This is a genomic window from Massilia sp. 2TAF26 (assembly GCF_052115005.1).
In the GTDB taxonomy this organism is placed as follows: Bacteria; Pseudomonadota; Gammaproteobacteria; order Burkholderiales; family Burkholderiaceae_D; genus Telluria.
In genome coordinates, this window is the sequence record NZ_JBFRFV010000001.1 from 56,361 (window position 1) to 166,692 (window position 110,332).

General features: G+C 68.5%; 103 protein-coding genes and 1 pseudogene (2 of these 104 only partly in view). 54 read left to right on the plus strand and 50 right to left on the minus strand.

The window, feature by feature from the left end:
- The 6 genes in view from AB4Z32_RS00265 to AB4Z32_RS00290 are tightly spaced (at most 60 nt apart) and all read right to left on the minus strand, a layout consistent with a single transcriptional unit that may run on beyond the window.
- Positions 1 to 1,238, minus strand: partial view of an amidohydrolase gene (locus tag AB4Z32_RS00265; protein ID WP_441933247.1) — the 5' portion only. It extends 52 nt beyond the left edge of the window; only the first 1,238 of its 1,290 coding nucleotides appear in the window; it begins with the start codon at positions 1,236 to 1,238; the stop codon falls past the left edge of the window.
- Between the two features lie 60 nt (positions 1,239 to 1,298).
- Positions 1,299 to 2,627: a carbohydrate porin gene (locus AB4Z32_RS00270; RefSeq protein WP_441933249.1), complete on the minus strand. Its 1,329-nt coding sequence runs from the start codon at positions 2,625 to 2,627 to the stop codon at positions 1,299 to 1,301.
- Between the two features lie 3 nt (positions 2,628 to 2,630).
- Positions 2,631 to 3,923: an NAD(P)/FAD-dependent oxidoreductase gene (locus AB4Z32_RS00275; protein ID WP_441933251.1), complete on the minus strand. Its 1,293-nt coding sequence runs from the start codon at positions 3,921 to 3,923 to the stop codon at positions 2,631 to 2,633.
- A 47-nt stretch (positions 3,924 to 3,970) separates the two neighbouring features.
- On the minus strand, positions 3,971 to 5,200 hold the full coding sequence (locus AB4Z32_RS00280; protein WP_441933253.1) for an L-lactate MFS transporter: 1,230 nt from the start codon (positions 5,198 to 5,200) through the stop codon (positions 3,971 to 3,973).
- Between the two features lies 1 nt (position 5,201).
- Positions 5,202 to 5,672: a lipocalin-like domain-containing protein gene (locus AB4Z32_RS00285; protein ID WP_441933255.1), complete on the minus strand. Its 471-nt coding sequence runs from the start codon at positions 5,670 to 5,672 to the stop codon at positions 5,202 to 5,204.
- A gap of 14 nt (positions 5,673 to 5,686) precedes the next feature.
- Positions 5,687 to 6,451 (minus strand): SDR family oxidoreductase, encoded by a 765-nt coding sequence (locus AB4Z32_RS00290; protein ID WP_441933257.1) that lies wholly within the window; start codon positions 6,449 to 6,451, stop codon positions 5,687 to 5,689.
- A gap of 90 nt (positions 6,452 to 6,541) precedes the next feature.
- Here AB4Z32_RS00290 and AB4Z32_RS00295 point away from each other — a divergent pair, with 90 nt between their 5' ends.
- Positions 6,542 to 7,471 (plus strand): LysR family transcriptional regulator, encoded by a 930-nt coding sequence (locus AB4Z32_RS00295; protein ID WP_441933259.1) that lies wholly within the window; start codon positions 6,542 to 6,544, stop codon positions 7,469 to 7,471.
- Positions 7,472 to 7,500: 29 nt separating this feature from the next.
- Here the strand turns inward: AB4Z32_RS00295 and AB4Z32_RS00300 are convergent, their stop codons facing one another.
- Positions 7,501 to 8,415, minus strand: a complete 915-nt coding sequence (locus AB4Z32_RS00300) for a LysR family transcriptional regulator (RefSeq protein WP_441933261.1) — start codon at positions 8,413 to 8,415, stop codon at positions 7,501 to 7,503.
- 102 nt (positions 8,416 to 8,517) lie between these two features.
- Between AB4Z32_RS00300 and AB4Z32_RS00305 the strand changes: the two genes are divergently transcribed.
- The 10 genes from AB4Z32_RS00305 (at position 8,518) to AB4Z32_RS00350 (ending at position 18,359) form a co-directional block, all read left to right on the plus strand.
- Positions 8,518 to 9,627: a muconate/chloromuconate family cycloisomerase gene (locus AB4Z32_RS00305; protein ID WP_441933263.1), complete on the plus strand. Its 1,110-nt coding sequence runs from the start codon at positions 8,518 to 8,520 to the stop codon at positions 9,625 to 9,627.
- A 19-nt stretch (positions 9,628 to 9,646) separates the two neighbouring features.
- Complete coding sequence (catC, locus tag AB4Z32_RS00310; RefSeq protein WP_441933264.1) at positions 9,647 to 9,937, plus strand: muconolactone Delta-isomerase; 291 nt, start codon at positions 9,647 to 9,649, stop codon at positions 9,935 to 9,937.
- A gap of 24 nt (positions 9,938 to 9,961) precedes the next feature.
- Positions 9,962 to 10,882, plus strand: coding sequence for a catechol 1,2-dioxygenase (gene catA / locus AB4Z32_RS00315; RefSeq protein WP_441933266.1), 921 nt, complete (start codon positions 9,962 to 9,964; stop codon positions 10,880 to 10,882).
- Between the two features lie 9 nt (positions 10,883 to 10,891).
- A complete protein-coding gene (benA, locus tag AB4Z32_RS00320; protein WP_441933268.1) occupies positions 10,892 to 12,259 on the plus strand; it encodes a benzoate 1,2-dioxygenase large subunit in 1,368 nt (455 codons plus the stop codon).
- On the plus strand, positions 12,256 to 12,747 hold the full coding sequence (gene benB, locus AB4Z32_RS00325; RefSeq protein ID WP_441933270.1) for a benzoate 1,2-dioxygenase small subunit: 492 nt from the start codon (positions 12,256 to 12,258) through the stop codon (positions 12,745 to 12,747). Before benA ends, benB begins: the two co-directional genes overlap by 4 nt.
- Before the next feature lie 30 nt (positions 12,748 to 12,777).
- Positions 12,778 to 13,815: a benzoate 1,2-dioxygenase electron transfer component BenC gene (gene benC, locus AB4Z32_RS00330; protein ID WP_441933272.1), complete on the plus strand. Its 1,038-nt coding sequence runs from the start codon at positions 12,778 to 12,780 to the stop codon at positions 13,813 to 13,815.
- Positions 13,815 to 14,597: a 1,6-dihydroxycyclohexa-2,4-diene-1-carboxylate dehydrogenase gene (locus tag AB4Z32_RS00335; protein ID WP_441933884.1), complete on the plus strand. Its 783-nt coding sequence runs from the start codon at positions 13,815 to 13,817 to the stop codon at positions 14,595 to 14,597. The genes benC and AB4Z32_RS00335 overlap by 1 nt, the downstream gene beginning before the upstream one ends.
- Before the next feature lie 9 nt (positions 14,598 to 14,606).
- Complete coding sequence (pcaD, locus tag AB4Z32_RS00340; RefSeq protein ID WP_441933274.1) at positions 14,607 to 15,386, plus strand: 3-oxoadipate enol-lactonase; 780 nt, start codon at positions 14,607 to 14,609, stop codon at positions 15,384 to 15,386.
- A gap of 106 nt (positions 15,387 to 15,492) precedes the next feature.
- Positions 15,493 to 17,628 carry an FUSC family membrane protein gene (locus AB4Z32_RS00345; RefSeq protein WP_441933276.1) on the plus strand — a complete coding sequence of 712 codons (2,136 nt, stop codon included), beginning with the start codon at positions 15,493 to 15,495 and terminating at the stop codon, positions 17,626 to 17,628.
- Complete coding sequence (locus AB4Z32_RS00350) at positions 17,625 to 18,359, plus strand: ABC transporter substrate-binding protein (protein WP_441933277.1); 735 nt, start codon at positions 17,625 to 17,627, stop codon at positions 18,357 to 18,359. The genes AB4Z32_RS00345 and AB4Z32_RS00350 overlap by 4 nt, the downstream gene beginning before the upstream one ends.
- A gap of 7 nt (positions 18,360 to 18,366) precedes the next feature.
- Here AB4Z32_RS00350 and AB4Z32_RS00355 read toward each other — a convergent pair whose 3' ends face one another.
- The 4 genes from AB4Z32_RS00355 to uraH form a co-directional block, all read right to left on the minus strand.
- Entirely contained in the window at positions 18,367 to 19,209 is an 843-nt protein-coding gene (locus tag AB4Z32_RS00355; protein ID WP_441933278.1) for an outer envelope protein, read from the minus strand.
- Entirely contained in the window at positions 19,206 to 20,717 is a 1,512-nt protein-coding gene (locus AB4Z32_RS00360) for a nucleobase:cation symporter-2 family protein (RefSeq protein WP_441933280.1), read from the minus strand. The genes AB4Z32_RS00355 and AB4Z32_RS00360 overlap by 4 nt, the downstream gene beginning before the upstream one ends.
- 70 nt (positions 20,718 to 20,787) lie before the next feature.
- Complete coding sequence (locus tag AB4Z32_RS00365; protein ID WP_441933282.1) at positions 20,788 to 22,044, minus strand: urate hydroxylase PuuD; 1,257 nt, start codon at positions 22,042 to 22,044, stop codon at positions 20,788 to 20,790.
- Positions 22,045 to 22,238: 194 nt separating this feature from the next.
- Positions 22,239 to 22,595: a hydroxyisourate hydrolase gene (uraH, locus tag AB4Z32_RS00370; RefSeq protein WP_441933284.1), complete on the minus strand. Its 357-nt coding sequence runs from the start codon at positions 22,593 to 22,595 to the stop codon at positions 22,239 to 22,241.
- Positions 22,596 to 22,710: 115 nt separating this feature from the next.
- Here uraH and AB4Z32_RS00375 point away from each other — a divergent pair, with 115 nt between their 5' ends.
- From AB4Z32_RS00375 to AB4Z32_RS00390, 4 genes are read left to right on the plus strand one after another with little or no spacing between them, the layout of a single operon-like run.
- Entirely contained in the window at positions 22,711 to 23,460 is a 750-nt protein-coding gene (locus AB4Z32_RS00375) for a GntR family transcriptional regulator (protein ID WP_441933286.1), read from the plus strand.
- A gap of 10 nt (positions 23,461 to 23,470) precedes the next feature.
- Positions 23,471 to 24,415 carry an allantoinase PuuE gene (puuE, locus tag AB4Z32_RS00380; RefSeq protein WP_441933288.1) on the plus strand — a complete coding sequence of 315 codons (945 nt, stop codon included), beginning with the start codon at positions 23,471 to 23,473 and terminating at the stop codon, positions 24,413 to 24,415.
- A 2-nt stretch (positions 24,416 to 24,417) separates the two neighbouring features.
- On the plus strand, positions 24,418 to 26,193 hold the full coding sequence (gene uraD / locus AB4Z32_RS00385; RefSeq protein WP_441933290.1) for a 2-oxo-4-hydroxy-4-carboxy-5-ureidoimidazoline decarboxylase: 1,776 nt from the start codon (positions 24,418 to 24,420) through the stop codon (positions 26,191 to 26,193).
- A complete protein-coding gene (locus AB4Z32_RS00390) occupies positions 26,190 to 27,428 on the plus strand; it encodes a M20 family metallopeptidase (RefSeq protein WP_441933291.1) in 1,239 nt (412 codons plus the stop codon). Before uraD ends, AB4Z32_RS00390 begins: the two co-directional genes overlap by 4 nt.
- 89 nt (positions 27,429 to 27,517) lie before the next feature.
- Here AB4Z32_RS00390 and pyk read toward each other — a convergent pair whose 3' ends face one another.
- The 5 genes from pyk to gcl form a co-directional block, all read right to left on the minus strand.
- Positions 27,518 to 28,942, minus strand: a complete 1,425-nt coding sequence (pyk, locus tag AB4Z32_RS00395) for a pyruvate kinase (protein ID WP_441933293.1) — start codon at positions 28,940 to 28,942, stop codon at positions 27,518 to 27,520.
- Positions 28,943 to 29,024: 82 nt separating this feature from the next.
- Positions 29,025 to 30,299: a glycerate kinase type-2 family protein gene (locus AB4Z32_RS00400; protein ID WP_441933294.1), complete on the minus strand. Its 1,275-nt coding sequence runs from the start codon at positions 30,297 to 30,299 to the stop codon at positions 29,025 to 29,027.
- Complete coding sequence (locus AB4Z32_RS00405) at positions 30,299 to 31,201, minus strand: 2-hydroxy-3-oxopropionate reductase (protein ID WP_441933295.1); 903 nt, start codon at positions 31,199 to 31,201, stop codon at positions 30,299 to 30,301. Before AB4Z32_RS00405 ends, AB4Z32_RS00400 begins: the two co-directional genes overlap by 1 nt.
- A gap of 38 nt (positions 31,202 to 31,239) precedes the next feature.
- The gene (gene hyi / locus AB4Z32_RS00410) at positions 31,240 to 32,019 is read right to left on the minus strand and encodes a hydroxypyruvate isomerase (protein ID WP_441933297.1); all 780 of its coding nucleotides are present in this window, start codon (positions 32,017 to 32,019) and stop codon (positions 31,240 to 31,242) included.
- A gap of 13 nt (positions 32,020 to 32,032) precedes the next feature.
- Positions 32,033 to 33,811, minus strand: coding sequence for a glyoxylate carboligase (gcl, locus tag AB4Z32_RS00415; RefSeq protein WP_441933299.1), 1,779 nt, complete (start codon positions 33,809 to 33,811; stop codon positions 32,033 to 32,035).
- 121 nt (positions 33,812 to 33,932) lie between these two features.
- On the opposite strand from gcl, the gene AB4Z32_RS00420 reads away from it, so the two are divergent.
- A complete protein-coding gene (locus tag AB4Z32_RS00420) occupies positions 33,933 to 34,856 on the plus strand; it encodes a LysR family transcriptional regulator (RefSeq protein ID WP_441933300.1) in 924 nt (307 codons plus the stop codon).
- On the opposite strand, the gene AB4Z32_RS00425 is transcribed toward AB4Z32_RS00420, so the two are convergent.
- The gene (locus AB4Z32_RS00425; RefSeq protein ID WP_441933302.1) at positions 34,823 to 35,668 is read right to left on the minus strand and encodes a TlpA family protein disulfide reductase; all 846 of its coding nucleotides are present in this window, start codon (positions 35,666 to 35,668) and stop codon (positions 34,823 to 34,825) included. The two genes, AB4Z32_RS00420 and AB4Z32_RS00425, sit on opposite strands and share 34 nt — an antisense overlap.
- A gap of 83 nt (positions 35,669 to 35,751) precedes the next feature.
- Here AB4Z32_RS00425 and AB4Z32_RS00430 point away from each other — a divergent pair, with 83 nt between their 5' ends.
- From AB4Z32_RS00430 to AB4Z32_RS00450, 5 genes and pseudogenes are all read left to right on the plus strand, one after another.
- The gene (locus tag AB4Z32_RS00430) at positions 35,752 to 36,096 is read left to right on the plus strand and encodes an ArsR/SmtB family transcription factor (RefSeq protein ID WP_441933304.1); all 345 of its coding nucleotides are present in this window, start codon (positions 35,752 to 35,754) and stop codon (positions 36,094 to 36,096) included.
- Complete coding sequence (locus tag AB4Z32_RS00435; RefSeq protein WP_441933306.1) at positions 36,086 to 36,517, plus strand: YeeE/YedE family protein; 432 nt, start codon at positions 36,086 to 36,088, stop codon at positions 36,515 to 36,517. The genes AB4Z32_RS00430 and AB4Z32_RS00435 overlap by 11 nt, the downstream gene beginning before the upstream one ends.
- Positions 36,505 to 36,909, plus strand: a pseudogene (locus AB4Z32_RS00440) (YeeE/YedE family protein); the annotation flags it as partial. The gene AB4Z32_RS00435 and the pseudogene AB4Z32_RS00440, both read left to right, overlap by 13 nt.
- A 361-nt stretch (positions 36,910 to 37,270) precedes the next feature.
- Positions 37,271 to 37,630: a hypothetical protein gene (locus tag AB4Z32_RS00445; protein ID WP_441933308.1), complete on the plus strand. Its 360-nt coding sequence runs from the start codon at positions 37,271 to 37,273 to the stop codon at positions 37,628 to 37,630.
- Between the two features lie 262 nt (positions 37,631 to 37,892).
- A complete protein-coding gene (locus tag AB4Z32_RS00450) occupies positions 37,893 to 38,579 on the plus strand; it encodes an SOS response-associated peptidase (RefSeq protein WP_441933309.1) in 687 nt (228 codons plus the stop codon).
- 3 nt (positions 38,580 to 38,582) lie between these two features.
- Here AB4Z32_RS00450 and AB4Z32_RS00455 read toward each other — a convergent pair whose 3' ends face one another.
- Positions 38,583 to 38,918, minus strand: coding sequence for a hypothetical protein (locus AB4Z32_RS00455; RefSeq protein ID WP_441933310.1), 336 nt, complete (start codon positions 38,916 to 38,918; stop codon positions 38,583 to 38,585).
- 242 nt (positions 38,919 to 39,160) lie between these two features.
- On the opposite strand from AB4Z32_RS00455, the gene AB4Z32_RS00460 reads away from it, so the two are divergent.
- Complete coding sequence (locus AB4Z32_RS00460) at positions 39,161 to 39,532, plus strand: DUF1566 domain-containing protein (RefSeq protein WP_441933312.1); 372 nt, start codon at positions 39,161 to 39,163, stop codon at positions 39,530 to 39,532.
- Between the two features lie 35 nt (positions 39,533 to 39,567).
- On the opposite strand, the gene AB4Z32_RS00465 is transcribed toward AB4Z32_RS00460, so the two are convergent.
- Both AB4Z32_RS00465 and AB4Z32_RS00470 read right to left on the minus strand, forming a co-directional pair.
- On the minus strand, positions 39,568 to 41,037 hold the full coding sequence (locus AB4Z32_RS00465; RefSeq protein WP_441933313.1) for a M20/M25/M40 family metallo-hydrolase: 1,470 nt from the start codon (positions 41,035 to 41,037) through the stop codon (positions 39,568 to 39,570).
- Between the two features lie 98 nt (positions 41,038 to 41,135).
- Positions 41,136 to 42,272, minus strand: a complete 1,137-nt coding sequence (locus AB4Z32_RS00470) for a metallophosphoesterase (RefSeq protein ID WP_441933315.1) — start codon at positions 42,270 to 42,272, stop codon at positions 41,136 to 41,138.
- 205 nt (positions 42,273 to 42,477) lie between these two features.
- Here AB4Z32_RS00470 and AB4Z32_RS00475 point away from each other — a divergent pair, with 205 nt between their 5' ends.
- The 5 genes from AB4Z32_RS00475 to AB4Z32_RS00495 all read left to right on the plus strand — a co-directional run bounded on the left by AB4Z32_RS00475 (position 42,478) and on the right by AB4Z32_RS00495 (position 48,561).
- Complete coding sequence (locus tag AB4Z32_RS00475) at positions 42,478 to 42,957, plus strand: glycine zipper domain-containing protein (RefSeq protein ID WP_441933317.1); 480 nt, start codon at positions 42,478 to 42,480, stop codon at positions 42,955 to 42,957.
- Between the two features lie 104 nt (positions 42,958 to 43,061).
- Positions 43,062 to 44,039 (plus strand): protein kinase domain-containing protein, encoded by a 978-nt coding sequence (locus AB4Z32_RS00480; protein WP_441933319.1) that lies wholly within the window; start codon positions 43,062 to 43,064, stop codon positions 44,037 to 44,039.
- Entirely contained in the window at positions 44,036 to 46,426 is a 2,391-nt protein-coding gene (locus AB4Z32_RS00485) for an FtsW/RodA/SpoVE family cell cycle protein (protein WP_441933321.1), read from the plus strand. Before AB4Z32_RS00480 ends, AB4Z32_RS00485 begins: the two co-directional genes overlap by 4 nt.
- 13 nt (positions 46,427 to 46,439) lie before the next feature.
- The gene (locus tag AB4Z32_RS00490; RefSeq protein WP_441933322.1) at positions 46,440 to 48,077 is read left to right on the plus strand and encodes a hypothetical protein; all 1,638 of its coding nucleotides are present in this window, start codon (positions 46,440 to 46,442) and stop codon (positions 48,075 to 48,077) included.
- On the plus strand, positions 48,070 to 48,561 hold the full coding sequence (locus tag AB4Z32_RS00495) for an SH3 domain-containing protein (RefSeq protein ID WP_441933324.1): 492 nt from the start codon (positions 48,070 to 48,072) through the stop codon (positions 48,559 to 48,561). The genes AB4Z32_RS00490 and AB4Z32_RS00495 overlap by 8 nt, the downstream gene beginning before the upstream one ends.
- Here the strand turns inward: AB4Z32_RS00495 and AB4Z32_RS00500 are convergent.
- Positions 48,526 to 49,008, minus strand: coding sequence for a GNAT family N-acetyltransferase (locus AB4Z32_RS00500; protein WP_441933326.1), 483 nt, complete (start codon positions 49,006 to 49,008; stop codon positions 48,526 to 48,528). The two genes, AB4Z32_RS00495 and AB4Z32_RS00500, sit on opposite strands and share 36 nt — an antisense overlap.
- A gap of 74 nt (positions 49,009 to 49,082) precedes the next feature.
- Between AB4Z32_RS00500 and AB4Z32_RS00505 the strand changes: the two genes are divergently transcribed.
- Positions 49,083 to 50,057, plus strand: coding sequence for a PP2C family protein-serine/threonine phosphatase (locus AB4Z32_RS00505; protein WP_441933327.1), 975 nt, complete (start codon positions 49,083 to 49,085; stop codon positions 50,055 to 50,057).
- Positions 50,058 to 50,160: 103 nt separating this feature from the next.
- Entirely contained in the window at positions 50,161 to 51,690 is a 1,530-nt protein-coding gene (locus AB4Z32_RS00510; protein ID WP_441933329.1) for an FHA domain-containing protein, read from the plus strand.
- A gap of 140 nt (positions 51,691 to 51,830) precedes the next feature.
- Here the strand turns inward: AB4Z32_RS00510 and AB4Z32_RS00515 are convergent, their stop codons facing one another.
- The 7 genes from AB4Z32_RS00515 to AB4Z32_RS00545 all read right to left on the minus strand — a co-directional run bounded on the left by AB4Z32_RS00515 (position 51,831) and on the right by AB4Z32_RS00545 (position 63,495).
- Entirely contained in the window at positions 51,831 to 54,128 is a 2,298-nt protein-coding gene (locus tag AB4Z32_RS00515) for an SUMF1/EgtB/PvdO family nonheme iron enzyme (protein ID WP_441933331.1), read from the minus strand.
- A complete protein-coding gene (locus tag AB4Z32_RS00520; RefSeq protein ID WP_441933333.1) occupies positions 54,125 to 56,212 on the minus strand; it encodes a hypothetical protein in 2,088 nt (695 codons plus the stop codon). The genes AB4Z32_RS00515 and AB4Z32_RS00520 overlap by 4 nt, the downstream gene beginning before the upstream one ends.
- A gap of 90 nt (positions 56,213 to 56,302) precedes the next feature.
- Positions 56,303 to 57,319 (minus strand): hypothetical protein, encoded by a 1,017-nt coding sequence (locus AB4Z32_RS00525; protein ID WP_441933335.1) that lies wholly within the window; start codon positions 57,317 to 57,319, stop codon positions 56,303 to 56,305.
- Positions 57,316 to 58,389, minus strand: coding sequence for a hypothetical protein (locus AB4Z32_RS00530; protein WP_441933337.1), 1,074 nt, complete (start codon positions 58,387 to 58,389; stop codon positions 57,316 to 57,318). Before AB4Z32_RS00530 ends, AB4Z32_RS00525 begins: the two co-directional genes overlap by 4 nt.
- A 23-nt stretch (positions 58,390 to 58,412) precedes the next feature.
- Complete coding sequence (locus tag AB4Z32_RS00535) at positions 58,413 to 58,997, minus strand: hypothetical protein (protein ID WP_441933339.1); 585 nt, start codon at positions 58,995 to 58,997, stop codon at positions 58,413 to 58,415.
- Positions 58,994 to 60,283, minus strand: a complete 1,290-nt coding sequence (locus AB4Z32_RS00540; RefSeq protein ID WP_441933340.1) for a hypothetical protein — start codon at positions 60,281 to 60,283, stop codon at positions 58,994 to 58,996. Before AB4Z32_RS00540 ends, AB4Z32_RS00535 begins: the two co-directional genes overlap by 4 nt.
- Positions 60,284 to 60,357: 74 nt before the next feature.
- The gene (locus tag AB4Z32_RS00545; RefSeq protein ID WP_441933342.1) at positions 60,358 to 63,495 is read right to left on the minus strand and encodes a penicillin-binding transpeptidase domain-containing protein; all 3,138 of its coding nucleotides are present in this window, start codon (positions 63,493 to 63,495) and stop codon (positions 60,358 to 60,360) included.
- A 192-nt stretch (positions 63,496 to 63,687) separates the two neighbouring features.
- On the opposite strand from AB4Z32_RS00545, the gene AB4Z32_RS00550 reads away from it, so the two are divergent.
- From AB4Z32_RS00550 to AB4Z32_RS00585, 8 genes are all read left to right on the plus strand, one after another.
- Positions 63,688 to 63,927, plus strand: coding sequence for a hypothetical protein (locus tag AB4Z32_RS00550; protein WP_441933344.1), 240 nt, complete (start codon positions 63,688 to 63,690; stop codon positions 63,925 to 63,927).
- Between the two features lie 277 nt (positions 63,928 to 64,204).
- Positions 64,205 to 64,747 carry a YXWGXW repeat-containing protein gene (locus AB4Z32_RS00555; RefSeq protein ID WP_441933346.1) on the plus strand — a complete coding sequence of 181 codons (543 nt, stop codon included), beginning with the start codon at positions 64,205 to 64,207 and terminating at the stop codon, positions 64,745 to 64,747.
- 74 nt (positions 64,748 to 64,821) lie between these two features.
- A complete protein-coding gene (locus tag AB4Z32_RS00560; RefSeq protein ID WP_441933347.1) occupies positions 64,822 to 65,526 on the plus strand; it encodes a ribonuclease HI family protein in 705 nt (234 codons plus the stop codon).
- Positions 65,507 to 66,172 (plus strand): HD domain-containing protein, encoded by a 666-nt coding sequence (locus AB4Z32_RS00565; RefSeq protein WP_441933349.1) that lies wholly within the window; start codon positions 65,507 to 65,509, stop codon positions 66,170 to 66,172. The genes AB4Z32_RS00560 and AB4Z32_RS00565 overlap by 20 nt, the downstream gene beginning before the upstream one ends.
- 69 nt (positions 66,173 to 66,241) lie before the next feature.
- Positions 66,242 to 67,474, plus strand: coding sequence for a TCR/Tet family MFS transporter (locus AB4Z32_RS00570; RefSeq protein WP_441933351.1), 1,233 nt, complete (start codon positions 66,242 to 66,244; stop codon positions 67,472 to 67,474).
- Complete coding sequence (locus AB4Z32_RS00575) at positions 67,471 to 68,346, plus strand: EamA family transporter (protein ID WP_441933353.1); 876 nt, start codon at positions 67,471 to 67,473, stop codon at positions 68,344 to 68,346. The genes AB4Z32_RS00570 and AB4Z32_RS00575 overlap by 4 nt, the downstream gene beginning before the upstream one ends.
- A 68-nt stretch (positions 68,347 to 68,414) precedes the next feature.
- Positions 68,415 to 69,686, plus strand: coding sequence for a cyanophycinase (locus tag AB4Z32_RS00580; protein WP_441933355.1), 1,272 nt, complete (start codon positions 68,415 to 68,417; stop codon positions 69,684 to 69,686).
- Positions 69,687 to 70,130 carry an HIT family protein gene (locus AB4Z32_RS00585; RefSeq protein WP_441933357.1) on the plus strand — a complete coding sequence of 148 codons (444 nt, stop codon included), beginning with the start codon at positions 69,687 to 69,689 and terminating at the stop codon, positions 70,128 to 70,130.
- 176 nt (positions 70,131 to 70,306) lie between these two features.
- Here AB4Z32_RS00585 and AB4Z32_RS00590 read toward each other — a convergent pair whose 3' ends face one another.
- From AB4Z32_RS00590 to AB4Z32_RS00625, 8 genes are all read right to left on the minus strand, one after another.
- Positions 70,307 to 70,891 carry a septal ring lytic transglycosylase RlpA family protein gene (locus AB4Z32_RS00590; protein WP_441933358.1) on the minus strand — a complete coding sequence of 195 codons (585 nt, stop codon included), beginning with the start codon at positions 70,889 to 70,891 and terminating at the stop codon, positions 70,307 to 70,309.
- A 1,308-nt stretch (positions 70,892 to 72,199) separates the two neighbouring features.
- Positions 72,200 to 72,595: a RidA family protein gene (locus tag AB4Z32_RS00595; protein ID WP_441933886.1), complete on the minus strand. Its 396-nt coding sequence runs from the start codon at positions 72,593 to 72,595 to the stop codon at positions 72,200 to 72,202.
- Complete coding sequence (locus AB4Z32_RS00600; RefSeq protein ID WP_441933360.1) at positions 72,595 to 73,761, minus strand: acyl-CoA dehydrogenase family protein; 1,167 nt, start codon at positions 73,759 to 73,761, stop codon at positions 72,595 to 72,597. Before AB4Z32_RS00600 ends, AB4Z32_RS00595 begins: the two co-directional genes overlap by 1 nt.
- 1 nt (position 73,762) lies before the next feature.
- Positions 73,763 to 74,617 carry an enoyl-CoA hydratase family protein gene (locus AB4Z32_RS00605; RefSeq protein ID WP_441933361.1) on the minus strand — a complete coding sequence of 285 codons (855 nt, stop codon included), beginning with the start codon at positions 74,615 to 74,617 and terminating at the stop codon, positions 73,763 to 73,765.
- Between the two features lie 9 nt (positions 74,618 to 74,626).
- Positions 74,627 to 75,121, minus strand: coding sequence for a MarR family winged helix-turn-helix transcriptional regulator (locus AB4Z32_RS00610; protein ID WP_441933363.1), 495 nt, complete (start codon positions 75,119 to 75,121; stop codon positions 74,627 to 74,629).
- Complete coding sequence (locus tag AB4Z32_RS00615; protein WP_441933364.1) at positions 75,118 to 75,873, minus strand: SDR family NAD(P)-dependent oxidoreductase; 756 nt, start codon at positions 75,871 to 75,873, stop codon at positions 75,118 to 75,120. Before AB4Z32_RS00615 ends, AB4Z32_RS00610 begins: the two co-directional genes overlap by 4 nt.
- Positions 75,873 to 78,260 (minus strand): bifunctional salicylyl-CoA 5-hydroxylase/oxidoreductase, encoded by a 2,388-nt coding sequence (locus tag AB4Z32_RS00620; RefSeq protein WP_441933366.1) that lies wholly within the window; start codon positions 78,258 to 78,260, stop codon positions 75,873 to 75,875. Before AB4Z32_RS00620 ends, AB4Z32_RS00615 begins: the two co-directional genes overlap by 1 nt.
- 20 nt (positions 78,261 to 78,280) lie before the next feature.
- On the minus strand, positions 78,281 to 79,918 hold the full coding sequence (locus AB4Z32_RS00625; protein WP_441933368.1) for an AMP-binding protein: 1,638 nt from the start codon (positions 79,916 to 79,918) through the stop codon (positions 78,281 to 78,283).
- Positions 79,919 to 80,065: 147 nt separating this feature from the next.
- Here AB4Z32_RS00625 and AB4Z32_RS00630 point away from each other — a divergent pair, with 147 nt between their 5' ends.
- Positions 80,066 to 80,443, plus strand: coding sequence for a YybH family protein (locus AB4Z32_RS00630; RefSeq protein WP_441933369.1), 378 nt, complete (start codon positions 80,066 to 80,068; stop codon positions 80,441 to 80,443).
- Positions 80,444 to 80,461: 18 nt separating this feature from the next.
- On the opposite strand, the gene AB4Z32_RS00635 is transcribed toward AB4Z32_RS00630, so the two are convergent.
- The gene (locus AB4Z32_RS00635; RefSeq protein ID WP_441933371.1) at positions 80,462 to 82,660 is read right to left on the minus strand and encodes a TonB-dependent receptor plug domain-containing protein; all 2,199 of its coding nucleotides are present in this window, start codon (positions 82,658 to 82,660) and stop codon (positions 80,462 to 80,464) included.
- Positions 82,661 to 82,864: 204 nt separating this feature from the next.
- On the opposite strand from AB4Z32_RS00635, the gene asd reads away from it, so the two are divergent.
- Positions 82,865 to 83,722 (plus strand): archaetidylserine decarboxylase, encoded by an 858-nt coding sequence (asd, locus tag AB4Z32_RS00640; RefSeq protein WP_441933373.1) that lies wholly within the window; start codon positions 82,865 to 82,867, stop codon positions 83,720 to 83,722.
- Here asd and AB4Z32_RS00645 read toward each other — a convergent pair.
- Complete coding sequence (locus tag AB4Z32_RS00645) at positions 83,706 to 84,626, minus strand: LysR substrate-binding domain-containing protein (RefSeq protein WP_441933375.1); 921 nt, start codon at positions 84,624 to 84,626, stop codon at positions 83,706 to 83,708. The genes asd and AB4Z32_RS00645 overlap by 17 nt on opposite strands.
- 102 nt (positions 84,627 to 84,728) lie before the next feature.
- Here AB4Z32_RS00645 and AB4Z32_RS00650 point away from each other — a divergent pair, with 102 nt between their 5' ends.
- Together AB4Z32_RS00650 and AB4Z32_RS00655 are read left to right on the plus strand one after the other, a co-directional pair.
- On the plus strand, positions 84,729 to 85,973 hold the full coding sequence (locus AB4Z32_RS00650; protein ID WP_441933377.1) for an SGNH/GDSL hydrolase family protein: 1,245 nt from the start codon (positions 84,729 to 84,731) through the stop codon (positions 85,971 to 85,973).
- A complete protein-coding gene (locus AB4Z32_RS00655; RefSeq protein WP_441933379.1) occupies positions 85,970 to 87,085 on the plus strand; it encodes an alkene reductase in 1,116 nt (371 codons plus the stop codon). Before AB4Z32_RS00650 ends, AB4Z32_RS00655 begins: the two co-directional genes overlap by 4 nt.
- 36 nt (positions 87,086 to 87,121) lie before the next feature.
- On the opposite strand, the gene udk is transcribed toward AB4Z32_RS00655, so the two are convergent.
- Together udk and AB4Z32_RS00665 are read right to left on the minus strand one after the other, a co-directional pair.
- Positions 87,122 to 87,763, minus strand: a complete 642-nt coding sequence (gene udk, locus AB4Z32_RS00660; protein WP_441933380.1) for a uridine kinase — start codon at positions 87,761 to 87,763, stop codon at positions 87,122 to 87,124.
- Between the two features lie 52 nt (positions 87,764 to 87,815).
- Positions 87,816 to 88,742 carry a LysR substrate-binding domain-containing protein gene (locus tag AB4Z32_RS00665; protein WP_441933382.1) on the minus strand — a complete coding sequence of 309 codons (927 nt, stop codon included), beginning with the start codon at positions 88,740 to 88,742 and terminating at the stop codon, positions 87,816 to 87,818.
- A gap of 112 nt (positions 88,743 to 88,854) precedes the next feature.
- Here AB4Z32_RS00665 and AB4Z32_RS00670 point away from each other — a divergent pair, with 112 nt between their 5' ends.
- The 3 genes from AB4Z32_RS00670 to AB4Z32_RS00680 are packed head-to-tail and all read left to right on the plus strand — an operon-like array spanning position 88,855 to position 90,887.
- Entirely contained in the window at positions 88,855 to 89,448 is a 594-nt protein-coding gene (locus tag AB4Z32_RS00670) for an FMN-dependent NADH-azoreductase (RefSeq protein ID WP_441933384.1), read from the plus strand.
- Between the two features lie 54 nt (positions 89,449 to 89,502).
- Positions 89,503 to 90,384, plus strand: a complete 882-nt coding sequence (locus AB4Z32_RS00675) for a pirin family protein (RefSeq protein ID WP_441933386.1) — start codon at positions 89,503 to 89,505, stop codon at positions 90,382 to 90,384.
- A 32-nt stretch (positions 90,385 to 90,416) separates the two neighbouring features.
- Entirely contained in the window at positions 90,417 to 90,887 is a 471-nt protein-coding gene (locus AB4Z32_RS00680; protein WP_441933388.1) for a hypothetical protein, read from the plus strand.
- Between the two features lie 23 nt (positions 90,888 to 90,910).
- Here AB4Z32_RS00680 and AB4Z32_RS00685 read toward each other — a convergent pair whose 3' ends face one another.
- Both AB4Z32_RS00685 and AB4Z32_RS00690 read right to left on the minus strand, forming a co-directional pair.
- Positions 90,911 to 91,279, minus strand: coding sequence for a hypothetical protein (locus AB4Z32_RS00685; protein ID WP_441933390.1), 369 nt, complete (start codon positions 91,277 to 91,279; stop codon positions 90,911 to 90,913).
- A gap of 47 nt (positions 91,280 to 91,326) precedes the next feature.
- Complete coding sequence (locus AB4Z32_RS00690) at positions 91,327 to 92,484, minus strand: acyltransferase family protein (protein WP_441933391.1); 1,158 nt, start codon at positions 92,482 to 92,484, stop codon at positions 91,327 to 91,329.
- Positions 92,485 to 92,588: 104 nt separating this feature from the next.
- On the opposite strand from AB4Z32_RS00690, the gene AB4Z32_RS00695 reads away from it, so the two are divergent.
- Complete coding sequence (locus tag AB4Z32_RS00695) at positions 92,589 to 93,581, plus strand: succinylglutamate desuccinylase (protein WP_441933393.1); 993 nt, start codon at positions 92,589 to 92,591, stop codon at positions 93,579 to 93,581.
- Positions 93,582 to 93,604: 23 nt separating this feature from the next.
- Here AB4Z32_RS00695 and AB4Z32_RS00700 read toward each other — a convergent pair whose 3' ends face one another.
- On the minus strand, positions 93,605 to 94,105 hold the full coding sequence (locus AB4Z32_RS00700; RefSeq protein WP_441933395.1) for a GNAT family N-acetyltransferase: 501 nt from the start codon (positions 94,103 to 94,105) through the stop codon (positions 93,605 to 93,607).
- A gap of 156 nt (positions 94,106 to 94,261) precedes the next feature.
- Here AB4Z32_RS00700 and AB4Z32_RS00705 point away from each other — a divergent pair, with 156 nt between their 5' ends.
- On the plus strand, positions 94,262 to 95,161 hold the full coding sequence (locus AB4Z32_RS00705; RefSeq protein ID WP_441933397.1) for a LysR substrate-binding domain-containing protein: 900 nt from the start codon (positions 94,262 to 94,264) through the stop codon (positions 95,159 to 95,161).
- A 16-nt stretch (positions 95,162 to 95,177) separates the two neighbouring features.
- Here AB4Z32_RS00705 and AB4Z32_RS00710 read toward each other — a convergent pair whose 3' ends face one another.
- The 5 genes from AB4Z32_RS00710 to AB4Z32_RS00730 are packed head-to-tail and all read right to left on the minus strand — an operon-like array spanning position 95,178 to position 99,962.
- Positions 95,178 to 95,462: a lipid-A-disaccharide synthase N-terminal domain-containing protein gene (locus tag AB4Z32_RS00710; RefSeq protein WP_441933399.1), complete on the minus strand. Its 285-nt coding sequence runs from the start codon at positions 95,460 to 95,462 to the stop codon at positions 95,178 to 95,180.
- Positions 95,455 to 96,288, minus strand: coding sequence for a phosphatase PAP2 family protein (locus AB4Z32_RS00715; RefSeq protein ID WP_441933400.1), 834 nt, complete (start codon positions 96,286 to 96,288; stop codon positions 95,455 to 95,457). Before AB4Z32_RS00715 ends, AB4Z32_RS00710 begins: the two co-directional genes overlap by 8 nt.
- 5 nt (positions 96,289 to 96,293) lie before the next feature.
- Positions 96,294 to 97,925, minus strand: coding sequence for an ArnT family glycosyltransferase (locus AB4Z32_RS00720; protein ID WP_441933402.1), 1,632 nt, complete (start codon positions 97,923 to 97,925; stop codon positions 96,294 to 96,296).
- Positions 97,922 to 98,959, minus strand: a complete 1,038-nt coding sequence (locus tag AB4Z32_RS00725) for a glycosyltransferase family 2 protein (RefSeq protein ID WP_441933404.1) — start codon at positions 98,957 to 98,959, stop codon at positions 97,922 to 97,924. The genes AB4Z32_RS00720 and AB4Z32_RS00725 overlap by 4 nt, the downstream gene beginning before the upstream one ends.
- Positions 98,952 to 99,962 (minus strand): NAD-dependent epimerase/dehydratase family protein, encoded by a 1,011-nt coding sequence (locus AB4Z32_RS00730; RefSeq protein WP_441933405.1) that lies wholly within the window; start codon positions 99,960 to 99,962, stop codon positions 98,952 to 98,954. The genes AB4Z32_RS00725 and AB4Z32_RS00730 overlap by 8 nt, the downstream gene beginning before the upstream one ends.
- Positions 99,963 to 100,142: 180 nt before the next feature.
- Between AB4Z32_RS00730 and AB4Z32_RS00735 the strand changes: the two genes are divergently transcribed.
- On the plus strand, positions 100,143 to 100,919 hold the full coding sequence (locus AB4Z32_RS00735; RefSeq protein ID WP_441933407.1) for a substrate-binding periplasmic protein: 777 nt from the start codon (positions 100,143 to 100,145) through the stop codon (positions 100,917 to 100,919).
- Positions 100,920 to 100,933: 14 nt separating this feature from the next.
- On the opposite strand, the gene sugE is transcribed toward AB4Z32_RS00735, so the two are convergent.
- On the minus strand, positions 100,934 to 101,254 hold the full coding sequence (sugE, locus tag AB4Z32_RS00740; RefSeq protein ID WP_441933409.1) for a quaternary ammonium compound efflux SMR transporter SugE: 321 nt from the start codon (positions 101,252 to 101,254) through the stop codon (positions 100,934 to 100,936).
- Positions 101,255 to 101,421: 167 nt separating this feature from the next.
- On the opposite strand from sugE, the gene AB4Z32_RS00745 reads away from it, so the two are divergent.
- From AB4Z32_RS00745 to AB4Z32_RS00755, 3 genes are all read left to right on the plus strand, one after another.
- The gene (locus AB4Z32_RS00745) at positions 101,422 to 102,486 is read left to right on the plus strand and encodes an alkene reductase (protein WP_441933411.1); all 1,065 of its coding nucleotides are present in this window, start codon (positions 101,422 to 101,424) and stop codon (positions 102,484 to 102,486) included.
- Positions 102,487 to 102,661: 175 nt separating this feature from the next.
- Positions 102,662 to 105,304, plus strand: coding sequence for an aminopeptidase N (gene pepN / locus AB4Z32_RS00750; protein WP_441933413.1), 2,643 nt, complete (start codon positions 102,662 to 102,664; stop codon positions 105,302 to 105,304).
- Positions 105,305 to 105,317: 13 nt separating this feature from the next.
- Positions 105,318 to 106,079, plus strand: coding sequence for a hypothetical protein (locus AB4Z32_RS00755; protein WP_441933415.1), 762 nt, complete (start codon positions 105,318 to 105,320; stop codon positions 106,077 to 106,079).
- A 6-nt stretch (positions 106,080 to 106,085) separates the two neighbouring features.
- On the opposite strand, the gene AB4Z32_RS00760 is transcribed toward AB4Z32_RS00755, so the two are convergent.
- The gene (locus AB4Z32_RS00760; RefSeq protein ID WP_441933417.1) at positions 106,086 to 106,445 is read right to left on the minus strand and encodes a hypothetical protein; all 360 of its coding nucleotides are present in this window, start codon (positions 106,443 to 106,445) and stop codon (positions 106,086 to 106,088) included.
- Between the two features lie 170 nt (positions 106,446 to 106,615).
- On the opposite strand from AB4Z32_RS00760, the gene AB4Z32_RS00765 reads away from it, so the two are divergent.
- The 4 genes from AB4Z32_RS00765 to AB4Z32_RS00780 form a co-directional block, all read left to right on the plus strand.
- Positions 106,616 to 107,047 carry an acyl-CoA thioesterase gene (locus AB4Z32_RS00765; protein ID WP_441933419.1) on the plus strand — a complete coding sequence of 144 codons (432 nt, stop codon included), beginning with the start codon at positions 106,616 to 106,618 and terminating at the stop codon, positions 107,045 to 107,047.
- A 116-nt stretch (positions 107,048 to 107,163) separates the two neighbouring features.
- Positions 107,164 to 107,556 carry a phosphonate transporter gene (locus AB4Z32_RS00770; protein ID WP_441933421.1) on the plus strand — a complete coding sequence of 131 codons (393 nt, stop codon included), beginning with the start codon at positions 107,164 to 107,166 and terminating at the stop codon, positions 107,554 to 107,556.
- Positions 107,553 to 108,881, plus strand: coding sequence for a diguanylate cyclase (locus AB4Z32_RS00775; protein WP_441933422.1), 1,329 nt, complete (start codon positions 107,553 to 107,555; stop codon positions 108,879 to 108,881). The genes AB4Z32_RS00770 and AB4Z32_RS00775 overlap by 4 nt, the downstream gene beginning before the upstream one ends.
- A protein-coding gene (locus AB4Z32_RS00780; protein ID WP_441933424.1) for a putative bifunctional diguanylate cyclase/phosphodiesterase crosses the window boundary here: on the plus strand, positions 108,868 to 110,332 show its 5' portion. Its footprint extends 314 nt past the window's final position; only the first 1,465 of its 1,779 coding nucleotides appear in the window; its start codon is at positions 108,868 to 108,870; its stop codon lies beyond the right edge, outside the window. The genes AB4Z32_RS00775 and AB4Z32_RS00780 overlap by 14 nt, the downstream gene beginning before the upstream one ends.

Sequence of the window (110,332 nt, forward strand, 5' to 3'; positions counted from 1 at the left end):
ACCAGGGTTTCCACCCCGGTCTCCAGGGTCGGATGGATCACGGGCGCGAAATAGGGACTGTGATTGCTCGGGATCTTGTTGATCTCACCTGACGCGCTGGCCGCCGCATAGGTGTCCGGATCGGTGCCGCCGACGAACCAGAACACGGCCGGCACCTGCCAGGCCTGGCCGAAGGAGCCGAAATCCTCGCTGGCCGAGGTGGGGCCGGTCCGATGCACGCGGGCGGCGGGGAAGTAGTCGCGGAAGCTGTTGCCGACGCGTTCGCCCGCACTATCGTCGTTGACTCCCATCGGATAACTGTCCAGCGTGGTGATCTCGGGCGGCCGCGGGGCGCCGGAGGCCGCCGCCTCGGCGTTGGCGATCCGCGCGATGGCGTCCAGCACACGCTGGCGCACCTTGGGGTCGTAGCTGCGCACGTTCAGCTTGATGAGGGCTTCGTCCGGGATCACGTTTTCCTTGGTGCCGGCCTGCAGCGAGCCGACGGTGACGACCGCGGCCTCGTTCGGCGACAGCTCGCGCGCGACGATGGTCTGCAGGCGCATCACGGTCGCCGCCGCCATCACCACCGGGTCGATCGACGCCTGCGGCATGGAACCGTGCGCGCCGCGGCCGAACAGGCGGATCTGCAGGCTGTCGGCGGCCGAGGTGATGGTGCCGGTACGCCCGCCGACCTCGCCCGCCGACGCCACCATCACGTGCTGGCCGAGGATGACATCGGGCTTCGGGAAATGCTTGTACAGGCCGTCGTCGAGCATCGCGCGCGCGCCCTCGGCGGTTTCCTCGCCCGGCTGGAACACGGCCGCCAGCGTGCCGCTCCACGCCGCGCGTCCCTGCGCCAGCAGGCTGGCGGCGCCGGCCAGCCAGGCCACGTGCATATCGTGGCCGCAGGCGTGCATCACCGGCACCGTGCGGCCCTCGCGGTCGACGGCATCAAGCGTGCTCGCATACGGCAAGCCCGTCATTTCCTTGACCGGCAGCGCGTCCATGTCGGCGCGCAGCATCACGGTCGGTCCGGGACCGTTGCGCAGCACCCCGACCACGCCGGTGCCGCCGACGCCGGCCGTCACGTCGTAGCCGGCCGCGCGCAGGTGCTCGGCGGCCAGTCCGGCGGTCCGGTGTTCCTGCATCGACAGTTCGGGATGCGCGTGGACGTCGGTGTACAGCGCTTCGAGCGCCGGCAACATTTGCTTCAGGGGGGCAAGCACCTGGCCGGCGCCTTGCCCGAGGCGATTTTCCATGACGACCCCCGGAATCCGCACCGGAGCTCCGGCGCAGCTCCAAGTATAGACAGGGGCGATTCAGCGTGGCGCGCGCACAAAACCGCCGACCCGCGCGAGATCCACGGTCAGCTTGAGGCCGAGCACCAGCGGATCGCCGATGTCCCGTCCCGCGGTCGCGAAGCCGCGGGTGGTCGGATGGATCTCGTACTGGATGTTGGGGGTCAGCATGACGCCCGGCATCAGCTCGGCCCGGTAGCCGACCTCGAGCGTGTACTCATGGCGGTCGGGAGCCCCGGTGCCGCCCAGGAGCGCGCGTTTCTCGGCCAGGAAGCGCCCCAGCGAGCGGCTGTAGCGGGTGTCGGCCACGCCGACCATGAAAGCATCGTGGGGGCGCGACGCGAAGGTGCCGCTCTGCACGATGCCCAGCTTGAGCGCCGAGGCGATCGGCTCGCCGCCGCTGAAGCTGCGCAGCACGCTCCCGAACACGGCCAGGTTGGCGCTGCCGTGCGGATCCGTCCTGGCGATCACCTTGCCGGCCGTGAGATAGGCGCCCGAACCGTAATGCATGACGGCGTGCCCGCCGCCTTCCCGTGCATACGACTGCCCCTGCGCGTTGTAGTAGACGTCGTTGCGCGGCGCATGCAGGTACCAGCCGCCCAGCCGGACATAATGCGGCTTGTCCTCGTCGGCCAGGCCGGTCTCGTGGCCGGCCTCGAACAGCCAGTTGCGGCCGGTGTAGCGGGTCTTGTTGAAGTCGAACAGGTGGGCGTCGGGGCTGGTGACGTTGGTGTCGCTCATGAACAGGCCGGCCTGGGCATAGCCATGGCCGGAACGTGCCACCGCGCGCGCCGCCCAGGTCGCGAGCGGCGCGTTGACGGTGCCGCTGTCCTGGCCCAGGCCCCAGATCGCGCCGCAGAACGCGTGGTTCATGAACTCGCAGGCATAGGGCGAACGCGCGAAGTAGGCCGAGGCGCCCATCAGCCCGGCCTGCAGCTGCAAGGTGGCGGTCTTTCCCAGAGGCAGGGTCTGTTCGAGCGACAGGTCGGCGAAGCGCACGAAGGGAAACGGCGCGTAGTTTTCCTGGGTGTCGATGCCGCCGCCGATGTAGTCCTCGTTGAGGCCGCGCGACTTGATCGCGATGACGTTGGCATGCAGGATCGCGCCGCGCCAGCCGGCCGCCTTGCCGAGGTCGACGTCGGCGCCGCCGAGCAGGTAGTGGGACACCGCAGCGCCCCGCTCCAGGCCACCGGACACATTGCCGGCCGTCTCGTTGACGTACAGCGCGCGCAGGGTGACGCCGTGCGCGGCCAGGGTATCGACGGCGGACGCCGGCGCTTCCGCGCGGGCCGGATGCGCCCAGGCCTGGGCGAGTGCGAGTGCGAGCAGGGAAATGACAGGCAGTTTCATGGTTCAGTGCAGCTTCAGCCGTGGCGAGGTGCGGCGGCTGATCCGGTCGCTCAGGATCAGCAGCGCGGTGCGCAGCATGCCGCCCAGGGTCAGCTGGTGCATGCGGTACAAGGAAACGTAGAACAGGCGGGCCAGCCGCCCTTCCACGCGAATGCTCCCCATCAGGTTGCCCATCAGGTTACCGACCGCGCTGAAGCGCGACAGCGACACCAGCGAACCGTAGTCGCGGTAGCGGTAGTCCGCCAGCGGGCGCCCGGCGATCCTGGCCTGGATGTTGCGCGCCAACAGCGCCGCCTGCTGGTGGGCCGCCTGGGCGCGCGGGGGCACGTTGCGCCCGCTGCCGTCGCCGAGCTCGCAGGCAGCGCAGTCACCGAGCGCGAAGATGTCGTCGTCGCCGGTGGTCTGCAGGGTCGGACGCACCACCAACTGGTCGATGCGGTTGGTCTCCAGGCCGTCCAGCCCGCGCAGGAAGGCCGGCGCCTTGATCCCCGCCGCCCACACCTTCAGGGTCGCCTCGACCAGGCCGCCGTCGGCGGTGCGGATGCCGTCGGCGGTGACTTCCGTGACCCGCGCGGACGTGATGACGGCAATCCCCAGGCTCTGGAGTGTCCGGTGCGCCTCCTGGCCGATGCGCTCGCCTAGCCCCGGCAGCACCCGCTTCGCCCCGTCCAGCACGGTAATGCGGACATTCTCCGGGCGAATCGCGCTCAGCCCGTAGGCGGGCAGCTCCCGGGCCGCGTTGGCCAGCTCGGCGGCCAGCTCGACGCCGGTCGCACCGGCGCCGACGATGGCGATGCCGAGCCCGGCGTCCGTGGCGGCGCTGGTCTGGGCCCGCAGGTAATGGCCTAGCAGCTGGCGGTGAAAGCGCCCGGCCTGCTCGGGAGTATCCAGGAAGATGCAGTGCTCGGCCGCGCCGGGCGTGCCGAAATCGTTGGCGACGCTGCCGACGGCGATCACCAGCGTATCGTAGGCGATCCCGGCGTCGGGTACGGCGGCGCCATCGTCAAGCACCTGGCTCAGGCGGATCATGCGGTGTGCGCGGTCGATACCCGTCAGGCGCCCATGCAGGAACCGGAAGTGGTTCCACTTGGCCTGGGCGACGTAGTTCAGCTCGTTCGCTGGCACATTCAGCGAACCCGCCGCGACCTCATGCAACAAGGGCTTCCAGACATGGGTCAGCTGGGCGTCCACCAGGGTGACGGCCGCCCGGCCGCGCTTGCCGAGCGTGCGTCCGAGGCGGGTCGCGAGTTCGAGCCCGCCGGCGCCGCCGCCGACGATGACAATACGATGTGACATGGATACTCTCTTTCGGATGAAGCGGGATGAGGCGAATGGCGGGCCGCCTACGCGGCGGCGCTGCGCGGACGGCGTCCGAGGCTGCGCAGCGCCAGCGCGAGGCCGAGGCCGACCACGCAGACCGCGATGGCCACCAGGAAGGCCTTGCTGAAGTCGCCGCCGTTGAGGGCTGCCATCGAGGCGCCCAGGCGCGGGCCACAGAAGGCCGCCAGTGCATAGCCACAGAACATGATTCCGTAGTTCTCGCCGAAATACCGGAGGCCGAAGCGCGCCGCCACCAGCGACGGGAACACGCCCATCACGCCGCCGAAGGCCAGGCCGATGCCGCACATGCCGACGATGAAGCCGCTGACCGAGGTCGACGCCGCCAGCACGCCCAGCATGGCGGCGACCAGCACGAAGATGAAGACCAGCGTGTTTGCTCCGCCGATGCGGTCAGACACCGCGCCCCAGAAGAAGCGCCCAAGCGCGTTGCTGGCGGCGTACAGGCCGACGCAGGCGGCAGCGACACCGGCGCTGATGTGGAACATGTTCTGGCCGATTTGCGATGCGTTCGCGGCGATCATCAGGCCCGACATCGCTCCCGAGGCCAGCAGCGCCAGCAGCAGGTAGAACACCGGCGTCGCCAGCATCGCGCGCCAGTCCAGGCCGCCGGATGCGGCGCCGGACTGCGGCGGCGTCCAGCCGGCCGGCCGGAAGCCCGGCGGCGCGGTCTTCGTCAGCAGGCCGCATGCCAGCGCCACCACGAAGAAGCCGATGCCGAGGATGCGCAGGGCCGACAGCACGCCGCCGGAGGCGATCAGGGATGCCGCCAGCGGCGCCGTGACCAGCGCGGCGGCGCCGTTGCCGGCAGTGACCAGGCCGGTTGCAAGGCCGCGCTTGTCCGGGAAATAGCGCGCCACGTTGCCGAGCGCGCCGGCATAGGCGAGCGAGATGCCGACTCCGCCCAGCACGCCGTAGCCGAGGTAGAGCGCACTCAGGCCGGGCACGTATGCAATGATCAGGAAGGCCAGGCCGAACATGCAGCCGCCCAGCATCATGCTGGCGCGGGCATAGCCGCGGTCGACCCATTTGCCGGCCAGGATCATCGGGATCGGGCATACCGCGGTGTTGACCGTGAAGGCCAGCGTGACCTGGGCCACGCTCCAGCCGCGCGCGGCGGCGAGCGGGCCGGAGAACACGCTGAACGCATAGATCGAGCCGGTGCACATCAGGGTCAGCACCGCGGTAGCCAGGTACAGCCAGCGCTTGCCGTTCGGGATCGAAGGCTGGGTCATGTCAGGCGGCCGAGGCACGTTTCCACTTCAGGGCGGAGTTCACGGTCTTGCCCTGCGACTGGATCGGGCTGGCGGTGCCGAGATACAGGTAATCGCCCTCGATCTTCACCACGCGCGGCTGGGTCTGGCCTTTCCAGTTCGGGAACAGCGAAATGAACATGCTGTGGGTGAGCGACTGCAGTTCCTCGTCGACGTGGAAGGGCCCGGTATAGGCGATATAGGAACTGGCCTCGGCCTCGTATTCCTCGGGGGTGCCCTTGAACCAGTCGCCGGAAGCGAAGGGCGTGCGCTGCGCATGGCACAGCTGGGCCGACATGAAACCGTCCGGGGTGTACATGATGATGCCCTGCGGCGTTTCGCCGAACGGGTAGAAAGGCGCCGAGCCGTCAACCGGCTGTTCGACGTAGGAGACGAGCTTCCAGGCGCCGATCAGGCGCTCGCGCAGAGAGGCGGTGGTGGTGGTGGTGGACATAGTGGTTCTCCTTTTCAGCTTGCGGTCTGGATGTCGTTATCGATCGGCAGCATCTGGCCCGAGATCGACTTGCCGGCATCGGAACTGATGAATACGGCCAGGGCGGCGATGTCGCGCGGGTCGACAAAGCGCTGCAGCGACTGGATCGCCATGGCGGCACGGCGTTCTTCCTCCACCGGACGGCCGCTGACGGCGGCGCGGCCGGCCAGCACGTTTTCGATGCGCTCGCCGGCGACGGCGCCCGGCAGGATCGCGTTGACGCGGATGCCGTCGGCGCCCAGTTCGCGCGACAGCGACTTGGTGAAGCCGATCAGCGCCCATTTGCTGGCCGAGTAGGCGCTGCGGTTCGGGTAGCCGAAGCGGCCGGCCACCGAGGACATCACGATGATGGAACCGGCATCCGACTGCTTCAGGTAGGGAATCGCCAGGCGGGTGACGTTGAAAGTGCCGTTCACGTTCACCTGCATCACGCTGTCCCAGGCGTCGGGGTCGAAGCTTTCAACCGGCGCGGTCGGACCGGAAATGCCGGCATTGTTCACCAGCACATCGAGGCCGCCGAGCGCCGCCGCCGCCGCCGGCACCATGGCCTCGATCTGGCTGCGGCTGGACATGTCGCACACGGCGGTATGGATGCGCCCGGATTCCTTCGCCAGCTCGGCGAGGCCGGCGGCGTTCAGGTCGACGACGTACACCTCGGCGCCCTGAGCGACAAAGGCGCGCACGATCTCACGGCCGATCCCGGAGGCACCTGCGGTGACGAGTACACGTTGGGTTTTCATGGCTGAGTCCTATATAAGAGTGACCTAGCCACTATAGGCCTGCGTCACCTATAATTGAAATCAAACAAAATCATAGGACGTATAACCAGCATGGATATCAAAGACATCTCGTCGGTCGACCTGAACCTGCTGGTATCGCTCGACGCGCTGCTGGCCGAATCCAACGTGACCCGCGCGGCCGCGCGGCTGCACATCAGCCAGCCTGCGCTGTCGGCCCAGCTGGCGCGGCTGCGCCAGCTGTTCGGCGATCCGCTGCTGCTGCCGGCGGAGAGCGGGCGCGGGATGACGGCCACGGCCCGCGCGCTGGCGCTTCGGACCCCGCTGCGCAAGGCGCTGGCCGACCTCGGCGCGGTACTCGGCAGCGAAGCCGGCTTCGACCCGCATACGGCACGGCGCACCTTCCAGGTGGCGCTCGGCGACAACGCCACCACTCTGGTCGGCGTTCCGCTGATCGAACTGCTGGGCTGCAGTGCCGGACCGGGCGTGCAGATCGCGATGAGCATGACGGAGCCGGGGGCGGCCGCAACCCTCCTGGAGCAAGGCGAGATCGACCTCCTGATCGACGCGCAGCGCGCGATTCCCCAAAGTGCGAAGGTGCGTGTGTTGCTGACCCAGCCCTTCGTGATGGCGCAGCGCAAGGGTCATCCGCGCGGCACCGGAACACTCGACTTCGAAACCTACCTGGGACTGCGCCATGTGGTGGCCTCGCCGCTGCGCGGGCCCTTGCACGGGTATATGGATGAAACCCTGGAACAGCTGGGATACCGGCGCAACCTCGCGCTGTCGGTGCCCCAGTTCGGCATGGTGCCGGCTGTGCTGGACAAATCGGACTATGTCTCGACCCTGCCGGCCGGCCTGCTGGCCGGGTACGCGGACCGGCTGGATATGTTCGAACTGCCCTTCGATGCGCCGCCCTTCGCGCTGGCGATGGCCTGGCATCCGCGCAACCACAAGGAGCCGGGGCTCGAATGGCTACGCGGCCTTGCCGCGAGGGCGGCCGGGATTTCCGTGGCGGCCTGAATCAGGCCCACTCGATCGCCGGGCCGGCGTCAGAGGCCTTCCTTCTCGTAGTGCAGGCCCATGTCGTCGTAGATCGAGTACACCGCCGCCAGCATGTTTTCCAGTTCCGGCGAGCGGTCCATGTGGCGCACGCTGAACAGGACCGGCGAAAAGGCGTGCTTGTCCTCGATCGCGCGGTAGGCCACGTTCCGGTGGTGCATCCCCTGCACGCTTTCCGGCACGATCGAGATGCCCTGGCCGGCGGCCACCAGCCCCATCGCGATCTGCAGTTCGCGCACTTCGGTCACGTGGTCCGGCATCAAGTTCGCCTCGCTGAACGCTGCCAGCACCTGGTCGGCAAAGCTGGGCCGCGGCGCCTTTGGATAGACCAGCAGCGGTTCGTGCAGCAGGTCCACCAGGCGCAGGCCTTCCTGGCGCTGCGCCAGCCGGTGGCCGGACGGCAGCGCCACCACCATCCTTTCGTCACGCAGCCGGATCCGGCGGATGCTCGGATCCTCGCTCTTGATGCGGCCGAAGCCGACGTCGATCCGTCCCTCCTTCAGCGCCTTCAACTGGTCCACCGTGGTCATCTCCTGCAGGGTCACCTCGACCTCGGGATGGCGCTCGCGGTAGCGGCGGATGATGTCGGGCAGCAGGCCGTACAAGGTCGAGGCGACGAATCCCACCGACAGCGTGCGTTCCAGCTTGCCCACCCGCTGGGTCATCGCCTTCAGGTCGCGCACCTGGTCCAGCAACGGCTTCGCATGCGCCAGGAAGAACTGTCCGGCCTCGGTCAGTTTCAGGGGCCGCGAACCCTTTTCGATCAGCGCCACGCCCAGGTATTCCTCGAGCTGCTGGATCTGCCGGCTGAGCGGCGGCTGGGCGATGTGCAGGCGCTCGGCCGCGCGCGTGAAATTCCGTTCTTCTGCCACCGCAACGAAATACCGCAAGTGTCGCAATTCCATAACCATACCTTACAGGTATTAAAGGGATACCAAAACGGTGTTGGACGGCCATTATTCGCAGGAATATCGTGTCATCACCTCAGCGCATTATACGAAATAAATATGATTCAAACTATTGAAACCATCCTCGTCGACGTGCCGACGATCCGGCCTCACAAGCTGTCCGTCGCGACGATGAGCACCCAGACCCTGGTGCTGGTGCGCGTCCTTTGCGGCGACGGCATCGAAGGCTGGGGCGAAGCCACCACCATCGGCGGCCTGAACTACGGCGACGAAAGCCCGGAAAGCGTGAAGGTGAACATCGACACCCACATCGCGCCCCTGCTCGTCGGCATGGACGCGCGGCAGCCGGCCAAGGCCATGGCGAAGATCCGCAAGATCATCCAGGGCAACCGCTTCGCCAAATGCGCCCTCGAGACCGCCCTGCTCGACGCCCAGGCGCGCCGCCTCGGCGTGCCGCTCTCGGAACTGCTGGGCGGCCGGGTGCGCGATGCGCTGCCGGTGGCCTGGACCCTGGCCAGCGGCGACACCGCCAAGGACATCGCCGAGGCCGAGCACATGCTCGAGATTCGCCGCCACCGCATCTTCAAGCTGAAGATCGGCCTGCGCAGCGTCGCGGACGACGTCAAGCACGTGCTGGCGATCAAGCGCGCCCTCGGCGAGCGCGCCAGCGTGCGGGTCGACGTCAACCAGGCCTGGAGCGAACTGGTCGCGGTGCGCGGCATCGCGGCGCTGGAAGCCGGCGGCATCGACCTGATCGAACAGCCGGTGAAGGCCGTCAACGCCGGCGCCCTGGCCCGCCTGAAGCAGCGCTTCGACGTCGCCATCATGGCCGACGAGGCCCTGCATGGCCCGGACGACGCGCTGGCGCTGGCGCGCATGGATGCTGCCGACGTCTACGCGGTCAAGATCGCCCAGTCCGGCGGCCTGCTGCCGGCGCTGGAAGTGGCCACCGTGGCGCGCCTGGCCGGCGTCGGCCTGTACGGCGGCACCATGCTCGAAGGCGGGATCGGCACCGCCGCCACCGCCCACCTCTGCGCCACCTTCCCCGAACTGGCCTGGGACACCGAACTGTTCGGCCCCCTGCTGCTGACCGAGGAAGTCCTGCGCGAGCCGCTGGTCTACCGCGACTACATGCTGCAGGTCCCGAGCGGCCCCGGCCTGGGCGTGGAGATCGATATCGAGAAACTGCGCCGGATGCAGCGCAACTGAGACACCCAAGGAGACCTTGATGCTGTTCCATGTACGAATGAACGTCAACATGCCGCCGGCGATGCCGCCCGAGCAGGCCGCGAAACTCAAGCAGGACGAGAAGGAACTCGCCCAGCGCCTGCAGCACGAAGGCAAGTGGCGCCACCTGTGGCGCATCGCCGGCCAGTACGCCAACGTCAGCGTTTTCGACGTCGGCAGCGTGGAGGAGCTGCACGCGCTGCTGACCTCCCTGCCGCTGTTCCCTTATATGCAGATCGAGGTGATGCCGCTGTGCCGCCACCCGTCCTCGATCCGCAGCAACGACCAGTAAGCCCATAACACGAAGGAGACCGCAATGAATCACGCAGACATCGACACCCTGGTAAAGAACTGGATCGTGGACGCCGCAAGCCGCCCCGCCAACCCGCGCGTGCAGCAGGTCGTGCAGCGCCTGCTGGGCGACCTGTGCAAGGCGATCGAAGACCTGGACATCACGCCGACCGAGTTCTGGCACGGCATCGCCTACCTGTCGGCCGCCGGTGCGGCCAACGAACTGGGCCTGCTCTCCGCCGGCCTGGGCCTGGAACGCTTCCTCGACATCCGCGCCGACGAGGCCGAACAAAAGGCCGGCCTCGAAGGCGGCACCCCGCGCACCATCGAAGGCCCGCTGTACGTGGCCGGCGCGCCGGAGAGCGTGGGTTTCGCCCGCCTCGACGACGGCAGCGAGTCCGACCGCGCCGAGACCCTGTTCATGCAGGGCACGGTGTTCGACCAGGAAGGCAAGCCGCTGCCGAACGCGAAGGTCGAAGTCTGGCACGCCAACCTGCTAGGCAACTACTCGTTCTTCGACCGCACCCAGTCCGACTTCAACCTGCGCCGCACCATCGTGACCGACGCCGACGGCCGCTACCAGTTCCGCAGCATCATCCCGGTCGGCTACGGCTGTCCGCCGGACGGCACCACCCAGCAGCTGCTGGATCTTCTCGGCCGCCACGGCCAGCGCCCGGCCCACATCCACTTCTTCGTGAGCGCACCCGGCCACCGCAAGCTGACTACCCAGATCAACATCGACGGCGACGAATACCTGTGGGACGACTTCGCCTTCGCCAGCCGCGAAGGCCTGGTGCCGGCCATCGCCCGCATCGACGATCCGGCCGCGATCGATGCCAAGCGCCTGGACAAGCCTTTCGCCTCGATCGATTTCGACTTCCACCTGTACCGCGACACCGAAGCCGCGCCGAGCACCATCGTCGAGCGCAACCGCGCCGCCGCCTGAGGACCCGCCATGATCCCGATCCGTCCCGTCAACGCGTTCAAGCCCAGGAGCCTGGACGACTACCTGGTGGAGGATGCCGCCACCGGCCAGTACCGCCTGCACCGCAATGCCTTCACCGACGAAGGCCTGTTCGAACTGGAGATGCAGCACATCTTCGAAGGCAACTGGATCTATCTCGCCCACGAGAGCCAGGTCGCGAACGTCAACGACTACTACACCACCCACATCGGACGCCAACCGGTCTTCATCGCGCGCAACCGACAGGGTGAGCTGAATGCCTTCATCAACGCCTGCAGCCACCGCGGCGCCCAGCTGTGCCGCCACAAGCGCGGCAACAAGGCGACCTATACCTGCCCGTTCCACGGCTGGACCTTCAACAACAGCGGCAAGCTGCTGAAGGTGAAGGACCCGGAAAGCGCCGGCTACCCGGAATGCTTCAACAAGGAGGGCTCGCACGACCTCAAGAAGCTGGCGCGCTTCGCCAGCTACAAGGGCTTCCTGTTCGGCAGCCTGAACCCGGAAGTGCCGCCGCTCGACGAGTTCCTGGGCGAAGCCGGCAAGATCATCGACATGATCGTCGACCAGTCGCCGGAAGGGCTGGAAGTGCTGCGCGGCTCCTCCACCTACACCTTCGACGGCAACTGGAAGCTGCAGGCCGAGAACGGCGCCGACGGCTACCACGTCACGGCCGTGCACTGGAACTACGCCGCCACCACCAGGCACCGCAAGGACGAACAGGCGCGCGAGGACAAGGTCCGCGCCATGGATGCCGGCAACTGGGGCCGCCAGGGCGGCGGCTTCTACGCCTTCGAGCACGGCCACATGCTGCTGTGGTCGCAGTGGGCGAATCCGGAAGACCGGCCGAACTTCGGGCGCCATGCGGAATACGCCGAAAAGCACGGCAAGCCGATGGCGGACTGGATGGTCGAGCGCTCGCGCAACCTGTGCCTGTACCCGAACGTCTACCTGATGGACCAGTTCAGCTCCCAGATCCGGGTGCTGCGTCCGCTGTCGGTGGACAAGACCGAGGTGACGATCTACTGCATCGCGCCGAAGGGCGAATCCGACGAGGCACGCGCCCACCGCATCCGCCAGTATGAAGACTTCTTCAACGTCAGCGGCATGGCGACCCCGGACGACCTGGAAGAGTTCCGCGCCTGCCAGCAGGGCTATGCCGGCGCGGCGATGGCCTGGAACGACATGTGCCGCGGCGCCACCCACTGGATCGCGGGCGCCGATCCGGCCGCCGGCGACATCGGCCTGCGGCCGGTGATGAGCGGCGTGCGCACCGAGGACGAAGGCCTGTACACGGTGCAGCACCGCTACTGGCTGGACGTCATGAAGAAGGCCATCGACGCACAGGGAGAGACGAAATGAGCGCGGTCGCCATGCAGGACATCCTCGCCTTCCTCTACCGCGAAGCCCGCCTGCTCGACGACGAGCAGTGGGACGAGTGGCTGGAGTGCTACCACCCGGACGCGCGCTTCTGGATGCCGTCCTGGGACGACGACGGCAAGCTGGTCACCGATCCGCAGCGCGAGATCTCGCTGATCTTCTACCCGAACCGCCAGGGCCTGGAAGACCGGGTGTTCCGGATCAAGACCGAGCGCTCCAGCGCGACGATTCCCGACACCCGCACCAGCCACAACATCGCCAACGTGGAACTCGAACGGGTCGACGGCGGCGTGCTCACCGTGCGCTTCAACTGGCACACGCTGAGCCACCGCTACCACACGAACCATAGCTATTTCGGCATGTCGCGCTACGCGATCGATTTTTCCGGTCCGCGTCCGCAGATCCTGGACAAGTACGTCGTCCTGAAGAACGACTACATCAGCCAGGTCATCGACATCTACCACATCTAAGCAACGCACCATGCAAAGCAGGAGCCGATCATGACGCATACGATCGCGCTGCAGTTCGAAGACGGAGTCACCCGCTTCATCAGCTGCAACGACAACGAAAAACTGGCCGACGCGGCCTACCGCCAGAAGGTCAACATTCCCCTCGACTGCCGCGACGGCGCCTGCGGCACCTGCCGCGGCCTGTGCGAGTCGGGGCAGTACGAGATGCCGCCCGAAAGCTATATCGAGGACGCGCTGGACGAAAAGGATGCCGCCGCCGGCTACGTGCTGGCCTGCCAGATGCGGCCGACCTCCGACTGCGTGGTGAAGATTCCCGCCACCTCGGGCGCCTGCCGCACCGGCGTCGCGGAATACCAGGGCAGGCTCGCCGCCGTCGAGCAGCTCTCGCCCTCGACCATCCGCTTCTCGGTGGCGCTGGACCAGCCGGATCTGCTGGACTTCCTGCCGGGCCAGTACGTCAACGTCACGGTGCCCGGAACGAGCGAGACCCGCTCCTATTCCTTCAGCTCCGCGCCCGGCGCGGCCCTCGCCAGCTTCGTCGTGCGCAACGTGCCGGACGGGCTGATGAGCGGCTACCTCGCGCAGCGCGCCGCGGCCGGCCAGCAAGTCTCCTTCAGCGGTCCCTTCGGCAGCTTCTACCTGCGGCCGGTCCAGCGTCCCCTGCTGATGCTGGCCGGCGGCACCGGCATCGCGCCCTTCCTGTCCATGCTGGACGTCCTCGCCGCCAAGGGCTTCACGCAGCCGGTGAGGCTGGTCTACGCGGTGACGAACGACCACGACCTGGTCGAACTGGCCCACCTGGACCGCATCGCCGCCGCCCATCCGCAGTTCGAGTACCTGACCTGCGTCGCCGCGGCAAGCAGCGGCCACCCACGCAAGGGCTATGCCACCGCCCACGTCGAGGCGGGCTGGATGAACGGCGGCGACGTCGACGTCTACCTGTGCGGCCCGGTGCCGATGGTCGAGGCGGTGCGCGGCTGGCTGGAAACCACGGGCGTGAAGCCGGCCAACTTCTACTTCGAGAAATTTTCCGCCAGCGCCGCCGCCGGCCAGGGAGTCGCCGCATGATGCATCCCGACCGTTTCAAGGACCAGGTCATGGTCGTCACCGGCGCCGCCCAGGGCATCGGCCGCGGGGTGGCGCTGGCCGCCGCCCGCGAAGGGGCCCAGCTGGTGCTGGCCGACCGCTCGGCGCTGGTCAACGAAGTCGCGCAGGAGGCAGTCGCGCTTGGCGCGCAAGTCGTGGTAGCCGAGGTCGACCTCGAGACCTGGGACGGCGCACAAGCCTTGATGGCGCGCGCGCTCGACGACTACGGCCGGATCGACATCCTGGTCAACAACGTCGGCGGCACCATCTGGGCCAAGCCCTACCAGGAGTACGAGGAGTGGCAGATCGAAGCGGAGATCCGGCGCTCGTTGTTTCCCACCTTGTGGTGCTGTCGCGCCGTGCTGCCGTCGATGATCTGGCGCCAGGCCGGCGCCATCGTCAACGTGTCCTCGGTGGCGACGCGCGGCATCTACCGCATCCCGTACTCGGCGGCCAAGGGCGGCGTCAACGCGCTGACCGCCAGCCTGGCCTTCGAGCATGCCGGCGACAACATCCGCGTCAACGCGGTGGCCACCGGCGGCACCGAGGCACCGCCGCGCAAGGTGCCGCGCAACCCGGAGCCGCTCAGCGGACCGGAGCAGGCGTGGTACCAGGGCATCGTCGACCAGACCGTCGCCACCAGCCTGATGCACCGCTACGGCAGCATCGACGAGCAGGTCGGTGCGATCCTGTTCCTGGCCTCGCGCGAGGCTTCGTATATCACCGGTACCGTCCTGCCCGTGGCCGGCGGCGACCTTGGCTGAGGAGATCGCATGCCTTACGCACACCTCGATGACGGCCGGCTGTACTACCGGACCGACGGCGACCGCAGGAAACCCTGCCTCCTCCTCTCGAACTCCCTCGGCACCGACCTGGGCATGTGGGACGCGCAGACCGCGGCGCTGGCCGAGGATTTTTATGTGGTGCGCTACGACACCCGCGGACACGGTGGTTCCGTGCGCGGAACCGGTCCGGCCGGCATCGCGCGCCTGGGCCTGGACGTGCTCGACCTGCTCGACCATCTCGGCATCACGCGGACGCACTTCTGCGGGATCTCGATGGGCGGCTTGACCGGCCAATGGCTCGGCATCCATGCGCCGCAGCGCGTCCACAAGCTGGTGCTGGCGAATACCGCCGCCCGCATCGGCAACCTGGATGGCTGGGCGACGCGCGCCGCGCTGGTCCGCGTCGAAGGCATGGGCGCCGTGGCGGACGGCGCCGCATCGCGCTGGTTCACCGCCCCCTTCATCGCACGCCAGCCCAGTGTGGTCGGCCACCTGATCGGGCGCCTGCGCGAACAGGACGCCGAGGGCTATGCCGCCTGCTGCGATGCGCTTGCCCGCTGCGACCTGCGCGAACAGGTGCAGGACATCGCCAGTCCGACGCTGGTGATCGCCGGCCGCCACGATCCGGTGACCACGGTGGCCGACGGCGAATGGCTGGCCGCCCAGGTGGCTGGAGCGCAGCTGGCGGTGCTCGACGCCTCCCACCTGTCCAGTATCGAGGCGGCGGAGGAATTCACGGCGCTGCTGCGGCGCTTCCTGCCGGCGTAAATACGGACACGAATGGCTGTGCGATGGGCCGGCCCGGCTGGCGTTTTTTGCTAGAATCGCCAGCAAAGCCTACCCGACTCCTGGCAGGCGCGGCCCATTCGATCCCATGCACTACACCCTAGCACCGCGCACCTTCCTGTTCAGCCACTACTTCTACACCGGCCTGCGGATCGCCACCGGCATCGTCGGACTGACCTACCTGACCTACCTCGCCGCCGACCTGCCGGCCGCGATGGCGGTCGCCATCGGCGCGCTGTGCACCAGCCTGATGGACATGCCCGGCCCGCTGCGCCACAAGTTCAACGAGATGCTGGCCGGCGTGCTGTCATGCTCCCTGGTGGCGCTGCTGGTCAGCCTTTGTTCGCCGGTGCCCTGGCTGCTGCGCAGCGTCATCGTGCTGGTCTCCTTCCTGGCCAGCATGATGGTGGTCTACGGCAGGAAGGCGATGCCGCTGCAGTTCGTGGCCCTGTTCGTGATGATGCTGTCGAGCGAGGCGGCGGCCACGCCGTTGCAGGCGCTGCGGCACGGCGGCCTGTTCCTGCTGGGCGGCGCCGGCTACATGGCCTATGCGATGGTGGTCGTGTGGATCCTGCGGCGCCGTCTCAAGCAGCAGGTGCTGGCCGAAGCGCTGTACGAACTGGCGGCCTATACCAGCAACAAGGCCGGCTGCTACGACCTGGCGAATCCGCTGCCGGCGCAGTTGGAAAAGCTGGTGCGCCAGCAGAGCGTGCTGGCCGAGCGCCAGCAGGCCTCGCGCGACCTGATCCTGCGCGGCCGGCCCAGGCCCGACGAAGCGGTGCTGGTGCAGGTCCATTACGCCATGTTCGACCTGTACGAACTGGTGCTGTCGACCCACACCGATTACGCCCTGCTGCGCGAGTACTTCGCCGATGGCCCGGTCCTGCCGCTGCTGGGCGACCTGATCGGCAAGGCCGCGCGCGACATCGAATCGGTCGCCTATGCGATGACGCGCAACCGGCCCTCCTGGGCCGCCACCGACTACCGCGCGGAACTGCGCGCGCTCGAGGAGGCCCTGCGCACCCTGCCCCCCGGCGAAGGCCCGGCCGGGGGCGCCCAGGCCGTGCTGCGCGCCACCTCCAACAAGATCCGCGAGCTGATCGCGATGATCGCGCGCCTGCACGCGGCCAGCCAGGCGCCCCATGGCAAGCTGCCGACGGCACGCGACGCCGACCTCACGCCCCTCCTTACCCAGCAGCGCTACAACATCGGCATCCTGCTGTCGAACCTGCGCTGGACCTCGCCGACCTTCCGCTACGCGCTGCGGGTGGCGATGGCGATTTCGGTCGGACTCATGTCGGCCGAATGGCTGCCCTACAAGACGCACGGCTACTGGACCGCGCTGACCATCGCCGTGGTCCTCAAGCCCAGCTTCAGCATCACCCGCCAGCGCCGCGCCGACCGCCTGACCGGCACCCTGATCGGCTGCATGCTGACCGCCGTGATCCTGCACTTCGTCCACGCGCCGGCCATCCTGTTCGGCTTCCTGTTCGTCGCCACCGCGGCCGGACCCACCTTCCTGTACGTGAAATACCGCTACACGGCGATCGCCGCCAGCGTCCAGGCCCTGCTGCTGATCGGCCTGACGGTGCCGCACGGCGGCGGCGCCATCGGCGAACGCCTGCTGGACACCGTGGTCGGCACCCTGATCGCCACCTTCTTCAGCTACGTGCTGCCGAACTGGGAATACCAGAACCTGCCGCTGCTGGTGGACGCGGTGCGCGAGGCCAACCGCAAATACGTGGACGCCGCCGGCGAACTCCTGCGGCGCCGCAACGGCGACGATTTCCACTACCGGATCGCCCGCAAGCGCTTCATGGACAGCCTGGCGGCCCTCAGCGCGGCGCTCGGCCGCATGCTGGACGAGCCGGCCGGCAAGCGGCGCGCACCGGCCGAACTGGCCCGCTTCACGGTGCAGAACTACCTGCTGGTGGCCCACATGGCGGCGCTGCGCCTGCTGCTGCAGCGCTACGCGGAGAACCTGCCGCGCGCCGAGGTCGATGCCGCGCTCGAACGCATGTTCGCCGAAGTCCGTGCCACACTCGGGGAAGCACCGCAGGCCGGCCTTGCGCCTGCCGGCGAAGCGACGGTCTGGATCGCGGAATGGCCGGGCTGGGCGCCGTTGCAGCGAAGGCTGCGTTTGCTGCAGGAGGATGCGGCCCAGGTGGCGCTATGCGGCGACGCGATTGGACAGGTTCTTGAAACATCAACCGGTGCGCCATGACCACTACTCCTTCCATCCGCTCCGCCTTTGCCCCCACCGGCAAGCTGCGAGCCGCCATCAACCTAGGCAACCCGATCCTGGCCTGCCAGGGCGAGGATGGCGGCGCCCGCGGCGTATCCGTCGACCTCGCCGGCGAATTCGCGCGCCTGCTGGGCGCGGAACTGGAACTGGTGGTCGTCGATGCGGCCGGAAAGTCGGTCGACGCGGTCGCCTCGGAGCAGGCCGACATCGGCTTCTTCGCCATCGACCCGCTGCGCGGCGCGAACATCGCCTTCAGCGCCGCTTATGTGCTGATCGAAGGCTGCTATCTGGTGAAACAGGATTCGCCGCTGAAGGCGAACGAGGAAGTCGACGCCGAGCCAAACCGCGTCGTGGTCGGCAAGGGCAGCGCCTACGATCTCCACCTGAGCCGCACGCTGGCGCATGCGCGGATCCTGCGGGCGCCGACCTCGCCCACCGTGGTCGACACCTTCATGGAACTGGGGGCGGAAGTCGCGGCCGGGGTGAAGCAGCAGCTGGAAGCGGATGCGCGGCGCTTCGGCGGGCTGCGCCTGCTTGACGGCCACTTCATGGTCATCCAGCAGGCGATGGGCACGCCGAAGCGCCGCGGCGCGGAAGCCGCCACCTTCCTCGCCCGCTTCGTCGAACACATGAAAGCCAGCGGCTTCGTGGCGGCCGCCCTCGCCCGCCACCGCATCGACGGCGCCTCGGTGGCACCGGCCGCGGCGTGACCAAGCACTAGAAGTGGTACTGGGCCTTGACCATCGGCGTCCTGGCCGTGGCGCCGGGAATCGTGTTGCTGTCGTTGCCGAACTTGTTGCGCCAGTACTGGTAGGCGATACCGGCGCGGAAGCGCTTCGGCTTGGTGTCGAGCAGCGCGCCGACGTCGAGCATCAGCTGCATGTCGATATTCGTCTCGGGCTTGGTACCCCGGCCGAACTCGTTCTGGCCCTTGGCGGCGATGAAGTTGGCATAACCTTCGAAGGACAGCCTGGTGGCCCCCAGCGGGAAGGCCCAGACCGCGCCCAGCATCGGGTGCGGATCGTAGTGGTAGCGCGGCGTGCTGACCTGGGTGAAGCTGCTGTAGGGCGCATTGCTCTCCCATAGCTGATACACGCCGACGTTGAGCAGGCCGGGCACGTCGAACATCAGGGTCGGCCCCAGCACCAGCATGCGCTTCTTGGAGTTGTAGCCGGCGTCGGTCTTGGTGTTGACGTCGAAGCCGCCGGTCAGGCCCAGGTCGCGCACCGGGCCGAAGCGCACCGGCGCACCGGTGAGCTTGCCCCATTCGAGCGTGTGGCGGTAGACCACGTAGAACTCCTGGGCGCCGGAGCTCGCCCCTTTCGACGAGGGATCGGTCTTGTCGGACAGGAGGATGTCCAGGTTGACGAAGTTACTGCCGTACTTGTAGCCGCTGGCATGCGTGAACTGCACGATGTCCTTGCGGATGTCGTTGGCGTTGAAGGGCTCGGCGAAGCGGGTGCCGGTGCGGTAGGCGATCGAGGTATCGCTCCAGTCGGCGGCCATGCTTGACGCCGCCGCGCCGGCCATCAATGCGAATGTCAGTACCGCGCGCTTCATGCCTTGCTCCCTTGTGCCATCGGTTCCACTTCCTCATGCGATTCTTCAGGTATGCCTCGGGTGCCGTTGAAGAACAGGTTCAGCGCCACGGCGGCGAGCGCGGTCAGCAGGATGCCGGATTCCAGCAGCGGATGCAGGCTGTGCGACATCTGCTGGGCCCAGCGCGGCGCCACCAGCGGAATCAGGCCGAAGCCGATCGACAGCGCCACGATGTAGAGATTGAAGCGGTTGGTCTTGAAATCGACCCGGGTCAGGATGCGGATGCCGGCGGCCGCCACCATGCCGAACATGACCAGGCCGGCGCCGCCCAGCACGAACTGGGGAATGGCTTCGACCAGCGAGGCCATCTTCGGCAGCATGCCCAGCACGATCATGATGATGCCGCCCGCCACGCAGACCCAGCGGCTCTTCACGCCGGTCACGGCCACCAGGCCGACGTTCTGCGAAAAGCTGGTGTGCGGGAAGGTGTTCAGCACGCCGCCCAGCAGGGTGCCCAGGGCGTCGGTGCGCAGGCCCGCGGCCAGGCTCTTGCGGTCGATCTCCTTGCCGGTCATGTCCGACAGGGCCAGGAACATGCCGGCCGATTCGATCATCACCACCATCATGACCACGGTCAGGGTGAGGATCATGACGATGTCGAAGGTCGGCATGCCGAAGGCGAACGGGGTCACGATCTCGAACCACGGGGCCTTGCCGACCTTATCGAAGTGCATCTTGCCGGCACTGTAGGCCACGCCGCAGCCGGCCACGATGCCCAGCAGGACCGAAATATTGCAGATGAAGCCGCGGCCGTACTTCACCAACGCCAGCACCACCAGCAGCACGAAGCCGGCGATCGCCAGGTTGTCTAGCGATCCATAGGACGGGTTCGGCGTCATCGGCACCGGGCCGGCCAGTTTCAGCGCCGGCGCCACCGCCTGTTCGGGGGCCACCGCGGCGGCAGCGGCGGCAGTCGCCCTGGCATCGTCGACCATCACGGCCAGGCGCGCCACGTCGACGCTCTGGGCCGCCGAATCGGGGCCGCCCATCGCCCAGCCCACTCCGACCCGCATCAGGCTGACGCCGATGACCAGGATGATGGTGCCGGTGACGACCGGCGGAAAAAAGCGCAGCATGCGGCTCATCAGCGGCGCGATCAGGATCGCCAGCACGCCGGCGCCGATGCCGGCGCCGAAGATCGCCCTTGCCCCGTCGACGCCGGGGACGGCATTCGCGATCGCCACCATCGGGCCGACGGCCGCGAAGGTCACGCCCATCATGACCGGCAGCTTGATGCCGAACCATGGAGACAGGCCGAGCGACTGGATGAGGGTTACCAGGCCGCAGCAGAACAGGTCGGCCGAAATCAGCATCGTGACTTCCGCCGGCGAGAGTTTGAGGGCGCGGCCCACGATCAGGGGCACCGCGATGGCGCCCGCGTACATGACCAGCACATGCTGCAGCCCCAGGGCGGTCAATCTCCCGAGGGGTAGTCTTTCATCCACCGGATGGCGGCTCTGGTGTTTCATGCTTGTCTCCTGATTATTATTGACGTACGTCCGAAACCAAAGAATGCATGCTGCTGGCCATCCCGGATGTTTACTCCACCGGGGCGCCCTCTTCGTACCAACGCTTCAGCAAGTCCCGCTCTCCGGCGGTGATCTGCGTGGCGTTATTCAACGGCATGAGTTTCAGTACCACGGCCTGCTGATACATCTGTTGCGCGTGCCGCTTGATCGATGCGGGATTGTCGAAGGCCAGGCCCTTGCTCTGCACCTGGGCCGAGTGACACATCACGCAGCGCTGGTCGATCACGCCTTTGACTTGCTGGAAGCTGACCTGGTGGGCGGTGGCGCCGGCCGCGGCGGCGGTGGCGGCAGGAGCGGCGGCGGCAGGCGCGCTGGCGCCCATCGGCGCTTCGGCTTCCGGCGTCGGCACCAGCCAGACGGCCAGCGCCAGCAGGGCGGCGACGCCGCCGACCGCGTGTTCCCAGGGGACGCGCTTGCCCAGCACGAGGGCCTTGTGGCGCGCCACGAAGCTGTGGCGGATCAGGGCGCCGGCCAGCATCAGCAGCACCAGCACGAACCAGTTGTTGCGGCCCGAGTACAGCCAGCCGTAGTGGTTCGACAGCATCGCCACCAGCACCGGCAGGGTGAAGTAGGTGTTGTGCACGCTGCGCTGCTTTGCGCGCCAGCCGTAGATCGGGTCGACCGGCTGGCCGGCCTTCAGCTGGGCCACCACCTTGCGCTGGCCCGGGATGATCCAGAAAAAGACGTTGGCGCTCATCGAGGTCGCGAGCATCGCGCCCACCAGCAGGAAGGCGGCGCGGCCCGCGTACAACTGGCAGGCCAGCCAGGCCGCGAAGACGACGAAGACGAACACGCAGGCGCCGACGATCAGGTCGCCGTTCTTCCTGCGACCGAAGGCGCGGCAGATGATGTCGTAGACGAACCAGAAGGCGGCCAGGAAGCCGAGCGCGGTGGCGACGGCGGCGCCGGACGACCAGTCGTGGACTGTCTTGTCGACCATGAAGGTGCCCGCATTGAACAGGTAGAGCACCGTGAACAGGCCAAAGCCGGACAGCCAGGTGGCGTAGCTCTCCCAATAGAACCAGTGCAGGTTCTCGGGCATGGCCTTGGGTGCGACCAGGTATTTTTGCGGGTGGTAGAAGCCGCCGCCGTGCACGGCCCAGAGTTCGCCGTCCACGCCTTTTTCGACGAGGTCGGGCGCGGTGGGCTTGTGCAGGGAGTTATCGAGGAAGACGAAGTAAAAGGATGCGCCGATCCAGGCGACCGCCGTGATCACGTGGGTCCAACGCAGCAACAGGTTGGCCCAGTCGAGCAGATAGGTTTCCATAGAGCCTCAAGCGAAAAGAGAGTACGGCAAAGCTCCGTACTGTCCCATCACCACAGCGGGCTCTGTGAGGGGCAAATCATCGCAACCATCGGCAGGGATCACTTCCGCCTGCCGATGCGCTCCGCGGCGACGCAAACAACTGTATACGATTCTTTTATGTTTGGATATAAAAATCTTATCGTGCGTTGAAAGCGCTACGAACCGCGGTAAGTCGAGTAAGCCCAGGGGCTGACCAGCAACGGCACGTGGTAGTGGCCGTTGGCGTCGGCGATGCCGAAATCGATCGGCACCTCGTCGATGAAGGCCGGCTCCGGCAGCGCGACGCCACGTCCGCGGAAGTAATCCGCCACCGAGAACACCAGGCGGTAGCGCCCGGCCGCCATGGTAGAGGCGTCCAGCAGCGGACCGCCGTCGGTGCGGCCGTCGGAATTCAGGGTGAGGGTCTTGATCGTGCGCGCGGTGGCGCCGTCGATCGCCTGCAGGCTGACGCGCATGCCGGCGGCCGGGCAGCCGTGCATGAGGTCGAGCACGTGGGTGCTGAGGTGTCCCATGGTTCTCCTTTGAGATAAGGGTGCATGCAGGATTGCATACACTTTCTGTTTTCATTTTTAAAAAAAGTGTATACACTTCAAACACGATGTCAACTATTTATTCGATTGCCGAACCATGACCCGCTCCCGCCCGCCGCTCAAGATCGTCCCGCCCCAGCTCGACGTCCCGGCCTCGTCCGGCGCCGAGCTCGAGGTCGGGGATGCGCCCACCAGCGCCACCCAGCGCATCGTCGACTCGATTACCAATGCGATCGCCGAGCGCCGCCTGATGCCCGGCACCAAACTGTCCGAACAGAAGATCGGCGATATCTTCGAGGTCTCGCGCACCGTGGTGCGGCAAGCCTTCAACCAGCTGAGCCGCGACCGCCTGGTGGTGCTGGAGCCGGCCAGGGGCGCCTTCGTCGCCACCCCGACCGCCGAGGAAGCGCGTGACGTCTTCGAGGTGCGCGCCATCCTCGAAACCGCCGTCACCAAACAGTTGTGCGCGACCATCACCGACGAGCAGATCCGCCAGCTGCGCGTCCACCTCGAACAGGAGCGCGCCGCCGTCAACAATGCGGAAGTGCCCGGCCGCACCCGCCTGCTGGCCGACTTCCACATCGTGCTGGCACGGATGCTGGGCAACCAGGTGCTGGAGCAGATGCTGAGCGAACTGCTGACCCGTTCCTCGCTGATCGCGCTGATGCGCCAGTCCTCGCAGTCGGCGGAGGAATCGCACGGCGAGCATGTGGCCATCGTCGATGCCTTCGAGCGGCGCGACGTGCGCGCCGCCGTGCGCCTGGTCGACAAGCATCTCGGCAACGTCCAGCGCAACCTCGACCTCGATCCGCAGCGGATCGACCTCGCGAACATCCTGAATCACTGAAAGGGACTCCATGAGCCAACACTACCCACGCGACCTGAAGGGCTACGGCCCCAAGCCGCCGCATGCCGAATGGCCCGGCCAGGCCCGGGTCGCCGTGCAGTTCGTCCTGAATTTCGAAGAAGGCGGCGAGAACAGCGTGCTGCACGGCGATGCCGGCAGCGAGCAGTTCCTGTCCGAGATGTTCAATCCGGCGGCCTTCCCCGACCGCCACCTGAGCATGGAAGGCATCTATGAATACGGCTCGCGGGTCGGGGTCTGGCGCATCCTGCGCGAATTCGAACAGCGCGGTCTGCCGCTGACCGTGTTCGGCGTCGGCATGGCGCTCGAGCGCTGCCCGGACGTCGCCGCCGCCTTCAAGGACCTGGGGCACGAGATCGCCTGCCACGGCTGGCGCTGGATCAGCTACCAGAACGTCGACGAAGCCACCGAGCGCGAACACATGGCGCTCGGGATACAGGCCATCGAGCGCCTGCTAGGGGAGCGCCCGCTCGGCTGGTACACCGGTCGCGACAGCCCGAACACGCGGCGCCTGGTGGCCGACTACGGCGGCTTCGAATACGACAGCGATTATTACGGCGACGACCTGCCCTTCTGGATGCGGGTGCGCCGCAGCGACGGCGAACAGGTACCGCAGCTGGTGGTGCCCTATACGCTGGACTGCAACGACATGCGCTTCGCCCTGCCGCAGGGCTTCTCGCACGGCGATCCCTTCTTCGCCTACCTGCGCGACGCCTTCGACGTGCATTACGCGGAAGGCGCGGAGCGTCCCACGATGATGAGCATCGGCATGCACTGCCGCCTGCTCGGCCGGCCCGGCCGTTTCCGCGCGCTGCAGCGCTTCCTCGACCACGTGCAGCAGCATGACCGCGTCTGGGTCGCGCGCCGCATCGACATCGCGCGCCACTGGAAACAGGCCCACCCCTACGACCCGGCCACCGCCTTTCCCTGGGAGTAAACATGCTGACCCTCGAACGACTCAACGCCGCCGACGAGGCGGAATTCACCGCCCTGCTCGACGGCGTCTACGAACACTCGCCCTGGATCGCCGCGCGCGCCTGGCAACAGCGGCCCTTCTCCAGCCTGGCGCAGTTGAAGCTCGCTCTGGTCGAGGCGGTGCGTAGCGCGCCCGGCGAAGCCAAGCTGGGCCTGATCCGAGCCCACCCGGAACTGGCGGGCAAGGCCATGGTGTCGAAAGCGCTGACGGCGGAATCGACCAATGAGCAGAACAAGGCCGGCCTGACCGATTGCACGCCGGAGGAATTCGCCACCATCCAGCAGCTCAATGCCGACTACAACGCGAAATTCGGCTTCCCCTTCATCCTCGCGGTGCGCGGCCCGCGCGGCGCCGGTCTCCCGAAGCGCGAGATCATCGCCACCTTCGCCCGCCGGCTGAACAACCAGCCCGACTTCGAGCTGTCGGAGGCGCTGCGCAACATCCACCGCATCGCCGAGATCCGCCTGAACGACAAGTTCGGCCACGAACCCGTGCTCGGCAACCTGGTGTGGGACTGGGCCGAGGAACTGGCCGTGCACAGCGACCCCGGCTACGCCGAACGCGGCGAGCTGTGCGTCACCTACCTGACCGACGCCCACCGCGCCTGCGCGGCCCAGCTGGCGCGCTGGATGCGCGAGGACTGCGGCTTCGACGAGGTCCGCATCGACGCCGTCGGCAACGTGGTCGGTGTCTACCACGGCGCCGACCCGCGAGCCAGGCGCCTGATGACCGGCTCCCATTACGACACGGTGCGCAACGGCGGCAAGTACGACGGCCGCCTGGGCATCCTGGTACCGATGGCCTGCGTGCGCGAACTGCATCGCCAGGGACGCCGCCTGGGCTACGGCATCGAGGTGGTCGCCTTCGCCGAAGAGGAAGGCCAGCGCTACAAGGCCGTGTTCCTGGGCTCGGGCGCCCTCACCGGCAGCTTCGACCGCGGCTGGCTCGAACAGGCCGACGCCGACGGCGTCACGATGCGCGCGGCCATCGAGCAGGCCGGCCTGAAGGTGGACGACATCGCGGCCCTGAAGCGCGACCCGGCCGGCTACCTCGGCTTCGTCGAGACCCATATCGAACAGGGTCCGGTGCTGAACGACGCCGACCTGCCGCTGGGCGTGGTCACCTCGATCAACGGCAGCGTGCGTTTCTTCGGCGAGATCGTCGGCATGGCCAGCCATGCCGGCACCACGCCGATGACGATGCGGCGCGACGCCGCCGCCGCGGCCGCCGAACTGGTGCTGTACGCCGAGGAGCGTGGCGCGCTGGTGCCCGACCTGGTCGCCACCTTCGGCATGCTGGAAGTGCCGAACGGCTCGATCAACGTGGTGCCCGGACGCTGCCGTTTCAGCCTCGACGTGCGCGCCACCACGAATGAAGTCCGCGACGCCTGCGCCCGCGACATCCAGGAAAAACTGCGCGGGATCTGCGCCCGCCGCGGCCTGCAGTACACGCTCGAAGAATCGATGCGCGCGGCGGCGGCACCCTGCGACCCGGTCTGGCGCCAGCGCTGGGAACGCGCCGTCGAGACCCTCGGCCTGCCGGTGTTCCGCATGCCCAGCGGCGCCGGCCACGACGCCATGATGCTGCATCGGATGATGCCGCAGGCCATGTTGTTCCTGCGCGGCCTGAACGCCGGCATCAGCCACAACCCGCTGGAATCCATCACCAACGACGACGCCGACCTGTGCGTGCGCGCCTTCTCCACCCTGCTCGACCAACTTGCCACGGACCCGACATGACTACCAACACCGCTGCCCCTTACGAGAACCTCGACGCCTGGATCGACGCCCACTTCGACGAGGAGGTGCGCTTCCTGCAGGAGCTGGTGCGCGTTCCCACCGACACCCCGCCGGGCAACAATGCGCCGCACGCCGAACGCACCGCCGAACTGCTGCAGGGCTTCGGCTTCGTCGCCGAACGCCATGCGGTGCCGGCGCCGGTCGTCGAGCAGGCCGGCCTGCAGACCATCACCAACCTGGTGGTGCGCCGCCAGTACGGTCACGGCCGCACCATCGCCCTGAACGCCCACGGCGACGTGGTGCCGCCGGGCGAAGGCTGGACCCATCCGCCCTACGGCGCCGAGATCGCCGACGGCAAGCTGTACGGCCGCGCCGCCGCGGTCAGCAAGTGCGACTTCGCCACCTTCACCTTCGCCACCCGCGCCCTCGAAGCGCTGGGCGCCCCGCTGAAAGGCGGTGTCGAACTCTACTTCACCTACGACGAGGAATTCGGCGGCGAACTCGGTCCGGGCTGGCTGCTGGACCAGGGACTGGTCAAGCCGGACCTCCTGATCGCGGCCGGCTTCAGCTACCAGGTCGTCACCGCCCACAACGGCTGCCTGCAGATGGAAGTCACGGTCAACGGCAAGATGGGCCACGCGGCGGTGCCGGAGACCGGCGTCGACGCCCTGCAGGCCGCGACCCGCATCCTGGTCGCCCTGTACGACCAGAACCGCATCTACAAGCAGACCCGCAGCCAGGTGAAGGGCATCAACCACCCCTACCTGAACGTCGGCCTGATCGAAGGCGGCACCAACACCAATGTGGTGCCGGGCAAGGTGGTGCTCAAGCTCGACCGCCGCATGATCCCGGAAGAGAATCCGGCGGAAGTAGAAGCCTCGCTGCGCAAGCTGATCCAGGAAGCGGTGGCCGGCTTCCCGGGCATCGGCATCGAGATCCGCCGCCTGCTGCTGGCCAACGCGCTCAAGCCCCTGCCGGGCAACCAGCCGATGGTGGACGCCCTGTCGCGCCATGCCAGCGCCGTGTTCGACGAGCCGATCGAGGCCGCCGGCACCCCGCTCTACACCGATGCCCGCCTGTTCGGCGAGCGCGGCATTCCGGCCGTGCTGTATGGCGCCGGCCCGCGCACGGTGGGCGAAAGCAATGCCAAGCGGGCGGACGAGCATATCGACCTGGAGGATTTGCGCCGTGCGACCAAGGTGATTGCGCGGGCGTTGTTCGACCTGCTGGATTAAAACCGTTGTCCCGGCACCCCACGTCGTTCCCGCGAAGGCGGGAACCCAAGGGGTCTCAGGTCATCCCCGCTTTCGCGGGAACGACGGCGTTAAATCACCTCGCGCACCCGCGCCACATGCAGCAGATTGGTGCTGCCCGCCCGACCCGACGGGAATCCCGCCACCACCACCACGTCGTCGTCCGGTCCGGCCAGCCCATGCTGCACGGCCGCCACCGCCCCATCGGCCACCATGCCGCCCAGGGTCCTGGCTTCCTCGAAAGGCAACGGATGCACGCCCCAGGCCAGCGCCAGGCGGCGCGCGATCGCCGGATTCGGGGTCAGGGCCAGGATCGGCGCGGCCGGGCGTTCGCGGCTGGCGCGCAGGCAGCTCGCGCCGCTCGTGGTGTAGGCCACGATGGCCGCCGGCGCCAGCAGGCTGGCGACGCGCCGCAGGGCGCAGCAGATCGCGTCCGCGGTGGTCGCTTCGGCCGGCGTGTGGCTGGCGTCCAGGCCGATGCGCCAGCGCGGATCCTTCTCGACCTCGCGGATCACGTCGTCCATCACCGTCACCGCCTCGACCGGATACTGGCCGGACGCCGACTCGGCCGACAGCATCACCGCATCCGCGCCCTCATAGATCGCGCTGGCGACGTCCGACACCTCGGCGCGGGTCGGCACCGGCGCCGTCACCATCGATTCCAGCATCTGGGTGGCCACCACCACCGGGCGTCCGGCCGCGCGCGCCGCGTGCACGATGCGGCGCTGCAGGACCGGCACCTGCTGCGGCGGCAGTTCCACGCCGAGGTCGCCGCGCGCGACCATGACGCCGTCCGACAGCGCAACGATCTCGTCCAGCGCATCGATGGCGGCCGGCTTTTCCAGCTTGGCCATGAGCCAGGCGCGGTCGCCCACCAGCGCGCGCGCCTCGCGGATATCGTCGGGGCGCTGCACGAAGGACAGCGCGACCCAGTCGACGCCCAGCTCCAGGCCGAAGGCGAGATCCGCGCGGTCCTTGGCGGTCAGCGGCGAGATCGGCAGCACCACGCCCGGCACGTTGACGCCCTTGCGCTCCAGCAGCGGGCCGCCGACCAGCACCGTGGTCTCGGCATGGTCCGGACCGCAGGCGTCCACGCGCAGGCGCAGCTTGCCGTCGTCCAGCAGCAGCTCGGTGCCGGGATGCAGGGCCGCGAAGATTTCCGGATGCGGCAGCTCGGCGCGTGCGGCGTCGCCGCTTGCCGGGTCGAGGTCGAGCCGGAAGCGCTTGCCGGCCTCCAGCATCGCCTTGCCGCCGGCCAGGCGGCCGACCCGCAGCTTCGGGCCCTGCAGGTCCATCAGGATGCCGATCGGGCGCCGCAGTTCGCGCTCCACTTCGCGGATCGTGGCGTAGCGCGCGGCGTGGTCGGCATGGCAGCCGTGGCTGAAGTTCAGGCGGAACACGTCGGCGCCGGCGACGGCCAGCGCATGGATGCGCTCGTAGGTGGCGCTGGAGGGGCCGAGGGTGGCGAGGATGCGGGAACGGCGTTGACGTAGCATGGCAAGTCCTGTCGAAAAAGGCAGGTACAGCGCTGCTGCGCCGCGCCTGCCAATGGAGGAAAGCGGGTGCCGCTTGGGCAGCTTACACGAGCAGTATCGCCCGGAAGTCGTTTACATTGGTCAGTGTCGGCCCGGTGACGAGGGCGTCGCCGAGCGCGCCGAAGAAGGTATGGGCATCATTATCGTCCAGGCTGTCGCGCGGCGGCATTCCCTTGGCCCAGGCGCGCGCCAGGGTATCCGGCGCCATGAAGGCGCCGGCCACTTCTTCCGCGCCGTCGACGCCGTCGGTGTCGGCCGCCAGCGCGTGGATGCCGGAGGCGCCGTCCAGCGCCAGCGCGAGGGCCAGCAGGAACTCGACGTTGCGTCCGCCCCGGCCCTGGCCGCGCAGGGTCACCGTGGTCTCGCCGCCGGACAGCAGTACGCAGGGCGCGGCCAGCGGTTGTCCATGGCGCCGCGCCTGCAGCGCGATGCCGGCCATGACCTTGGCGACTTCCCTCGCCTCGCCCTCGATGCTGTCGCCGAGGATCAGCGGGGTGACGCCGGCCTCGCGCGCCACCGCGGCCGCCGCTTCCAGCGCCATCTGCGGCGAGGCGATCATGCGGGTGCTGACCTTCGCCAGGCGCGGGTCGCCCGGCTTGACGCTTTCGCCTCCACCGCTTTCGAGCAGGCGGCGGGCGCCGGCCGGCAGCTCGATGCCGTAGCGTCGCACGATGGCCAACGCGTCAAGGCAGGTGGTCGGGTCGGCCACGGTGGGACCGGAGGCGATGTCGATCGGGTCGTCGCCGGGCACGTCCGAGATCAAGAGGTTGACGACGCGCGCCGGATGGCAGGCCGCGGCCAGGCGCCCGCCCTTGATGGCGGACAGGTGGCGGCGCACGCAATTCATCTCGGTGATGCTGGCGCCGCAGGCCAGCAGCGCGCGGCTGATGGCCTGCTTGTCTTCCAGCGTGATGCCGTCGCCCGGCAGCGGCAGCAGGGCCGAACCGCCGCCCGAGATCAGGCAGATCACCAGGTCGTCGGGCCCCAGGCCGCGCACCGTCTCCAGCATCTGCCGCGCCGCTTCGAGGCCGGCGGCGTCCGGCACCGGATGCGCCGCCTCGACGATCCTGATGCGCTCGCATGGCACGGCATAGCCGTAGCGCGTCGCGACCAGCCCGCTGAGCGGGCCGGGCCAGTGGCGCTCGAGGGCCTGCGCCATCGCGCTCGACGCCTTGCCGGCGCCGATGACGATCGTGCGTCCCTTCGGCGGCTGCGGCAGGCATGCGGGGATGCGGCGCGCCGGCTGGGCGGCGTCGACCGCGGCCTGGAACATGCGCCCGAGCAGCCCGCGCGGATCGGTGAACGTCGCCGACTCCATCAGGCGTCCTGGGCGACCGCGAAGTTGGACATGATCTCCAGCGCGCGCACCATGGCCGAGTGGTCCCAGTTGCCGCCGCCGTGGGCCGCGCAGGTGTTGAACAGTTCCTGGGCGGTGGCGGTGTTCGGCAGCGCCACGCCCAGTTGGCGTCCGGTGGCCAGCGCCAGGTTCAGGTCCTTGCGGTGCAGGTCGATGCGGAAGCCCGGCGCGAAGTTGCGCTTGACCATGCGCTCGCCGTGCACTTCGAGGATGCGCGAAGAGGCGAAGCCGCCCATCAGGGCCTCGCGCACGCGGGCCGGGTCGGCGCCGGCCTTGGCCGCCAGCAGCAGGGCCTCGCCGACCGCCTCGATGGTCAGCGCCACGATGATCTGGTTGGCGACCTTGGTGATCTGGCCGTCGCCGTTGCCGCCGACCAGGGTGATGTTCTTGCCCATCAGCTGGAACAGCGGACGCACGCGGTCGAAGGCCGCCTCGCTGCCGCCCACCATGATGGTGAGCGAAGCCGCCTTGGCGCCGACCTCGCCGCCCGACACCGGCGCGTCCAGGTACTCGCAACCGAGTTCCTTGATGCGGCGCGCGAAATCCTTGGTGGCCACCGGCGAGATCGAGCTCATGTCGACCACGACCTTGCCGCGGTCAAGCCCATCCTTGAGGCCCGCCGCCACGCCATCCGGCGCGAACAGCACCTCTTCCACCTGCGGGGTGTCCGGCACCATGATGATGACGATGTCGGCTTGCCGGGCCACGTCGGCGCTGCTGCCGCAGGCGCGCGCGCCGGCGTCCAGCAGGCTGGCGGGCGTCTCGCCGTGGGTGTAGGTGTACAGGGTGTGGCCGTTGCTCGCCAGGTGGCCCGCCATCGGGGCGCCCATGATGCCCAGGCCGATGAATCCGATCTTTGCCATGTCGTTCTCCTCGTGTGTTCTCTGTTGTTCGTGTGGGTTCAGCCGGCCAGCGCCTCGATCCAGCCCAGGCCTGCGCGGGTATCCGCGGCCGGCTTGTACTCGCAGCCGATCCAGCCCTCGAAGCCGAGCTTGTCGATATGACGGAACAGCCAGGGGTAGTTGATCTCGCCGGTGCCGGGCTCGTTGCGGCCCGGGTTGTCCGCCACCTGGATGTGGGCGATGCGGCCCAGGTGCCTGGCGATCGTGTTGCCGAGCTCTCCCTCCATGCGCTGGGCGTGGTAGATGTCGTACTGCAGGAAGAGATTGTCCGAGCCGACTTCGTCGATGATGGCGATGGCCTGCCCGGTGCGGTTCAGCCAGAAGCCGGGGATGTCGCGATTGTTGACCGGCTCGATCAGCAGGCGGATGCCGGCTTCCTTCAGCTTGACGGAGGCAAAGCGGACGTTGTCGACGAAGGTCTGGTGCACGCGCTCGGGATCGGCGCCGGCCGGGGCGATACCGGCCAGGCAGTTCAGCTGCTTGCAGCCGAGCTCGCGGGCGTAATCGATGGCGCGGCCGACGCCGTCCTGGAATTCGCCCGCGCGCCCGGGTATGCAGGCGATGCCGCGTTCGCCCTTGTCCCAGTCACCGGCCGGCAGGTTGTGCAGGACCTGGGTCAGCTGGTGGCGGTCCAGCCGTTCGGCCAGCGCGCCGGCCTCGAAGGCATAGGGGAAGAGGTACTCCACACCCTTGAAACCGGCATCGGCGGCGGCCTGGAAGCGGTCGAGGAAGGGGATCTCGTTGAACAGCATGGTCAGGTTGGCTGCGAACTTCGGCATGTTCTTCTCTCCTTCAGGCCTGGGTGTGGGCGATGGCGGTGGGCGCGTCGGCGATGCTGACGGCCAGCGCTTCGAATTCGTTGACGGCGTCGATCTCGGTTCCCATCGCGATATTCGTGACGCGCTCCAGGATGATCTCGACGATCACCGGCACGCGGTGCTCGCGCATCCAGTCCCTCGCCTGGGCGAAGGCCGGCTGGATGTCCTCGGCGCGGCGCACGCGGATCGCCTTGCAGCCGAGGCCTTCGGCCACCGCCACGTGGTCGACCCCGTAGCTCTCCAGCGCCGGCGCGTTGATGTTCTCGAAGGCGAGCTGCACGCAGTAATCCATGTCGAAGCCGCGCTGGGCCTGGCGGATCAGGCCGAGGTAGGCGTTGTTGACCACCACGTGCAGGTAGGGCAGCTTGAACTGGGCGCCCACGGCCAGTTCCTCGATCATGAACTGGAAGTCGTAGTCGCCCGAGATGGCGACCACCTCGCGCTGCGGGTCGGCGGCGCACACGCCCAGCGCGGCCGGAATGGTCCAGCCCAGCGGGCCGGCCTGGCCGCAGTTGATCCAGTGGCGCGCCTTGTAGACGTGCAGGAACTGGGCGGCGGCGATCTGCGACAGGCCGATCGTGCTGACGTAGCAGGCGTCCGGCCCGAAGGCGCGGTTCATCTCCTCGTACACGCGCTGCGGCTTGAGCGGTGCGTCCTCGAAGTGGGTCTTGCGCAGCATGCTGCGCTTGCGGGCCTGGCACTCCTCGACCCAGGCGCCGCGGTCGGGCAGGCCGTCGATCAGCTTGAGGCCGCGCGCCACGTCGATCAGCAGGTCGAGCGCGGCGCCGGCATCCGACACGATGCCGAAATCCGGATCGAACACGCGGCCGATCTGGGTCGGCTCGATGTCGATGTGGACGAACTTGCGCCCCTTGGTATAGACGTCGACCGAGCCGGTGTGGCGGTTCGCCCAGCGGTTGCCGATGCCGATCACGAAGTCGGAGGCCAGCATGGTGGCGTTGCCGTAGCGGTGGGAGGTCTGCAGGCCGACCATGCCCGCCATCAGCGGGTGGTCGTCCGGAATCGCGCCCCAGCCCATCAGGGTGGGAATCACCGGCACGCCGACGATCTCCGCGAATTCCTGCAGTTTGGCGGCCGCGTCGGCATTGATCACGCCGCCGCCGCAGACGATCAGCGGCCGCTCGGCCGCATTCAGCATCGACAGCGCCTTTTCGGCCTGGGCGCGGGTGGCGGCCGGCTTGTAGACCGGCAGCGAAGAATAGGTCTCGACGTCGAACTCGATCTCGGCCATCTGGACGTCGAACGGCAGGTCGATCAGCACCGGGCCCGGACGGCCGGACCGCATGATGTGGAAAGCTTGCTGGAACACGCGCGGCACCAGGGCCGGCTCGCGCACCGTGACCGCCCACTTGGTGACCGGCTTGGCAATCGATTCGATGTCGACCGCCTGGAAGTCTTCCTTGTACAGCCGGGCGCGGGGGGCCTGGCCGGTAATGCATAGGATAGGTATCGAATCGGCCCAGGCGGAGTAGAGTCCGGTGATCATGTCGGTGCCGGCCGGGCCGGAAGTGCCGATGCACACGCCGATGTTGCCAGCCCGTGCGCGGGTATAGCCCTCGGCCATGTGGGAAGCGCCTTCGACGTGGCGCGCCAGCACGTGCTCGAAGCCGCCGCTCTTCTTCATCGCCGAATACAGCGGGTTGATGGCCGCGCCCGGCACGCCGAACACCTTGCCCACCCCTTCCCTGCGCAGCACCGCCGCTGCCGCATCGATTGCCCTCATACGGGCCATAGTCGCCTCCCTTGCCGTGGATTGATCGGATGATGGAATCCAGAATAGCGACAAAGCCGGGACTGTTGAATTGCTGCTACCATCGAGTCTGTCGATACTTGAAGTATGGAGTGCGCCACCGATGGACCGCTATACCGAAATCCGCAGCTTCGTGCTCGTCACCGAGAAGGGCAGCTTCGCCGCCGCCGCCCTGGTGGAGGGCGTGACCCCGGTGGTCATGGGGCGGCGCCTCGATGCGCTCGAACAGCGCCTGGGCGTGCGCCTGATGCACCGCTCCACGCGCGGGCTCACGCTGACGGCCCTGGGCGAGCAGTTCATCGAACCCTGCCGCCAGTTGCTGCGCGACTTCGACATCACCGAGAACAGCATCAGCGAGGGCCGCAGCACGGTGCGCGGCCACCTGGTCGTCTCGGCGCCGGCGGCCTTCGGGCGCTCGCATGTGGCGCCGCATGCGCCGGCCTTCCGCGCCATCCATCCGGATCTCAAGATGTCCTTCAATTTCACCGACAGCGTGGTCGACCTGGTGCGCGAGGGTTACGACATGTCGATCCGCATCGGCGAAGTACAGGACCCGAACTATGTGGCGATCCCGCTGTTCCCGAACCGGCGCGTGGTGTGCGGCACCCCGGCCTACTTCGAGCGCCACGGCATGCCCGCGGCGCCGGAAGACCTGGTGCGACACAACTGCCTGGCCTTCAACCTGCAGGGCGGCCAGCAGCGCGGCTGGACCTTCCAGCGCGACGGCAAGCTGTTCGCGGTGCGCGTCGACGGCGACCTCGCCTGCAACGACGGCGAGCTGTTGTTCGGCTGGGTCAAGCAAGGGCTGGGCATCGGCTGGCGCTCGACCTGGGAGATCCAGGCCGAGCTGAAACGCGGGGAACTGGTGACGGTGCTCGACGAATTCGCGGTGCACGACTATCCGATCCAGGCCGTGTATCCGCAGCAGCGCTACCTGCCGGCGAAGATCCGGCATTTCATCGACTACCTGAAGGCGATCTACAACCGGCCGGGCTATTGGGAAGGACCGGGAGCGGCCGGCGCCTGAGCCGACGGCGGCTGGGCCAGGGTCTCGAGCCGCTGCGCGATGGTCGCCGGCGACAGCTCGCCGGCGCGGCGGTCGACCAGCCGGCCGCGCGCATCGAAGAACAGCGTCGTCGGCAGGCCGACCGAGTTGCTCTGCCTGGCGAGGGTCCTGGTCGTGTCGAGGACGACGTTGCGCAGTTCCAGGCCTTGCGCCGACAGATAGGCCTTCACCGCGGCCGCCGATTCGCCCTGGTTGGCGAACAGGAAGTCCACTTCCGGATGCTCGGCCTGGGCCCGGGCCAGCGCCGGCATCTCGCGTCGGCATGGCGGGCACCAGCTGGCCCACAGATTCACCACCACAGGCCGGCCCGATCCGGAAGGCAGCCGCATCGCCTGCCCGTCCAGGGTGGCGAATTCCGCCGCCGGCAAGCGCTGTTGCGGCGGCCACTGCTTGATGGCGGCATTCCCGGCGCTCCAGACCAGCACGCCCGCAGCGAGTGCGCCCAGCAGCGGAATCCGCCTGGCGGAGCGCCGCCACATCAGCCAGGCAGCCGCGGCGCCGGCCGCCGCCAGTCCGGCCGCCGGCATGAAACCGCCGTCGCGCAGGTCGGGTATGCGCAAGGGTTCCGCGAAATACAGGGTGTGGTAGCGCAGGACGCAGCCGGCGCGCGCCGCGAGCAGGATCCAGGCCGCCAGCAGCCACAACGGACCTTCGGCGTCCAGCCGCCGGCGCTTCGCCAGACGCACGCCGAGCACCAGCGCCGCGGCCAGGGCGAGGAACACCAGCAAGGTATGCAGGGGCAGCATGAAGGGGCCGAGTGCGAGATCAGTCATATCGAAGAGGATCAACAATCTATTTGATTATAGATCGTATCTTCATATAATATATTCAGGTAGATTCTAATCAAAGATACGACATGGTGACACAAGATCAAGACAAGCTCGATCTCGAGGAAATGCGGGCCGCCGCCGCCCGCGCCTGCGGATTACTGAAGGTGCTGGGCAATCCGGACCGCCTGCTGCTGCTGTGCCAGCTGACCCAGGGCGAATTCTGCGTCAGCGAACTCGAAACCATGCTCGGCATCCAGCAACCCACGCTCTCCCAGCAGCTCGGCGTGCTGCGCGAGGAAAAGCTGGTGCACACCCGGCGCGAGGGCAAGCAGATCTATTACGCACTGGCCAGCAAGGAAGCGACGGAGGTGCTGCAGGTCCTCTATCGGCTCTACTGCATCAAGCCGCAGGAGACAGAACATGACGATTGACTGGATTCACTTCTCGCCATGGACGGCGCTGGCGGGCGGCCTGCTGATCGGCCTGGCGGCCTCGGCTTTCGTGCTGCTGAACGGGCGGATCGCCGGCATCAGCGGCATCCTCGGCGGCCTGCTGCGTCCGGCGCGGGGCGACATCGCCTGGCGCCTGGCCTTCCTGGGCGGGCTGGTGCTGGCACCGCTGGCCTGGGGGCTGTTTGCCCCCCTGCCCGCGGTCCGCATCGACGCCGGCGACGGCACGCTGGTCGCGGCCGGCCTGCTGGTCGGAGTCGGCACCCGCTACGGCGCCGGCTGCACCAGCGGCCACGGCGTCTGCGGACTGTCGCGCCTGTCGCTGCGCTCGCTGGTAGCCACGGCCGCCTTCATGCTGGCCGGTTTCGTCACCGTGTTCCTGGTGCGCTCATGGCTGTCCTGAGCGCCTTCATCGTCGGCCTGGTCTTCGGGATCGGCCTGATCGTGGCGGGCATGACGAATCCCGCCAAGGTCCAGGGCTTTCTCGACATCGCCGGCAACTGGGATCCTTCGCTGGCCTTCGTGATGGGCGGCGCCATCCTGGTCGGCCTGCTGGCCTTCCGCCTTGCCGGCAGGCGCGAACGCGCCCTGCTCGGCGGCCTCATGCGACTGCCCACCGCCACCCGGATCGATTCCCGCCTGGTGCTCGGCAGCCTGGCGTTCGGCGCCGGCTGGGGACTGGCGGGCTTCTGCCCGGGGCCGGCGCTGGCCTCGCTGGTAGCAGGCGGCATCAAGCCCCTGATCTTCAGCGCTGCGATGCTGGCCGGGATGGCCGCCTTCGAGATGCTGGAGCGGGGCGCGTCAGTAGGCGGCGAGCGCGCGCACGGTGTGCCGGATCAGCAGGGCGATGAACTGCCCGCCGACCACCGCCAGCAGGAAGAACACCACCAGCTGGCAGAGACGCAGCATTAGTTCGTGGCCGCGCCAGCGGCTGCCGAAGCGCAAGGGGCCATGGAAACGGGCCGTCAGGTGCACGGGTGCGGGCCGAAGTTTCATGTTTGTCTCCATTTGTAGCAATGTTATATGCACAGAATACGCCCGGATCTGGCCGGCTGCAAACGCACGGTCGTGCGCGGGTACGAATCATGCAAATTGGGTCTTACCCTACCTTGAGGAAAGTTTATACTTTAACCACTCAATCTCAGGAGACCTGATCATGATCCGCACCGTTTGCCTGGCAGCCCTCCTCGCTGCCGCCATCCCTTCCGTCTGGGCCGCCGACGATGCCGGCTTCTGCAAATCGATGTGCGGCAGCGAGCGCCAGGAGTGCAAGGCCACGGCACGCAAGGCAACCAGCAACGATGATCTGATCGGGGAGTCGGTATCGCAGAAGAACCCCTTCGCCAACACGGCCAGCCACAGCCAGGGCCAGTCGGTGCAGGAACAGGCTGCCGGCAGCGACAGTTTCCACCGCCGCCAGTCCGAGCGCATCGGGGCCTGCGACGACAAGTACCTGCGTTGCACGCGGGCCTGCAGCGCGCCGCCGAAGGCCGCCAAGCCTGCGCGCGGCTCCTGACAAAAAAATGCCGCTGTCGCGAAAGCGAACAGCGGCGGAATTCTCAGCCGATCACTGAGGTGGAGACACAAAGAAGCAGGGAGACTACCTGTCGAAACATGACAGGAAGTTGGGACGCCTTCGCCGGCCACAAGTCCCGAAACAGGTAAGAACTTCCTGCCGATATGTCGGCCTGGTCGCACAACCTTCCTGCAAGTTCCGCTTCGGCGCCCTGCCCGGCTAACGGACGCCCGATTCCCGGCAACTACGGTAGCATCCGGCCATGTGTGGACGATTTGACCAAAGCCAGACCGCGCGCCACTACGCCAATGTGTTCGGCTGGACCGATGCCGTGTTCGACAGCGAATCGGGGCCGACCACGAACGCGGCGCCCGGCACCTACCGGCCCGTGCTGCATGTGCAGGACGGCGAGCATCGCGTCGACGACGTGTTCTGGAGCTACCGCCCGCGTTGGGCCGAAGGCAAGATCCCGATCACCATCAACGCCCGCCTCGAGAAGCTTGGCAGCAGCTACTGGTCGCGCCTGCTCAAGAACGGGCGCGGCATCGTGCCGGCCGAGGGCTGGTACGAATGGACGGGAGAAAAAGGCCACAAGCAGCCCTGGCACATCCACCGCAAGGACCACGAACCGCTGTTCCTGCTGGCGCTGGCCAACTTCGGTCCTTTCGAGGAAAACCGCGCCGAGGCCGGCTTCGTGCTGGTCACCGACGATGCCTCCGGCGGCATGCTCGACATCCACGACCGGCGCCCGGTGGTCATGAACGCCGAGGATGCGGCGCTGTGGCTGTCCCCCGCCCTCACGCCCCAGCAGGCGCTGGAACTGGCGCGCCACGCCGCCGTCGCGGCCGAGTCCTTCGACTGGTACAAGGTCAGCAAGAAGGTCAACAATGCCAGCGCCGACGGCCCGCAGATCGCCCGGCCGCTCGACGACCAGGACGACGAGGCCTAGCTTTCAATTAATGTAGATGACGGCCGGCGACGGGCTCGGCGTCCCAGGCGGCGGCGCCGGGGCCGGTGCCGGCGTGGCAGCCAGGGGCCGGGTAGCCTCGGCCTGCTGTTCCAGCCGGGGATTGCTTTCCTCGGGGCCGGGTTCGGTGCTGACGTCGGTGGCGGCGCCGCTCGCCTGGCCGGCCGCGGAATCGGCGCCGCCGGCTGCAGTGGCGGCACTGTCCATGATGTCGCCGGCGGTCCGGGCCCGGGTTTGCGGGGCACGCTGGTCGGTGACGCCGGCGCCGCATGCGCTCAACACCATGCAGATGATCGAAGCAAAAGAAGCGCGTTTCTTCATCAAAAAAGTTTCTTGCGAAAAAAGTTAACGTGCTTCTTTGACGCAGGGAAACTGTCGGAGTTCAACGCATTCCAATGAAAACTTTCCTGTTGTAATTAAACGCAAACAAAATGCCGGATGAACCCGACACAGATCAGCTTGTGCGCACGATGTTATGAGCTGCGTCGTATTGCGTGCGGAAACTGACTCGCTGTGAACATGGTCTTAACACACAGACCAAGAGACATAGCGAGGATTGCGCGATGGGCGAATACCTGAGGATTCAAGAAATGCTCAAGGAAGGCGAGGCATATGCCGGGCTGATCCTGGGCAAGGACGGCGAAGCCGACTACCACCTGGTGCTGCTGGCGGACGACGTGTCGGATGTGAGCTGGCCGACGGCCCGCGAATGGGCGGGCTCGCAGGATGCGGACCTGCCGACGCGGCGCGAGCTCGCCCTGCTGTTCGCCAACCTGCGCGAACGCTTCGACCGTGTGTGGTACTGGTCGAGCGAACAGCACGATACCCGGCCACAGCTGGTATGGGGGCAAAACTTCGCCAGCGGCATCCAGACCGTGTATGGCCGCCCCTTCCGCGGCCACGCGCGCGCCGTGCGGCGGATCGGCAGCAGTTGAGCCGCCTGCCGATCCGTCACGGCCTGTGAAGACGCTTACCTGGCGGCGGAAGCGGCTGCCGGCGCGGCGATGTTCGAGCGGCCGATCGGCTGGTCCATATTCGCCAGGAACCAGGCGGTCGTCGCCATGACGGCAACGTGGCGGCGCAGGTTTTCCGGATCGACCTTGTCGAAGGTGTCGGCCGTGGTGTGGTGGTAATTGAAGTAGTTGGCCGAATCGATCCACGGTTCGAAGCTCGGCACGCCGGAGGCTTCGAGATCGTGCAGGTCGCCCGCACCGACCACGTCTTCACGGCGGAAGGCGCCCGCGCCCATCGGATAGAGGGCGGCTTGCAGCGGCGCCAACAGCTTTGCCGACTGCTGGCCGATGCCTGCGCGAATGCCGAAGGGACGGCCCGAGCCGTTGTCGTCCTCGTAGGCGGCGAAATGCTTTTCCGCCGTCGACTTGTTGACATCGTCGTAGTGCTTGCCGCCGCGGCCGCCGTTCTCCTCGTTCATCCAGGCGACCACGCGGATGGTGCGGCGCGGACGGTAGTCGAGCTTGCGCAGGGTGTCGATCACGCCCATGGCGCTGACAACGCCCGAGGCGTCGTCGTTGGCGCCGGTGGCAAGGTCCCAGGAATCGAGGTGACCCGACACCAGCACGATCTCGTCGGCCTTGTCGGTGCCCGGCCAGTCGGCGATCACGTTGAAGCTGTCGGCATCCGGCAGGGTCTGCGGGGTCAGGGTCAGGTGCAGGCGCACCGGACCGCGCTTGGACAGGCGGGCGATCAGCATCGAGTCTTCGATCGTGACCGCGGCCGCCGGGATGCGCTTGTCCGCCGGCAAGTTGGTGGCGCCGGTGTGCACGATGCGGTAGGCTGCGCCGCCGACGGCGCGCACCAGGGCTGCCTGGGCGCCCATCTCGGCCGCCATGCGCGGACCGGCGCCGCGGAAGGCCACCGCCTGTCCGTAGGCGGTGCCGGCCAGGCCGCGGTCGGCCATGTCCTGGTCGAAGGGCACGTCGAACAGCACGATGCGGCCCTTCACCTCGGCCGCGCGCGCCTTCAGTTCGTCGAAGCTGCGCACCACGATCACCTCGGCCGTGATGCCGGCCGCCGGGGTCGCGCCCGAGCCGCCGAGGGCGGTCAGCACGACTTTCTGGGTGACGCCTTCCGGACGGCCCTTGTAGTCGACCACTTCGGCGGTCTCGACGCCGCGCACCCAGTGCGGCACCTTGACCGGCTGCAGGGTCACCTTGGCGCCCAGCTTGCGCAGCTCGGCGGCCACCTGGGACACGGCGGCGGCGGCGCCGGCGGAACCGGACAGGCGCGGGCCGACCAGGTCGGTCAGGTCTTCGAGGCGCTGGTAGGCATAGTCGCTCTGCATCGCCGTATCCCGCACCTTGGCGAGCGCGGCCGGATCGTTACCGGGAGGGGCAGCGTTTGCGCTGCCCGCAGTCGCGAGGCCGGCCAGCAGGCTGGCAGCGACGAGGGTCAGGGCGGGAAGGCTGATGCGGCGGTCCATGCGTTTGTCCTTTTCTTTGGGTCGAAATGACCGAAACAATAACGCAATCGCTGCCGTTTTAGGAAATTTATTGCCGTAAATACATAATTGGTGGATTGTTACGCGGGCACCAGCCGCACAAGCGTAATCTCCGACGGCGCCCCGAAACGCTTGGGCGGTCCCCAGTAGCCGGTGCCGCGGCTGGTATACACCCACAGCGAGCGCACCCGGTTCAGGCCGGCAACGAAGGGCTGCTGCAGCGGCACGAACAGGTTCCACGGAAAGAACTGGCCGCCGTGGGTGTGGCCGGACAGTTGCAGGTCGAAACCGGCATCGGCCGCCGCCGGCGCGCTGCGCGGCTGGTGGGCCAGCAGGACTTTCACGGCGACGTTGTCCGGTGCGCCGGCCGCCGCCTGCTGCGGGTCGCTCTTGTGCAGGGGGTTGAAATGCTGGGCCGTATAGTCGGTCACGCCGGCGATCATCACGGCAGCCTGGCCGCGGCGGCGGATCACGTGTTCGTTCAGCAACACGCGCAAGCCCAGGCGGCGCACCTCCGCGATCCACTGCTCGGCGCCGGAATAGTATTCGTGGTTGCCGGTGACGAAGAACACGCCGTCGGGCGCGGCCAGGCGCTCCAGCGGCTGGGTATGCATGGCCAGGCGCTGCACGCTGCCGTCGACCAGGTCGCCGGTCACGGCGATGGCGTCGGCCTTCAGCGAATTGACCTTGTTGACGATGGCGTTCAGGTAGGCGCGCTTGATGGTCGGGCCGACGTGGATGTCGGAAATCTGGGCGATCGCATAGCCTTCCAGTTCCCTCGGCAGGCCGGCGATCGGCACGTCGACCTTGACCACGCGCGCGAGCCGGCGCGCATTGATGAAACCGATGGCGGTGACGGCCAGGGCCAGCAAGGGCACGGCGACGGCGCTGTCGAATGCGAGCGCGGGGCTGCCGGCGCCCGCCAGGGTGAGGATCAACAACAGGACGTCGCGCACGAAGGTCAACACCAGCAGCGAGGAAAAGAAGCCCATCGCCAGCAGGCCGGCCCACGACAGCGGGCCGGACCAGCGGCTGCGGCGCAGGCTGGGCGCCACCAGGCCGATGCGCACCAGCACCGCCGAGATGCTCAGCAGGATGATGCCGAGAAATATGCCGACCAGCCCGGCGTTCATGCCGGGCAACAGGCGCAGGCCGATATACAGGTGCACCAGTACCAGGATTGCAAGAACAGACATATTGGATCGACGGCGCGCCATGGGCTGGTGTAAAGAAGTAGAGACCCCAGCTAGATGGGGCAGCCTTGGCCGAGTGCAAGCCCTGCCGCCTGAAATGTTACGATGCCTGATGCATGTGTAAGATTCTGTATTCACCCGTGGCAGCCTCGCCGGTGGGGGCTATAGTGACGTCATGCCTTGCGTCGTAGCGATCATGTTGATCCCCGTAGAGGCCGAAGGAAAAGCCATGTTGAACAAAAAATGCTTTGGTGCGGTACTCCTGGCCGCGGCCGCCGTGTCCTCCACGGCAATGGCTCAAGATCGGGGAGCGAACACCGTCATCGGCGCGCTGGCCGGCGCAGCCATCGGCGGCGGTGCGGCGGGACGCGACGGCGCACTGGTCGGCGCAGCGATCGGCGCGGCCGTCGGCAACTCGGTGCGCACGAACGACGATTACTATTACCGCGATCGCGGCTACGTGTCGAGCGGCTATACGAACAATTACTACTCGAGCGGCTACTACCAGCCGGCGCCTGCCGCCGTCTATGTGGAATCGCGCCCGAGCTATTACTACGAGCCGCGTCCGGTCTACGTCGAGTCGCGCCCGGTGTACGTGGAATCGCGTCCCTACTATGACCGTGGCCGCTACTACGATCGCGGCCGCTACTATGACCGCGGCGGCTACGACCGCCACGACCGCTACGACCACGGTGGCTGGCACCGCTGATCGCTTGCCATCCATGAGAACCGCGCCCAGGCGCGGTTTTTTTTCGTCCTCCCCCCGCTAGCCCCGATTGGCGGCGCCTGTGCCGCCGCCAATCGGGAGGACACATGCTCGAAGCGGGCGACATCATCACCCTGACGGCCGGCGCCTGGCGCCTGAGCGAACCGCTGGCAGGCTCCAGCTATGGCCTGCTGTGGCATGCGCTGCCTTGCGGCAGCGGCCAGCCGGCCGTCCTCAAGCTCGTCAATACCGCACAGATGGCGCTGGCCCTGCCGCCGCAGCGCCCGCGCTGGAGCGCCTGCCTGGAAGCCGAAATCGCCTTCCTGCGGGCGCTGCGTCCCTGGGACCAGCGCCACATCGTGCGCTTGCTGGACAGCGGCGAGCACCACGGCCAGCCAGCGATGGCCCTGGAACTGCTCGACGGCGACCTGGCGCGCCACCTCGACGCCCTGCGCGCGCGCGGCGCTGCGCCCTCCTTCCCGCAAGCCCTGGACTGGACCGCCCAGGCCAACCAGGCCCTGGCCAAGGTCCACCAGTACGGCTGGCGCCACCTCGACCTGAAACCGGCCAACCTGCTGGTCGACCGCGGCGGCGCGCTGAAGCTGGCCGATTTCGGCACCAACCGCCCGCTGGCGGAACGCGCCGCGCATTCCTATGCCGGCACCGCCAACTGGCAGGCGCCCGAGCAGTTCTTCCCCGATGCCGATGGGCGCTATCAAACCGATGCGCGCAGCGATTATTTTGCCCTCGGCGCCCTGCTCTACCACCTCGTCACCGGCGCGATGCTGCGCTTCTGCAGCGCCTGCGGCACGGCCTGGCGCGAACACGGGAACGATGGCGCGGCCGTCCTGCGCACGCGGCACGGCGGCGCCCTGCCAGCCATCCTGGCGCCGGACGAAGCCGCGCTCTACCTGCGCCATGCCGGCCTTGCCGGCGGTGCTGCCGGCGAGGCGGCCCTCGGCCTGCTGCGCGCCCTGCTGGCTCCGCGACCGGAACAGCGCCCCCGCCACGCCCTCGAGATCAGCCGCCTGATCGAGCGCGCACGCGGCGCCTGCGCCCATGAAACCGTGCGGAGGGCGGCATGAGCGGCGCCGCGCTCCATCGCCAGGCGGCCGGTCTGCCACGTGCCGCGGCCGCGCCGGCCGCGGGCATCCGCGTCTGGGGCGGCCGGACGCTGGTCGCCGCCGTGCTTCTGCTGCTGTGCGTCCTGCAGCTGGCCTGCCTGCTGCGCGCGCCGGCGGCGTGGATGCCGGCCCGGGTCACGGTGGCGCTGGATGCCGGCAAGGAGCTTACGCTGGACGGCGCCGCCCTCGGCCTGTCGCCGGCCGAGGGTGCGCGGATCCGCCTGCGCCGCGACGCCGGCGGCGCCTGGTCGGCCGCCGGTGCCGCCTCGACGGCGCTGCTGGTCCAGCATGGCGATACGCGGCGCCGCGCCGGCAGCGTGCTGCTGGCCCAGGGCCAGCGCTTCCAGCTCGGCGCCGCCGGCTTCGAAGTCGATGGCGTCGACGCCGGCAGGGTCGCCTTCTCGCGCGCCGGGGCCCGATGGCGCTACGACGGCGCCACCCTGCTGCGCGATGGCCGGCCCCAGCCCGACTGTCCGGATACCCGGCTGGCGGCGCGCCTGGCGGGCGCCTGGAACCGCTGGCTGCCGTCGGCACTGGGCTTCGACCGCCCGCTGGTCTTCGGCGGCAACCTGGATTGCGGCAACCGCATCGCCATCGCCGGCGTGGCGGCGCCCGGCGCCACCCTCCGGCAGACCGCCAACGGCATGCTGCTGGCGGGCGGTGCCGGCATCCAGCAGGCACCGCTGCTGCTGCAGCCGGCCGGGCATCCGCATGACGCCCTGCTGCTGGCCGAGCGCGAGGAGAGCCTGGAGGGCGCCGGCGCCCTCCAGCTGGGCCGCACCCGCCTCCTGCTGGAACGCAACGGCGACCTGCTGCACCTGCAGCCGGTCTCCCACGTCGCCCTGTACCGCGAAGCCCAGCAGCGTCTTCCCGAAGGCCTGAGCTGGTCGTGGACGCGGCGCGATCACTGGCGCCTGCCGGAGCAGGCGATGCTGCCGCTGGCCGGCGTGCTCGGACTGACGCTGGCCACCGGCATCGCCCTGCTGCTGGGCGGCGGCGCTCGCCGCCTGGGCAGCCGGCGCACGCTCGGCGCGCTCGCCTCCCTGCTGCTGGCCGGCCTCGGCGCGGCGCTGATGTTCCTGCAGAAGACCGGCGCGCCGGCCGGCGCCGGCATCGGCCTGCTGGTGGCCTGGGCCGCGCTGTGGTGCCTGTGGCTGTCGGGCGGCCGTTCGCTGGCCGCCGGCGCGGCCGTGCTGCTGTTCGCGGCCGGCCTGCTGGCGCAGCTCGAACTCGGCCTGGGCACGCCGGAATCGTCCTGGCTGCGCCATGCCGGCAAGACCGGCGCCCTGCTGGCGGTCGGCGCCGGCGCCTGCGGCCTGCTGCGCGCGCTGCGCTGCGCCCCGCACCGGCGGCCGCTGCCGCAGGCAAGGCTCGAACTGGGCCTGCTGGTGCTGAGCGCTATCGCCCTGCTGCTCCTGCTGCTGCAGGTCGCGTTCGGCGACGAGACCGGGGTCTACGACCTGCAGCCGGTCGAATTCGCCAAGCTGGTGCTGGCCGCCCTCACCGCCCACTGCCTGGCGCTGGCGACGAGCAGCCAGCCGGCCCTTGGCGGCCCGCTGCTGCGCGTGCTGCGCCTGGGCGCGCCGGCCCTGCTGTTCCTGGTGCTGCTGGCGGTGGCGCTGGTGCAGGTCGACGACTACTCGCCGCTGGTGCTGTTGACGGTCTGGGGATGCGCGATGGCGCTCGCATTCGCCCTGGCCGGCGGCCGGCACTGGCTGGCCGCCGCCTGCGTCGGCACGGCGCTGGCCGCGGTGGCCGGTGTGGTGCTGCTGCGCGTGGCCGGCCCGGCCGAGTTCGCGCGCTGGAATTTCTATGCCGACCGCTTCCTGGTCTGGCTCGACCCCGGCTCGCATCCGCATACCGGCCAGCAGCTGCTGCTGGGTGCACAGGCCATCGCCAGCGGCGGCTGGTTCGGCGCCGACCACGTCTTCGGCCTGGCGGCGCTGGGCCAGGATGCCGGCGCCGTGGTGCGCATCCCGGCGGTGCAGGACGATTTCGCGCCTTCCTTCTTCCTGAACCGCCACGGCCTGGCCGCCGGCCTGCTGCTGTGGGCGCTGCAGGCGCTGTTCCTCGCCGGGCTGCTGCACACGGCGCTGCGCTGCTGGCTGGAGGGCGCCCGCGCGCGCGACTTCCGCCTGGCCTGGCTGGCGCGCTTCCGCTGCTTCCTGCTGTGCGGTGGGGCCGCCTTCGTGGCTGGCCACCTGCTGCTCTCGTGGGGCACCAACCTCGCGATCTTCCCGGTCATGGGGCAGCCGATGAGTTTTCTCTCGGCCGGCGGCTCGCACCTGCTGTTTTTCATCTGCCCCCTGCTAGCGCTGTGCGTCGCCAGCGAACCTGCCCATCCATAGAGGAGAACCGATCATGCCCGTCTACGTCCAGCACGAAACCCTTGCCAGGGTCAACGATGTGTTCAGCCCCGAGGCGATCTGGCAGGCGCCCGGGCTCGCCCTGTTCTCGCGCCGCCCGCTGCTGCGCGACCTGCTGGAGCGCGCCCCGCGCGAACAGCGCGGACGTGCCGCCACCCGCTGCTTCTCGCACGTGACCCTGGCCCTGCCGCAGGAAGAAGTCGACGACGACCGCCACCTGACGCGCGGCGCCCGCGTGCGCGACCTGGCCCAGGGCCTGGCGGCGCTGCACCAGAAGGATTTCGGCGACCTGCTCGGCGGCGACGAGGTACGCTACCACGTGGTCGGCGCCGAGGACCTGGCGCCGGGCGAAGTCGAAGTGCGCTTCGGCCACGCCGTCTACCTGCCGGCGCCGGGCGAGAAGGTGCAGTACACGGTCAGCGTCTCGCGCGACAGCGCGGTATGGAAGACGGTCTGTCCGGTCTACCCGAACCAGCGCCTTACCCTGATCGGCAACGACGAACGCGAGGCGACCCACGTGGCGCCCGGCTGGCCCTTCGGCGCCGAGGGCGCCATCCTGCTGATCAACGACGGTCCCGACGCCCCGCTCGAGGTGCAAGTGCGGCCCAAGGATGCCTTCGAATGCGGCTGGGACCAGGCCGCCGGCTACTACACGATCCGCTCGCGCCGCGGCGGCGTCGATGCGTCCGGCGCACCCCTGCGCCTGCTGCTGCGGATTTCGCCGGCGCCCGGCGTCCGCACCGCCGCCTCGCCCTCGGCCCAGGTCCGGCCGACGGCTTCGCCGATTCCTGCACCGATTCCCGCGCCGATTCCGGCCCCGGTTCCGGCTCCGATCCCCGCACCGGTCCGGGCGCCATCGGCACCATCGGCCCGCCCCGCGGTCTGGAAGCCGCGCCAGGCCCTTGAAGCCGACATGACGGCGGTGCCGCTCGCCAAGCCGGCGCCGGCCACGATCGAAGCCGACGCCACCTACGCCCCGGTCGCACGCCAGCGGGTCGCCCTGGCGGCGCTGGCCCTGCCGCGCCTGTCGCGCTACCGCGAAACCGGGGCCCAGGCGCTGGAGATCGGCCTGAACCGGGCCCTGGCCCCTTCAAGCCAGGGCGCCGACGCCATCCTCAGCTTCGCCATCGACGACAGCGACACCGTGCATGCGGTGACGGCCGCGGGACGCCAGGCGGTGACGGCGCCCGGCAGCTTCAGCCCCCTCGACGGCGCCAGGGTCGATCTGCTGGCAATCGCCCCCGAGATGGCCGACCGTTACCTCGCCCTGCTGCGCCTGCCGCAGGCGCCGGCCCTGCCGGTAGCGCCGGGCGCGCGCTTCCTGTTCGGCCGCGGCGCGCCCATGCTGGCGGCCCTGCGCGTGCTGGATTCGCCGCGCTTCCTGCGCGCCCTGCCCGGAACGGCGCCCTCCAGCGCCGACCGCCTGGGCCTGTCGCGCAATGCCTTCAGCTTCGAGGCGGCGGACGACGGCTACCGCATCGCCCGCGCCAGCGCCACCCAGGCCCTCTACCACCTCGACGAGCAGCTGCGCTTCGTCGCGGCGATCGGCGAGGCCACGCCGGAGCAGCCCTACCGCCTGCCGCCCGGCCATCACTTGGTGGCCGGCCATTACGTGCTGCGCTTCGATGCCTGAGATCGGGCACCTGAGCATGAATGCGCCGATCCACTGGCCAGGGGCCGCGGCCTATGCGGCGGCGCTGGTGCTGACCCTGGTGCTGGCCGGCCTGCTGACCCCGCGCCGCTGGTGGCGCCGGCCGACCGCGGGTACGCTGGCCCTGGTCGGCGGCGGCACGCTGGGCTTCGGCATGCTGTTCGCCTCTCTGCTGCCGGCCGCGGCGCCGCCGGCACTCGCGGCAGCGCCACTGCCATTGGCTGCGCCCGTGCCCGCCATGCCGGTGCTGCGCTACCGCGTGGTCGACGACCTGAACCTGCGCGCAGCCAAGGCCACCGGCGCCCCGCGCCTGGCGGTGCTGCCGGCCGGGACCCTGGTCACGCGCACCGGCGCCGCGGACGGCGACTGGTGGCAGGTGCGCGCCCGCCTTCGGGGCAAGGAAATCGAAGGCTGGGCCAGCAGCCTGTGGCTACGCCGGGTCGACGAACGCGCCGCCGGCCCCTAGCGCCAGGCGCATCGGGTTGTAGCAGACGGTACTGGCCTGCATCGGGGCGGTGCGCACGAAACCGAGCGATTCGTAGAAGGGCACCGCATGGTTCGAGGAGTTGACCGTGAAGGCGCCCGGATGATCCGGCCCCAGCGCAGCTACGCGCGCCGCGTCCCACAGCCTGCGGGCGATGCCCTGCCGATGGAAGCGCTTGTCGACGTAGAGGCTGTAGACGTGGCTGCGCTGGCGGACGGCGATGAAACCGGCCAGCTCGCCACCGACCTCGGCCACATGGTAGACATAGCCGTCGGCCAGGAAGCCGCGCATGCCTTCCTCGCCCTGGGCGGCCAGGAAGGCGGCCGCGTTGGCGGGGCTGGACTCGTGCAGGATGAATTCTTCGGCGGCGGCGCGCAGGAGGCTGGCCGCCGCCGGGATGTCGTCGGATGTCAGGGGTCGAATGCGCATGGTTCGGCTAGTGTAAGGGAAAAACACCGCTAATCGTCGCTTGGCTTTTTGCCATTTGCGGTTAGAGTAGGGGCATGCAGACTTCCGAAGGCTCACTCGCGTCCTCCCTGCGCTTCGGCGCGCTCGACGTCGCCGCCGCCTCGCGGCTGGGCGCCGGCCCGCGCCTGCGCGAAGAAAACCAGGACAATCTGCTGCTGATCGATGCCGCCGGCCAGGCCGTCTGGCTGCAGGACCAGCAGCCGCAGCGCCGCCAGCTGGCACGCTGGCGGCAAGGCCATGCGCGCCTGGCCGTGCTGGACGGGATGGGCGGCCACGGCCACGGGCGCGAAGCGGCGGAAGCCGTGGCCGGCGGCCTGCTGGCAATCCCGCCCTGCGATACGGCCGCCGAGCTGACCCGCCACCTCGACCAGCTGCACGCCGACCTGCAGCGCCATTTCGCCCAGCTCGCGGGCACGGGACCGCGTCCCGGCACCACCCTGACCATGCTCGAGCTGCCGGCGAACGGCGAGCCCCTGCTCTACCACGTCGGCGACTCGCGCCTGTACGAGATCACGCGCGAACGCGTGGCCCCGCTCACGGTCGACCACGTGCCCGCCACCGCCTTCGCGATGGCCGGCATGCTGGACGAGCAGGAATGGTGGCAACAGGTGCATGGCGAGCACCGGCCGCAAGTGTCGCAAGCCTTCATCCTCGGGAATGCCTTCGCCAATCCGGCCCAGCTGAACGACCCGCTGTTCGAGCTGACGCCGCTGAACCTGCCGCCCTGGCTGTGCGCCCTGCCGGACCGCCGCACGCTGCAGCTGCGCCCGGGCGCGACCTACTTGCTGGCAACCGACGGCCTGTGGTCCTGTTCCGATCCCTATGGCTGGGTGAGCCAGTGGCCGCAGCTGCTCGGCGGCCGGCTGGATGCGGCCGGCATGCTGGCGGCGCTGCTGCGCGCCTACGCGGCCCATCCGCCCGCCTTTTTCTACCCGGACAACGTGACGGCCATCCTGCTGCGCGCCCCGGGCACGGCTGCGCGCGAAGAAACCGCGCTGCCGGGAATTTGATGCTTTTTAGCAAAAAATCTTGCCTATTGATGAATACGGCGCGCCGCCTCGCGTTAGAATCACGTAAGCTTCTCCCGACGCCAGCCAGCCTATTCCCGCAACCATGAAACGCTGCAGCAGCCCAGACCATCCGCACTGCACCGCCTGGGTCATGCCCGGCGAGCAGGCCTGCGCGCATGGCCACGGCCAGCCCGCCGCCGCCGCGCCCACGGCGGCGAACGCCCTCGGCTCCAGCTTCGACATGCTGCAGACGGTGCGCGCCAGGCGCAACGCGCTTGATGCGATCCGTCCGGGCGCCCCGGCGGCCCAGCGGGAATATGAGCGGCCGCATCTGCACATCAGTGGTTTCGACCCGCGCGCCGCCGGCGGGCGCCAGGCGATCAGGCTGGAACTGCGCGGCATGCCGGACGACGTCCCGGGCGAACTCACCATGCTGCTGCAATCGGCCCTGCTGCCCCAGGGCGGCGGCCGGCAAACCTTCAGCCGCAGCCTGCGCGGCGGCTGGCGCCCGGTGGTCGTCGAATTTTCCTCGCGCGGCCGCGAGCACGGCCAGTACCGGGTCGACGTCGAGCTGCATGCGCGCGATCCGGAACGGCGCGGCAGCGCGCACACCTGGGTCGCCACCGTGGTGCTGATGGTGCCGCGCCTCGACGCCTCGCTCGCCGAGATCCACCAGACCTATCTGGCGGCGCGCAAGAACGTTCGCATCCAGGCCGACGACGCCTCGATCGCCCGCCTGCACGGACTCGACGCCGCCGGTCCGCTCGACATCGCCATCGACGCCCGCAACGCCTCGATCGCCCAGCTGCAGTTCGGTCCCGCCCACGGCAAGATCGACATGGGACTGCCGACCATCGCCTGGGACGAAGACCTGATCGAGATCGACCTGCCGGCCACGCGCCCGGCCCATCCCTGCCCGGCGTCCAGCGCCTGCCTCGTCTACGCCGAGCCCGATGCCGGCATGCAGCGCCACCTGCGCCTGCTTGCCCTCGACGAATGGGTGCTGGGCCGGATGGAAGCCGGCGCCGGCGGGCAACTGCTGGAAGCCGAAGCAGACCTGCTGCTGTGCCATTACGGCCAACACGGTCCCGAACACCAGGGCCTGACGCGGCGCATCTCGGCCCGCCACGCGGTGATTCGCCGCGGCCGGCAGGGATTCGAGATCGAAGACGTGTCGCGCTATGGCCTGCTGCTGGACGGCGCCTGGCCCGGCAAGCACAGCCCGGTACCGTTGCGGCCGGGCATGCGCATTGAATTGAGCGCCAGCATCAAGGGCATCGCCGTGCTGGTGGTGACGGCGCTGCTGCCGCATGCCGTGGTGCTGCACCGTGTCGATGCCGGCGGCGCGGCCGAGTGCTTCATGCTGCTGGCGCCGGAGACGCAGCCGGGGCCGGCGACGACGGCCAGCGCCCTGCCGCGCGCGGCCGTGCTGCCGCAGCTCTTCCACCGCGACGGCGGCTTCTGGCACCGCGATCCCGTCAGCGGCGCCGACACCCCGCTGGGTCCGACGGCCGCACTCGACCGCCTGGCCGGTTTTCACGGCCGGGTACGCTTTACCGCCACCTCCTACCCCGACTATCGCAGCGCCCGCGGCGCGGAACGCCGCGCCGCCGCCCAGCTGTCCGGCGCCTGACTCAGTACGGCCGCAACACCAGGAAGATCAGGGCTGCGCCCACCAGCAGGGCTGCCTGCAGGGAAAACACGATCACGGGAATGCGGATGTCGTCCGGAATGCGCATGGCAAACCTCCAGTCACACAAAGCACGTGACAGATTATCCCACACGCGTGGACATCAGCTCGCGCACGACGCGAAAGCCGACGATGTCGTTCGACAAGGCTGCTGAAAAGCCATTGCGCAAGGCCGAGCGCAGATAGCGCGGGTTGTACAGCCAGGAGCCACCACGCAGGATGCGGCGGGCCTGGTCGCCGCCCTCTTCCCAGGCGCTACCGTCGAGCGGCGCACCTTCGTAATTGTCGTGGACCACGTCCTGCACCCATTCCCACACATTGCCGTGCATATCGAACAGGCCCCAGGGATTGGCCGGGAACATGCCGGCCGGGGTGGTGCCGCGGCGGTACTCGCCGCGCGCGCCGCCGTTCCAGGTGAAGTTGCCATCGTAGTTGGCCTGGTCGGTGGAAATGCCGTCGCCGAAGCTGAACGCCGTCCTGGTGCCGGCGCGGCAGGCGTATTCCCATTCGGCCTCGCTCGGCAGGCGGTAGCTGCGGCCGGTCGCCTCGGAGAGCCAGCGCAGGTAGTGCTGGGCGTCGTACCAGTTGACGCCGACCACCGGGTGGGCGTCGGTCTGGGGAAAGCCCGGCGCTTCCCAGTCGACTTCGCCGCTCTGGCGCCAGCCGGTGGCGCGCACGAAGGCCCGCCATTCGCCCACCGTAACCGGATAGCGGCCCATGGCGATCGGCTTGTCGATGCCGACCCAGTGCTGGGGCAGCTCGCGCGCCAGCCAGCCCTTCTGCGAACCGGCTTCCATCGCGATCTTGCGCTCGTGCTCGGGTGAGCCCATCTGGAAGCGCCCGGTCGGCAGCAGCACCAGTTCCGGACCCTTGGCATCGACGTCCAGGAAGCGGTCACGCAGCACGCCCTCGAGGTCGGCCACTGGACTGGACGGGGTCGGCATCAGTTCTTCGAGTTCGGCCTGCTTGCGCGCCGCCTGCTCGACGCGGGCGCGCTGCTGCTGGGCGAGATAGGCCGCGGCGGCCCTGGCCTGGGCCTGCTTGCGCTGGACCTGTTCGGCCTCCTGGCGCGCCTTTTCCGCTTCGAGGACGCGGCGCTCCGCCAACTGGCGCCGCAGCTCTTCCTTGCGTACCCGGCGCGCCTCCTCGGCCGCCAGGCGGGCCAGCCTTTCCTGTTCGCGGCGCTGGCGGTCCAGCGCGGCCTGGGCGGCGGCCCTGGCCTCGGCTTCCACCCGGCGGCGCGCCTCGGTTTCGCGGGCGCGCCGCTGCGCTTCCGCGTCCATCGTCTCGCGCTCGGCGCGGGCGGCCTGCTCGGCCGCCTCTTGCGCCCGCAGATCCGCTTCGCTCGGCCCCCGGGCTTGCTCCAGCCGCTCCAGCAGCTCGCTCACGCTGCCGGGACGCGCGGCGGCGCTGGCCGCGAAACCGGTCTGCAGCGCCTCCCACTGGGCCTCATTGAGACCATCGGGCCGTGCCGGAATCTCGCGTCCGGCCTGGCCGTCGCCGAAAGGCAGGCGTCCGCTGAGCATCCGGTAGGCCATGACCGCCACCGCATGCACGTCCAGGCCGCGTCCCGGCGCGTCCTGGTCCGGCCCGCGTCCCGCTTCCGGCGCACGGTAGCCGGCGGTGCCCGAACTGGCCGGCGCCTCGACCGAAGGACCGCCGCTGCCGCGGGCGCGCGCGGCGATGCCGAAGTCGAGCAGCTTGACCTCGCCGGCGCGGGTCAGGAAGAGATTGGCCGGCTTGATGTCGCGGTGGACCAGGTGGTGGCGCTCCCAGGCATGCTCGAGGGCGGCGGCCACCGGCGCGAGCAGGCGTAGCGTGCGCTCCAGCCCCAGCCTGCCTTCGCGCGCCAGCAGGCTCTCCAGGTCTTCGCCCTCCAGGCATTCCATGATGATGAAATAGCTGGCCGTGGCCGGATCCTGGGCCCAGTCGTAGACCCGTACGATGTGCTCGTGGGCGAGCTGGCGGGCGCGCGCCGCTTCCTCGATCAGCAGTCGGGCGTGGGTGCTGTTCTGCGTCAGCTGGGGCGGCAGGATCTTCAGCGCGACCTGGGCGCTGTGTCCCAGCTCGGCGTGAGTGGCGAGGTCGGTGGCCTGCCACACCTGGCCCATGCCGCCGTGGGCGATCAGGCGATCCAGCCGGTAGCGGCGCTCGAAGGGCCCGACTTCCTGGCCGGCCATCAGGCCGATCTCGGTGCCGCGCCCGGCCGCCGCGGCCTGCACCGGCTCGTCCGCGGCGGCGGCGAGCGCCGTATCGCCCGGCGGCGCATAGGCAGCGTCGAGAATCGCGTTCTTGCGGCTGTCGAATTCCTGGCGGCTCAGCAGGCCGTCTTCGTGCAGGGCGCGCAGCTCGCGCAGCTTGTCGATGGCGGTCTGCATCATCCCCGCGCCGGCAGCGCGGCGCCACAGGTGGCGCAGAACCGGTCGCCCTGGTGGGCCTCCGCGTGAACACAGGCCTTCGGCGTCCCGGCGAAGTGAGCCGCCACCGCGCCGGCGACACCGGCGCCCAGCTGCGCCTGGGCAGCCAGCGCCGTCTTGTTGACGTCGTTCTGCAGGGCCAGCAGCTCCAGCTGGTGGCGGCGCTCGCGCTCTTCCTGGGCATCGCGGCGGCTGCGTTCCAGGTCGACCTGTTCCTGCGCCAGGCGCCAGGCATCGGTATTGCCGGCGCCGACCACCCCCGCCAGGGCCGCCAGCTGCTCGGCGCTCATGCCGGCGTGCTCGCGGGTCTTCATCACCTCGGCCAGCAGGGCCGCGTTGGCCGGCGCCACCAATGCCACCTTGGCGCTGTCGTCCAGCGCTCCCAGGGCCTGGGCGCGTTGGATCTCGAGACGGGCCAGGTCCAGTTCGTGGGCGCGCTGCTCGTGCAAGCCTTCGCGCTCGTTGCGCGCCACCAGGGCATCGGCCTCGATGGTGCGCAGCAGCTTCTCGTGCTGGGCCAGGGCGTCCTGTTGCGCGCCGCCGCGGCGCAGGGTCTCGACCTGCTGGCGCACCTGCTCGGCGTCCACCGACAGCCGCCCCGCCGCCTGGGCATCCTGCCATTCGAGCACCCGCTCGGCCTCGCGGCGGTGGGCCTCGTTTTCCAGCTGCAGCAGCTTCAGGCGCGCCACATGCGCTTCGTCCTCGATCTCGCGGGCGCGGCGGGCGGCGGCCTGCTCGGCCTCGTGCAGCCGGGCCAGCTCGGCGCGCTGGCGGCTGGCGTCCTCGATGCCGCGCGCCTGCTCGATCTTGTTGCGGATCTGCTGCTGCAGCAGCTGGTGGGTGAAGCGCTGCTGGGCGACGGCGCGCGCCTCGGCCGCATCCCGCTGCGCCACTTCCAGCTCGGTGCGCATGTGGATCGCGGCCAGCTCTCGCAGCTGCTGCCATTGCCCGGCCTCGTCGCGGCGCGCACCGCGCTTGCCGGCCAACTCGTGTTCGAGCGCCGCCACGGCGTCGACGGCGCCGCGTTCGATCGCCTGCTTGCGGGTCCGCGATTCGACGATGCGGCCGTACAGCTCGATCTGGCGCGCGCGGATCGCCTGGGCGCGCTCGGCATTCTTGAGCGAGAGTCCGGCCCGCTCCAGGCTCTCGTCCTGGCGCAGCTCGGCGCGGCGATGGCGCAGGCGGCCTTCCTGCTCCTCGCGGCGGATGCGGTTCCACTCTTCTTCGCCGTAGAGTTCGTCGAGCTGCTTTGCGTGTTCGAGGCGCACGCGCTGCTCGTCGGCGGCCAGCCACAGAGTGCCGATGAGTTTTCCAAATTCGGCGCGGTTCGCATCGAACTTGTCGTGGCGCAGGGCGATGGTGTCGACCCGCACCACCGCCAGCCCGTACTGGGACAGCAGCAGCGCCAGGCCGCCCTGCAGGTGCTGGTCGAGTTCCAGGCGCAGCTCGCGGCGGCCCGCCATCTCGCGCAAGGAGCGCGCGGCGACGAATTCGCGGGCCAGCTGGGCCAGCGGCGCTTCCAGCAATTCGCGCAGCTGGACGTCCTTGATCGTGCCCGGCATGGTCATGAAGTGGCGCGCGAAGGCCGGCACGTTCTCGATCCGCAGCGACAGCGTGAGCGTGGCATCGACCCGCAGGTGCTCGCAGGTGGCCAGGCCTTCGAGCGAGAATTCGACCGGCAGCGCGCCGCTGCGGGTGACGAGGATCTCGGCATGCTGGTCGCGCAGCAGGTTGTTCAGGCGGCTGAAGAAGCCTTCGATCTCGTACTCGCCCTGCGGCACCTCGGTGGCCTGCTCGCCCTGCAGGATGTAGGCGCGGGCGGTGGCCGGCACGTGCAGGGTCTTGACGAAGATGCCGGACAGGTCGCGCACGCCGAAGAACACGGCCAGTTCGTCCGGGCCGGGCGCCCAGCGGTTCTCGACCAGCACGGCCTTGTGGCGCGGCGCGCCCAGCAGCAGGCCGCAGGACCCGCAATAGCTCGCCGCACCGCCATTGCGTGCGTCGCAGCGAGGGCATTCCGACCCGCCGGTTCCGAACATCTTCAACATGATGACTCCTTCCGCATACCGCTCGGCAGCCGGACGATTCTAGCAGCCGCCCGGCCAGCCCGTTTTACGCACGACAATCGTGCGCCGCCTTCAAATGATCCCGATCCGTTCGACGCAGGCCAGGCTCGCACCCTGCGTCCGCAACTGCTCCGTGTAGCCTTCCGGCAGCCGCTCCTGCCAGGCGCGCGGCAGCAGGATGCGGTCGCCCGGCCCGGCTTCGCGCAGCAACAGCGCGCACTTGGGCGCCAGGCCGTCGACCTCGTCGACCCGGCCCGCGTGCCAGGCGCCGGAACAGCCGCTGGCGATCAGGCGTCCGCGCGGCACGAATTCGCGTCCGCGCGCGAGCCGGTCGGCCATTACCAGCGCCAGCTCCCAGGAGCGGCCGGCGAAGGCGTCGGCGCCGAAGCGCACCACGCTGCGCCAGCGGCCCAGCGCGCGGCCGTCGTAATGGCGGGCGCCGGCCAGCACCTGGCGCACGGCCAGCTGGCGCGCGGCGTCCTGGTCCGGCGCGGCGATGGTCTGTTCCTCCTCCAGCGTCTCCGGCCCGCCGTGGCCTGCGAGGGGGTGGACGCTGACCTCGACCCAGGCCAGGCTGCCGGCCTCGCCGCTGTGCAGCGGGAACCAGGCGCGCGCCGTCGATACCGCCGCGGACGGATCCGCGTGCCCGCTCAGCAGCCCCAGGTGCGGCAGGCCGCCGGCGCCGCCCAGCAGCGCATCGCCGGCCGGGACGGCCCCCAGGGTGTTACCGTCGACGCGGCCGCGCTCCCAGCCATCCGACCAGCCGTTCGCCGCCAGTGAAGCCTGGGGACGCAGCAGGCCACGCACGGTGCGGTCTGCCAGCACCGCCGCCAGTTCCCAGCCGCGCTCTCCGTCCGGCGGACGGCGGTCGAGGCTGAGCACCACCTGGTCGCGGCTGTCGAAGCCCGCCTCGGTCAGGCGCGCCAGGCGCAGCACCTGCTGCATGCGCTCGGCCAGGCGCGCATCGTCAGGCACCACGCACTTGACCTCGGCGCGGCCGGCGCGCGGACGGCGGCTCGCGGTCAGGGTCAGCACCGAACCGTCGGCCAGCGGGCAGCGGCAGTCCACCGATTCCAGGATGGCATTCATTCCGTTTCTCCCTCGGCGGCGACGGTAAGCGCTCGACGTCCTTCGCAATCGGCTTCCAGGTTGGCGACGATGCGTTCGGCCTCGCCGTACAACTGCGGCAGCGCGGCCTCGCCGGCCTGGCGCAGGCGGGCCAGCAGGGCCCAGGCCTCGTCCAGCGAGACGCAGGCCCGCCGGCTGTGGCGCGCACGGCGCAGCTGGGCGTCCCGGCCCAGGGGCTGGCCGGGCGCCGCCAATTCCAGCGCCGGCATCGCGTTGACGCCCACCGACACCAGGTCCAGGCGCTGCAGCAAGGCCTGCTGGCGCTGGAACGACTCCTGTGCGGCCGGCATGGCCGCCAGCCGCAGCCCGCACATCAGGCAGGGCAGCTCGAGGAACAGACGGCGCAGCGCCTTCGCGTCTTCCGGCGCCGGATCGAAGCGCGCGGCCGGTGCGCCGGCCGGGACCGGCTTAATGGACGCGGGAGCCGCTCCGAGCCGCGCTTCGGCCAGGCGCGCGGCACGCTGCGCCAGTTCATGCCCATAGTCGCGCGACTCGCCCAGGTCGACCGGCACGCAGTCGTCGACGGTCACGCCGAAGCGCATGTAGAGCAGCTGGTTCAGGCCCTGGCGGAAGGCATTCCACTCTTCCAGCGTGGTGCAGGGCGGCAGCTCCAGGCCGCCGGTGGCCAGCTCGTGCCGCAGCGCGCCCTCGATGGCCGCCGCCAGCGCCGCCAGCTCCAGCCTCCCGGATACCTCGGCCGCCAGGTAGAGGTCGAAGCGCTGCTGGGATGCCTGCGGGTCCGGCGCATCGACGGCGAAGCTGGTGCGCAAGCCGATCTCGGGCGCCGTCTCGAAGGGGACCAAGTCGGCCGTGTACGGCCCCGGATGGAAACCGTAGACGGTCTCGCCGGGACGCGCCTCGATGCGGCGCGCGGCCTGCAGGCGGCGCGTGCGTCCATCGCTGCCGACCACCACGGCCTGGCAGCCGGAAGGCGGCGCGCTGCCCGCCGGCAGCGCCAGCGCGACCACGGACCTGCCCAGTTCGCAGGCATCGGCGGCGGGTGCGGCGCGCTTGAAGAATCCCAGCATCATGTCCTCGTTCGGTCAGCAGTCGTTCAGCAGTCGTTCAGCAATTCCACGGCAAAGCCGGCGCCGCGCGCCTGCAGGTGGCCGGCCGGCGATTCGGCGAAGGGCCAGGCGGCTTCGCATTCGCCGTCCGCATCCAGCCGGCCTTCGAGCACGGTGTGGCCGGCGCCGTCGCTGACTCGCAGCGGCGCGCGCGCCGCCAGCAGGGCCGGTGCGAAGGGCGCGCCGGCGGCCAGCTGGACGATGGTCTTCCAGCCGGCGCCGGCCGGCAGGAAATGCAGGGTGAACCAGCCATCGTCGGTGCGCAGGGCCTCCAGCTCGCCGCTGCTGGCCGCGCGCAGGCGTCCGCGGCTGGCACGCCAACCATCGGCCGCGACCTCGCCGGCCTCGGCCGCGCGGCGTTCGATCGCCAGCTGGCGCAGCCGGCGCGCGGTCAGCGGCGAAGCCTGCAGGGCCGCGCGCTCGCCCGCCGTCAGCGGCCGGCTGCCGTCCAGCGCCGCGACGAGGGTCGCATCGGCCAGAACCAGGCGGTCGCCCTCGACCCGCCGGCCCAGCAGCAGGCGTTCCTGCAGCCGGCGTTCGCCGGCGGTATACGCTGCGGTCTTCATATTCATCCCGTTCTCCTCATGGTTGCCGCTTCCAGGCGGGCGATCGCGCCGTCGCGGCGCTTGCGCAAGGTCGGCAGCGATACCTCGGCCAGCGCCGCCAGCTGCTGCATGGTCGGCAGTTCGCCGGTGGCCGGATCGCGCCAGGCGTCCGGATAGGAATCGTCGCCGGCACCCAGCAGCTTCGCATACACGGCCAGGCGGATCGCGAGTCCGTCGCCGGCCAGCTCGCGCGCCACCCAGCCGGCGCGCTGCTCGGCCTCGCCCGCCGCCTGCATGTAGCCGGGGGGCAGTGAAACGGCGGCGGCCACGGCTTCCAGCCGCGCATCCTGCACGAAGGGCGGCTCGGGCTCGGCGTCCGCCGGGCCGTCGGCTTCCAGCTCGTCCTCGCGCGCTTCCAGGATCAGGTCCGGCCCCGGCGTCGCGCCCTGCTCCGATTCCTGCAGCACGCGCCAGTAGTCTTCCATCCACAGCGCGGCATCGTCGCGGTCCTGCAGCCAGTCGCGGTCGCGGTTGGCGGACAGGGCCTCGTAGTCGCCGATCTCGCCCAGCATGGCGGAGATCTTGTCGGGCGCGGTCTTGAGGCTGGCGAAGCGCTTCGAGCGGGTGTGCAGCGGACCGGGATTGCCGGCAAAGGCTTCATGGGTCTCGCTCCAGCGCAGCAGCCATTCGGCGCGGCAGTCGGCGATCGAACGCAGCTGGCGCACCTCGATCGGCGTGCCGTGCAGCTCGCGCCCGAGGATGGCGCCGACCTGGGCGCGGTGCTGCTCCCAGTTGCCGAACAGGCGGGCGATCTCGCCGTAGGCCGTGTCCAGCATGCGGTAGGCGTACATGCGGTTCGGGCTGCAGGGACGGCCGCAGGCGGCCTGGTAGTTGTCGGCGTCGACCTTGTCGCGCAGGACCGCATACATATCGTTCACCTTCTTGCGCAGCAGGGCCTCGCCGCCGGCATCGAACCAGAACGGGGCGACGCGCGCGTGCTCGGCGGCGACGGCCGCGCAGAAGGCCTGCCAGTCGGCGGGACGGGCCTGCAGCTCGTACAGCAGGTCCAGGGCCAGTTCCAGCACCGTGTCGCCATAGCCGTTGCCGGAAGCCTGGGCCCGGGGCGTGCGGCGCGCCTGGCGCAGGCGCTCGCCGGTCAGCTCGACGTAGAGCGCCAGCGTCTCCTCGAGCGCCGCCGGATCGGACAGGCGCGCGCAGTCGCAGGCGCGCAAGGCCGCCAGCGAGCATTGCCCCAGCAGCTTGCGCACTTCCTCCCAACCAGGCTCCTGGAACCGGGTTCCCGGCAAACGCATACCATCCTCACTCTTGTGTCTACAACAAATAATGCCATACAAACACAAAAGCGAGGCGCCCAGATGGGCGGAATTCACCCCTCAATTCCTGCTATGGGCGTCCATTTCGCTTCTTGCATGAAACGCAACACGGCGGCGGCCACCGGCGCCGCATGGGCGCCGCCCGTCTCGTCGGAGCGGCTGGCGAACACGGCGAAGGCCAGCCGGCGCGTCTGTCCGGGCAGGCTGCCGGGTTCGAGCCAGCCGGTAAACCAGACCGTGGCGCGCTCGCCGTCCCCCACCGGCGCCGTGCCGGTCTTGCCGTACAGGCCGCGCCGCAGGGTGGCCAGCTCGCTGCCGCGGAAGGCGCCGGCCGCGGTGCCGCCGTCGATCACGCCCTTCATGCCGGCGCGGATGCGGTCCAGGCGCACATCCAGCGGCGTTCCCGAGGGCGCGGCCGCCGCGCGGCCGTCCAGGCTGTCCAGCAGGCGCGGCGTGGCGATCTTCCCTTCTCCCACCGCCGCCGCCACCAGCGCCATCTGCAGCGGGGTCGCCTGCATGCGCAGTCCGATCGCCATCTGGCGCAGCTCGTGGCGGGTATGCACCGGGTCGATGCCGCTGGGGCTGGCCTGCAGCGCATCCCAGGCCGACCACGGATAGTCCGCCGGCAGCAGGCCGCCGTCGAGGCGCAGGGCCTGGCCGAAGCCGAGCCGGCGCGCCATCGCGACGATGGGCCGCAGCTCGTCCAGGGCGCCGGGCGTGAGCGGCTGCAGGTCGGGCGCGCCGCCCTCGGGCCGGCCCAGCAGGCTGCGATCGGACAATTCGCCGGCCCAGGCGAACCAGGTGTTCAGGCTGTAGGTGATGGCCTGCTGCAGGCCCAGGCGACCGTCCTGGGCGCGCCGGTCCAGGCCCTGGTCGCGGAAATTCGTGATGCGGGCGCGGCCGTCGACCGGATAGGTGGAGGCCTCGGTGCGGAAGGCGAAGCCGCGCGCCGCGGCCGCCGCGTTGATGGCGGCCAGCGGCTCGCCGGCCAGCAGGGCATCCAGCCGGGCATCCTGGCGCGCCGCCAGCTCCAGCCCAAGGGCGCTGACGATCTTGAAGGTCGATCCGGGGCTGCGCTCGGCGCCGCCGTCGTGCTGGAAGGCCGGCAGGCGCAGCGGGCTGGCGGCCGGGTCGATGCGGTCGAAGTCGCGGACCTCGGGCCAGTTGGAAGCGTCGACCCAGGCGGTGCCGGCGCCTGCCGCCGCCAGGATCTCGCCGCTGGCGGCATCCAGCACCACCATGCCGGCCTGGCGCCCCGCCGGCGGCGCGCTGCCGCCGGTGCAGCGGCGCCCATCCCATTCGCCGCGGCGCATCGCGATGCAGTCGAGCGCGCCCTGGACCGCCGCCTGCAGACCGAGATCCAGGCTCAGGACGGCCTGGTGGCTGCCGCTGCCCGGCAGGCGCGCCAGCATGCCGGCGACGCTGCCGGCATGCCCGGCCTGCACGCCCAGCAGCGGCGCCAGCCCGGCCTGGCGGGCGGCCTCGGTGGGCGCGCCATCGCTCCACAGGCTGTGCCCGTGGCGGTCCGCCAGCGCCACCGCGGCCCGGACCGGCGCACGCCGTCCCTGCCCGGCCGGCAGCGCCTGCCATGCCAGCGCGCCATCCTTCAGCACCAGGTGGCGGTAGCGGGCATCGCCCGGCGCCGCCAGCGCGTCCATGCCGAGCGGCGCCGCGTCCACGACGATTTCACGCGCGCCGGGATCCGGCGCCAGTTCCAGCACCTGGACTTCGTCCGGACGCACGCAGGCACGGCCGCCGCAGGCCGGCGTTGCCGCGATCAGGCGTGCGCCCGAGATTCCACCCAGTCGCCCGACCAGCATCAGCTGCATCGTCGTGCCCGGAGCCGCCTGCGCCGGCGGATGCAGGCGCAGGCGGGCGCGCTCGCCACCCAGCGGCCAGGACGCCACCCGCTGCCAGCCGCTCCAGCCCTGCGGCAGGCTGGCGAACAGCCGGGTGGCGGCGGCCGGCAGGTCGCGCGCCAGCGGCGCCGGCGCACCGCCCGCTTCGATCCGCGTGCGCACCGCATCGGTGCCGGCGCGCAGGCGCCAGGCCAGCAGGTGGCGCTCGCTGTTGAAGATGCGGACCTGCTCGCGCAGGAAGTCGCCGTCGGCATGCCGGTAGAGGCGCTCGAGCAGGCGCCGGGTGTCGTCATCGATGGAAACGTGATCCCAGCCGGTCTTGCCGACCGTGCGCCAGGCCGCCAGGTCCGGCGGCGCCAGCTCGGCCAGCCCGTCGGCACCCAGGCGCAGCAGGCCGCGCGCGTTCAGCGCCTCGAACAGGCGCTGGTCTTCCAGCGCCGGCGCGGGCTGGGCCGGCACACGGTAGCTGCCGGGCGCCAGCCAGGCCTGGACCGCTTGGCCCGTGTCCGGGAAGGCCAGCGCCAGCGCGCGCGTACCCGGCTGGGCCGATGGACGGAAGAGCTGTAGCACCAGCTCGCCGGCCGCGCAGGCGCTGCTGGAGCGGCGCAGGAAGCGCAGGGCCTTGTGCTCCCACAGCAGCCAGCCCTGGCGGCCGAGTGTCGCCTGCCCGGTGGCGGCCTCCGCGACCACGGCGCCGCCGCGGTCGCCGGTCCAGCGCGCGGGCACGCCTTCCCAGCGCAGGTTCGGGGCCGCCACGCTGCCGCTCAGCTGGATGCGCGGCATGATCTCGTCGGCCAGCACCACATTGCGCAGCGCCACCGGGCTGGCGGATTGCGCATTGCGCGCCGCAAGCGCCGCCACCTCGTCGAAGCGGTAGCCGATCCGCAGCGGCAGCAGGCGTCCGTGCGCCGGATCCACCATCTGGCTGCACAGGTCGATGCGCTGGGCGGGCTCGGCGCGCAGGCCGGACAGGATCAAGAGGGCGGTACCGCCATGCGGCTCCAGCACCACCGCCGGGCCGGTCGGTACCGTGAAGGCGGCGCCGGGCAAGGCCGGTTGCAGGGACGCCAGGCCGTCCGGACCGGCGGCCTGCGCCTCGCCGGCGGCCGCGATCCAGCGCGCATGCGCGCCAATCGCGACGCCGCCGGCCACGCCCAGCAGGGCGCAGGCCAGGCCCAGCCAGCGCAGCGCGGCCGGACCGGCCGGTGCCTCGCGCGCCGGCGTTTGCGGACGCGCGTCCGGCCGCGTGCGCGCCCGTCCCGCCCGCAGGTTGCGCGCGCGCCGCCAGCGCGCCTGCCCCGCCGCCAGGGCACCGAACACTGTTGCCATCATGCCGCCTCCCCTCGATGTGTCGGCCAGGCCTAGCGGGGGGCGGCCGAAAACGCAGAGTTTCGGGCGCGGTTTTTCGCACTTCATCCCGCGTTTCTTGCGGCCTGTCGCAAGCTGCTGGAGACATGAGGGCCGTCTGGATAAAGTGCACACATCGAAACCCGATTCACAACCCGAAACGAAAGGAGCAACATCATGAACATCATCAAGCACATGGAAGCCGCCTTCCTGTTTTCGCTGAGCGTCGCCGGTGCCGCAAGCGTGGCCATCGAAGCGATTCCGCCGGCCCAGGCCAGCGCCCCGGCCCGCATCGAAGTCGTCGCCCAGTCGAGCATGCCGGTCGTGCACGTCACCGCCAAGCGCATGACCGAGGCCGAGAAACGCCTGTCCCTGCACGCCGAGCGCACCGGCAACAGCAACGGGGGCATCCAATGAACCGCGGCGTCCGCGGGCGGCGCCGGCACCCTCGCCGGAACCTGCCCGCGGCCAGCTGAGTTGCCGCATCGTCCTTCCGCTTCACCCTCCGCTTTACTCCTCCTCTCATCGATCCCCTCCAGCGCCCACCGGGCAGCGTGGCTTCCAGGCATCATCAAACGACCGGATTCTGTTTCAGATGTAAGCGACTTTTTCAGACGCCCACAGCGGTGCTCGACCGAGCTATAGTGAACTCGTCGCAAACGCATCTGATCCTTGACTGGACTGGAGACCGAATATGAAACGCACCCTTGCCCTTGCCGCCCTGATCTTCGCCGGCGCCGCCGCCGCCCCCCTGCCCTCGCTGGCCGCGAGCAACGTCAGCCTCTATATCGGCACCGCGCCGCCGGCGCCGGTCTACGAACGGATTCCTGCGCCGCGCCATGGCTATGTGTGGGCGCCCGGCTACTGGAACTGGGCCGGCCACCGCCACGTCTGGGTGCCGGGCAATTGGGTCGTCGAGCGGCCGGGCTATGTCTACAATGCGCCGGTCTGGACCCAGGGCGGCGGCGGCTGGTATATGCAGCCGGCCCGCTGGACCCAATATGGCGGCTATGACCGCGGCTACCGCGACCGCGACCGTGACGGCATTCCGGACCGCTACGAAGTGCGCCGCGGCTGGGACCGCGACCGCGACGGCATCCCCGACCGCTACGAGCACGGCCGCCGCGACGGCCGCTGGGACCAGGACCGCGACGGCATCCCGAACCGCTATGACCGCGACGGCGACGGCGTGCCGAACCGTTACGACCGCCGCCCGGACAATCCGTGGCGCCGCTGATCGCCGCTGCCTGATGTCCTCCTGAAAATGCGCCGCCTGCCGGCGCATTTTGCGTTTTGGGGTATCCTCCCGGCATGATTGAGCATTCCCGTCTTCAAGAGATCGCCTACAAGAGCGAACGCGCCGCCAGCCGCCGCCTGGCCGCCGCCGATGGCCTCAGCGACGAACAGGCCCTGCGCCGCACCCTGGAATTGAAAGCCGGCAAGGCCGGCCTGGCCGCCCTGGTCGAGGCCCGCAGCGCCGAGCTGGCCGCCCAGGCCAGCCGCAGCGCCGCCCGCACCGCCCTGCGCGAGGCGGCGCGGGCACGCCAGGCCCGCCGCCACGACGGTCCGCCCAGCGCCTGGCGCGCCTGGTTCGACGGTTCGGCGCGCCCGAATCCGGGACGCTGCGGGATCGGCGCCCGCCTCGACGGGCCGGGCGGCAGCGTCGAGATCTCGCGCCCCGCCGGCCACGGCAACAGCAGCGAAGCCGAGTACCGCGCCCTGATCGCCGTGCTGGAAGCGGCCGTCGCCGGCGGCGTGTCCGGCCTCACGGTGTACGGCGACAGCCAGGTCGTGATCGGCGACGTGACCGGCCCGGACGCCCTCGCCGCGCCGGCCCTGCACGCCTACCGCGCCACGGCGCGCGCACTGATGGCGCGCATCGACGGCCTGGTCCTGCGCTGGGTCCCGCGCCACAAGAACCAGCAGGCGGACGCGCTGTCGCAGCGCGCCTTCGACGATTTCCCTGACCATGCAAACGCAACCGAAACCGCAACTTATGCAGCTGAACTCTCCTGAACTCGAGGCCTGGCGCGCGCGACTGGCCGCCCTCGCCATGGAATGCGCCGCCGGCGACCTCGACGGCGCCCACGATGCCAACCACCTCGACCGCGTCTGGCGCAATGCCCGCGCCCTGCTGGCCGATCACCCGGACGCCGACGTGCTGGTGGTGCTGGCCGCCTGCTACCTGCACGACCTGGTCAACCTGCCGAAGAATGATCCGGCCCGCTCCAGCGCCTCGCGGCTCTCGGCCGAGCTGGCGCGCGCACGGCTGGCCGGACTCGGCTTCCCGGCCGCGAAGCTCGACGCCGTCGCCCATGCGATCGAAGCACACAGCTTCTCGGCCGCGATCGCACCGCGCACGCTCGAAGCCCGGCTGGTGCAGGATGCCGACCGCCTCGACGGCCTTGGCGCGGTCGGGCTGGCGCGCATGTTCTACATCGCCGGCCGCATGGGCAGCAGCCTGGCCCACGGCGGCGATCCGCTGGCGACCGCGCGTACCCTCGACGACAAGACCTATTCGCTCGACCACATCCCGGTCAAGCTGGCCCTCCTGCCCGGCATGATGCAGACCGCGGCCGGACGCCGCCTGGGCGAGCAGCGCCTGGCCATGCTGATGGACTTCCGCGACGCCTTTGCGGCCGAGTGGAGTGGCGTGGCGTAAAAGCTAAGCCATTAACTGACAGGCAACGGTGCTAACATAGGGATTTTCCGTATCCGTGACGGCGATCCCATGACCAGCACTGCGACCCTTGCCAAGGCTCCGGCCGGCAACCTGAACTTCGTCCTGATCTGCGTGTTCATCGACATGCTTGGCATCGGCCTGATCGTGCCGGTGCTGCCCGGGCTGGTCGGCGAATTCGTCCACGGACGCGAGCAGCAGGCCATGTGGTACGGGATCCTGGCGGCCTCCTTCGGGCTGATGCAGTTCCTGTTCATGCCGATGGTCGGCGCGGTCAGCGACCGCCTCGGGCGCCGTCCCGTGCTGCTGTATTCGATGGGCGGCATGTGCATCAACTTCCTGACCACGGCCTGGGCCCCGAACCTGGCCTGCCTGTTCATCGGACGGATCATCGGCGGCGCCTCCTCGGCCAGCATGTCGGTGGCCTCGGCCTATGCCTCGGACGTCACCCGGCCCGAAAACCGCTCGAAAAGCTTCGGCAAGATCGGCGCAGCCTTCGGCGCGGGCTTCGTCTGCGGCCCGGTGCTGGGCGGCCTGCTCGGCAACGTCTCGCTGCACCTGCCCTTCTACGTGGCCGCCGCGCTGTCCGCCGCCAACTTCGTGTACGGCTACCTGGCGGTGCCGGAGTCGCTGCCGCCGGGCCAGCGCAAGCCCTTCAGGCTGGCCGACATCCATCCCTTCGGCGGCCTGGCGCGCCTGGCGCGGCGGCGCGATATCCGCAGCCTGATCGTGGTGTACACCCTGACCACCTTCTCGCAGATGATGCTGCAGTCGGTCTGGGTGCTGTACACCACCTTCCGCTTCGACTGGACGCCGCGCGACAACGGCATCGCGATGTTCTGCGTGGGCGTGGTCAGCATCGTGGTCCAGGCAGGCCTGCTGTCGGTACTGATCCGGCGCTTCGGTGAAGTGCGCCTGACCCTGCTCGGCCTGGCCTCCGGCGCCATCACCTTCCTGCTGTACGGACTGGCCACCCATGGCTGGATGATGTACGTCTTCATCATGTGCAACCTGCTGGCCTTCGCCTCCGGTCCCGCCCTGCAGGGCATCATCTCGAAGTCCACCGGCGCCGGCGAACAGGGCGAGCTGATGGGTTCCCTGCAATCGGTGGGCAGCCTGGGCGTGATCCTGATGCCACTGCTCGGCACCTTCCTGCTGGGCGCGGCCAGCCACCTGCCGCCGCAGGACTGGCGGATCGGCATGCCCTTCTTCGTCGGCACCACGATGCTGGGACTGGCCTTCTTGGTCGCGCGGCGCTACTTCCGCAGCCACGGCCAGCTGTGACGGCGGCCATTCCGCTGCCCGTGATCGCGGCGGTGCTCGGCGCCGCCCTGCTGCACGCGACCTGGAACGCGCTGGTCAAGGGCCGCGCCGGACAGGGCGACCCGCTGCTCCCGACCGTGCTGGTGGTGGCCGGCGGCGCGCTCGCCAGCGCCGTGCTGCTGCCCTTCCTGGCCGCGCCGCAGCCCGCCAGCTGGCCTTTCATCGCCGCCTCCAGCCTGACGCAAACGGTCTACTACCTGCTGCTGATCGCCACCTACCAGCACGGCGACATGAGCCATGCCTATCCGCTGATGCGCGGCACGGCGCCGCTGCTGGTGGCCGTCTTCAACGGCATCCTGCTGGGCGAGCACCTGAGCGGCGCCCAATGGCTCGCGGTCTGCCTGATCTGCGGCGGCGTGCTGGCCATGCTGCTGGCCGCGCGCAGGCCCTCGGCGCAACAGCCACACGGCCAGCGCCGCGCCACCCTGTTCGCGCTGGCGACCGCCTGCGTGATCGCGCTGTACACCATGATCGACGGCGCCGGCGTGCGCCGCTCGGGCGCGCCAGCCGCCTACACCATGTGGATCTTCCTGCTGACCGGCGTGGCGGTCTGCGCCTGGAGCGCCCGCGGACGGATGCGCGCGCTGGCGGCGCTGGCCCGCGCCCGGCCGCTGCTGCTGCCGGTCGGCGGCGTGAGCACCCTCGGTTCCTACGGCATCGCGCTGTGGGCGATGACCCTGGCGCCGGTGGCGGCGATCGCCGCCCTGCGCGAAACCTCGATCCTGTTCGCCACCGCGATCGCCGCGCTGTTCCTGCGCGAACGCGTGGGCCGCGGGCGCCTGCTGGCGGCAGGACTCATCGCCTGTGGCGCCATCACCATGCGCCTTGCATAGAAATAAAGTTGTGCTAAGGTCCTGAAGCGGGCCCGGCAGGCCCCGATCACCTATCTGGCGGAGACTCCATGAACAACCATAAGAAAACCCTGTGCGGCGTCATGTTCCTGCTCGCTTCGGCATCGAACGCGGCGACGGCCGGAAAAAGCTATACGTACTCCTACCTCGGCAATCCCGACAACCCGAACGTCAGTGCCAAACCGGTCTCCTGCGCCACGAGCGCCTGCAGTCCCTCGGTCGCACTGGTGGGCGGCGGCTACGACGTCGGCGAAGCCTTCCGCTGGATGATCGCCCGCGCCGGCGTCGCACCCGGCACCGGCGGCCGCTTCGTGATCATCCGCGCCACCGGCACCGACGCCTACAACCCCTATATCTACAGCCGCCTCGGCCAGGTCGACAGCACCAGCCCGAAAGGCTACGAGCTGGTGGGCGGCGCCGACCTCGGCCTGACTTCCGTCGAGACCCTGGTGATCCCGAACCGCGCGGCGGCCGAGGATCCCTTCGTCCTGAACGTGATCAAGCGCGCGAACGCCATCTTCATCGCCGGCGGCGACCAGGCCGACTACTACAATTACTGGCAGAGCACCTCGCTGAACACGCTGATCCAGAAAGCCATCGCGGCCGGCATTCCGGTTGGCGGCACCAGCGCCGGCACCGCTATGCTGGGCCAGTATGCCTTCGCCGCCCTGAACGGCGCGGTGGAATCGCCCAAGGCACTGAGCGATCCGTTCAATCGCTACGTGACCCTCGATCCGCTGAACACCTCGTCGAACAAGTTCGTCCAGACCGGCAGCTTCGTGAACATCGCGCCGCTGGCGAACACCGTCGCCGACACCCACTTCAATACGCGCGACCGCCTGGGCCGCCTGTTTACCTTCGTGGCCAGGATCGGCAAGGGCTGCAGCGGCGGCGTGGCGAACTACGGCGACGTGGTCGGCGTGGGCATCAACGAGGAGACCGCGCTGCTGATCTCCGGCGCCCCGGGCGGCGCCAAGGCGGAGATGGCGGTCAATCCCTACAACGCCGAGAACACCACGGCCCAGTACACCGCGCAGAATTCCGCCTACTTCGTGAAGTACAACGGCGCGCCCTCGCAATGCGTGGCCGGCAAGCCGCTGGTCGACAACAGCAACATCCAGGTCTACCGCCTCAGCGCCCAGCCATCCAGGCCCTCGCCCTACCCCTCGGCGCCGCAGTACAGCTTCAGGGTGAGCGCGAGCTTCAACACCTCGAACTGGAACGCGCAGACGGTGCAGACCTATGGCGACGGTTCATCCCTGAGCGGTCCGTACACCTACGGCACCTCGGGCGGCGCAATCCTCGGCAATACGGTGCATTGAATGAGCGACGAAACGAGCTACGATTCCGGGAACGCCTTCGCCAGGATCCTGCGCGGCGAACTGCCGTCCCTGAAGATCTACGAGGACGAGGCCACGCTTGCGATCATGGACATCATGCCGCAAGCCGACGGCCACGTCCTCGTCATTCCGAAGGAGGCGGCGGCCGAGATCTTCGAGCTATCCCCCGACGGCGCCTGCGCCTGCATCCGCACCACGCAAAAGGTGGCGGCGGCGGTGAAGGCCGCGCTGGACGCGCCGGGCATCATGATCGCCCAGCTCAACGGCAGCGCGGCGGGCCAGACCGTACCGCACGTGCACTTCCACATCATCCCGCGGCGTGAAGCGGAGCCCTTGCGCATGCATGGGCGGATTCCTGCGGATCCCGTGCATTTGCGCGAGATCGCGGCGCGCATCGTGGCCGCGCTGGAGGGCGGTGCTGGCTGACTTGTCCCACGACGGCATTTGCTAGCGCGAGTCCTTATGTGGGCTTCCCGGCGCATGGGATATCGGAGACGAGATAGGACTCTTGACGAACTGGTCGAACGCATCGGCTGGAATATCTGAACCGCTTCCAGTCTGCTTCGAGTCGGCAGCGGGCCGTCGTAACAGCACCAGGGCCTTTATGGCAGGATTACGTCGATCTCGACCAGCGCGCTTCCTTTCGCCGCATAGCCGAGCTTGGCTGCGGCCGCGTACGATAGATCGATGATCCTGTCAGAGAGGAATGGGCCGCGGTCGTTCACGCGAACAATCAGCGTTCGACCGTTCTCGACGTTGGTAACCCTGACATAAGACGGGATGGGAAGGAGTGGATGCGCTGCCGTGAGCTTCATCACGTCGTAGAGTTCACCACTTGCCGTCGGCATTCCGTGGTAACGGGTTCCGTACCAGCTTGCCACGCCACGCGCATGGTAGGGCATTAACTTGTTCATCGGACGGTAGCTGTTTCCCATTGCAACATAGGGCTTGAGCGTACCGGAGACGAACCGCTCTGTTCTAGGTACTGGTTCGTTGACTGCATCAATCTGCGCCTGCGTTACGCCTTTTGGTGGACCATCGTTGAGGTAATAGCGCCCACCAGCTTTCGCTGGCTGAACTTTTGTTGTCGAGCAGGCTGCAAGGGACAGCGCCAACGCAGCTATCAGCGCTGGTGTTGAACAGATAGGTAAAATGCTTCTCATCGTTGCTTTCCAAACGTTTTTCATCGCGTCCGACACTCCGCCGACTTGTCACCATTTCGAGGGACTTGCCTCGGCATCCGTTGGCAAACACTGCAAGGCTAAAGGCCGAGCTTGTGGATGATACATGTGGAACGGCAGAACAGAAAAATCGTTCTGTCGCAGTTTTGGATCAGCGAAGGGCCGGATTGACACGTTGCAGAGCGTCGGCTCGGCATACAATGTTGTCAAAGCAGCAATCCCATCAGGCGTCGTGACTGTCCGCAAGCGGGGCCAGAAGCGGACCAAAGAGAGGACATATGCTTAAATATCACGTTATTACAGTTGCAATGTTTGCTGCAAGTGTCGCGCTTTCAGCTATTGGGATGCACACAAGCGCAGTGCTGGCTATGGTTATGGGCGGAGTGCTTGAATTAATTGCATGGAAGCGGCTTGTAAAGGGCCGCAGAAATGCTTAAGACGTAAGCCTAGCGTCCGCTTTGGGTCGTGGATTCCAGCCCTCTGTGACAGTCTGCGATTTTTCCCGCCCGACCAAGTGCTATGCTGAGCCCAGCGGCCCGGCTTAGCCGCCAGCAGTCTATTCAAAATCCCAATCCTCCAGCAAGAACTGCGAACATGTGGAAATCAATGAACCCTGGCGTCATAGGGAGGATAGTGCGACAGGCTTCCCATAAAAGGTGGCTAGCTGTGCCACTCTTATGGAGCGCTTTGACGGCAAGCGCCATTCCGCCTCCGCCGGCAGCTCCTCCACAACTGCGCGAAGCGCGGATGACCGTCGCGATTCGGCTCGTCGAAGCAATCCATGGACGGGTTGCCAACATAACCGAGCTTTGCAAAGTTAGCGGAACAATCCCTGTCTACGCTGATGACGGTGGCGCTACCCGTGCTAATGGCGGCGAGATTTCCGGTTGCAAGATGCTTTGGAAGGGACAGAGCTTGAATGTCTCTGTGCGAGGAGCGATAGCAATTTCAGACGGTCCCGTTACCTTTGCGTTTGCAAGCGTTAGCGTCGTCCCCCCAGATGCCATCCCACTCTGCCCAGGCATGTGCGGGCCACAACCGTTAGCAGATTCAAGAGCAGAAGTGAAAATGAACGGCAACCCTAAGTCGATCAATTTCAGCTTAAATCCCAACCCGGTATCCTTAATGAACTCCAAGCCGACCGTCTGGCTCGAAGCGGATGTCGTGGCCGAGGGGCGGGGCCGCACGTTTTAGCTCAAGCGGCGCGGTACAAGTCTGCACGCGCGATCTTAGGATCTGCTCTGGATCGACAGCGGACTGCCGGGCACGCCAGGTGCCCGACACCTTGCGGCAAACTTTATCGTCCGTTCAAACTCAAGCTTCCGGCAACACCGCCGTCACCTCGATCTCCACGCGGGCCCGGTCTTCGATCAGGGCCCGCACTTCGACCGCCGTCATGGCCGGGAAGTGCTTGCCGATGATCTCGCGGTAGGCCGCGCCCAGCGCCTCCGAGGCGGCCAGGTATTCGCGCTTGTCGACCACATACCAGGTCATGCGCACGATGTGGCGCGGTTCGGCGCCGGCCTCGCGCAGCACCTCGACGATGTTCAGCAGGGCCTGGCGCGCCTGCATGGCGAAATCGTCGCTCTCGAAATGGCCGTCGGCATTCCAGCCGATCATGCCGCTCACGAAAATCTGGCGGCCGCTCGCGGCGACGCCGTTCGAATAGCCGCGCGGCCGCGGCCAGCCCGGGGGTTGGAGTATGTCCATCATGCTTGTTTTCCTTCTTCCTTCGCTTCGCGCAGCAGTTCGCGTGCGATGATCAGCTGCTGTACTTCGGTCGCGCCCTCGTAGATGCGCAGTGCGCGGATCTCGCGGTAGAGCTGCTCGGCCGGGTGGCCGCTGGTGACGCCCAGGCCGCCGAACATCTGCACCGCGGCGTCGATCACTTGCTGGGCCGACTCGGTGGCCGTCATCTTGGCCATCGCCGCTTCCCTGGTCACCTTCTGTCCACGGTCGCGCTGCCAGGCGGCGCGGTAGGTCAGCAGCGCGCTGGCGTCGATCTGGGTGGCCATCTGGGCCAGCTTGGCCTGGGTCAGCTGGAAGTCGGACAGGTGCTGGCCGAACATCTCGCGACTCGTCGCATGCGCCAGCGCCTCCTCGAAGGCGCGGCGCGCGAAGCCCAGCGCGGCGGCAGCCACCGAGGTGCGGAACACGTCCAGGGTCGCCATCGCCACCTTGAAGCCCTGGCCGGCATCGCCGATGCGCTGGGTGGCGGGTATCCTGCAAGCGTCGAAGCGCAGGCGCGCCAGCGGGTGTGGCGCGATCACCTCGATGCGCTCGGCGATCTCGAAGCCCTTTGTTCCGGCGTCGACGATGAAGGCGCTGATGCCGCGCGCGCCCGGCGCCTCGCCGGTGCGGGCGAACACCACGTAGAAATCGGCGATGCCGCCGTTCGAGATCCAGGTCTTCTCGCCGTCCAGCACATACGCATCGCCGTCCAGCCGGGCCGCGCATTGCATGGCCGCGACGTCGGAACCGGCATGCGGTTCGGACAGGGCGAAGGCCGCGATCGCATCGCCGCGGGCCACGCGCGGCAGGTAGTGTTCGCGCTGGGCGGCGGTACCGAACAGGCTGATCGCGCCCGAGCCCAGGCCCTGCATCGCGAAGGCGAAGTCGGCGAGGCCGTTATGGCGCGCCAGGGTCTCGCGGATCAGGCAGATGGCGCGCGTGTCGATGGTCTGGGACTCGCCGCCGATCGCATGGCGCAGCCAGCCGCCCTCGCCCAGCAGGCGCACCAGCTGGCGGCAATCGGCATCGACATCATGCCCGTGCAGGCCGCGCACGTGCTCGGAGGCCCAGCGGTCGAGCGCCGTTTCGAGGTCGGCGTGGCGGCCGTCGAAGAAAGGCCATTGCAGGTAGGACTTGTCGGCCATCTCAGTCTCCTTCGAAATCGGGCGTCTGCTTGGCCACGAAGGCGTGGTAGGCGCGGTGGAAGTCGTTGGTCGCCATGCAGATGGCCTGGGCCTGGGCCTCGGCTTCGATGGCTTCGTCGATACCCATGTTCCACTCCTGCTGCAGCATCTTCTTGGTCATGCCGTGGGCGAAGGTCGGACCGCCGGCCAGGCTACGCGCAAGCTGTTGCGCCTCCGCCAGCAGGTCTTCCGGCGCGCACAGGCGGTTGTAGAAGCCCCAGCGCTCGCCCTCCTCCGCCGACATCGAACGGCCGGTGTACAGCAGCTCGGCCGCGCGTCCCTGGCCGATCAGGCGCGGCAGGATCGAACAGGCGCCCATGTCGCAGCCGGCCAGGCCGACCCGCGTGAACAGGAAGGCGGTCCTGGTGCGGGCCGTGGCGAAGCGCATGTCGGAGGCCATCGCCAGGATCGCGCCGGCGCCGGCACAGACGCCGTCGACCGCGGCGACGATGGGCTGCGGGCAGGCGCGCATCGCCTTCACGGTATCGCCCGTCATGCGGGTGAAGGCCAGCAGGCCCGGCATGTCGAGCCTGGTGAGCGGGCCGATGATCTCGTGGACGTCGCCGCCCGAGCAGAAATTGCCGCCGGCGCCGAGGATCACCACGGCTTTCACATCATCTGCGTAGGCAAGCGCGCGGAACAGGTCGCGCAGCTCGGCGTAGGAATCGAAGGTCAGCGGATTCTTGCGCTCCGGCCGGTTGAGGGTGATGCTGGCGACGCCGTCGCTGATCTCGTACAGAAAGTGCTCGGCGCGGTAATCGGCCAAGGTATTGCGGTTGCGCGGCAGCGAATGCGGCTCGCCCTGCAGGTAACGCATGATGTACTCCTATTCCTTGTCGTCTGTGTCGTCTTGGTCGTGCAGATGCTGCTTCATGGTGTCCAGCAGCGCGATCATCCTGGCCTTGTCGGCGGCGGGGATGTCGCGGAACAGGTCCGCCACCCAGCCTTCGTGCACTTCGGCCATCTCGGCGAAGGCGCCGCGCCCTTCCGGCGTCAATGTGACCACGAAGGCGCGGCCGTCCTGCGGATCCGGCACCCGCGCCACCAGGTGCTCGCGCTCGAGCTGGTCGACGATGCCGGTGACGTTGCCGCCGGTGACCATCATGCGCTTCGACAGTTCGCCCATGCGCAGTCCTTCCGGATGCCGTTCCAGCTGGGCCATCAGGTCGAAGCGCGGCAGGGTGATGCCGAAGCTGGTGCGCAGGCGGCTGCGGATGACGTCCTCGACCCGCACCGTGCAGGCCAGCATGCGCAGCCACAGCTTGAGGGCCTGGTGGTGCTCGCCGGTCAGGCGCGCGGTCAGGTCGAGCTGGGGCTTCACATCACCTCCCCGCCGGCCACCGCGATGGACTGGCCGTTCATGGCCGCCGCCGCCGGCAGGCACAGCATGGCCACCGCATGCGCCACCTCTTCCGGCCGCACCAATCGTCCCTGGGGATTGCCGGCGGCCAGTTCGGCGCGCGCCTGTTCCTCGCTGCGGCCGGTCTTGCGCACGATGTTGGCGACGGCTTCCTGCACGATGTCGGTCTCCGTATAGCCGGGGCAGACCGCGTTCACGGTGACGCCCTTGGCGGCCAGTTCCAGCGCCAGCGCGCGCGTCAGGCCGACCAGCCCGTGCTTGGCCGCGCAATAGGCGGCAACGTAGCGGTAGCCGGTCAGGCCGGCGGTCGAGGCGACGTTGACGATGCGCCCCCAGCCCGCGTCCAGCATGGCGGGCAGCGCCGCCTGGATGCAGTGGTAGGCGCCGCTCAGGTTCACCTCCAGCATGCGCTGCCACAGCGCCTCATCGGTTTTCATGAAGGGCGCCGACGCGGCCTGGCCGGCGTTGTTGACCAGGATGTCGACCCGGCCCGCGCGTTCGAACGCCGCGGCCACGCCGGCGGCGTCGGCGACGTCGATCGCCTGCCATCCGCTCGCGCCGCCCAGGCCGGCGGCCGCCGCTTCCAGCGCCGCGGCATCGCGCGCCATCAGGGTCACGCGCGCGCCCTGGGCCTGCAGAGCGCGGGCGATCGCCAGGCCGATGCCCCGGCTGGCGCCGGTCACGACCGCATGTTTTCCCGCAAGCGTCTCCATCAGCCCTCCAGCAACTTTGCCGCGATCTGCTGCGGCGACAGGCCCGTGTTCGCGGCCGCCAGCTGGCGTTCGCGTTCCAGGTTGCGCTCCATCTGCGCCTTGCCGGCCAGGTACTGCTTGGGCCAGGCGATGGCGGAGAAGCCGATCCTGGCCGCCTCGGTCAGGGTCCAGGCCGGATTCGCCAGGTGCGGCCGGCCCACCGCGCACAGGTCGGCGCGGCCGGCGGCGATGATGCTGTTGGCGTGGTCGGCCTCGAAGATCGAGCCGACGGCGATGGCCGGGATGCCGGCCTCGTTGCGGATGCGGTCGGCGAACGGCGTCTGGTACATGCGGCCGAACAGTGGTTTTTCCTGCTTGCTCACCTGGCCGGACGAGCAGTCGATCATGTCGGCGCCGGCGCACCGGAACAGGCGCGCGATCTGCACCGCGTCTTCCGGCGTGATGCCGCCTTCGACCCAGTCGTGGGCCGAGATGCGCACGCTGATCGGCTTACCCGTAGGCCAGACGGCGCGCATCGCGCGGAACACGCGCAGCGGATAACGGCAACGGTTCTCGAGGCTGCCGCCGTACTCGTCGCCGCGCCGGTTGGTCAGCGGCGAGATGAAGGAAGACAGGAAGTAGCCGTGGGCGCAATGCAGCTCCAGCCAGTCGAAGCCGGCCTCCTCGGCCGCCAGCGTTGCGCGCACGAAGTCGGCTTCCACGCGCCCCAGGTCTTCCTCCGTGGCGGCGCGCGCCAGTTGCGAAATCCCCGGCAAATACTGCTGTTCCGAGGCCGAGATCAGCGGCCAGTTCCCGCTTGGTAGCGGCTGGTCGATGCCGTCCCACATCGCGCGGGTCGAGCCCTTGGCGCCGGCGTGACCGAGCTGCAGGCCGATCCTGGCATCGCTCTGGCCGTGCACGAAGTCGACGATGCGCTTCCATGCCGCCGTGTGCTCGGGCGCATACATGCCCGGGCAGGCCGGGGTGATGCGGGCATCGGCCGACACGCAGGTCATCTCGGCCATCACCAGCGCGGCGCCGCCCAGCGCGCGCGCGCCCAGGTGGACCAGGTGGTAATCGCCCGGCACCCCGTCGTCCGCCGAATACTGGGCCATCGGCGAGACCACGATGCGGTTCTTCAGCAGCACGTCGCGCATCCTGAACGGCGTGAGCATCGGCGGCAGGTGGGCGCCGGCGGACAGCTCCACGCCGGCTTCGGCGCAGGCGCGCTGCGCGAACCAGTCCTCGAAGCGCGACACATAGCCGCGGTCGCGTAGGCGCAGGTTCTCGTGCGAGATGCGCTGGCTGCGGGTCAGCATCGAGTAGGCGAACTGCTCGGCTTCCAGCGCGCTGTAGCGGTCCACGTTCTCGAACCATTCCATCGAATTGCGGGCCGCCGACTGGATCTTCAGCACCTCCACCGAGCGGCTGGCCTGGTAGGCGTCGAGCGCGGCGCGCAGGTTGCCCTCGTTCCCGGCGCAGCAGCCCGCCAGTTCGATCGCATCTTCCAGCGCCAGCTTGGTGCCGGAGCCGATCGAGAAGTGGGCCGTGTGGGCCGCATCGCCCATCAGCACGACCGGCACGGAGGATGAACCCTCGCCGTTCCAGTGCACCCACTGCTCGCAGACGATGCGCGGGAAGGCGATCCAGGCGCTTGATCCGCGCCGGTGGCCGGCGTTCGACATCAGCGCGTGGCCGTCCAGGTGTTCGGCGAACAGGCGCTCGCAGAAGGCGATGCCCTCTTCCTGCGGCATGTCGGCCAGGCCGGCCTTGCGCCACACCTCTTCCGGGGTCTCGACGATGAAGGTCGAGGTGTCGCCGTCGAACTGGTAGATATGGGCCTGGAACCACCCGAACTCCGTTTCCTTGAACACGAAGGTGAAGGCATCGAACTTCTTCTTCGTGCCCAGCCACACGAAGCGGCAGCGCCGCGTCTCGACCGAGGGCCGGTAGTCCTCGGCATAGCGGCTGCGGATGCGGCTGTTCAGGCCATCGGCGGCGATCACGAGGTCGGCGTCGTAGCGGGCGGCGATGGCCTGGTCGTCCTGGACCTCGGTCTCGAACACCAGCTCCACGCCCAGCTCCTCGCAGCGCTGCTGCAGGATGTTGAGCAGGCGCTTGCGGCCGATGCCGCAGAAGCCGTGGCCGCCCGAAGTGACGCGCACGCCCTTGTAGAAGACGTCGATGTCGTCCCAGTGGTTGAAGGCCTGCAGGATGGAGCGCGCGGTCGGCTCGTCGCTGGCCACCAGGTTGCCCAGGGTCTGGTCGGAGAACACCACGCCCCAGCCGAAGGTATCGTAGGGCCGGTTGCGCTCGACCACGACGATGCGGTGTGCCGGGTCCTGCTTTTTCATCAGCAGGCCGAAATACAGGCCGGCGGGACCGCCGCCGATGCAAACGATATTCATACGATGCTCACAGTAGATGCTCAGGATTCCCGAAGTTTGAAACGCTGCAGCTTGCCGGTCTCGGTGCGCGGCAGCTTGTCGGTGAAGCGCACGGCGCGCGGATACTTGTAGGGCGCGATGTGCTGCTTGGCGAAGACCTGCAGTTCGCGCACCAGTTCGGGCGAAGGATCGACGCCCGGCTTCAGCACCACATGGGCTTCGACGATCTGGCCGCGCTCCTCGTCGGCGCGGCCGACCACCCCGCATTCCGCCACCGCGGGATGGCGCAGCAGCACGTCCTCGACCTCGGCGCCGGCGATGTTGTAGCCGGCCGAGATGATCATGTCGTCGGTGCGCGCGCGGTAGTAGAAGTAGCCGTCGGCATCCATCTCGTAGGCGTCGCCGGTCAGGTTCCAGCCGTTCAGCACGTACTTGCGCTGGCGCTCGTCCGCCAGGTAGCGGCAGCCGGTCGGTCCCTTGACGGCCAGCCGCCCGACCACGCCCGGCCCGGCCGGCCGGCCATCGGCATCGAGGATGCAGGCACGATAGCCCGGCACCGGCTTGCCGGTGGCGCCGGGACGGATGTCGTCGCCGCTGGCGGAGATGAAGATGTGCAGGATCTCGGTGGCGCCGATGCCGTCGATCATGTCGATGCCGGTGGCGCTCTTCCAGGCGTCGCGGGTGGCCAGCGGCAGCGCCTCGCCGGCGGACACGCATTTGCGCAGCGAGGACAGGTCGAACTTCGGCACCAGCGGCGTCATCTGGCGGTAGAAGGTCGGCGCCGTGAAGCAGATGGTGGCGCGGTGGCGTTCGATCGCCGCCAGCAGGCCTTCCGGCGTGAGCTTCTCGAGCAGCACCGCGGCCGCGCCAACGCGCAGCGGGAACAGCAGCAGGCCGCCCAGGCCGAAGGTGAAGGCCAGCGGCGGCGTGCCGATGAAGACGTCGTCCGCGCCGGAGCGCAGGACATGGGGCGGGAAGCAGTCGCAGATGGCCAGCACGTCGCGGTGGAAGTGCATCGTGCCCTTCGGTACGCCGGTGGTGCCGGAGGTGAAGCTGATCAGGCAGACGTCGTCGGCCGCAGTGTCGACCGCCGCGAACGGCGCCGCGTGCCGCGCCATGCGCGCCTCCAGCCCTTCCGGATGGTCCGGATCGTCGAAGTAGACGGTGGGCGGATGGGCCGCCACCTGTTCCAGCTCGCCGGCCAGCGCCCGCGCGCACAGCACCGCATTCACCTGCGCCTTGTCGAGGATGACACCCAGCTCTTTCGCGCGCAGCAGCGGCATGGTCGGCACCGCCACCAGGCCGGCCTTCAGCACGGCGAGGACGGCCGCCGCCATCGACGGACAGTTCGCGCCGCGCAGCAGCACGCGGTTGCCGGGCACCAGGCCCATGTCGGCGCGCAGCACGTGGGCGATGCGGTCGACCTGGCGCTGCAGGCCGGCATAGGTCCAGGCATGATGCTCGCCCTGGATGGCGCGCCGTTCGCCGCGCCCTTCCGCCACATGGCGGTCCAGCAGTTCGGCCACGCAGTTCAGGCGCGCCGGGTATTGGAGTTCGGGGAGATCGAATACGAGTTCCGGCCACTCGCCGACCGGCGGGAGATGATCCCGCGCGAAGGTGTCGACATGGGCCGAGAGGTGTGCTTCTGCTGCGGAAGGGCTTGCCAATGAGCTTGTCATGAAGCGGCTCCGGAGAAAGTATCGGACGGTGGGTACCGGGAGATACTTTAAGCCTAAAGCAATTTCGGGGCAAGCAAAATTGTATTTTTACAAAACGAAGCGGCGTATGATCGGCAGGGTCGTTCCCATACATCGAAAGGACAGTCCATGACCCTGAAAGACGAGATTCAGGCTGCACAAGACCGCCTCGCCGAAGCCATCGCCGCGCGCGACGCCGGCCGCGCAGCATCCCTCTACACCGAGGACGCCCATTTCATCCCGCAAGGCGCGCCCGCCTGCACCGGCCGCGAAGCGATCGCCGCCTTCTTCGACGGCACCCTCGCCAACGGCATCGTTGGCGCCCGCTTCACCACCGAAGATGTCGACGGCGACGATGCCGGCGCGATCGAGGTCGGACGCTACGCCCTCTATGCGGCGGCGCCGGACGGCGAGCGCGTGCTCGCCGCCGAAGGGCGCTACCTGGTCGCCTGGCGCAAGATCGACGGCGCCTGGCGCCTGCACCGCGACATGTTCAACTCCCGGTAGCCGCGGCGCAGGCGGGGCTCAGAACTTCATCTCCAGGGTGGCCCGCACGCTGCGGTGCACCGGATTCAAGGTGCGGCTGGTCTGGGTGCCCACGCCCGGCGTCGTATAGCTGCTCTGGCTGATGGTGTCCTGGGCCAGCAGGTTGGCGGTCGCCACGCGCAGCTGCAGCTTCGGATTGAACTTCCACAGCGCATACAGGTCGAGATCGCGGCGCACCGACTGGTAGCTGATCTGGTTGCCCGAGATGCGCACGAAGCCGCCGTTCTTGAAGACATAGCTGCCGCCCAGGGTCAGCGGGCCGGTCTTGTAATCGGCGCCGAGAGTCGCGGACAGCGGGGTCTGGCCGTCCAGGCGGTTGTCCGGGCCCGGCACCGAGTCCACCGTCGACCAGTTGCGCGACAGGCTGGCGCGCAGGTCGAGGTTGGTCTTGGTCTCCATCACGGCCTTCAGCGGGAACTTGGCTTCCAGTTCCACGCCGTAGGTACGCGCATTGCCGTTGTTGGTCGGGGTCGAGACCCAGCGCGCGCCGTCGAACACGACCATGTTGCGGGTGTAGTCGCTGATGCGGCGGCTCGACACGCTGGCCGACAGCAGCGCGCCCTCGGCCCAGTAGTGCTCGTAGGAGGCGTCGATGCCCAGCGCCAGTTCGGGCTTGAGGTTCGGGTTGCCGATCGTATCCGGTTCGGTCTGGCTGTTGTTCACCGAGGTGAAGCGGTGCGGGATGATCTGCTGCTGGCCCGGCGCCTTGTAGGTGCGGGTCACGGCCAGGCGCACCTGGTCGCCCTTGGTGCCCGGCAGCTTGTACAAGGTCTGCGCCACCGGGCTCAGGACCGAGGAGCGGTTCTTTATTTGCGCGTAGGTGTTGCCCTCGGTCGATGTGCGGATGCCCTCCCAGCGCGCGCCCAGGTACACCGACCAGGCCGGGGTCACGTTCCACTCGTCCTGGCCGTACACCGCCAGGCGCGAGACGGTCGACTCGTAGAGTTCGTCGCCGCCCGGCAGCGGGACGTTCGGCGCGGCGGCATCGCGCTCGCGGCGGGCGTCGTCGCCGCCCTGCCAGCCGCCGTCCCAGCCGAAGGCCAGCGCGTGGCCTTCGAAGCGGCTGCTCGTATACTTGCCCGTCGAGGTCAGGCCGCGCACGACGACGTCCGACTTGATGAAGGCGCGCAGCGGTGCGGCCTGCGCATTGCCGCTGCCGAAGCGGTACATCGCATTGTCGGCGCCGACGTACAGGCCGCTCAGCTTGGCGTCCAGCTTGGCGCCGGATTCGAACTTGTGCACCCAGTTCAGCTCCTGGCGGAACACGTGGTTGTGGTTGGTCATCCGCTGCTCGAGCCGCGGGTAAGCCGGCAGCGGTCCCATCAGGGTGTCGACGCTGCCCATTTCGGCCTGCATGAAGTTTGCCCAGTTGGCAAAAGTTTGCGCGGTCAGCGTGTCGCCATTCTCGAAGGTGTAGTTGACGCGTGGCGTCAGGTTGACCACGCTGATGCGGGCATCCTGCGGGGTCTCGCTCTGGCGCACGCCGGTGATGGCGTTGGCGGCATTGACGAAGGTTTCGATGGTTTCCGGATCGTTGGTGAAGCGGTTCTGGAAGCCGTTTGCCGCGAACGAGTAGGACAGCTTGCCGAGCTTGTCGGACAGCTGCAGGTTCAGGGTCGGGCTGTTCATGGCGGCGCCGTGGCCGTAGCCCACCTTCAGCTCGCGCTGGGCCGCCTTGACCGCCTTCTTCAGCACGATATTGATGGTGCCGGCGATCGACTGGGTCGAGAACTCGGCGCTGGCGGCGCGCAGCACTTCGATGCGTTCGATCACGTCCGGCGACAGCGAGCTGATGTCGAAGCCTTGCGGGGCCCGCTCGCCGTTGATCAGGACCTGGGTATAGCCGCTGCCGAGGCCGCGCATGCGGATCTCGCCGCCGCGGCCGCTGCTGCTGATGGTCACGCCGGGCACGCGCTTGAGCACGTCGAGCACATTGGTATCGCCGTATTTGACGATCTCTTCATTGTTGACGACGATCTTGCTGGCGGTATCGTCGCGGCGCGGATCGTAGGACGCGGCGGCGCCCTTCACTTCGACCTGCTGGATCGTCTTGCCCTCGGCGGCGGGCGTGGTCTCCTTCGAGACCGGTGCCTGCTGGGCAAAGGCGGGATTGGCCAAGGCGGCCGCGACGGCGGCGGCACCGAGGCTCAGGCGGAAAGGGAAACGATGGGCTGGCATGTCGATCTGTTCAATCTGGTCAATTTGAAATGGACCGCCATTGTCCACCAGCTCTCCCGATTATTGTTGCCAATGCGTAAATATTTTTGATATGTATGCATCAATTTCATATGCATGCATATTGAAATTGATGTCAAAATGCAACTTGGCCCAGAGGGCAGGCTGCCCGTTATAATCTTCATCTTTCATTCGAGGTTTTTTACTGTGTCCGATCGCCTTAAAGTCCTGCCGCAATACCTGCTGCCCAAGCAGCGCCTGACGACCTTCGCCGGCCGCGTCGCCGGGGCGAAGGGCGGCTCGATCACGACCCGGCTGATCCGCTGGTTCGTCGGCAAGTACGGCGTCAACATGGACGAAGCCGAGAATCCGGACATCGGCAGCTACACCAGCTTCAACGATTTCTTCACCCGCCCGCTGAAGGCCGGCGCGCGCCCGCTGGCGGACGCCGCCTTCGTCTGCCCGGTCGACGGCGCCATCAGCCAGTTCGGCGCCATCGACGACCACCACATCCTGCAAGCCAAGGGCCACCGGTTCACCACCACCGAACTGGTCGGCGGCGACGCCGAACTGGCCAGGCAGTTCCAGCACGGCAGCTTCGCCAACCTGTATCTGTCGCCGAAGGATTACCACCGCCTGCACATGCCCTGCGACGGCCGCCTGACCCGCATGATCTACGTGCCGGGCGCGCTGTTCTCGGTGAACCCGACCACCGCGCGCGGCGTGCCCAACCTGTTCGCCCGCAACGAGCGCGTGGTCTGCGTGTTCGAATCGGCGGAGTACGGTCCCTTCGTGATGGTGCTGGTCGGCGCCACCATCGTCGGCAGCATGGCGACCGTGTGGCACGGCGTGGTGAACCCGAAGCGCCCGCAGAAGATCAGCGAATGGTCTTACCTCGACCAGGACATCGTCCTCAAGAAGGGCGAGGAAATGGGCCGCTTCCTGCTCGGCTCCACCGTCGTCATGCTGTTCAAGGCCAACACCATTCACTTCAATCCGGCGTGGGCGCCGGAGCGCTCGGTGCGCCTGGGCGAGATGATGGGCGAGTTCACGGGCGCTGCCTGAGGCCGGGATGCTCGAAGCCGCGCAGGGATGTGAACTGGCCGGCGACGAAATCGATGAACAGCTTCGTCCGCAGGGGCTGGTACAGGCGTGACGGATACAGCAGGTAAAGTTCCTGGCAACCCGCGCTCCATTCCGGCAGCACGCGCACCAGTTTCCCGCTATCCAGCAGGTCGGCGATCAGCCACTCCGGGCAGACCCCGAGCCCGCCGCCGAGCAGCAGCGCCTCGCGTATCGCCAGCGCGTTATTCACACGGAACCGGCTCGTGACGCCCACCCTGAGTTGTTCTTCCTCCCGGAACAGCTCCAGGGTATTGCCGGGTGTCCAGGCAAAACGTACGACATCGTGTTCCGCCAGTTCGGCCGGCGCGGTGGGCCTTCCCCGCCGCTCCAGGTAGGCGGGCGAGGCCGCCAGAAAGCGCGGGACCGTGGCCAGGTGCCGCCCGATGGCGCCGGGCGGCAGCGGGCCGCCAAGCCGGAACGCGATGTCGATCCCTTCCTCGACCAGGTCGGCGAAGCGGTCGCTCAGGATGAGTTCGACGTCGATCGCCGGCTGCTCGGCCATGAACTGCTGCACCATCGCATTGATGCGGTATTGGCCCAGACCAACCGGCGCATTGATGCGCAAGAAGCCCGCAGCCTGTCCCGTCATTCCCTGGATGTCCCCGACCGCCGTGTCGAACTGCTCCACGATGGACTTGGCCTCCCGGTAGAAGCGCTGGCCCTGCTCGGTTGGCGACAAGCCGCGCGTGCCGCGCTCGATCAGGCGGACCTTCAGCTGCCCTTCCAGGTGGGCCAGCGTCTTGCTGACGGTTGGCTGGGTCGAGTTCAATTCGCGGGCCGCGGCGGACAGGCTTCCCAGTTCGAGCGTGCGGATGAAGACGCGCATCGCGCGCAGTGTGTCCATGTTTATTCATTCCAATTTGGAATAAGCGGTCTTCCATCCTACCAGCTTCCAGCATTGTTTGGCATGGCCTATCGTTGTGCTTCCTGACAAACGGAGTATTCGATGAAAGCAAAATTGGGAGTGATGGCGACGCTGGTCCTGGCGATGGCCGCGACGGACGCAAGCGCCGGCAGGGAGGCCGCCGGGGACGCCCGCTGGATGACGTCGTGGTATGCGGCGCCGCAGCCGGCCTGGGATGAGGGATTCATCTTGCCGATGAACGTACCGCGGCTGCTGAACGACCAGTCGGTGCGCGAGACCGTCCGCCTGAGCGCCGGCGGGAAGCGGATCCGGCTGGTGTTCTCGAACCGCTACGGCCGGCAGCCGGTCCGGATCGGCGCGGTCCGGGCCGGGCCTGCCGACGGCAGCGTGCCGGCGCTTGCCCTGAGCTTTTCGGGCGCGGGCGAAGCGACGATCCCGCCGGGCGCGGTCATCACAAGCGATCCGGTGGCGCTGGCGATGCCGCCGCTGTCGCGGCTGACTGTGAGCATCTATCTTCCCTCCCCCACCCCGATTACGGGTTTTCACTGGGGAGCCCAGCAGACCGCCCAGCTCGCCGCCGGCAACGCGGTGGCGGCGCCCCGCTTCCCGGGAGCTACCCGGATCGAAGGTCGCCTGTTTTTCCATGCCGTGCTGGTCGAGGCCTCGCGCGAGGCGCATACCGTCGTCGTCCTCGGCGATTCGATTAGCGATGGCAATGGATCGACACAAGACGCGGACCGCCGCTGGCCGGACATGCTTGCGCAACGCCTTGCGCCGGATGGCATCGCCGTCGCCAACGCCGGGATTTCGGGCGGCAGGCTGCTGAGGGACGGGATGGGCCAAAGCGCCCTGGCCCGCTTCGAACACGACGTTCTTGCCCAGCCCGGCGTGGCGGAAGTCATCGTCCTGCTCGGCACCAACGATATCGGTTGGCCTGGCGGGCCGTTCGCGCCGGCCGAGCGCGCCGTCACCGTCGACGAGCTCGCCAACGGCTACCGTCAACTGCTCGCCGCGGCCCATGCCAGGGGCGTGCGGGTGACGGCAGGCACCGTGCCACCGTTCGAGGGCGCGCTCGAAGGCACGCCGTTTGCCGGACACGACAGCCCGGAAAAAGAGCGCTTGCGCAAGGCGCTGAACCGCTGGATCCTCGGCTGCGGCCTGTTCGACGCCGTGGTCGATTTCGATGCGGTCCTGCGCGACCCGGACCGCCCCCAGCGCCTGCGCAAAGAGTTCGATTCGGGCGACCATCTGCACCCCGGCGACGCCGGCTATCGCGCGATGGCGGCGGCGATCGACGTCGCCGCGATCAAGGAGCACCTGCGATGAGCGCCCTCCTGTTCGATCCAATCCGCCTCGGCGGCCTGTCCCTGCCAAACCGCATCGTGATGCCGCCCATGACGCGCGCCAGGGCCGGCGCTGGCGGCGTCCCCACCCCCCTCATGACGCAGTATTATCGCCAGCGCGCCTCGGCGGGCCTGATCATCACGGAGGGCACGCAGATCAGTCCGCAGGGTCAGGGCTATGCGTGGACACCCGGCATTCACAGCCGCGCGCAGGTGCAAGGCTGGAAGGAGGTGACGAAGGCCGTGCACGAGGCGGGCGGGCGCATTTTCGCCCAGCTATGGCACGTCGGCAGGCTCTCCCACGTCGCGCTGCAACCGGACGGTGCGGCCCCGGTCGCGCCGTCCGCGCTGGTGGCCGACGGGGTCGAGGTGTTCATCGATCCGCATGGACTGGGGGCGGCGGCTGGAAGCGGGAAAAAGGTGCAGCATTCCCCGCCGCGCGCCCTGGAGACGGAGGATGTGGGCCAGATCGTCCGGCAGTTCGCGGCCGCGTCCGAACGTGCGCTGGAGGCGGGCTTCGATGGCGTCGAGCTGCACGCGGCCAACGGCTACCTGATCAACCAGTTCCTCGACTCGGGCAGCAACCTGCGCGCCGACCGCTACGGCGGCTCGCTGGCGAATCGGCTTCGCTTCCTGGAAGAGGTCACGCAGGCAGTCGCCGCCGTCGCCGGGGCGAGCCGCGTGGGCGTGCGCCTTTCGCCGCTGACGACGGCGCAGGGCACGGTGGACGCCACGCCGCAGGCAAGCTATGTCGCGGCGGCCCGTCTGCTGGATCGACTGGGAGTCGGCTATATCCACATCGCGGAGGCGGACTGGGACGATGCGCCCGCGATGGCGCCCGGATTCAAGGAAGCGCTGCGGCTGGTCTACTCGGGAGCGATGATCTACTCGGGGCACTACGACCGGGAGCGGGCCGAAGAGGCGATAGCGAGGGGCTGGGCGGACCTGCTCGGGTTCGGACGCCCGTTCATCGCCAATCCCGACCTGCCGCGGCGCCTGCGAACCGGCGCGCCCCTGAATGCCGCCGATCCGGACCACTACTTCGGAGGCGGCGCGCGGGGCTACGTCGATTACCCGTCTCTGCCGTGCGAATGAAGACCGAGGCCGGGATCCTTGTGCGGGATCAGAAGATCAGGGCCGCTTCAACTGGCCGATGACGCTCGCCACCTTGGTGGTAATGACATCGACCGCCGGGCCGTTGGCGCCGTGGGGCAGGATGACGTCGGCGTGGCGCTTGGTCGGCTCGATGAACTGCTTGTGCATCGGGCGTACCGTTTCCAGGTACTGGTTGACGATACTCTCGACCGTACGACCGCGTTCGACGATATCCCTTTGCATGCGGCGGATGAAGCGGACGTCGGGCGCGGTGTCGACAAAGATCTTCAGCGACATCATCTTGCGCAGGTCCGCGTCGTAGAGCGCGAACAGGCCTTCGATCACGATGACCGGAGCCGGCTTGACCGGAATCGTCTTGTTCGAGCGGTTGTCGATCGTGAAGTCGTATTCCGGCATCTCGATCGTTTCGCCATTGCGCAGGGCCTGGACGTGCTCTACCAACAGCGGCCAGTCGAAGGCCTGGGGATGGTCGTAATTCTGCTTGCGGCGGACTTCGGGGGTGAGATCGGACTGGTCGCGGTAGTAATCGTCCTGCATCACGACCGACACCATGTCGGCGCCGAAGGAAGCCAGCACCTGCTGGGTCACCGTCGACTTGCCGCTGCCGCTGCCGCCAGCGACACCAATGACAAACGGAGGGGTAGAAATCTGATTCATCCCCGAATGATACCGGAGCGGCGGCCGAACCGACAGGGCCGCCTGACGCTTCCTAGGCGGCCCGGCTCTCCATCTGCAGCCGCGCGCGCGCGCAGCAGGCGTCTTCCAGCATGTCGAGAAAGGCCCGCGTCTTGGCCGGCATCAGGCGCCGTCCGGGAAAGACGGCCCAGCCGGTAGCCGCCGGGAATTCCCATTCCGGCAACACCCGCACCAGCTCGCCCTTCTGCAGATAGGGCTGGACGAACAGGGTCGAGCTGGCCGCGATGCCGGCGCCGCCGGCGGCGATGCGTGCCAGCAGTTCCGGCGAATTTGCCGTCAGCCGCGCCTGCACCGCGCGTTCCCAGCGCACCTTGCCGCGCTCCAGCACCCAGGGCGTGGCGCCGCCGTTGCGGCTCAGGATGCACAGCAGGTCGTGCTTGGCCAGGTCGTCCGGGTGCTCGGGCAGGCCGTGCTGGGCGGTGTAGGAAGGCGCGGCGTACAGGCCGAAGCGTTCCAGCGAGACGCGGCGCGCGTTCAAGGTGGAATCCTCGGGCAGGTCGCCCATGCGGATCGCGATGTCGAAGTTCTCGGCCACCAGGTCGACCCGGCGCGGCGACAGGTCCAGTTCCAGCGATACCGCCGGATAGCGGGCGGTGAAACGCGCGATCAGGTCGGTCAGGTACAGGTTCGCGAAATCGCCCGGCATCGAAATCCTCAGCTTGCCGCTGGGCTCGGCCTGGCGGTGCTGGGCCAGGGCGCCGGCCGCCTCCACCTCCTCGGCGACCTTGCGCGCGTGCTCGAGCAGGCTTTCGCCGAACTCGGTCAACACCAGGCGGCGCGTGGTGCGCTGCAGGAGGCGCTCGCCCAGGCTGGCTTCGAGCAGGGCGATGCGCCGCGATACCGTCGATTTCGGCAGGTCCAGGCGCTGCGCCGCCATGCTGAAACTGCCGGCTTCGACGATGCGGGCGAACAGCAGCATATCGTTGGCTTCGATGTCCATGATTGTTCCACTGGCTGAATAATGTTATCCATTCTAACGCCTTCCGCACGATAGATGGAACCGTTAAAGTGTCTACATCGAAACACCAACCGACACAACGAAGGAAACGACAATGAACATCCTGCAGATCAATTCCAGCCTCCGCGGCGCCAATTCCGAATCGAACCGTGTGGCCGGCAGCATCGTCGCCAAGCTGAGCGCCGCCAACCCGGGCGCCACCATCATCGTGCGCGACCTCGGTGCGAAATCCCACCCGGTGCTGGACGAAGCCGCACTGGGCGCCCTGTTCACCCCGGCCGACCAGCGTACCCCCGAGCAGGCCGCCCGCGTGGCCCAGGACGACGCCCTGATCGCCGAAGTGCAGGCCGCCGACGTGGTCGTGATCGGCGCTCCGATGTACAACTTCGGCATGCCGATCCAGCTGAAGGCCTGGTTCGATGCGATCGCCCGCGCCGGCGTCACCTTCCGCTACACCGAAGCCGGTCCGGAAGGCCTGCTGAAGAACAAGAAGGTGTTCGTGGCCACCGCCCGCGGCGGCATCTATCCGGAAGACGCGGATCCGCAAGTGCCGCACATCCGCATGCTGCTGAACTTCCTGGGCATGACCGACTCGACCTTCGTGTACTCGAACGGCCAGTCGATGGGCCCGGATGCAGCGAGCAAGGGCCAGGCCGAGGCCGACGCCGTGGTCGCCGCCATCGCCTGAATCGCCCCTGGGCGCGGCCTTCGGGCCGCAGTATTCAATTAACAGGAGATCGAAATGGAACAGCAAGTTGAAGTCACCGTTGCCGACGAACGCGTCGAAAAAAGCCGCCGCATCGAGCGCGTGCTCGGCGGCCAGTTCGTGATGGATGGCGCCGGCGTCAAGATCAACCGCGTCCTGACCCAGCCGCTGCAGCGCCGTCTCGATCCCTTCCTGATGCTGGATGCCTTCGGCAGCGACAAGGCGGGCGACTACATCGCCGGCTTCCCCGAGCACCCGCACCGGGGCTTCGAGACCGTCACCTATATGCTGGCCGGCCGCATGCGCCACCGCGACAGCGCCGGCAACGAGGGCCTGGTCAGCGATGGCGGCGTGCAATGGATGACCGCCGGCCGCGGCGTGGCCCACTCCGAGATGCCGGAGCAGAACGAAGGCTTGATGGAAGGCTTCCAGCTGTGGCTGAACCTGCCCGCCAAGGACAAGATGTGCGAGCCCTGGTACCGCGACATCCCGACCGAGGAAGTGCCGCGCTTCACCCTGCCCTCCGGCGCGGAGGTGCAGGTGATCGCCGGCAGCTCGCATGGCGTCGATGGCGCCGTGCAGCGCGAGGCGACCCAGCCGCTCTACCTCGACATCCACCTGCCGGCGGGCGTGGCGTTCGAGCAGCCGCTGGCGGCCGGGCACAACGCCTTCTTCTACGTCTACCGCGGTGAAGTCGTGGTCGACGGCAAGGCAGTGCCGCAGGCGCGCATGGCCATCCTCGACAATGCCCAGGGCGCCGACGGCGTGAAGATCAAGGCCGACACCGACAGCCGCCTGATCCTGATCGCCGGCCGTCCGCTGAACGAGCCGATCGCGCAGTACGGCCCGTTCGTGATGAACACGAATGCCGAGGTGTTCCAGGCGGTAGAGGATTTCCGCGCCGGCCGCTTCGCCTGATCGATAGTCGGCAGTTCGGATACACTACCGGCATGCCGCTGATAGAAGTCATAAGTTCTCTGCTCGGGCGCGCCAGCCGCGCGCTCGGGCTGGAGACCATCGATACCTTCCCGCCGGGCCATCGCTACGCCGATACCCGCTGGGACAAGGCCTATTTCGACATCCCTTCCGACTACAAGCCGGAGCGGATCGAGCAGGCCATGGCCGACGCCATCATCAACACGCCCAGCGTGTTCGTCTACATAGAACACCCGACGCCGCGCATGCAGCGCGCCCTGCTGGGCGTGATCCACGCCCGCCTGCGCCGCGCAAGCACCCCGCCCAACGACCTGCTTGCGATGCTGATCGCCGCCTACGCCAGCCCGCGCACCCAGGAGGCGGTGCCGGGCCTGCGCGCGGCGATCGCCGGCACCGACGGCTACGATCCCTCGATGCGGGTCGCCCACCTGGCGGCCTGGCTGGCCGACATGCCGGCCGCCTTCGACGTCATCGACGCGCAATGACGCACAATGACGCTCAATACGCCTCAATGCGGCGACGGTGACTTGAGCACCTCGTCGACGGTCGGCGTGGCATTCATCTTCATCGAGTACAGGTAGTCGGCAGGCAGGTCGCCGACCGTTCTCTTCTCGCCGGGCAGCAGCTTGAATGGCGGCACCACCTCGGTATAGCTGCAGGTGCGCTCCTTGGTGCGCTCGTCGAGCATCTTGTCCTGGCAGAGCGACTTCAGGATCAGATAATGGCACACGCCGATATTGCCGGCGCCGCAGCCGAAGGTGGTCGTGGAGACACCCAGCCGCGTCACGATCACATAGGGCTGGGGAGGCGCCGCAAGGACGCCGGCGCCGGCGCACATCACGGAAGCCAGCAGGGTGGAATGGATAAGTTTCTTCATCACCCCCAAGCTTATCAGACTGATATCGCGCAAAAATGCGCGCTTTGTCACCGCACGGCGGCTGCCAGCGAGGATCCTCGGCTATTGCCTGGCACATAGCGCTCGCGCAGGCGCATGAAGGGTGTCTCGACCAGCCGGAACAGCAGCCAGCCTGCCAGTACCGAGGCGGCGAGCGCCAGCACGACTGTCAGCGGGTGTCCGGGGCCATAGCCGGCCTCTTCAAGGGGCTGGGCGGACAGCACGCTCACCTGCTTGTGAACCAGGTAGACCGCATAGGACCACAGCGCCAGGCTCGACGCCCCCGGGACGCGGATGCGGTGCAGCGGCGAATCCGGGGCCAGCGCCGCCACGATCAGCAGCGCGCAACCCAGCGCCAGCAGCGGAAAGCCGAACACGGTGGTCCACAGGCCGTAATGGTCGGCCAGGAAGCAGCGCAGCGCCAATGCGCAGGCAGCGATCCCGGCCGCCAGCAGCAGCCTGCCCTGCCCCATCAGGCGCGCCCAGATCCCGCCATGGAAGTTCTTCAGCAGGGCCAGCGCCACCCCGGCCAGCAGCTCGTCGAGGCGGCAGAAGCTCGAGTAATAAATGTGCTTGTAATAGAAGTGCAGCCAATGTCCGTCATCCTGTCCGTGCAGCCAGGTGCCGGCGCGGACCGCCATTCCCGCCGCGACGGCCAGCGCGAACGCTGCCCATACCCGCCGCAGCCTGCTGCCGCCCGGCCCGTCCTCGCGCCCGCCGAGGGCGGCGGCCAGCAGCGCGCAGACCGGCAGCAGCAGGTAGAACTGTTCCTCGATGCACAGCGACCAGGCGTGAGAGAAGGCGGTGCCCGGTTCCAGGCCGATGTTCTGGGTAAAGCTGAGGTACTTCCACAGCGGCAGCATCGGGGCGTCGCCGCGGAAGGCCGGCCACAGCGCATACAGCGCCAGCACGGCGTAGAAATTCGGCAGCGTACGCAGCAGCCGGCGCGCGTAGAAGCGCCCCAGGCTCAGGCCGCCCGCGCTACGCTGGGCCTGGAAGATCTGGTTCCCGATCAGGTAGCCGGACAGGGCGAAGAAGAGGTCGACGCCGACCCAGCCGATCTCGCCCACCCAGCCGAAGGTGCCGGTACCGCTGACGAACAGTACGTAGTGATGCAGCACCACCAGCGTGACGGCGAGCGCGCGCAGGGTGTCGAGGCCATGGATGCGGGCGGAGACGCGGCTCATGTGGAGGATCGTCGACGAAAACGTCGGATGATGCCACGCGGCGCTCCCGGATGCCAGGGATTCCCGATAAAATGGCCGGACCGATATTTCCTTGGATCAAAAGCATGACCTCCGCCGCAAGCCAGCTGCATTTCAAATCCGTCAACTACACGGGTCAGGGCCCCGGTCCGCGCGTCATCATCATGGGCGCGACCCACGGCAACGAGACCTGCGGCACCCAGGCCATCCAGCGCGTGATGGCGGAGCTCGACGCCGGCAAGCTGCACATCGTCAACGGGAGCGTGACCTTCGTCCCCATCGTCAATCCGCTTGCCTACGCCAAGAACACCCGTTCCGGCGACCGCAACCTGAACCGCGACCTGTCGCCGAAAGAGCACCCGCAGGACTTCGAAGACCGCGTCGCTAACTGGCTGTGCCCGCTGCTGGCCCGGCACGACGTGCTGCTCGACCTGCACTCCTTCAACGCCGCCCATGGCGAGCCCTTCGTGATGGTCGGCCCGCTGGACAACGACGGCCCGCTCGAACCCTTCCGCCACATGCGCGAAGAGCGCGCGCTGGCGCGCCGCCTGGGCGTGCGCCGCTTCGTGACCGGCTGGATGGCGGCCTATGGCGGCGGCGTGCAGCGACGTTCGCGCAGGTCGAGCTCTAACGTCGGTGCGGCCGAACTGGAAACCGTGCTGCGCTACGGCATGGGTACCACCGAATACATGCGCAGCACCGGCGGCTATGCCCTGACCCTGGAATGCGGCCAGCACCTCGACCCGCAGGCGCCGGAAGTGGCCTACCGCGCCATCATGAACACCCTCGCCCACCTGAAGCTGATCGAAGCCCCGGAGCCGCAGCCCATCCCCTTCGAAGAGATGGAAGCGCTGCAGATGGTCGTGGTGCACGACAAGCTCGATGCCGGCGACCGCTTCACCCGCCAGTGGGCCAGCTTCGACCCGCTGCAGGAAGGCGAACAGATCGGCGTGCGCGCCGACGGCACCCCGGTCGTGGCGGAATTCTCGGGCCGCATCCTGTTCCCGGATACGAACGCCGGCCCGAACCAGGAGTGGTACTACATGACCCGCCCGAACCCGCAATTCGGCCGCGAATGAACCTGGCGTACACCGCGCCATAGTCAACCAGGCCGGCATAAGTCGACATACATGACATAGGCCGCGACATAGCCATCCTGGGGATGTGCGAATGCGTCGGGAATCGTGCCCACTTTCATGAAACCCATTGAACGGTAGAGTGAAAGTGCGGCGCGATTGGTGGCGACGACCTGGTTGAATTGCATTGCCCGAAATCCGGAGAGCCTCACCTGTTCAAGGCAATCCTGCACGAGAATGCGGCCGAGTCCTCGGCCCCGGAATGCTTTGGCAACGATAAAAGTAGCTGTTGCAATATGCGAGCCGCGGCCCGGCATATTCGGGCCATAGCGATACATGCCAAGCAAAAACCCGTTTTGATATGCCAAAACACATCCGGCTGCGCCTAGCCATTGGCTGTCGATGAAATGCCCATCGACCTGATCCCGGAATGGAAGCGTATCGCCTTCAATAGAAACCGACCGAAGCAGCTCGAGCATGGCGCCCGCATCGGCCCGGGCCGCAGTGCGTAAAACGTGCCCGTTCATGTTGCCGCGCCGGACACAATGGCAATCCTGGGATTTGCGCTCTGCATAGTCGCTCCAGAACAGATGAATGCAGCAAGTCTAGTTTGCGTGCACGGGGCGGACAAACGAAAGCTTTTCGCTTTCAGATGAACCAAATTCATCTGATAGAATCATTGGATGAAGCGTCGACCGAATCCTCCACTCATCGCTGCGCGCAGTTTCGAAGCCGCCGCACGACATTTGAGCTTTCAGGAGGCGGCGGCGGAACTGCATGTCACCCCGACGGCGATCAGTCATCAAGTCAAGCGCCTGGAGGAATATCTGGGACTGCCCTTGTTTGTACGCCAGAACCGCGCCGTCGTGCTTACCCCTTACGGCAAGACCCTGGCAGCCCGCCTTTTCGAGCTGTTTACAGGACTTGAAGACGTACTGCAGCCGCCATCGATCGGCAACACTCAGGCATTGCGCGTTACCGCCATGCCCTCATTAGCGGCGAAATATCTGGTGCACCGCATCGCTGAATATCAGTCCACCCACCCCGGCTTAGCCCTTGAACTGAGCGACGACGATGAAGTCGTCGATTTTAAGGACGGCAAATTTGATATTGCCCTGCGATATGGTGATGGCCGGTATCCTGGTGCGATCACCCAGCACTGGATGAGTGCCGACATGATTGCGGTCTGCAGCCCTGCCTTGCAAGCTCTCGCTTCCCCGCCGCTTCACACGCCCGCAGATGTTCTACACCACACGCTGATACACGACAGTACGATCCATCTTCCCGGCAAGCCACCTGGCTGGATCGAGTGGCTGGAGACACAAGGATTGCCGATGCCGCCCAATCAGGCCAGCCTGCGTTATTCCAGCGTTTTCCTGGCGATCGAAGCGGCGCGAGCGGCGAAAGGCATTGCGCTGGCACCTGAGCCATTGGTGCGGGATGATTTGCACAATGGCGATCTGGTCGAACCATTCAAGCTGAGATTGGATAACCCATACGCTTTCTGGATTGTGTATCCGCGCCACTTGCAAAACGATGCGCGTGTATTGGGGTTTGCAAAATGGCTTCTCAACAGCCACTGAGCGTGCCGAGCCTGCCTTAGCCGCCGGCCTCGCGCATCTGCGCCCGTTCCGCCCGGATCAGGTGCAGGTTGCGCAGGTAGATCGCCACGCCCAGCCCCTGGCCGGCGATGAAGACCGGATCGCGCCGGTGCGCCGCATACGCGAGCAGCACCAGCGCGCCCAGGATGCTCAGGAACCAGAAGGACACAGGAATCACGCTGCGGCGCCGCCGTTCGCTGACGAACCACTGGATTACGAAGCGCCCCATGAACAAAGCCTGGCCGCCGAAGCCGACCAGCAGCCACCAGCCATCCTCACCCATCGACTTCCTCCTCCTCGATCTGCCGCCGCCGCGCGGTGCGGCGCCCGCCCAGGCGCCCTGCCGACCACGGCCACATCCGCAGCAGTTCCCAGCCGCCCCACAACAGGCAGACCAGCCCGATGAGGCGCTGGGCCGGCAGCACCGCCGGAATGCCGACATGCCGGCTCACCAGCAGGCTCGCCGCTACGCCCAGCAGCACCAGACCGGCCACCAGGCCGCCCACGCCGGCAGTGGGCCAGGCCCAGCGGCCGGAAAGCCTGAGGCCGAGCCAGGCGCCCAGCCAGCCGCCGAGCATGCCCCACAGGATGTCGACCGGCCAATGCACGCCCGCCATGATGCGCGACAGGCTGACCAGGCTGGCGAGCAGCAGGAGCAGCATGCGCCGCAGCGGGCTCCCCGCCACGCCCATGCTCCAGATGCCGGCCATGGCGAAGGCCGCCGCCGCATGCCCGGACGGGAAGGACACCCGCCGGTAGGCCGGTCCCGCCTGGAAGAACTGGTCCGGCGCCAGCACCGACAATGGGCGAGGCATGTCGACGAACTGCTTGGTCACCTGGGTCCAGAGCGCCGCGAACACCGCCGCCGCAAGCGCCGCCCAGAAGCAGTGCGGGACGCGCCGGATGCAGGGCAGCACCAGCGCCAGCGCCACCGCGCCGTCGCCCAGCATGGTCAGGTGCAGCCAGAACAGGGGACCGAGGGCCTGGCCGGCATGGTTCAGCGCCAGGAAGGCGGCGCGGTTGGCGCCGCTGGCGAGCACCAGCACCAGCAGCGCCAGCCCGATGGCGGGCGGCAGCCATACCCAGGGAGAACGGAAGGCGGGAACCATGTGCCTCATCCAGGCATGCGGGCCAGCACGATGCCGCCCTTGCGATACAGCAGCCGCACCGGGCCGAGGGCAGCCAGGGCGTCGCTGCGGGTCAGGATCACCTGGCCGGGCCTCGGCAGCGGCGGCGCCGCCGGCGTGACGGCGCCGCGGTAGACCGAAAAGCTCGGCATATCGATGCGCCAGCTGTGCACCTCCCAGCCGGCGCGCCGGGCCAGCAGGGCCGCTTCCTTCAGCGGACCCTGCTGCAACTCGGCCGCCGCCGGCAGCAGCAGACAGGCCAGGGCCAGCGAGCACAGCAGTCCGGCCAGGGCCAGGCGCCGCCACAGCGAGGCGCCGCGCCACAACGCCAGCCCGAGCACGGCCGCCAGCAGCGCCAGCGCGCCGAGTCGCCAGCCCGCGCCGAACACCTCGGTCCGGCCCAGCGCCTCGCGCACATAGGGGTTGCGGATGCCGGGGGGCAGGCCCTCCAGCAAGACCGGCAGGGCCGCCACCAGCCCGAGGAAGAGCAGCGGCGGCGTAAAGGCCAGCACATGCGAGCGCAGCGTGCCGCGCTCTCGCGCCATCAGGATGAACAGCGGGGTCGCACCATACAGCAGGTAGTGCGGCAGCTTGGTGCCGGCCAGCGAAAAGAACACGAAGACGAACAGGAACCAGCACCACAGGAAGGTGTCGAGCGGCGTCGCGCGCGGATGCCGCAGCTTGCGCAGTCCGGGCAAGCTGCGCAGGAACAGCCCGGTATACGGCAGCAGCAGCACCAGGATCGCCGGCAGGTAATACAAAGGCCCGCCGCCATGCCCCTGCAGCGGCGAAAGGAAACGCTCGACGTTGTGGCGCATGAAGAAGCCGGCCAGGAAAGCATCCCCGCGGCTTACGTATTCGAGCAGGTACCAGGGCAAGGCGACCGCCAGCAGGATGGCCCAGCCGGCGGGGTCGCGCACCGCCCGCCCCCAGTCGGCCATTCTTCCCAGCAGCGAGAAGGCCAGCAGGCTGGCGGCGCCCGGCACCAGCAGCGCCACCGGCCCCTTGGTCAGCAGGCCGAGGCCGATCCACAGGAAGGCGCGCCGTCGCCACAAGGGCCGCGGGTCCCCGGCGTAGCGGACGATGTCGAACATGCTCAGCGCCAGGAAGAGGTTGAGCAGCGCATCGGCGGTCGCCCCGCGCCCGATCACGCCGACACCGGCCGTGCCGGCGGCAATGAAGGCCGCGGCGTAGCCGGTGTCGCGGTCGATGTGCCGGCGCGCGAAGGCGAAGACGGCCACGATCCAGGCGCTGGCGGCCAGCGCCGACGGCAGGCGCAGCGCGAACGCGTCCAGGCCCAGGACCCGCACCGACGCCGCCTGCAGCCAGTAGACGAGGATGGGCTTGTCGTAGCGCGGCTGGCCGTTCAGCCAGGTGGACACGTAGTCGCCGCGTTCGAGCATCTCACGCGTGGCTTCGCCGAAGGCGCCCTCGTCGACGTCGAACAGGGGCAAGGCGCCGAGGTTCAGGTAGAGCCCGATCAGGACCGCGCCGGCCAGCAGCAGGGGCAGCAGCCAGGGCACCGCCTCGGCCGTTGCAGCCGCCCTGCCCAGCCGGCGTCCGTCGCCTCCCATGGACCGCGGCAGGCCGGCGCCTTCCCTCAACGGACCGCCGCTCATGGCTGCGCCGCCTCGCCGGCGCGGCGCCCGTCGGCGGGGTCCGCTTCGCCCAGGCCGCCCAGGGTTTCGCGGACCAGGTAGGTGCGGGCGGCGCCGACCTCGAAATAGGTGCGCGCCAGCACTTCGGTGACGATGCCCGTGCAGACGAACTGCACCCCGATCACGACCAGCAGCACCGCCAGCAGCAGCAACGGCCGGCTGGCGATGGCCTCGCCCTCCCCCAGCTTGAGCCAGGCCAGCCAGCCCAGCGCCGCAGTGCCGGCGAAGCCGCAGGCGAGGCCGATGCGTCCGAAGAAATGGCCGGGGCTGGCGCGGAAACGCACGAAGAAATACATCGACAGCAGATCGAGCAGGACCTTGAAGGTGCGCGACAAGCCGTACTTCGATTGCCCGTGGATGCGCGGGAAGTGGCTGACCTCCTCTTCGCGGATGCGGTCGGGCGAGGTCACGGTGGCCATCCAGGTCGGGATGAAGCGGTGCATCTCGCCGTACAGCCGGATCTCGCGCAGCACCGGGGCGCGGTAGACCTTCAGGGAGCAGCCATAGTCGTGCAGGCGCACGCCGGTGACGGCCGCGATCAGGCGATTCGCCAGCATCGAGGGCAAGCGGCGCAGCCAGAAGCTGTCCTTGCGCTCGCGCCGCCAGCCGACCAGCAGGTCGAGGTCCTCGTCGAGCAGGCGCCTCACCATGCGCACGATGTCGTGCGGGTTGTTCTGCAGGTCGCCGTCCATGGTGGCGATCACGCTGCCGCCGGCGGCGTCGATGCCGGCCTGCATCGCGGCGGTCTGGCCGAAGTTGCGCCGCAGGATGACCGCCGCCATGTGGCCGGGACTGGTGGCCACGGCTTCGCGGATACGCTCGGCAGTGCGGTCGCGGCTGCCGTCGTCGACCAGGATCAGCTGCCACGGCCAGGGCGCCGCCGCCATCGCCGCCTGCACCTGGGTACTCAGCGGCAGCACATTGTCTTCCTCGTCGTGCATGGGCACGACCAGCGACAGGGAATGCGGCTCCAGCGCCGCCTCTTGCTTACGCATGGCAGGCCCCATGGTGGCGGAACCACGCGACGAAGTGCGCGATGCCGGTGCGCAGCGGCGTGGACGGCGCCCAGCCGATCGCCCGCCGCAGGTCGTGGGTGTCGGCGCAGGTGGCCGCCATGTCGGCGCCGGGCATGGGCCGCCCCAGCCGCTCGGCGCGGCGTCCGAGCGCGTCCTCGAGGGCGTCGATGAATTCCGAGAGCTGCACCGGCTGCTGGTTGCCGACGTTGTAGATGCGGAAAGGCGCATGGCTGGTGGCCGGGTGCGGATCGAGCGGATCGAAGTCCGGATCCGGCTCGGCCGGCCGCCCGCACAGGCGCAGCACCGCTTCGACCACGTCGTCGATATAGGTGAAGTCGCGCAGCATGTGGCCGCCGTTGTAGACCTCGATCGGGCGGCCGGCCGCGATGGCCTTCGCGAACAGCATCGGCGCCATGTCGGGCCGTCCCCAGGGCCCGTAGACGGTGAAGAAGCGCAGCCCGGTGGTGGGCAGGCCGTAGAGGTGGCTGTAGCTGTGGGCCAGCAGCTCGTCGCTGCGCTTGCTGGCGGCGTACACGCTGACCGGGTGGTCGACCGGGTCGTGCTCCCTGAACGGCAGGCGGCGGTTGGCGCCGTAGGTGCTGGAACTGCTGGCGTAGACCAGGTGCCCGAGACCGTGCCGGCGGCTGTACTCGAGCACGTTGGCGAAGCCCGCCACATTGTTGATCACGCATTCGTGCGGATGTTCGGAGGAATAGCGCACGCCGGTCTGGGCCGCCAGATGGATGGCCAGTTCGAAACGGTGCTCGCGGAACAGGGCGTCCAGCGCGGCACCGTCGGTGACGTCCACGCGGTAAAAGCGCAGGCCGGCGGCATCGCCCAGCGCGGCCAGGCGCCTTTCCTTCAGCCCGGGCTCGGCGCAGGGTCCGAGATGGTCGATGCCGACCACCTCATGTCCCTCGGCCAGCAGGCGGCGCGCCAGGTGCATGCCGATGAAGCCGGCCACTCCCGTCAACAGGATCATCGGTTTCCCTCCGCGGTCGGGGCGAAGCGGCCCCGGTTCGCCACCGAGTTTAGGGAGCTGAGGGTGCGGCTATGCCGAACGGATCAAACGTGCGCGGAGTGCGGGCGGCGTTAATCGGCGCGCGGCATGATGTCGCTTCGTGCGACAATCCTGGCGCTTGATAGAACCATAACGATAACAATGACAAACAGCTTCAAGGCATCACAGCACATTCACCGCCTGGCGGCACTCATCGTCGGACTGGCGGCCTGCGCCGGCGCGTGGGCCATGGACGTGCGCGTCGTCGGGCAGGAAGCCATCGCGCCCAAATGGGTGGCCCTGCCCGGGCGGGTCACCGGGATCTGTCCGGACGTCATGGCCGCGATCGAGCGCATCGAGCCGCGCCTGCATTTCATGGGCTACGACCGCAGCCGCTCGCTGCCCGGCATCGAAGCCGGGCTGGAGTCGGGCAAGCTGGACGCCGCCTGCGCCCTGATCGCCTCGCCGCGCCGCAATGCCATCGCGGTACCGGTGGGCAAACCGGTGTACGTCGCGCGCCATCTGCTGGTGGCGCGCGCCGGCGACACGGCCGTGGTGCGCGACATGCAGGACCTGGTGCGACTGGGCGCGCTGGTCACGACCCAGCGTGGCTCGGTGTTCACGGACTGGCTGAAAGCGGGCGGCGTGCAGGTCGACGACGCCACCGACGACAACGGCGTCAACCTGCACAAGATGCTGGCCGGACACGGCCGCTTTGCTTACCTCAACGAAGTGACCCTGCAGCACTACATCCACAGCGAGGGGCTCGGCCCGCGCGTGCGCGTGCTCCCTGTGGTCCTTGGCGCCGCGCCTTCGTATTTCTGGGTGAGCCGCAAGGCCGATCCCGACCTCGCCCGCCTGCTCGGCGCCGCACTCGAGAAGCTCAAGGCGGACGGCGAGCTGGACCGCATCTACACGCGCTGGACGGGCTTGCACTGACCCGTCGCGCCGGATCAGGCCGGCGTAAGCAGCTTCAGGCCGACGATGCCGGCCACGATCAGGCCGATCGACAGCAGGCGCAGGGCGCCCGCCGGCTCACCCAGCATGATCATCCCGAACACTGCGGTGCCGACGGTGCCGATGCCGGTCCAGATGGCGTAGGCGGTGCCGAGCGGCAAGGCGCGCAGGGCCAGGCCCAGCATGCCGACGCTGCCCGCCATCGTTGCCAGGGTGAACACGGAGGGCCACAGGCGGGTGAAGCCGGCGGTGTATTTCAGACCCACGGCCCAGGCCACTTCCAACAGTCCGGCAACCACCAGATACGCCCAGCTCATCGCAACTCCGCTCATCTTCACTCAAAGGGCCGCAAGTATAGCACCGGCGCCATGGACTCACCTGCGGCCGGCGCGTCAAAAACGAGGCGATCCCGGCAGGAATTGCGCGTGTGCTTTAAGATGACACGGCCTTACTGAATCCCCAGTCAACAAGAACAGGAGTAGCAATGACTTCGTTGTTTGATCCATTGAAAGTCGGCGCGCTGGAGCTGCCGAACCGCATCGTGATGGCGCCGCTGACCCGCTCGCGCGCCGCCGGCGAAGGCCGCGTGCCGAACGCCCTGATGACCGAATACTATGGGCAGCGCGCCTCGGCCGGCCTGATCCTGTCGGAAGCCACTTCCGTGACGCCGATGGGCGTGGGCTATGCCGACACCCCGGGCATCTGGTCCGACGAGCAGGTCGAGGGCTGGAAACAGGTGACGGCGGCCGTGCACCAGGCCGGCGGCCGTATCTTCCTGCAGCTGTGGCACGTGGGCCGCATCTCCGATCCGCTGTTCCTGAACGGCGACCAGCCGGTGGCCCCGTCGGCGCTCAAGCCGGCCGGCCACGTCAGCCTGGTGCGGCCGGTCAAGGAATACGAGACCCCGCGCGCCCTCGACCTGGAAGAGATCCCGGGCATCGTCGCCGCCTACCGCAAGGGCGCGGAGAATGCGAAGAAGGCCGGCTTCGACGGCGTCGAGATCCACGGCGCCAACGGCTATCTGCTCGACCAGTTCCTGCAAGATAAGACCAATCAGCGCAGCGACGCCTACGGTGGCTCGATCGAGAACCGCGCCCGCCTGATGCTTGAAGTGACGGACGCCTGCATCGAAGTCTGGGGCGCCGACCGCGTCGGCATGCACCTGGCGCCGCGCCGCGACGCCCACGACATGGGCGATTCGGCCCCACTGGAAACCTTCGGCTATGTCGCCCGCGAGCTGGGCAAGCGCGGCATCGCCTTCATCTGCGCGCGTGAAGCGGTCGGCCCGGACAGCCTCGGTCCGCAGCTGAAAGAGATCTTTGGCGGCGTCTACATCGCCAACGAAAAGATGAGCAAGGAAAGCGCCGAGGAGCTGCTGTCCAGCGGCAAGGCCGACGCGGTTGCCTGGGGCCAGTGGTTCATCGCCAACCCCGACCTGCCGGCCCGCCTGAAGACCGGCGCCCCGCTGAACCCGGCGCGTCCGGACAAGTTCTACGCACCGGGTGCGGAGGGCTATACCGACTATCCGGCCTTGCAGGCGAACGGCTAAGCGCTTTTGCCGCCCTTCGATATATGCATGCATATATCGAAGGGTATTTACTTCCCCCTACGGGCGGCGAAGGCAGCAAAAAATCTCCGTTCCGGCCGGCATATCAGTACGATTAATGTTGCTGACATGCTATTCTTGCGCGATTCATTCCCAGACCATCGCCGCAAGGATAACCGTGAAAACTGCTCTTCGCCTGATGCCGCTCGCCATCGCCGCCGCGCTGGCCTTCGCTCCCGCCACCCATGCCGCCACCGCCGCCGCGCCGCGCGCCGAAAACGCCTTCCTGTCGCAACAGGATGCCGCCGCCCGCGCCGCCCGCGTCTCGAACGTCGACTACGTGCTCGACTTCACGCTGACCGGCAAGGAGAACTTCAGCGGCACCACGACCCTGAGCTTCGACCTGAACGATGCGTCCAGCCCGCTCACCATCGACCTCGACAAGGCTAGCGTCAAGTCGGTGACGGTGAACGGCAAGAGCGTTACCCCGCAGTACAACGGCTGGTTCATCACCCTGGCCGCCGGCGACCTGGTCAAGGGCCGCAATACCGTCGCCATCGCGTACGAGCGTCCGCACAGCACCAACGGCGAAGGCCTGCACCGCATGGTCGACCCGGTCGACGGCCGCGTCTACACTTATTCCCACTTCGAGCCGGCCGCCGCCCACCAGATGTTCGCGGTGTTCGACCAGCCCGACCTGAAGGGCACCTACCAGGTCAACGTGACCGTCCCCGCCGACTGGGAAGTGATCTCGACTACCCGCGAGACGAAGATCGATGCCGATGGCGATGCCAAACGCTGGACCTTCCCCAGGACCAAGAAGCTGAGCCCGTATAACTTCTCGATGCACGCCGGCCCCTACAAGAAGTGGGAAGACAGCAGCGGCAAGTACCCGATGCGCCTGTTCGCGCGCCAGTCGGTTGCCTCGCAGATCAAGCCGGCCGAGTGGTTCAAGTACACCAAGTCCGGCCTCGCCTTCTTCGACGACTATTTCGGCATCCCCTACCAGTTCGAGAAATACGACCAGATCCTGGTGCCGGACTTCCTGTATGGCGCGATGGAAAACGCCGGCGCCATCACCTTCGCCGAGCGCGGCTTCATGTACAAGGCCGACATGACCTCGGAGCAGCGCCAGCGCCTGGCCGCGGTGATCATGCACGAGATGGCCCACCAGTGGTTCGGCGACCTGGTCACCATGAAGTGGTGGAACGGCCTGTGGCTGAACGAGAGCTTCGCATCCTTCATGGGCACCCTGGCCACTGCCGAAGCCACCGAGTTCAAGGACGCCTGGCGCGCCTTCTACTCGGAAGGCAAGCAGAGCGCCTATGCGCAGGACCAGCGCTCGACCACCCACCCGATCGAGGTGCCGGTGCCGTCGACCCAGAACGCCTTCGACAACATCGACGCGATCACCTATTCGAAGGGCGCCTCGACCCTGATGCAGCTGCGCCACCTGCTGGGCGCGGACACCTTCCGCAAGGGCGTGCACAACTACCTGGTCAAGTACCAGTACCGCAACGCCACCCTGGACGACTTCATCGGCAGCCTGGGCGACGCCGCCGGCCGCGACCTGAAGGGCTGGACCAGGGAGTGGCTGTACCAGCCGGGCGTGAACACCATCGCCGCCAGCTTCAGCTGCAAGAACGGCAAGATCGCTTCGTTCACGCTCGACCAGTCGGCCACGAAGCAGTTCCCGACCCTGCGCGAACAGCGCGTGCAGGTCGCCAGCTTCCGCCTGGACGGCAAGGAACTGAAGCTCGACAAGAACGTCGCCATCATCTACAAGGGCGCGAAGACGGCCGTGCCGGGCATGGTCGGCGCCAGCTGCCCCGACCTGGTGTACCCGAACTTCGAGGACTGGGGCTTCGTGAAGGTCCAGCTGGACAAGCGCTCCTTCGACACCGCGCGCACGGGCCTCTCTGGCGTCGACGATCCTCTGCTGCGCGCCATGCTGTGGCAGAGCCTGTGGGACGGCGTGCGCGACGCCAAGCTGCCGCTCAACGAATTCATCACCACCGCGCTGAACAACGCGCCGCAGGAGAAGGACTACACCCTGCTGGGCGACGTGCTGGGCAAGGTCGGCGCCGCCCGCCATTACCTCGTCGCCATCGACCCGAACAGCGCCTACGCACACCAGGTCGACCGCCAGCTCGAGGACATGGCCTGGAACGCCGCCGTCGCCGCCAAGGGCAACGACGACTTCCAGCGCCGCTGGTTCGGCATGTATATCGGCGTGGCCAGCTCACGTCCGGCGCTGGACCGTCTGGCCGCTCTGCTGGAAGGCAAGCAGACGCTCGACGGCCTGAGCATCAACCAGGACCTGCGCTGGGCCATCATCGCCCGCCTGAACCGCTACGACTATCCGGGCGCGGCCAACCTGGTGAAGGCCGAGCAGGAGCGCGACAAGTCGGACAGCGGCCAGGCCGCGGCGCTGGCGTCGACGGTGGTGCGTCCGGACCCGGCGGTGAAGTCCGAGTGGCTCGGCACCATCCAGGACACCAAGACCAAGCTGCCGTTCTCGAAGGTGCGCACGGCGATGGGCAGCCTGTATCCGACCGAGCAGAAAGCCCTGGCCGAGAAGTCCGCCGACCAGCGCCTGTCCCTGCTGCCGCAGCTGGACAAGACGGCCGGCCCGGTCTACATGCGCGCCTACGGTCCGAGCATGATCCCGTCGGGCTGCACCCCGGCCAGCGTCAAGCGCCTGCAGGCCGCCAGCGCGCAGATGAAGGACCTGTCCGCCGGCACCCGCCGCGCCCTGCTCGACACGCTGGAAGAAGACCAGCGCTGCGTGGCGATCAAGCAGGCCTTGACGGTCAAGTAAGCAAGCCCGCCGCATGAGCTACGGCGCCGGCGCAGCAGGTTTCCCTCCCAGGAACCGCGCTGCGCTGGCGCTGATTTTTTTCATGCATATGGCGATGCTGCCGGCCTGGATGCGGCATCGTCCGGCGCCCATGCCGGAGACGCCGGAGGCGGCAACCTGGCTGCTGCGCACCGTTCCCGCGCTACCGCCGCCGACGCCGTCAAAACCCGAGGCGCCGTCCGCGCCGGGCTATCCGAGGCCGCGGGCCGGGCACCTGCCGCCGATCGCCGATTTCTTCAACAGCCCCTTGCCGCCAACGGCGAAGTCCGGCGCGCCGGCCGCCACGCCTGCCGATCCCGCTCCCGCCGCCGTGCCTGCGGCGCCCACAGTTCCGCGCCTCGAAGACGCGCATGCGCCAACCACCGTCCAGGACGCGATCCGCGAACAGAAGGAAGCCGACGGCGGCTTCGCCCTCGGGCTGGCGAAGCGCCAGGCCGGCCGCATCGACCGCGGGCTGCGCAATGGGAAATCCGGAGTGCCGGACGAGCCGGACACGCCGATGGGACGCTTCCGGCGCGGCCTCGAAGCGGCCCATGTCGACCGCTCGAAGAGCGTGCACTTCGACACCTATACCTCGCCGGACGGCACCGTCATCTACCGCAAGCGGATCGGCAACGGCAGCATCTGCCGGCGCGGCGGCAACATCAGTCCGCTCGGCATGGGACGCATGGCCATGGGTAACGAGGTGGCCGATAACATTCCCTGCCCCAGCAACGTGGAGTGGAAGAAAGACTGAGAGGGCTCAGCGCTTGCCGCCCGGGCTGTCGGCGCCACCTTTCGACGCCGCAGGCGCCGCCACGCACATTTCGGCCACCCGCTCCCACGCCCCCTCCCCCTGGCAACCGAGTGGCGGATGCTCCTGCAGCAGCTTGCCCAGCTCGACCGGCTTCATCTGGTTGACGCTGACCTTCGGATCGATCTTGATGCACATGACGTCCTGCCAGGCGGCCTGGACGTTGCGCGGAATCGGGATCGGCCCGCGCAGCTTGCGCGCCGCGGCTTCGCAGTCGCCCATGCTGCGGAACTCCCCGCGCAGATTGGCCTGGTCGAGGGTGACGTCCAGCCCCGCCTGCAGATACAGCAACAGAATCATCGTGTACATCGGCTCCCCCGCGTTGAACGGATGCTTGACCACATTAGCGCCCTGATGTTCCCGGCGCACGCCTGAGCTGCATCATCTCCGCCTTGATTGTCGCAAAGCGCGTCCTGGCGTGTCGCATGCACCGGCTGTAGAATGGCCGGCCCTACCGCAAACGCCAGGAAGGAACCGTCTTGAACTGGGATCATGCAAACCCTTTCACGCTCCCGCGCGTGCCGGTCGCCGCCGATATCGATGGGCTGAACCATACCAATAACGCCGTCTACGTGCGCTGGTGCGAGCAGATCGGCTGGGCCCATTCGGAATCGCTCGGGCTCGGCCTGGAGGATTACCGGCGCCTTGACCGCGCGATGGCGATCCGGCGCGGCGAATACGATTACATCCTGCCGACCTTCGAGAACGAGGAACTGCTGCTGGCCACCTGGCTGGTGGGCGGCGACGGCAAGCTGTCGATGGCGCGCCGCTTCCAGCTGGTGCGCGCCAGCGACCGCGCCACCGTGCTGCGCGGCCGCTGGGACCTGGTCTGCATCGAGATCGGCAGCGGCAAGCCGCGCCGCATGCCGCAGGAGTTCCTCGCCGCCTACATGCCGGCGATCGTCGACTGAACCCCTTGTGCCAATGTCACATGCGCACACGATTGATTTGACATGCGGAATCTGACATGTCACCATTCCTTTCTGTGTTGCAACAATTTTCGCTTTCCGACAAAAAAAACATCGCCATGACCGCCGCCACCGACCTGTCTTTCACCGCGCCCGGCCTCCATGGCCAGCTGGCGCAACTGAATGCCGAACAACTCGACCGCCTCGACTTCGGCGTGATCGGCTTCGGCGCCGATACCAGTGTCTGCAAGTACAACCAGACCGAGTCCGACGCCGCCGGCCTGCACGCCGCGCGCGTGCTGGGCCAGCCGCTGTTCACCAACGTCGCCCCCTGCATGAACAATTTCATGGTGGCCCAGCGCTTCGAAGACGCCCAGGACGAGGGCAATGCGCTCGACGATACCATCGACTACGTGCTGACCCTGCGCATGCGTCCGGTGAAGGTGAAGCTGCGCCTGCTGGCCGAGCCGGGCAGCGAGCAACGCTACGTGCTGGTACAGCGCAAGCTGTGAGCGCCGACGCGCACGCCCGACTGGCGGCCGAGCATGAGGCGCTGATCCAGTTCCTCTACCTTGCCCCGGTGGGTCTGGTGCAGACCGGCATCGACGGCGAGATCGTGATGATCAATCCGATCTCGGCCCAGCTCCTGATGCCGCTCTCGCGCGACGCCAGCCTGACCAATCTGTTCACGGCGCTGGAAGACGTGGCGCCCGAGCTGCGCCACCTGTGCGCAAACTTCGACCGCCCGAGCGGCATGATCTGCGACGGCCTGCACATCCACCTGAACAGCGGCGCCGCCGGCAAGCGCATGCGGGTGCCGCAGGTGCTGTCCCTGAGCCTCCTGAAGCTGGACGGCTCGCGCCTGATGGCGGTGCTGCAGGACGTCAGCGAGCAGGTGCGCCGCGAGCGCCAGCTGCGCCAGAGCGACGCCTGGCTGAGCGCCCTGCTGACCAGCATCAGCGACTATGCGCTGGTCGGGCTGGACCGCGAAGGCCGGGTCAGCGACTGGAACGAGACCATCGGCCGCGTGACCGGCTTCCAGCCCTCGGTGGTCGGCCAGCCCTATTCCGTGTTCTATCCCGAAGGCGCGACCACCGCCGAGCAGGTACAGGACCGCCTGCACGAAGCCGACGCCAATGGCTGGAGCCTGGACGAAGGCCCGCGCCTGCGTGCGGACGGCAGCCAGTTCTGGGGCAGCGCCATGATCTCGCCGCTGCCGGACCGCGAGCCGGACCTGCCCGCCGACGGCGAAGCGGCCTACTGCCTGGTCCTGCGCGACATCAGCGACAAGCGCGACACCGTCGACAAGCGCCGCAAGTCGGTGTTCTGCGACCACCTGACCGGCGTGGCCAACCGCCGCGCCTTTTTCGAAGCCGCCGAACTGGAGCTGACGCGCAACCGCCGCACGCCGCGCCCGATCGCCCTGGTCCTGTTCGACGCCGACCACTTCAAGCAGATCAACGACCGCCATGGCCACCCGGCCGGCGACTGCGTGCTGCGCCAGCTCGGCGCGGCCTTGTCGCTGACCTTCCGCCAGGTCGACGTGGTGGCGCGCGTGGGCGGCGAGGAATTCGCCGTGCTGCTGCCCTCCTCGACCCTGGCCGGCGCCGAGGCCGTGGCCGAGCGCCTGCGCCGCCTGGTCGAAAGCCAGCCGGTCGTGTGCGACGGCGTTTCGATCGCGTACACCGTGAGCGCCGGCATCGCCGCCGTCGATGCCGGCGAGACCATCGATCTCGACACCCTGATCAAGCGCGCCGACCGGGCCCTGTACGCCGCCAAGGCGAACGGACGCAACCGGATCGAATGCTGGAGCGGAGACCGCGATGCACACCGATAAGCCGATCAATCACGCCGACGCCTACGAAGCCCTGGTGCAGTTCCTGTACCGGGCCCCGATCGGCCTGGTGCAGGCGAGCCTGGACGGCGCGGTCGACATGCTGAACCCGATGTCGTCCAGTCTCCTGATGCCGCTGGTGCGCGACGGCAGCATGGACAACCTGTTCACCGTGCTGGCCGGCGTGGCGCCGCAGCTGCGCGAACTGACCGACAACTTCACCGAGCCGTCCGGCGCGGTCTGCGAAGGCCTGCGCCTGCAGCTCGGCGACGCCGCCGGGCCCGGCACGCCGCAGTGGCTCTCGCTGTCGGTGCTGAAGCTCGACCCGACCCGCCTGATGGCGGTGGTCACCGACGCCACCCATGAAGTCCAGCGCGAGCAGGAAAGGCTGGCCCGGCGCCTCAAGACGGCGGCCCGCACCGACGCCCTGACCCGCATGCCGAACCGCGAAGCCCTGCTGGAGCAGGCGCAGCAGATGCTGGCCCGCTCGTACGGGCTCGATCCGAACCGTGGCGGTTTCGCCTTGCTGTTCATGAATTGCGACCGCTTCCGCCAGATCAACGACGCCCTCGGCCAGAGCGCCGGCGACCGCCTGCTGGTGCAGATCGGCGAGCGGATCCGCGCTACCCTGCGCCCGCCCAGCGACCGCATCGATCCGAACGGCGGCAGCGGCCAGCTGGCGGCCCGGGTCGGCGCCGACGAATTCGCGGTGCTGCTCGACGGCCTGCGCAGCCGCGACGACGCCGAACGCATCGCGGCGCGCCTGCTGGACGCGCTGGGCCGTCCGCACCAGCTGTCCGGCGGCCAGGAAGTCACCTGCAAGCTGTCGATCGGCCTGGTCTGGGGCGCGGATGCCGGCGACTTCGCCGGCGAGATGCTGCGCGACGCCAGCATCGCGATGGTCGAGTCCAAGCGCGCCGGCGGCAACCAGTGCACCATGTTCGAGCCCGCCATGCGCGAACGCGCCGCGCGCCGCGCCGACATCGAGTCGGACCTGAGACTGGCCCTGCTCGAGGATCAGCTGTTCGTGGTCTACCAGCCGGTGGTCGGCCTGCGCGCCGACGGCGGCACCGACCTCTCGGCCGGGGTCGAAGCCCTGGTGCGCTGGCAGCATCCGGCGCGCGGCGTGGTGGCGCCCTTCGAATTCATCCAGGTGGCCGAGGAATCGGGCTTGATCGGGGCGCTGGGCGATTTCGTGCTGCGCCGCGCCTGCCGCGACTTCATGGGCTGGCAGCGCGAACTCGGCGACGCCGCCCCGCGCCTGCTGGCGGTGAACCTGTCGCGCGCCCAGCTGGGCCAGCCTGAGTGGCCGGCCACGGTGCGCGGCGTGCTGTTCGATGCCGGCATGCACCCGTCCCAGCTGCAGCTGGAAGTGACGGAAAGCCTGGCGGCCCAGGACCAGCAGGTGCAGCAGCGCCTGCACGAGCTGAAGGCGATCGGCATCACCCTGGCGC

Bases quoted from the DNA above. Each gene is read 5' to 3' on its own strand.
- AB4Z32_RS00665 (WP_441933382.1), bottom strand. From the start codon at position 88,742: ATGGACATCGAAGCCAACGATATGCTGCTGTTCGCCCGCATCGTCGAA.
- sugE (WP_441933409.1), bottom strand. From the start codon at position 101,254: ATGAGCTGGGCGTATCTGGTGGTTGCCGGACTGTTGGAAGTGGCCTGG.
- AB4Z32_RS00375 (WP_441933286.1), top strand. From the start codon at position 22,711: ATGACCCGCTCCCGCCCGCCGCTCAAGATCGTCCCGCCCCAGCTCGAC.
- AB4Z32_RS00715 (WP_441933400.1), bottom strand. From the start codon at position 96,288: ATGGTTCCCGCCTTCCGTTCTCCCTGGGTATGGCTGCCGCCCGCCATC.
- AB4Z32_RS00490 (WP_441933322.1), top strand. From the start codon at position 46,440: ATGCCCGTCTACGTCCAGCACGAAACCCTTGCCAGGGTCAACGATGTG.
- catA (WP_441933266.1), top strand. From the start codon at position 9,962: ATGAATCACGCAGACATCGACACCCTGGTAAAGAACTGGATCGTGGAC.
- benC (WP_441933272.1), top strand. From the start codon at position 12,778: ATGACGCATACGATCGCGCTGCAGTTCGAAGACGGAGTCACCCGCTTC.
- AB4Z32_RS00685 (WP_441933390.1), bottom strand. From the start codon at position 91,279: ATGAAGAAACTTATCCATTCCACCCTGCTGGCTTCCGTGATGTGCGCC.
- AB4Z32_RS00595 (WP_441933886.1), bottom strand. From the start codon at position 72,595: ATGGACATACTCCAACCCCCGGGCTGGCCGCGGCCGCGCGGCTATTCG.
- AB4Z32_RS00530 (WP_441933337.1), bottom strand. From the start codon at position 58,389: ATGATGCTGGGATTCTTCAAGCGCGCCGCACCCGCCGCCGATGCCTGC.
- AB4Z32_RS00270 (WP_441933249.1), bottom strand. From the start codon at position 2,627: ATGAAACTGCCTGTCATTTCCCTGCTCGCACTCGCACTCGCCCAGGCC.
- puuE (WP_441933288.1), top strand. From the start codon at position 23,471: ATGAGCCAACACTACCCACGCGACCTGAAGGGCTACGGCCCCAAGCCG.
- AB4Z32_RS00350 (WP_441933277.1), top strand. From the start codon at position 17,625: ATGACCACTACTCCTTCCATCCGCTCCGCCTTTGCCCCCACCGGCAAG.
- AB4Z32_RS00345 (WP_441933276.1), top strand. From the start codon at position 15,493: ATGCACTACACCCTAGCACCGCGCACCTTCCTGTTCAGCCACTACTTC.
- AB4Z32_RS00585 (WP_441933357.1), top strand. From the start codon at position 69,687: ATGAGCGACGAAACGAGCTACGATTCCGGGAACGCCTTCGCCAGGATC.
- AB4Z32_RS00655 (WP_441933379.1), top strand. From the start codon at position 85,970: ATGAGCGCCCTCCTGTTCGATCCAATCCGCCTCGGCGGCCTGTCCCTG.
- AB4Z32_RS00525 (WP_441933335.1), bottom strand. From the start codon at position 57,319: ATGAATGCCATCCTGGAATCGGTGGACTGCCGCTGCCCGCTGGCCGAC.
- AB4Z32_RS00290 (WP_441933257.1), bottom strand. From the start codon at position 6,451: ATGAAAACCCAACGTGTACTCGTCACCGCAGGTGCCTCCGGGATCGGC.
- AB4Z32_RS00695 (WP_441933393.1), top strand. From the start codon at position 92,589: ATGACCTCCGCCGCAAGCCAGCTGCATTTCAAATCCGTCAACTACACG.
- AB4Z32_RS00625 (WP_441933368.1), bottom strand. From the start codon at position 79,918: ATGACAAGCTCATTGGCAAGCCCTTCCGCAGCAGAAGCACACCTCTCG.
- AB4Z32_RS00485 (WP_441933321.1), top strand. From the start codon at position 44,036: ATGAGCGGCGCCGCGCTCCATCGCCAGGCGGCCGGTCTGCCACGTGCC.
- AB4Z32_RS00560 (WP_441933347.1), top strand. From the start codon at position 64,822: ATGATTGAGCATTCCCGTCTTCAAGAGATCGCCTACAAGAGCGAACGC.
- AB4Z32_RS00680 (WP_441933388.1), top strand. From the start codon at position 90,417: ATGCCGCTGATAGAAGTCATAAGTTCTCTGCTCGGGCGCGCCAGCCGC.
- AB4Z32_RS00720 (WP_441933402.1), bottom strand. From the start codon at position 97,925: ATGAGCGGCGGTCCGTTGAGGGAAGGCGCCGGCCTGCCGCGGTCCATG.
- AB4Z32_RS00620 (WP_441933366.1), bottom strand. From the start codon at position 78,260: ATGAATATCGTTTGCATCGGCGGCGGTCCCGCCGGCCTGTATTTCGGC.
- AB4Z32_RS00760 (WP_441933417.1), bottom strand. From the start codon at position 106,445: ATGTACACGATGATTCTGTTGCTGTATCTGCAGGCGGGGCTGGACGTC.
- AB4Z32_RS00495 (WP_441933324.1), top strand. From the start codon at position 48,070: ATGCCTGAGATCGGGCACCTGAGCATGAATGCGCCGATCCACTGGCCA.
- AB4Z32_RS00470 (WP_441933315.1), bottom strand. From the start codon at position 42,272: ATGGCGCGCCGTCGATCCAATATGTCTGTTCTTGCAATCCTGGTACTG.
- AB4Z32_RS00280 (WP_441933253.1), bottom strand. From the start codon at position 5,200: ATGACCCAGCCTTCGATCCCGAACGGCAAGCGCTGGCTGTACCTGGCT.
- AB4Z32_RS00405 (WP_441933295.1), bottom strand. From the start codon at position 31,201: ATGGCAAAGATCGGATTCATCGGCCTGGGCATCATGGGCGCCCCGATG.
- catC (WP_441933264.1), top strand. From the start codon at position 9,647: ATGCTGTTCCATGTACGAATGAACGTCAACATGCCGCCGGCGATGCCG.
- AB4Z32_RS00305 (WP_441933263.1), top strand. From the start codon at position 8,518: ATGATTCAAACTATTGAAACCATCCTCGTCGACGTGCCGACGATCCGG.
- AB4Z32_RS00555 (WP_441933346.1), top strand. From the start codon at position 64,205: ATGAAACGCACCCTTGCCCTTGCCGCCCTGATCTTCGCCGGCGCCGCC.
- AB4Z32_RS00615 (WP_441933364.1), bottom strand. From the start codon at position 75,873: ATGGAGACGCTTGCGGGAAAACATGCGGTCGTGACCGGCGCCAGCCGG.
- hyi (WP_441933297.1), bottom strand. From the start codon at position 32,019: ATGCCGAAGTTCGCAGCCAACCTGACCATGCTGTTCAACGAGATCCCC.
- AB4Z32_RS00540 (WP_441933340.1), bottom strand. From the start codon at position 60,283: ATGCGTTTGCCGGGAACCCGGTTCCAGGAGCCTGGTTGGGAGGAAGTG.
- AB4Z32_RS00670 (WP_441933384.1), top strand. From the start codon at position 88,855: ATGAACATCCTGCAGATCAATTCCAGCCTCCGCGGCGCCAATTCCGAA.
- AB4Z32_RS00600 (WP_441933360.1), bottom strand. From the start codon at position 73,761: ATGGCCGACAAGTCCTACCTGCAATGGCCTTTCTTCGACGGCCGCCAC.
- uraH (WP_441933284.1), bottom strand. From the start codon at position 22,595: ATGGGACACCTCAGCACCCACGTGCTCGACCTCATGCACGGCTGCCCG.
- AB4Z32_RS00435 (WP_441933306.1), top strand. From the start codon at position 36,086: ATGACGATTGACTGGATTCACTTCTCGCCATGGACGGCGCTGGCGGGC.
- AB4Z32_RS00510 (WP_441933329.1), top strand. From the start codon at position 50,161: ATGAAACGCTGCAGCAGCCCAGACCATCCGCACTGCACCGCCTGGGTC.
- AB4Z32_RS00710 (WP_441933399.1), bottom strand. From the start codon at position 95,462: ATGGGTGAGGATGGCTGGTGGCTGCTGGTCGGCTTCGGCGGCCAGGCT.
- AB4Z32_RS00275 (WP_441933251.1), bottom strand. From the start codon at position 3,923: ATGTCACATCGTATTGTCATCGTCGGCGGCGGCGCCGGCGGGCTCGAA.
- AB4Z32_RS00500 (WP_441933326.1), bottom strand. From the start codon at position 49,008: ATGCGCATTCGACCCCTGACATCCGACGACATCCCGGCGGCGGCCAGC.
- AB4Z32_RS00285 (WP_441933255.1), bottom strand. From the start codon at position 5,672: ATGTCCACCACCACCACCACCGCCTCTCTGCGCGAGCGCCTGATCGGC.
- AB4Z32_RS00770 (WP_441933421.1), top strand. From the start codon at position 107,164: ATGACCGCCGCCACCGACCTGTCTTTCACCGCGCCCGGCCTCCATGGC.
- AB4Z32_RS00635 (WP_441933371.1), bottom strand. From the start codon at position 82,660: ATGCCAGCCCATCGTTTCCCTTTCCGCCTGAGCCTCGGTGCCGCCGCC.
- AB4Z32_RS00745 (WP_441933411.1), top strand. From the start codon at position 101,422: ATGACTTCGTTGTTTGATCCATTGAAAGTCGGCGCGCTGGAGCTGCCG.
- AB4Z32_RS00365 (WP_441933282.1), bottom strand. From the start codon at position 22,044: ATGGAAACCTATCTGCTCGACTGGGCCAACCTGTTGCTGCGTTGGACC.
- AB4Z32_RS00445 (WP_441933308.1), top strand. From the start codon at position 37,271: ATGATCCGCACCGTTTGCCTGGCAGCCCTCCTCGCTGCCGCCATCCCT.
- AB4Z32_RS00650 (WP_441933377.1), top strand. From the start codon at position 84,729: ATGAAAGCAAAATTGGGAGTGATGGCGACGCTGGTCCTGGCGATGGCC.
- AB4Z32_RS00725 (WP_441933404.1), bottom strand. From the start codon at position 98,959: ATGCGTAAGCAAGAGGCGGCGCTGGAGCCGCATTCCCTGTCGCTGGTC.
- AB4Z32_RS00460 (WP_441933312.1), top strand. From the start codon at position 39,161: ATGGGCGAATACCTGAGGATTCAAGAAATGCTCAAGGAAGGCGAGGCA.
- AB4Z32_RS00535 (WP_441933339.1), bottom strand. From the start codon at position 58,997: ATGAATATGAAGACCGCAGCGTATACCGCCGGCGAACGCCGGCTGCAG.
- AB4Z32_RS00425 (WP_441933302.1), bottom strand. From the start codon at position 35,668: ATGACTGATCTCGCACTCGGCCCCTTCATGCTGCCCCTGCATACCTTG.
- pcaD (WP_441933274.1), top strand. From the start codon at position 14,607: ATGCCTTACGCACACCTCGATGACGGCCGGCTGTACTACCGGACCGAC.
- AB4Z32_RS00705 (WP_441933397.1), top strand. From the start codon at position 94,262: ATGAAGCGTCGACCGAATCCTCCACTCATCGCTGCGCGCAGTTTCGAA.
- AB4Z32_RS00465 (WP_441933313.1), bottom strand. From the start codon at position 41,037: ATGGACCGCCGCATCAGCCTTCCCGCCCTGACCCTCGTCGCTGCCAGC.
- AB4Z32_RS00730 (WP_441933405.1), bottom strand. From the start codon at position 99,962: ATGATCCTGTTGACGGGAGTGGCCGGCTTCATCGGCATGCACCTGGCG.
- AB4Z32_RS00545 (WP_441933342.1), bottom strand. From the start codon at position 63,495: ATGATGGCAACAGTGTTCGGTGCCCTGGCGGCGGGGCAGGCGCGCTGG.
- AB4Z32_RS00430 (WP_441933304.1), top strand. From the start codon at position 35,752: ATGGTGACACAAGATCAAGACAAGCTCGATCTCGAGGAAATGCGGGCC.
- AB4Z32_RS00675 (WP_441933386.1), top strand. From the start codon at position 89,503: ATGGAACAGCAAGTTGAAGTCACCGTTGCCGACGAACGCGTCGAAAAA.
- AB4Z32_RS00515 (WP_441933331.1), bottom strand. From the start codon at position 54,128: ATGATGCAGACCGCCATCGACAAGCTGCGCGAGCTGCGCGCCCTGCAC.
- AB4Z32_RS00520 (WP_441933333.1), bottom strand. From the start codon at position 56,212: ATGTTGAAGATGTTCGGAACCGGCGGGTCGGAATGCCCTCGCTGCGAC.
- AB4Z32_RS00355 (WP_441933278.1), bottom strand. From the start codon at position 19,209: ATGAAGCGCGCGGTACTGACATTCGCATTGATGGCCGGCGCGGCGGCG.
- AB4Z32_RS00645 (WP_441933375.1), bottom strand. From the start codon at position 84,626: ATGGACACACTGCGCGCGATGCGCGTCTTCATCCGCACGCTCGAACTG.
- AB4Z32_RS00455 (WP_441933310.1), bottom strand. From the start codon at position 38,918: ATGAAGAAACGCGCTTCTTTTGCTTCGATCATCTGCATGGTGTTGAGC.
- AB4Z32_RS00580 (WP_441933355.1), top strand. From the start codon at position 68,415: ATGAACAACCATAAGAAAACCCTGTGCGGCGTCATGTTCCTGCTCGCT.
- udk (WP_441933380.1), bottom strand. From the start codon at position 87,763: ATGAATCAGATTTCTACCCCTCCGTTTGTCATTGGTGTCGCTGGCGGC.
- uraD (WP_441933290.1), top strand. From the start codon at position 24,418: ATGCTGACCCTCGAACGACTCAACGCCGCCGACGAGGCGGAATTCACC.
- AB4Z32_RS00755 (WP_441933415.1), top strand. From the start codon at position 105,318: ATGAGCTACGGCGCCGGCGCAGCAGGTTTCCCTCCCAGGAACCGCGCT.
- AB4Z32_RS00475 (WP_441933317.1), top strand. From the start codon at position 42,478: ATGTTGAACAAAAAATGCTTTGGTGCGGTACTCCTGGCCGCGGCCGCC.
- AB4Z32_RS00480 (WP_441933319.1), top strand. From the start codon at position 43,062: ATGCTCGAAGCGGGCGACATCATCACCCTGACGGCCGGCGCCTGGCGC.
- AB4Z32_RS00400 (WP_441933294.1), bottom strand. From the start codon at position 30,299: ATGGAGTCGGCGACGTTCACCGATCCGCGCGGGCTGCTCGGGCGCATG.
- benA (WP_441933268.1), top strand. From the start codon at position 10,892: ATGATCCCGATCCGTCCCGTCAACGCGTTCAAGCCCAGGAGCCTGGAC.
- benB (WP_441933270.1), top strand. From the start codon at position 12,256: ATGAGCGCGGTCGCCATGCAGGACATCCTCGCCTTCCTCTACCGCGAA.
- AB4Z32_RS00295 (WP_441933259.1), top strand. From the start codon at position 6,542: ATGGATATCAAAGACATCTCGTCGGTCGACCTGAACCTGCTGGTATCG.
- AB4Z32_RS00630 (WP_441933369.1), top strand. From the start codon at position 80,066: ATGACCCTGAAAGACGAGATTCAGGCTGCACAAGACCGCCTCGCCGAA.
- AB4Z32_RS00690 (WP_441933391.1), bottom strand. From the start codon at position 92,484: ATGAGCCGCGTCTCCGCCCGCATCCATGGCCTCGACACCCTGCGCGCG.
- AB4Z32_RS00700 (WP_441933395.1), bottom strand. From the start codon at position 94,105: ATGAACGGGCACGTTTTACGCACTGCGGCCCGGGCCGATGCGGGCGCC.
- AB4Z32_RS00360 (WP_441933280.1), bottom strand. From the start codon at position 20,717: ATGAAACACCAGAGCCGCCATCCGGTGGATGAAAGACTACCCCTCGGG.
- AB4Z32_RS00550 (WP_441933344.1), top strand. From the start codon at position 63,688: ATGAACATCATCAAGCACATGGAAGCCGCCTTCCTGTTTTCGCTGAGC.
- AB4Z32_RS00335 (WP_441933884.1), top strand. From the start codon at position 13,815: ATGCATCCCGACCGTTTCAAGGACCAGGTCATGGTCGTCACCGGCGCC.
- AB4Z32_RS00420 (WP_441933300.1), top strand. From the start codon at position 33,933: ATGGACCGCTATACCGAAATCCGCAGCTTCGTGCTCGTCACCGAGAAG.
- AB4Z32_RS00300 (WP_441933261.1), bottom strand. From the start codon at position 8,415: ATGGAATTGCGACACTTGCGGTATTTCGTTGCGGTGGCAGAAGAACGG.
- gcl (WP_441933299.1), bottom strand. From the start codon at position 33,811: ATGGCCCGTATGAGGGCAATCGATGCGGCAGCGGCGGTGCTGCGCAGG.
- AB4Z32_RS00605 (WP_441933361.1), bottom strand. From the start codon at position 74,617: ATGCGTTACCTGCAGGGCGAGCCGCATTCGCTGCCGCGCAACCGCAAT.
- AB4Z32_RS00450 (WP_441933309.1), top strand. From the start codon at position 37,893: ATGTGTGGACGATTTGACCAAAGCCAGACCGCGCGCCACTACGCCAAT.
- AB4Z32_RS00735 (WP_441933407.1), top strand. From the start codon at position 100,143: ATGACAAACAGCTTCAAGGCATCACAGCACATTCACCGCCTGGCGGCA.
- AB4Z32_RS00505 (WP_441933327.1), top strand. From the start codon at position 49,083: ATGCAGACTTCCGAAGGCTCACTCGCGTCCTCCCTGCGCTTCGGCGCG.
- AB4Z32_RS00590 (WP_441933358.1), bottom strand. From the start codon at position 70,891: ATGAAAAACGTTTGGAAAGCAACGATGAGAAGCATTTTACCTATCTGT.
- AB4Z32_RS00565 (WP_441933349.1), top strand. From the start codon at position 65,507: ATGCAGCTGAACTCTCCTGAACTCGAGGCCTGGCGCGCGCGACTGGCC.
- AB4Z32_RS00570 (WP_441933351.1), top strand. From the start codon at position 66,242: ATGACCAGCACTGCGACCCTTGCCAAGGCTCCGGCCGGCAACCTGAAC.
- pyk (WP_441933293.1), bottom strand. From the start codon at position 28,942: ATGCTACGTCAACGCCGTTCCCGCATCCTCGCCACCCTCGGCCCCTCC.
- AB4Z32_RS00390 (WP_441933291.1), top strand. From the start codon at position 26,190: ATGACTACCAACACCGCTGCCCCTTACGAGAACCTCGACGCCTGGATC.